We start from the raw sequence: 115,343 nt of genomic DNA, 5'->3' as shown, positions 1-115,343 counted from the left end.
TCGAAATGTGCACAAACCAGTGCCTTATGTTTAGGCGGTAAAGGATCGATGTTCAACTTAGCCTCAGTGATAAACGCAAGTGTTCCTTCAGATCCTGCAAGTAGCGTACAGAAATTAAATAGTTCTTTGGTTTCTATAAATGGACAGGTGTCACCCAATAAATCAATAGCATAGCCAGTGTTTCTTCTTTTTATTGACTTTTTTGGATATTCTCTTTCAATCCTTTCTCTATTGGTTTGGTCGGATAATATTGCTTTGATGTTTCGATAGATATCACCCTCTAGTGTTGACAAAGTGCATTTAGCTTCAAACTCTTCTTTAGTAAGCGCCTTTAATTCTATTTCAGACGCATCTGATAGAAGAACCTTCGCTGAAATTAAATGATCTCGTGTGCTACCATATATTACTGAATTGGAGCCACAGGAGTTGTTGCCAATCATACCACCAATCATTGCCCTGTTAGCGGTAGAGGTTTCTGGGCCAAATAAGAAGCCCGAAGGTTTCAAAAACATATTTAGTTCATCGCGAATAACTCCAGGTTGAACGCGCACCCATTTCTCACCTTCGTTCAATTCAACTATTTGGGTAAAGTGTTTTGAGACATCTACAATAATTCCGTTTCCCACAACCTGACCAGCGAGTGAAGTGCCTGCCGTTCTGGGAATTAAAGAAGTATTATTTTCTTTAGCAAAACGTATCAAATGCTTTAAATCAGCTACTGATTTTGGAAATGCAACTGCAGCAGGAATCTCCCGGTAGGCCGAGGCATCCGTAGCATAAATAGTTTTAGATACGTTATCCCAAACTATTTCTCCCTCAAGGCTGTTTCTTAACTGATTTAGACGATTTACATCCATTTTCACATCTATCAAACATGAAAATTAGAATGTTTTTACCGTGGTAGAAAAGAAATGGTTAAGTTTAAATTGATTTTTTAAACTAATTACTAATTACAATGAAACTTAGGTTCATTGCATTTGCATTATTAGCCCTTGTTTTAGCATCATGCGGGGCGGCAAAAAAGGCTCGAATTCGAGAGCAAAAGATTAACACCGTTATTTCTACAGCCAGAAGTTATACCGGCACTCCATATCGGTGGGGCGGCACTTCAAGGTCTGGAATAGATTGTTCAGGACTGCTGTGTAATTCATTTCGGGCGGTGGACTACGAACTTCCAAGAACGTCAGACGCTCAAAGTAAGGTAGGGAAAAAGGTAAAGGAGAAAGACTTGCGACCAGGGGATTTGGTATTTTTCGCCACTGGAAAGCGTAAAAGAAAGATTACACATGTTGGACTGGTTACTTACTCGCGCAAAGGCACGGTAAAGTTCATACACAGCTCAAGTTCATTGGGCGTAGTTGAAAACAGTTTGAGTAGCGATTACTATAAAAAAAGATTTCGAACTGCAAGGCGACCTTTTTAATAATTCAGATTTATTTATATTTGCCAACCTTATGGGGATGTAGCTCAGTTGGCTAGAGCGCTTGACTGGCAGTCAAGAGGTCGTGGGTTCGAGTCCCATCTTCTCCACACAAAAAAAGCACCAGTTTAGGTGCTTTTTTTGTTTATGCGAACTCGGTTTTGATCTATCCTATCAGAGCTGTATCACCGACTTGGAAAACTTCAATTTTATTTTGAGGATAGGCAAATTAAATATCCGCATAAAAACCCTTAGAGCAGTAAATTCTCCCGGCATTCATATAAAATTTATATTCACTGTCATATGACCCTTCAAACAAATTAATTGTTTTGATGATTTCTTTGGTTTCTATGTTGTACACTTCAAAAGTATCTTGACTAGTGACCCAACCAAGTGTGTTTCTATTTAAATCGTAAGTTAAATTTTTGACACTGTGAGATAAGTTTAATGAGTATACTATACTGAGTGAAGTTTTATCAATTTCTTTAAACTCGTTACCACTCAAAACGAAGATTGTACTACCATCTTGATTAAATTCGAATTCCCGAGCAACAAACTCACGAGTATTGATAGGTCTATTATCAATAATATCTTCTATAAAACAGCCTGATGATGACTTTGTAATAATCATATCTCCTTGAGGACTAATTTTAATATATTCTAATTGACCCTCCAATCCGCTTCCATAATTTATTTCACCAGTTTTGATATTCAGAATTGCATGATTAGTTGAACCAGCAATATAAGCTGCATGATCATTGTCTGAAATTGTTAAACCTCCTCTACAACCAAAAACTACTGATTCAATTTCATGCTGATCAATTATTATATCATTATTAGGATTATAAATATGGAAAGTTTTATTGTCACCATATCCGATTATGTTCATGCCGTTTTGGGAGACTGCCAAATGATAAATATCTAAATATTTATCGTTGTGAACGCTATAAAAATCGTTATTAGATTTTAAGTAAAGCACTTCATTAACGCTTGGATAAAATAATTCGTCAAATTCTGAAAAATCTTCACCTGACCTATAATAGAAGAGCTCTTTTCTTTCACATTCATTTTGACCAACTTTAAATGCATGTTCTTGACCGAGCCTTATTTTGGTGACTGAAGAAGTGTCGTTAATGTTTGTGCTTTCGAAGATAGTATTATCATTTTCTGTGAGTTCATACCCTTTAAAATACTTGTAAAAAGGAGACTTATTCCAAATTAGTGTCAATTCATCCCCATCAAGACTTGATTCTATAATTTCCAGTTGATATCTCGAGTCGTAATATTCAGTCACTTCAGTATAATTTGACGTAATAGGTGATCTTATCGATCCTGTTAACACACACTCTCCTCCTACAAAATCTTGAAGCTCATAAGAAGTGATATCTCGATCCTTTATTTCAAGAGTTTCATTGCATTGTTCATATCCATCATATTGAATACTAATATTAATATTATATTTTTCGAAAAAGTGGCGCTCATATTTGTTCCATTCAATTTTTAAGGCTCCATTTTCGACCCTTAATTTTGAAAAATTAATCTTATCAGGAGGTGAATTATCAAAACACAAAGTATACTTTCTTGTCCAAATAAGTTCCTCGAAACCTAACTGGTCGATATAGCTCCCAGTTCCAGTATTTGTGTATGCCTCAATTATAAGCTGCCTACAACCTGTAAAATTATGTGGCGGATCAACGGTTAATGAGCTTTTGGTTTTATTTTTAGAAATATTCTCAAACTCTTGCCTTGCTTCCAGTAGTTTTTCACCACCAAGAGTTGCATTAATTTCTATGTGTTTATAATTCCCCTCAGTAGTAAACTCCAAAATGGTACTTTTTTCAATAAATATTGAATCTTCCTGATCTGTCAATTCAAACTTCGAAATTTCAGTTGTTGGAGTTTTTGATATTACTTCCTTTTCAACTTCATCAAATTCATATTGGCACGAAAAATTAACCAATATCAAAAGTAAAATAATGTATTTATTCTTCATTTCCTGATTTGAAAGTATACGATATGCCAAAACCTAATCTTAAACCGCTCCAATCTGCCTTTATTTGTGATCCGGAATCGGTCACTACCTCAAAATCATCAATCATCAATGGTTCTGTAAAATGTGCAGAGTAACCAACCCGGCTCACAAGTCCAATATGTTTTAAAAGTTTGAAGTCTATCTTTGTTTGCGGATTTATGAAAATATTAGAGGATTTGAATTCAACGCTGGTTTTTTCATATAGTTGAGTATTAGTGTCACTTGGAAGTAACTCATCTATCACTTCTACTTTCGTGATGCAATAACCAACTCTAATTCCTGGACTTATTGATAAAAATCTATTTATTCTCAGCTCTTTTTCTCCAGCGATCCCAAAGTTATTAGATGAAACAGGAATGTCGATTCTATAATGAGCTGAGTAATCCCGTACACCAGATCTAGCTCCTGTATTTGAATGACTATAAAAAAAACCGAAATTTAATTGACTGGTCTTATAGAGTATAGATATATCAATATCCAGTGTAGAAGGGAAATCATCGACTGTTTTAAGGTTTGCCTGACTATTGAGATAATTTCTGAATTGTTTTAGTGAAGACATATTATAGTTTCCGTAAACTACCCCTGGTTGGATAGATATTTGCGAAATTGAAACTAATGGATAGATTAATAATAGGCTTAAGAAGAGAGTTTTCATAAGCTTGTAAAGTTAATAATAATTCTTCCTTAATAAATAAAATTAAATACTAAAATTATCATAATGTTTACACTAAAAAGTCACAATTAAAAACTTAAGCGAGTTGAGGTAGTTGGTTCTAACTAAGAGACTGCCACGTCCTATCGCCCCAGTATTGACTATTAATTAAATCTAAAAGCTCCTTTTTTTGTCTCCCGCTTTACACGAGTTAAATTTCTGCCCATTATTTACTATCTTTTCAATTAAGTAGCTAATTTCAAAGTCAAGAACCAACTAAATCATAATAGGCAACTGTAGATGGCTAAATTAAAAAACATAATCAAGCAGCTTTCTGCCAAAGATTACGAAGCTATTTATACTTCTTTAATTGAAAGTAATGCTGAAAAATCAGCTTATTTACTTCAGGCTATGCGTGAGCGCCAGCTCTCTGATAATAAAATTATGAACGAGCTGGAAGTAAACACAAATGCTTATTATACGCTCCGTTCAAGGTTGAATCAGAAAATTGAGGAGCACCTCCTTCAGCAAATGGAGAGCCCCAGAACTGATATTCTTAAGAAGGTAGCAAACATCAATGAAATCATTTTCACAAAGAAAAAAGCCATTGCCACTGCTACACTTAAGAAGCTCGAAAAGGAATTGTTGGATTATGATCTTTCCAATGAACTTACTGTAGTTTATAAATCATTAAAAAAACTTCATTTACATTCACCGGACTATTTTAACTATTCTCAGCTGTATAACCGCCATGTAGCTTACATGTTGGCTGTGGATAAGGCCGAAGATTTGTTAGCTGAATACTTTAAAAAATATGGTGAATACGCGCTGTCAGGTGATGACACCGATAAGATGGGCTTAGATCTTCTGTTGAAGGAAATGAAGAACGTAGCGGCATTGTATGAGTCTCACAGATTGTATGTATATCAAAGTTGTATCATCATTTTTCATAGGCTTTTTGTGGATCAGGAAGAGTCAATGGATGATGGTGAAGAACCGATAGAAGATATACTCGATAACGTAGCTAAGATATTTAACCAGTATCAGCTAGACTCAATCTATTATCATCTCAATTTGGTTTTTGAGTTTTTAAAACTCGAATACTACAATCATTATAAAGTATATAGAAAAGCAGAACACTTTTACGAAGAAGTAAATGATGCTGCGGATAACTTACTTACCAACTATAACCTATACACGTTTCCGGCCCAGTTTCTTGTAACTAAAATGAATCGTCATTTAAGAATGGGAACCGAGCAGGCTATGTATGAGGAAAATGAAGGTGCTTATCAAGATTTTGAAGTGGATAAATTAGATGCGCCTACTTTCCTGGTGTATACCATGTATAGAGCCATTTCAGCGTATTATGTGGGTAAATATGAAGAATCAAGTAAGTGGATCAACAACCTGTTAAACGAGGTAAGTCTAAAGAAATACCCCTATATCCAATTGGAGATTAAACTAGTGCTTGCAGTACAATATTGTATGCTTCACGATTTTGAGTTGTTTAACCAACTGATCAACAGTATTCAGCGTCAGATACGACTATTAGGCAAAGAAAACTGTGAGCACATCATCTTATTTACCAAAATTCTGAAAACAGCGATAAGCGATGTGAAGAAGAATAAGATTGATAAGCTGAACAGTATGGTAGAGAAAATAGGAGAGGTGAAGACTCCATTCTTTTCGCCTTCACTACTTATCAAATTCAAGGGCGACTTTGTCGAGAGAATTGCTAATAAAGTAATTGTTTAAATATCCAGTTTTTCCAGATTCTCCTGCGATAGCGGCTTGTTAATATACTTCTTAACGTAAGAGTATTTCTTCGATTTATTTACGTCCTGTGGGTTGATGGAAGAGGTGAGCATCACAATCTTACACTTGCTTCGGGTTTGGTCAGAAAGTTTTTCAAACTCATCTAAAAATTGAAAACCGTCCATCAGAGGCATATCAATATCAAGAAAAATCACTTCTGGTAACACACTCATTGAAACCTCGGGCAGCTTACTGATATTTTTAAGAAATTCAATGGCGCTTTTGGCACCTGTATGCGTGTAAATATGCTCTGCAATGTCCGAAGCTTCGATCATTTTTTGATTAATGAGATTATCGATCTCATTATCATCTATTAGCATTACTGAGTGAAATTTTTTAGACATACTTTTTCAATTGAATTCTCCACTAAATATAATTCTAATTAGGCGATTACAAAAAAGAAAGGGATACTATCTTCATAGTACCCCTTTATCCTTTTATTCTTCATAATCTATTACAGATCGAACTTAATTCCTTGCGCTAATGGCAGGTCTTTTCCATAATTGATCGTATTGGTTTGTCTACGCATATACACTTTCCACGCATCTGATCCAGACTCGCGTCCACCACCAGTTTCTTTTTCACCACCAAATGCACCACCAATTTCAGCACCTGATGTTCCGATGTTTACATTGGCTATTCCACAGTCAGAGCCTGCGTGAGATAAGAAGCTCTCAGCTTCGCGCATATTGGTTGTCATAATAGCTGAAGATAAACCTTGCACCACACCGTTTTGAATTTCAATGGCCTCATCGATTGTGCTGTATTTCATTAAGTACAGAATGGGAGCAAATGTCTCATGCTGTACGATTTGCAAATCGTTAGAAGCTTCTGCAATTACTGGTTTTACATAGCAACCTGACTCATAGCCTTCGCCAGTTAGCACACCACCTTCTACTAAAATAGATCCGCCCTGTTTCTTAATTTCTTCAATGGCATGCTCATACATTTTAACAGCATCCTTATCGATAAGTGGGCCTACATGGTTCTTTTCATCCAATGGATTACCGATTCTTAACTGTCCGTAAGCGTTGGTTAATTTATTTTTAACTTCTTCAAATTTACTTTCGTGGATGATCAATCTTCTGGTAGAAGTACATCTCTGACCACACGTACCAACAGCACCAAATAATGCTCCGGTGATAGCTACATCTAAATCAGCATTTTCTGTGATGATGATTGCATTATTGCCACCAAGCTCTAGTAAAGCTCTTCCTAAACGAGCACCTACGGCTGCGCCTACTTTCTTACCCATTCTTGTTGAGCCAGTAGCTGATACCAAAGGAACTCTTTTGTCATTTGACATGAGTTCGCCTATTTGATAATCGCCATTTACTATGCATGAAACGCCTTCTGGCACATCATTCTTAGCAAATACTTTGTTAATGATATTTTGACAAGCGATACTACACAATGGAGTTTTTTCAGAGGGCTTCCAGATACAAACATCACCACAAACCCAGGCCAGCATCGTATTCCAAGACCATACGGCTACAGGGAAATTGAATGCTGAGATTATACCCACGATTCCTAATGGGTGATATTGCTCATACATTCTATGGCTTGGTCTTTCAGAGTGCATGGTAAGTCCGTGAAGCTGACGGGATAAACCCACAGCAAAATCACAGATGTCTATCATTTCCTGAACTTCTCCTAAGCCTTCCTGATACGATTTACCCATTTCATAGGAAACTAACTTTCCTAATGGCTCTTTATATTTTCTTAATTCTTCACCAATCTGGCGAACTACTTCACCTCTCTTTGGTGCAGGTATTAACCTCCATGATTTAAACGCCTCGGCTGCTTTACTTACAACTTCTTCGTATTGTTCAGGAGTAGTTGCCACTACTTTTCCGATCAATGCACCATCAACAGGAGAGTAAGAGGCAATCTCTTCTCCTTTATTTGCCAACCAGTTTGACCCGGTGGATGTACCTGAATTAATGTCTTTTATTTCTAGGGCCTTTAGGGCTTCAGCAATACCAAATTTGTTACTCATAATTACGTTAATTTATCAGGCTGCAAAGCTATAAAATTTAACTTAAGGAGGCAGTCTATAGGAAATAAAAAAGGAGGCTATTGCCTCCTTTCAATCGTTTGTATCATAACTTTTACCAATCTACACCTAAAACTCCCGGGTCGCCAGTGGGTGTAATACCTTCTACAAGAATTCCACCTTTCTTATTTTCTAATACCAAGTGTAAGTCGGCCAAATCAACAATATCTACTTTGTCAATTTTAGTGATGATGAATCCTTCTTTTAATCCTGACTCTTTCCATTTACCGTCATTCACTTCGGTGGCTTTCACGCCTCCATTAAGCTGTAACGAGGCCATTTCATCATTATTTAATTCTTCAAATACTGCACCCCCTAATTCAGGGTTATAGGTTTTGGAAATCAGGTCGGTAGTACCGGAAGTATTTCTAAGAATAGCTTTCACGCTTTTACGTTCCCCTCCTCGTATGTAGGTAACTTTTACTTCATCACCCGGACGATTACGAGCTACTAATTCCTGTAATTCAGAGACATTAGTAACCTCCATTTCATTGATGCCTACGATCACATCGCCTTGTTCTATTCCTGCCTCTTCAGCAGAGCTGTTTTCATTAACATAACTTACAAAAACGCCATTAACAACGTCCAGGCCTCTGGCTTCAGCTAAACGGGCCGTTACATCACCAATTCGGATTCCTAATAACCCTCTTTGCACTTCTCCATACTCCAGAAGGTCGTCCATTACTTTTTTAACCAGAGTTACTGGTACAGCAAACGAATAACCGGCATAACTACCATTAGGTGTTGCAATGGCAGTATTAATCCCCACTAACTCTCCCTTTAAGTTTACTAGAGCACCACCACTATTACCTGGGTTTACTGCAGCATCGGTTTGTATAAATGACTCAATTTGTAAATTATTTCTATCTCTAAGTATTCCTATATTCCTGGCTTTAGCACTTACAATACCCGCAGTAACTGTAGAATTTAAATCAAAAGGATTGCCTACGGCTAATACCCATTCTCCTGTTTTAATATTATCTGAATTGCCGTAGCTTAAATACGGCAGGTTAGTTTCTTCAATTTTAATTAAGGCAAGATCAGTAGTTGGGTCTTTACCCACTAGCTTCCCAAAATAGCTTCTGTTATCCTGAAGAACCACTTCAATTTCACTGGCATCATCTATAACGTGGTTATTGGTAACAATAAAACCATCATCAGTTAAAATAACACCTGAACCTGAAGACTGTGCAGGTCCACGAAAAAAACCTTCTAATGCATTAAAGCTGCTAGCTCCACCACTATATACCGATCTGATATGTACCACAGACTGTGTAACCTTATTGGCTGCCGAAACGAAATTAAGCCCTTGAGGTATTGCGAAGGCAGTATCAGAATAGCTAACATTGCTAACTAATTGGTCCTGACGGTTTGAGATGGACGAGTAATTATAGCTCTGATTGTTTTGAACATAGGTCAATACAATGGCTGCGGATAGCATAGCGCCAATCATACTTGAAGCCAATACGATTATAAAAAGAGATCTTGAATTCATAAATCAATCGTTTAACTATAATTCAACGCATTATTTTAAATTGTGTTGAGTATAATTTGATCTTATTCCTTTTCCTCTAACAATTTCTTCAGCTCAAGCATTTCATCTCGTAGTCTGGCAGCTTCCATAAAGTTTAATTCTTTAGCAGCTTTTTCCATCGATTTTTGGGTGTTGGCTATCATTTTCTCTAAGCCTTTTTTATCCATGTATGAAACGACCGGATCTGCGGCAATGGATTGTTCCTCTTCGATATAATATTTGGCTGAAGAGGCCTTTCTATCGGCAACCTTCGTTTGTTTTAGAATTGCATCTTTTGAACGAATGATAGTAGTAGGAGTAATGCCATGTTTTTCATTATAAGCAATCTGCAAGCTTCTTCTTCTATTGGTCTCATCAATAGCCTGCTGCATTGAACCAGTTACTTTATCAGCATACATAATTACACGACCGTTGGAGTTACGTGCTGCTCTACCTATTGTTTGAATTAACGAACGCTCATTTCTTAAAAATCCTTCTTTATCGGCATCAATAATGGCAACCAGAGAAACCTCTGGTAAATCAAGTCCTTCCCTTAGCAGGTTAACGCCCACCAACACATCAAATACTCCCAATCTTAATTCGCGTAAAATTTCAACTCTATCCAGCGTATCTACTTCGCTGTGAATGTATCGACATTTTATATTTACTCGTTCAAGATACTTAGTGAGCTCTTCAGCCATTCTCTTTGTAAGTGTGGTTATAAGAACGCGTTCTTCTTTCTTCACTCGCTCATCAATCTCCTCCAGTAAATCATCAATTTGATTGGTGCTTGGCCGCACATCAATCTCAGGGTCTAGAAGGCCAGTAGGGCGTATGACCTGCTCTACGATGATCCCTTCTGATTTTCGTAATTCATACTCAGCAGGAGTTGCACTCACATAAATGGTTTGATTCAATAGCCCTTCGAACTCATTAAAAGTAAGTGGCCGATTATCAAGTGCTGATGGAAGTCTAAACCCATAATCAACTAAATTTACTTTTCTTGAACGGTCGCCACCCCACATTGCTCGTACCTGTGGAATGGTCACATGGCTTTCATCAATGATCATTAAATAATCATCCGGAAAATAATCAAGCAAGCAGAAAGGGCGAGCACCTGCTTGTCGTCTGTCAAAATATCTGGAGTAATTCTCAACTCCTGAGCAATATCCAAGCTCACGCATCATCTCAATGTCAAATTCAGTACGCTCTTTTAAGCGCTTGGCTTCAAGATGCCGCTGTTCAGATTCAAAGTAATTTACCTGCTCCACCATGTCATCCTGAATTTCATGGATGGCAGTGTGTAGTAATTCTTTGCCTGTTACAAATAAGTTTGCTGGAAAGACTGTTACAGCGGTTTCATCACTGATTTTCTTTCCTGACTGCGGGTCAATTTGTTGAATGGATTCAATATCATCACCCCAAAAAATGACACGGTAAGCAAAGTCTCCATAGGCAACGAAGATGTCCACAGTATCTCCCTTCACACGAAATGTACCTCTTTTAAATTCACCTTCTGTTCGGCTGTAAAGAATGTCAACAAGAGCGAATAATAATTTATTACGAGCGATGGTTTCTCCTACGCGCAGTTTTACTATGTTTTTCCCAAATTCTTCCGGGTTACCTATACCGTAAATACAAGAAACTGAGGCAACTACTATTATATCTCTTCTGCCTGTAAGCAATGATGAGGTAGCACTTAACCGTAGCTTTTCTATTTCATCATTAATAGAAAGATCTTTTTCTATATACAATCCTGAATTTGGTATAAATGCCTCTGGTTGGTAATAGTCATAGTAGGAAATGAAATATTCAACCGCATTTTCCGGGAAGAAGTTTTTAAACTCTCCATACAGCTGAGCCGCCAGGGTTTTATTATGACTTAATATTAAAGTAGGCTTACCTGTTTTGGCAATTACATTGGCCATGGTAAAGGTTTTTCCCGTACCAGTTGCACCTAATAATGTTTGATTTAACTCGCCTTCTTCAATACCTTTAACAAGTTCTTTTATGGCTTTTGGTTGATCACCTGTTGGCTCATATTCACTTGTAAGTTTAAATTCCATGCTTTATTTATTCCAGATTTTCCAAGATTCCTCTGCTTGTAAATGTAACATTTCGAGGCCGTTTTTGATAGAAGCTCCTTTTGATTTTCCTTTAGCTAAAAAGAGTGTTTCTTCTGGATTGTAAACGAGGTCGTAGAGGTAATGTTCAGATGTAATTTGATTATAATCTAAGTCCGGACAATTATCAATTTCAGGTGCCATACCTAAGGGAGTTGTATTGATAATTAGCTTGGTTTTGTGAATTAACTCATTCACATATTCATATGATATCTGCGATTCACTGGGATTTCTGGATACTAGTTGATAGTCAATTCCTAAATCTTTTAATGAACACTCAACGGCTTTTGATGCACCTCCGGTACCCAAGACCAGTGCAGTATTTCTGAATGGTTGCGGTAGCCATTGTTCTAATGATTTCTTAAAACCTAAATAGTCAGAATTAAATCCTATTTTTCTACCTTTCTCAAGCTTGATCACATTAACTGCCCCTACTTTTTGTGCAGTATCATCCAACTGATTTAAATAAGGGAGAACACTTTGCTTGTAAGGTACGGTAACATTTAAACCCTTTAGTTCGCTAAGCTTAAATATTTTTTCGACTTCCGAAATGGTACTTAATTCAAAAAGATCGTATTGATGATCTTTTAATCCGAGCTCTTGAAATTTTTGAGTGAAGTATTTTTGGGAGAAGGAGTGTGAGAGCGTTTTTCCGATGAGGCCAAACCTTGTCATATCAGTTTACAATCTTACGATGTGCAATCTTTTCAATTACTACTACTATTAGGATACCCAGAGCCATAAAAAGAATTGCTTGTAAAACCATTGGATATTCACCAGTTGATCTTAAAAACTCCCCTGGCAAAACATTTTTTGTAATGGTAGCAACTTGGTGTCCTTCACTATTGATTCTGAAAGCTAAAGCAATTTTCCATGGCCACACTTTGTTTAGTGAGCCAATCATAAAGCCTGAAAGTAGCGCAACGGCCAGATCATGATAGTTTTTTAACAACCAGGAAACTGCTCTGGCGAATGACAAAAGGCCAACGATACAACCAAGCGCAAAAACACCTATCACTAATAAATCTCGTTCCGTTACCGCCTGAATGATAAACTCGTATTTTCCTAATATCAATAAGATAAATGCACCCGAAATGCCCGGAAGTATCATTGCACAGATGGCAATGCAGCCAGAAAGAAAAATAAACCAATATGCCTCAGTTGTTTCTGCCGGGGATGTTATGGTTATCCAATAGGCTATTGCTACGCCAACCAGCATGGAGGCAATAACACTCACATTCCATTTCTTGATCTCTCTTAAAACCAAAAGTGATGAAACAACAATAAGGCCAAAAAAGAATGACCATATTGAAATAGCCTCATTTTCAAGTAGGTACTTGAGTATTTTAGCTAGTGATAATAAACTGGTGAGTACACCTAAAAAAAGTGGGAGTAAAAATTTGCCATTAACGGACTTCCAAAAATCAGCTAATTTGAATTTGAAAAGCAGGCCCAATGATTCTCCATTGATGGATTTTATTGAGTCTAAAAGCTCAGTGTAAATTCCTGTGATAAACGCAATGGTTCCACCAGAAACTCCCGGAACAACATCGGCACCACCCATTGCCATGCCTTTGAGGTAAGTCAATAGCTGTGTCTTAAATTTACTCACTGCGAAAAGGGCTAATTATCTTTTGTCATTTTTAAGAAGTGACTGAATGTATCGCCTCTTAATCCTAAACGGATAGTTTCTAATGGAATAACCTCATTAGGAGCAATATTGCCCATGTTTACATTGCAACCTAAAAGCTTTATAAACCAAACCTGCTGTGCTTTTTGTGGGGCTTCCCAGATAATTTTTTCGAAAGGAATTTTCGTTAATATTTCCTGAACCAGACCTGATCTTACTTCACCGGAGGATCTAAATAGACCAACATTACCACCTTCGCGAGCTTCGCCAATAACTTTCCACGCTCCGGCATCTAATTCAGCTTGCATTAAACTTATCCACTGATAAGGAGGAATGATTTTCTCTTCATCTTTAGAACCAACCTCTGATAATACAGTTACTTGTTCAGAAAGTTTGCTGATGTAATCGCATTTTTTATCGTGATCTAATTCAATTGATCCGTCAGATACTTCAGCGTAAGACAGGTCGTACTTATCCAGTACTTTTCTGTAATCGTCAAATTGATTTCTTACAATGAATGCCTCGAACAAAGTGCCGCCAAAGTAAACAGGAATACCTGCATCCTTATAAAGCTTAATTTTATCTTTCAAATTAGGCGTCACGTACGAAGTAGCCCAACCAAATTTTACTATGTCTACATAGTCGCCACTTACCTCTATAAAATCTTCAACTTCTCTTAAGCTAAGGCCTTTATCCATGGCCATAGTAAATCCGAACTGCCTGGGCTTCTTGGTGCGCTCAGGTATATTGTTCAAAGTATAATTCATTAGGAATTGTCTTTTCTAAATTGGTCAATTATTTTGTACAGTGCCTTCTGAGTTTCTAACTGTGGAAAGAAATCAAAGAGCACCACATGATTTTCGAAGTCCAAAATTAGTGCATTTTCTAAATAATTAAAGGCTTCTTTGTATTTGCCTGCTGCAATAAGGTATGCAGTAATTCTATAGAAGTAGTCAGACTCGTCAGGAAGTTCTTCTAAGCCATTGATTATCAGGTCAATAGCTTTGTCATATTCTCCCTGATCGTAATAAATATATGACCAGTTTAACCAAATTTCTTTATCCTCAGGGCTGAGCATACTCGCTTCTTCATAGGCATCTATGCTCGAAACAATATTTCCAATGTTGAATTCAGCTTTAGCAACAGCTTTCCAATAAGACGAGTTCTCATAATCAAGCTTTAGTGCCTTATTATAAAAATGCAGTGATTGATACCACTTTTGTTGCATTTCAAGGCAGTGGCCAGCACCAAACCATGCTTCGCCATAAAGGTTATCCAGTTTAGTTGCTTTTTGGAAATATTTAAGTCCTAGTTCGTATTGCTCAAGGTTTTCATATGCTTTTGCCATTTGGCAATATACCTCAGCACTTGGTCCCTCAATGTCGATAGTTGATTTATAAGAATCTAAGGCCTTTGTGAACTTCTCAGTCTGCATATAGGTATTACCCATATTGTAATAGGCAGAGGAGAAGTTTTCCTCGATTGCAATGGCAAATTCATATGCAGAAAGTGCCTCTTCATACCGGCCCAGCTTGTTATAAACTATACCAAGATTATACCACGCAGCTTGTGAATAGGGATCTGCATCGATAAACTTTTTATAATAGTCGATACTGCTTTCTAATTCCCCACAAACATCTAAACAATAAGCCAGTTCATAAAGAGCACCGTCATGGTAGATGTTCTCTTCTATTGCGTTTTTATAAGCTTCAATGGCCTCGTCATAGTTTTCAAGGCTTTGGTGTGCTAAGCCCAAGCTGTAATAGGCTTCATCTTTCTCTTCCGAAAACGTTAAAGCACTTTCATAATTTTCAATCGCATCCTCATACTTACCTAAAAGCGATAGGATAGAACCCTTCATCAGGAATATTTCTCCGTCATTCGGTTGATACGATTGTGCCGTTTCTAATAATTCAAGAGCTTCATCATATCGCTCTAAATTCGATAGAATTTGAGATTTTGTAATCAGTAATTCAATAGAATAGGGGTATTGTTCTTGTGCGATACCTACAGCAGCAAGCGCCTGATTATACCTGCCATGATCCTGATAGTAATTGATTATATGCTCAAAATTGTCTAGCTCAAAGAAGTGAGACGCTATATTTTTTTGATATTCCTCAAAGCGCTTTACGAGTTCATCTTCTTCTTTCTTTTTCTTGAAATTTTTAGCCATTAAGAAAGTTTGAAAGTTTAATCAATTTAACGAAAAATTTCCTTTAATGAGATAGTAACTGTAGGAAATTCTCTAATTATTTTTATTCTTGATTTGGTTGCAAGTCCAATCAAGTGTGTCAGCTAATGGTGCAAAGGTATAGTTTAATTCTTGCTTTACTTTTTCATTAGAAAAGTAAATTTCGCTTTTACTCATTTGAGCCGTTTCTTTCGTAATTAATGGCTTGTTGCCACTAAAAAAGCATTTAACTCTTTCTAGCAGAAGACCTACTTTCACCAAAAGGTCATTGGATTTTATAGAAGGAGGCTTTTTATTTAAACGCTTCGCTATTTCTTCGAAAAGGGTTTTGTACTTCACTAAACCGCCATTAAGAATATAACGTTCATTCGTTTTTCTTTGATTCAGTAGTTTGCCAATTACATTCAGCACATCTCTTATATCAACATAATTTATTGATCCAGTTGGGTAGAATTTGTTTTCATCTAAAATGTAATTAAATAACTGGCCACTACTTCTGGTAAGATCATCAGAAGAAATTATCACAGATGGATTTATAATTACAGCATTCATTCCCTCTTCAATCCCTCGCCAAACTTCCAACTCAGCTAAATACTTGCTCTTCGCATAATTACTATTCAAATTACTATGTTGCCATGTATCGTTTTCGGTGACTGTGCCAGCCATAGCCATTCTTCCTATTGCTGCAACAGAACTGACATGAACGAAATAGTTGATACCTTTTCTAAGCGCTAAGTTCACCATATTGGAAGTGCCATTGACATTAACAGTTTCCATTAATTCTTTATCAGACTTGTGGAAAGAAACCACTGCAGCACAATGAATAATCGTATCTACCTCATTCAAACGCTCCTCAAACTCTTCAGGAAATAAAATATCTCCATAGCAAATGGTTATGTTGTCCCTAATTTTCTCGAGAAGTGATAAATCACTATTTTTTCTTACCAGAGCTAATACCTGCTGCTTATTTTCAACAAGCATGTTACATATTTTGCTACCCAAAAGTCCGTTTGCTCCAGTTACAAATATCATATGCTTTGATTTAGCAATGGGAGGTCTAACAATTTAGTATAATATTTCGAGGATTTAGCAGTGGCTAAGGTGTCGAAATGGAGTTGATTATGGCAATCTGAACCAGCAAAGTGAATGAGTTGCTCGTCTATTAATTTTTGCGCAAACTTCTTAACCTGCTTGGAATAATAACCACTCAATGAATTTATATTAAGCTGAAAAAGAACCTGTCTATCGATCAACTTTTGAAGTAAATCAGAATCATTATGTAAGTAGTTGTACCTTTCTGGGTGCGCCATTACAGGATTTAAACCTCTTGATTTTGCTTTAAAGATGAATTCGGCCAAATAAAATGGTTCATTCATAAATGAAGTCTCAAACAACAAATAATTGGCACCAAAAGTCAAAAATTGAGCGCTAGGATCGTTCATTCGATCGTTCAAGTGATCATCTAAATAATATTCAGCGGCCAACTTCAACGTAATATCAATATTTTCTTGAGCAATTCTGCTTTTTACATCTTCATGTATTTTTATCAGATCTTCTTCCTTATTGTTGTAGAAGTCGTGCATGATGTGCGGGGTAGTAATTACCTTTTTATAACCTGCATCAGAAAATCTACGAATTAGCTCGATGGATTCCTCCATAGACTGCACACCATCATCTACCCCGGGAATCAAATGAGAATGGAGGTCAGTGGTTAAATCTTGAAGGGGCTTATCTGACTTTTTTCTAAAGAAGTTAAACACTACTTTTTAAAGAGTTTATTTAGTACAGATTGAGATTTTGGATTTGAATTATCATAATACCCGTACCCATAGCCATAGTTATTAGATCTTAGCTGTGGCAGGGCATTAAGTATAACAGCGATATTTTTGAATTGGTTTACAGATACTAGTCTGTTCAGTGTTTTTAAGAAGTTTCGTTTTGAATAATTAGCGCGAACTACATACATAGCCAAGTCAGCCTTCTTCATTGCCAAAATACCATCCGTTACCAGACCCACAGGTGGCGTGTCTAAAATAATCACGTCATAGGTGAGTTTAAGTTTATTGAGTAAGTCATCAAATTCTCCATTTAAAAGAAGTTCCGATGGATTAGGAGGCGTTGGCCCTGCATTGATGTAATGCAAATTATCTATTCTTGATTTGATGACGCACTCGTCTATGGTATTGTTTCCAATGAGGATTGTGCTTACACCAATATTCGGGTTGCCATCACCAAATGACAGGTGTACCCGAGGTTTTCTCATATCCAAATCAAGCACTAAAACCTTTTTCTTAGACATGGCTATAATAGCTCCAAGATTAACAGCTGTAAATGTTTTTCCTTCGCCACCAATGGTTGAGGTTATAGAGATCACTCGCTGCTGTTTTTTGCTCACCATGAAGTCAATGTTGGTTCGAATAGAACGTAATGATTCACTTATGGCTGATTTAGGGCGCTCGTCCACCATAATTATGGACTGTTGCATTTTGGATTTTTCCTCTGGAATGGAGCCAAGGATAGGAGCATCGGTTAATCTCTCCAATTCTCCTGGTGTGGATATTTTGTTATGAAGTAAGTACCTGATGCCTACGAAAAAGAAGGCAAACACTAAGCCGGCTACAAATCCGATTCCATGTATGATTAGCTTATCCGGTGAAATTGGTTTAGTAGGCAAAGTGGCTGCACTTAGTATCTTAAACTTAGTTGTAGTGCCTGCCTGAGCAATTTGGTACTCAGCCTTGTTTTGCATTAATGATAGATAGAACTCTTCGTAAAGTTTGAAAAAACGTTGTTTTTTATTGAATTCTGTGCTTTTGCCCGGTAACTCAACAAAGTTTCTTTGTAATTGTGCTTTTTGTTTTTCTAGCTCTTTCGTCCGGTTCTCATAGTCAGTGATTAGCTTGGAAACCTGTTTTTTAAGTGTAGCACGCAGATTCTGAATTTCTTTTTCTTTTCTGGTTAAAGCAAAAGTGGATTCTGTATAACTTAATTTTAGACTTTCATACTCAGCTATAAGTTCTGTTAACTGGTTGAGCATGGCGGTAACTTCTTTTGAAAATCCATAACCAGCTAAAAGTGTAACATCTGATTCATTACTTTCTATGGTGGTTAAAAGTCCTTGTGCATTATTAATCTTTTTTGAAAGTTCATATCTCTGTGAATCAATCCTATTAATATAATTGATTGTATTTTCTAAATCAGCATCGAGATCATTCGTACGGTTGTCAATGGTAAAGTTTTCAAAATAGCTTTCAAAACCTTCTAATTGACGTTCTATGCTGGCAAGCTCACCATTCAACCAATTGATTTTTTGCTTGTTTTCAAGGTTCTTTTCTTCGTTGGTATATTTCAGATAAATACTATCTACAGCGTTAACAATATCTCTTGCCTTTGATGCATTATGATCCTGAAAACTAATTTTAATTGTATTTGCATTTAGATTAAGAGGAACTACCGAAAGGTTGTCTTCAATGTATGCAATAAGTGCCGATCGACTATTTATAATAAAGTAATGATAACGCTCATTATTGGATAGGAAATAAGGCGTTTTATTAATGATCAGATTGGCATTATTAGTGTTAATAACCTGACCAAACTGATAAACCTTATTACTATTTTCTTCAGGAGTAGAAAGTTTGAAAGAATTAGAATCGATTATTTCAATGCGTATTTTCTTGTCATAAATGCTTTCATTAATAACTTCAAAATCTACTTTAAAAGGGGAGGTCTTATATTTTTCATCATCAAGCAAATCTCCTTCAGTAAAATAAAAAGCATCTAAATTAAAGTCATCAATAACTTTATTGAAGAAGAGTTTTGACTTTATAAGTTCAATTTCACCAGAGATAATATTAAGATTCTGGTTTTCACCAATAGTGGTAAGACCTAGTTCCGTGGCATTCGTCTCAACATCTAACTTTAATTCAGAGGAAGATTCGAATAAAGGCTTAGTATATCTAACAACAAGGTAGGCAGATACATTGGTAAGTAGAAAAATTAAAATAATCCAGCCCCAACTTTTTCTGAGTACAGAAATAGCCTTGTCTAAATCAATTCCTTCAAACTCTTCTTTATTACCTGCTTCCACTTTAATTGATACTTATTAAAACAGCTATTAATGAAATTAAACTTGTTGCTACTGATAGAATAGGACCATTATCGCGCATAAACTCTGTAAATGGTCTCCTTATAGGCTCAATATATATAACATCGCCTGGTTCCACTAAAATGTTCCCATTTTGAAATCCTTCAATTGTCGTTAGGTCTATAAGCAATACTTCACTGCCTCTTACTACTTTTAAATTATGAGCTTTGGAGTTATTTGTAATTCCTTGTGATAATGCAAGCACTTCTGCCAAAGTGGTTTTTTCATTTTCTAATGGCACTACCTGACCTTCAGAAGCTCCTAAAACTATTACTCGCTTATTTAGAATTCTAAGTTTTACAAAAGGATGGTGGTAATAAGTCTCAAACTTCATTTGAAGAAACTCCTCAGCACTATTTACGCTTTTACCTTCAAGATATACGTCACCAACCATTGGTAGTTTTACTGAACCGTCATTTCTAACAAGGTATTTGAGCTTAGGTCGAAGTTTCTCTGCATTCAAATTATCGCTAACTAATTCATAGTCAGGATCAATTACTTTTTCCCCGTATTTTGTAAAAACTTCTAGCTCCAGATAATCTCCAATCTCAATAATTCTGTTGCTATCCGATGAAGACAACTTGTTAACAAAGTCAGAGCTATTATCAGATTTTAATAATATATTCTGCTTATATGAACCACAACTGCTGCTTAGAACAATAATGGTAGGTATAATTATGAACAGAAAAAGCCGCATGTAATAGTTAAGAGATTGCTAAAAATTAGGTTTTAGCAATTATACGCATCACTGCGCTAAAAAGAAGGTGATCAATTGAAAACTTTAAGAGACCAGGGATTTGATTGTTTTCAAATATTTATCAATTACAATTTTCTCACTGTATTCTTGCTCCACTTTTGTACGGCCATTTTTACCAAAAGAAGATAATTCCGACTGATCTTTTGAGAACATTTCTCTCATCTTTAAAGCCAGGTCATTGGAGTCTTTTACCTTACATAGTAGTCCATTGTAATTATGAGTAACTACATCTTTGCAGCCTGGAACATTTGTAGTTACAATTGGTTTGCAAGAACTGGCAGCCTCTAAAAGTGATTTAGGAGTACCTTCTCGGTAAGAAGGTAGCACAACGCAATCAGCATTGTTTATAAATTCTCTTACATCATCTGTCGTGCCAAGGTATTCTACAGTATTACTACTGATCCATTCTTCCACAATTTCGTTTTTAATACCTCTTTTGTGCTCAGGATCTTTAGGGCCTAAAAGTTGAAATCTTGCATCCAGACCTTCAGATTTTAGGATTTTAATTGCATTAATATATTCAAGAATTCCTTTATCATGGATTAATCGAGAGATAAGTAAGAATGTAAAAGGTCCACTCTTTTTATTTCCCGATGCTTTAAACTTTTCTAAATCAATACCGGACCCGGGAAGGATATCACTTATGCCTTCTTTAACAAGACCATTTTTAATAAATAATCTCTTATCGTAATTATTTTGGAAGAATACCTTTCTTGGGAATTTGAAAGATATCTTGTACATCCATGAAGCAACCTTTGAAACGAAATTCTTTTTCAAGAATACTGTTCCCAAGCCACACACATTATTTACGGCAGGAATATTCAGCCATTTTGCTGCCATAGTGCCATAAATGTTAGGCTTTATAGTATAATGTAAAACTACATCAGGTTTTACTTTGCGATAGATCTTAACCAGCTCAAATATTAGCCCTATATCTTTTATTACGTTCGCCCCGCGACTGTCTAACTTTACTTCTTCATAATCACAACCTGCATCAATGAGCCTTGAAGTATATTCATCTTTAGGAGCGATGACAGTAACTTTGTAGTTTTGCTCTTGAAGGGCTTTAATAAGGCCCATTCTAAAATTGTAAACGTTCCAGGAAGTATTTAATACAATAGCAATATTCATAAATGCCGGTTCAATCAGGTTCAAATGGCATCAGCGCACCTTCTAAGAGAAGCGTATATTTGCCAACTATACAACAAGTGAATGTTCAAAGGTATCGAAAAGTAACCGATCTAGTATAAATTTTGTGTTAAATATTACATGCACATACGACAGAAAAGGTAGCAATATATGAAGAGTAAGAAAGTAAAGCATAATGAGATGGAAAGGGCAGTATTGGTTTCTGTTAATGAAAAACAATCATTAGATGAAATTGTAGACGAGCATCTTTCTGAGCTGGCTTTTTTAGCGCAAACTGCTGGGATAGAGACCGTTGAAATATTTAAACAAAAGTTAGAAAAGCCTGATATAAGAACATTTGTTGGCAAAGGAAAACTTGAAGAAATAATAGCCTTTACAAAATCTAATGATATTCAAGTGCTAATTTTTGATGATGATCTTACACCCTCTCAGCTAAGAAATCTTGAGCGAGATGTTAAGTTGAAGATCTATGATCGAAGCTTATTGATACTGGATATCTTCCTGCAACGAGCACAAACGGCACAGGCTAAAACGCAGGTGGAATTGGCGAGATATCAATATTTACTGCCGCGATTAACAAGAATGTGGACTCACCTGGAAAGACAGCGCGGGGGTACCGGAACACGAGGTGGAGCTGGTGAAAAGGAAATTGAAACAGATAGAAGGATTCTCAGAAATCAAATCAACGTTTTAAAAGGAAGGCTTGAGAAAATAGAGAAACAAAATGCCGTTCAGCGTAAATCGCGGGGTACAATTGTTCGGGTGGCATTAGTTGGTTATACAAATGTTGGTAAATCAACACTTATGACTTTACTATCAAAAAGTAATGTAAAGGCAGAGGACAAACTATTTGCTACGGTAGATGCCACTGTTAGGAAGGTGGTATTCAATACAATACCATTTCTTTTGTCTGACACCGTTGGTTTTATTCGAAAACTGCCGCACCATTTAATTGAGTCTTTTAAGTCAACATTGGCAGAAGTGAAAGAAGCTGATATTTTGTTGCATGTGGTAGATGTTGCTCATCCAGCCCATGAAGATCACATTGAAGTGGTAAAAGAAACATTGAAAGACATAGGGGCAGATGATAAACCAACCATTTATGTGTTTAACAAGGTAGACTTACTGGAACCTTCTGAAGAAGGGGATTCACCTATTGAATCAATGAAGCAATACCATAAGCATCGGAAAAGTGCTTCCGATGATATTGTTTTTGTGTCAGCGGAAAAGAAAATCAATATTGCTGAGTTAAGAGATGCTATTTATGAAAAGGTGAGAAAAAAGCATTTGACTATTTTCCCTAATTATTTAAAAGATCAAACCTATTATTAGTGATTTGGTAAAAAGCAGTAATCCGCTATTTTTGAATTTTTAATACTTCAGGCCCCGTAGTTCAATGGATAGAATAAGAGTTTCCTAAACTCCAGATACAGGTTCGATTCCTGTCGGGGCTACTAACTTGGATATTGCTAATTTCTGGCTGCAATCCTCTCTTAAATTTGACAAACCGATGGTGACTCATGGTTATTTCCTGAGTACACTCATTACCATTACCTATGGGACATCTGAATAATCGCTAAAATTCACTTCACTAATGGATTATGATGGCGATGGACAAGAGGATGATTTTTTTAGGGAGTTTCTCTACGCACAAATAAAAATCAATAATCCGTTTTAATGTTTTTATTTAACGGTAGCCCTAGCTGATAGCTTATACTTTCGTCCTGTTCAGGATCAGTTACATCCAGACCAAACTTTATCTTTCTGGGGTCGTCATAAACGAATGTTCCAAATGTACGATCCCAGATTGAAAATATGTTTCCAAAATTTGTGTCGGTCCATGGCCGTTCAAAATGATGATGAAACTTGTGAATATTCGGGGTTATGAAAACATAACTTAAGATTTTATCGAGCCAGCCAGGTAAACTTATATTGGCGTGTGTAATATACGTGAAGAATATCGTGCAAATGCGGTAGAATACATAGAATGACACTGGTATTCCGAATATGATTACCGTTGCAATGGCGAAACACTCTCTCAATAGGTAATCGCCCGGATGATGTCGTGTGCCTGTAGTAGCATCCACTTTTGTGTCACTGTGGTGTACCATGTGCATTTTCCACATCCATTTTACTCTATGAAGCATATAATGTACTACATATTGCGCAATAAAGTCGAGTGCCATTATTGCTATTAATAATTCAACCCAGAAGGGCCAATCTACCATTTGTATTAAGCCTATTTGCGAGGTGCTGATCCAGTAGAAAACACCCACGGTTGCTATGCCGACCAGTACATTAATGATCAGTGAAAAAGAAAAGAATACCAGGTTGATTCCATCGTGCTTGATCTTATTGTACTTGTGCTGAGCCAATGGAATAATCAATTCCAAAATCCACACAAATAATAAACAAGACACTACCCAGCCTAATTTATAAAGTGGCGAAAGGTTTTCAAATGATAAGATAAATTGCTCCATAATCTCAAATGTAGTATCACTAATATAATGAGAAACGTGCAATAAATGTTCGATATGATTTCGATGAAACTGGTCTAGTTTAAAATAAATACTTAGATTAAACGAATGTCACCACCTGAAGTACTTATCGTAGATGACGAAGAAGACATAGGGCAAATGGTATCGCTCATGCTCAGGCCATATACTGATAAAATAAAGTATTGCACGTCCATTGGTGAAGGTGCTGAAGAAATAGAAAATCATCAGTTTGATTTAATTTTCCTCGACCTGAACCTTGAGGACGGAACCGGCTTTGACCTTCTTGAAAAAATGAATCAGGATAATTATACAACCAATGTGGTTGTTATAAGTGCCTATGACGGTAAGGAGGAGGAAGAAAGAGTGAAGGAGTTTAAAGTGGCAGGTTTTATTAAGAAGCCATTTACAAAAAATGATATAATAGAAGCTTTTTTATCAAACGTTAAATGAATTATAAAGTATTAATTATTGATGATGATGAAGATATATGCCTTTTACTTGAGAGGTTGTTAAGTAAAAACGACTATTCAGTATCTACGGCCGAAGATGGTGAATCTGGGTTTAAATTGTTGAAAAAGGATAAGCCTGATTTAGTTCTCTGCGATTTCAAATTGCCCGATTATTCCGGAATTGATATGCTTCGCAAAATAAAGGTCTTGCACCCTCAATTACCGGTAATTATCATCACAGGTTATTCCGATGTTAAAATAGCAGTGGATGCGCTAAAAAAGGGGGCTTATAATTACGTAACAAAACCTCTTTATCCAGATGAAATACTGATGATGGTGAAGGAGGCCATTAGCTCGCACCATCAACCAATTTTAGATTCTAAATCTACAAAGCCGAAGAAATCACAAAAGGAAGAGCTTACCATCATTAAAGGTGCAAGTCCGCAATCTGAAGTGGTTTGGAAACATGTTGATTTAATTGCTCCTACCAATATGTCTGTTATTATTCAGGGAGAAACAGGAACAGGTAAGGAATATGTAGCTCGTGCTATTCATTTACAAAGTGAGAGGAAAGGCCATAAATTTTTGGCTGTTGATTGTGGCGCCTTATCAGATGATTTAGCTGGTAGCGAATTGTTTGGCCATGTTAAAGGTTCATTCACCGGAGCAATAAACGATAAATCTGGCTGCTTCGAACAGGCTAAAGGGGGTACGTTGTTTTTAGATGAGATTGGTAACCTTAGTTATGAAAATCAAATGAAGATGCTGCGGGCTCTTCAGGAGCGAAAAATCAGACGTGTTGGGGGAGATAAAGAAATAGATATTGATGTTAGGGTAGTAGTGGCAACCAATGAGCCTTTACCCGACTTGATACAGAGTGGTGACTTTAGAGAGGATTTATATCACAGGCTAAACGAGTTCAAAATCGAGCTGGCTCCACTGCGGGAAAGGAAGGCAGACATAGTCATTTATGCCGAATACTTTTTAAAGCTGGCTAATGATCAGCTAAATAAGAATATAAAAGGATTTGATAAATCAGCATTAGAAGTAATAAAGCATTATAGCTGGGAGGGAAATCTCAGGGAACTTAAAAATGTGATAAAACGGGCGGTTTTACTGGCATCATCAACTACGATAGATAAAACTTGCTTACCTGCAGAAATTGTAACAGGTATAGATCATACCAGTGTAAATGCAGAGGATAACCTTAGCTTAAAGGCTGCAGTAAAAGTGGCAGAAATAAAGGCTATAAATATGGCCTTAAAAAAGGCCGCATTTAATAAATCTAAAGCGGCCGAATATTTAGAAGTCGATCGTAAAACACTTTATAATAAGCTTAACGAATACGGAATTATATAATATTGAGTACTACTAGTAGATATCAAAAATTATTTGAAGAGTCGATAGACTCTATTGCTTTAATGGATTCAGAATTAAAACTCATTGAAGTAAACGAGTCATTCAGAAATAATTTTGAAGTATCTGCCACGGGTAGTTCCTTTCAGGATTTTTTCGCAGAAGCATCATTGTACGATGAATTTGCCAATCTTTTAAAAGAAAATTATAACGTTGAAGAGTTTGAAACTATTCTCGAGAGTGGAGAAGGGTTAAAGAAAATTTGCCTTATCAATTGTGTGAGAATAGTTGAAGAAGAGCAAGATATCTATTTGGCAGTTATTAGAGATAACACGCGAAGAAAGAATGCTGAACAGGAATTATTAAAAGCGGAAAAACTTTCAATGACGGGTAAGATAGCACGCTCAATAGCCCATGAGATCAGAAATCCGCTTACCAATCTAACATTAGCGCTTGAGCAGTTGAAAGATGAAATTCCGGATGATGTTGATGCAGATTTATATTTTGACATCATCAAACGTAATGCTGAGCGAATTAATACTTTAATCACAGAATTGCTCAATAGCTCCAAACCAAAGGCTTTAAAGCTTGAATTAATGTCTTTAAATGAAGTGGTTAATTCAGCAATTGAATTGGTAAAAGACCGGCTGAATTTAAAGGATATGGAGCTTCAGTTAGACCTGGATCAATCGATACCTAGCTTACAGATAGATAAGGATCAACTACAAACGGCCATTCTAAATTTATTAATTAATGCCATTGAAGCAATGAAAGAAGGTCAGGGGGTATTGAAGATTTCCACCTGGCAGGATGATTATGTATACCTGCAGATTGCTGATAATGGAAAGGGAATATCCGAGGAGCACATGAAAATGCTATTCGAGCCATTTTTCAGTGGTAAACGAAAGGGTACAGGATTGGGGCTACTCAGCGTTCAAAATATACTTCACTCACATAATGCTAAAATTGAAGTTACTAGCGAAGTAGGAGTAAAAACAGTTTTTACCATTCAATTCAAATCTGAAATGTAGAAAATATCCTACAGTACTGTTTCTTTTATTCATCACCTATATTTTACAAACTTCCTAAAAACGCATTTTTAAGCCTTTGTTAAGGTGGTATGCTTTTCGTGTTATGTATACTAAAATTAAATAAAATTATGAGTACAGATAACGGAAATATGATAAAGGAGAAAGTAAAAACAAAACAGAAAACTTTTGCAAGACTTGGTTATACCAAAATGGAAACAGCTGAGATAACTGATGCAATGAATAAGTTACTTGCCAATTTCAGTGTCCATTATCAAAAACTGAGAAACTTTCATTGGAATGTTAAAGGAGCAGATTTCTATGACATTCACGAAAATTTCGAAGAACAGTATAACGAAGCCATTGAAGCCATTGATGATGTAGCCGAAAGAATTAGAGTATTCGGTCAAACACCAATGAGTACAATGGGCGAATACATTTCTACATCAGAAATTAAAGAAACAGGTACAGATCTTTCTGCCTTAGAGATGGTGAGCGAAGTACTAAAAGATTACGAAATATTATTAGAACATATGTTCAACGTCATTGAGATTTCCATTGAAAATGGTGATTCAGGTACAGAAGATATGATGAAAGGTTTCGTGAAAAGTATTGAGAAAAGATACTGGATGTGGACTGCTTTCTCACATAAAGGCTAGAAACAAGCACATCGAATAAATAAATTTTTTGACTTAAAATATAAGAATTATGAATAACGGAATGAAAACAGCTTTATCTTTTGTAACAGGAATTACTGCAGGTGCAATATTAGGAATATTAACTGCCCCTGAGAGTGGTAAAAAAACAAGAAAAAGAATTGTGGATGAAATTGATTCTACAAGAGCCACTCTTGAAGATTTAGCGAACGAGAAATTAGATGAGGCTAAAAAGTTAATTAATTGGACAGCTGAAGAGCATGCCAGAGATGGCCATAGAGCTATTGAAAAAACTAAGGATAAGGTAAAAGTATCCTAAGATTCAACCACTACATCTAAATAAAAAAGGAGAGTTTTAACTCTCCTTTTTTTTATTTCCTATTTCACCTCTGTGTGCAAATTCCATCGCATAATAGTCAATTTTATGACTCAGCTCATCTCTGGTATTACACAAGTAAAGCTCTTTGCAAATCTTCTCTATTTCAGCTTTACTAAACTTCTCCTTAATCATTGGGGAGAGGAACGAGTTGATAATATCTAATTTTTCATCTGAGGTCATCCAGTTTATTTAGCGTAAGATACTGAACGCATTTCTCTTATTACCGTTACCTTAATTTGGCCAGGGTACTGCATATCTTTTTCTATTTTTTGAGAAATATCAAATGAAAGCTGCCCTGCTCTTTCGTCAGATACATTATCAGCATCAACCATAACCCTTAACTCTCTACCGGCTTGAATTGCGTAACATTTATGAACGCCATCAAAACTCAATGCAAGGGCTTCAAGTTCTTTTAAACGTTTAATGTAACTTTCCATTACCTCGCGTCTTGCACCTGGTCTTGCGCCTGATATGGCATCACAAGCCTGTACAATTGGAGAGAGTAGGTGAGTCATTTCAATTTCATCGTGGTGGGCACCAATTGCATTACAAATAACAGGGTGCTCCTTGTATTTCTGAGCTAGCTCCATACCGATAATAGCATGTGGCTTTTCTGCTTCTTCAGGCCAAACCTTTCCTATGTCGTGTAATAGACCCGCACGTTTGGCATGTTTAGGATTCAACCCTAATTCTGATGCCATAGTCGCACATAGGTTGGCTACTTCGCGCGAGTGTTGCAATAGGTTTTGTCCATAAGAAGATCTGAACCTCATTCTACCTATCATTTTTATCAGCTCGGGGTGCAGACCGTGGATTCCCAGATCAATCACCGTTCTTTCACCAATTTCAATGATCTCTTCATCGATATTTTTCTTGGTTTTAGAAACTATCTCTTCTATACGTGCCGGGTGAATTCTACCGTCAACAACCAAACGGTGTAATGATAGTCTGGCTATTTCCCTTCTTACAGGGTCAAAGCCCGATATGATAATTGCTTCCGGAGTATCATCAACGATAATCTCTACGCCTGTGGCAGCTTCGAGTGCACGGATATTACGCCCTTCTCTACCAATGATCTTACCCTTGATGTCGTCACTTTCAATATTGAAAATCGAAACACAGTTTTCAATGGCGTGCTCAGTAGCAGTTCGTTGAATAGATTCTACTACAATCTTTTTAGCCTCCTTAGTGGCTGTTAACTTTGCTTCTTCAATGATATCTTTAATGTAAGAAGAGGCTTTGGATGATGCTTCATCTTTAAGTGTTTCGATTAGTTGTTCACGAGCCTCATCAGCAGTAAGGTTGGAAATTTTTTCAAGTATCGATACTTTCTGCTGGTTGAATTTATCAAGCTCAGCTTTTTTGTGATTTACAACTTCTAGCTGAGTGCTAAGTTTTTCTTTTAGTTCATCGAGCTCAGATTCTTTTCTGTTTACCTTTTCAAACTCTTTATTGAGATGTTGCTCTTTTTGCTTGAGTTTGTTCTCATTGGTAATGATGATGTTCTTCTTTTTATTGGTCTCCTCTTCGAAGTCCGATTTAAGTTTTAAGAACTTCTCTTTAGCCTCAAGAATTTTATCTTTCTTGATGTTTTCGGCAGTAATTTCTGCCTCTTTGATGATCATTTTCGCTTTCTCTTCAAGCTCTTGCTCTTTTACCTTTGAAGCTTTGGAGGCGAGCATACGACCAATTACCACCCCGAGAACTAAAGCTACCGCCCCGATGATGATAAATATTAATGTATCTGCCATGGTTAATTAAGTTAAGTTAAAGGCACTGCATAGCATTATGCAGATGCTGTTGAAACGCACCAGTAGGGGTGACTTAACTTAATGAAGAGGATTATAAAGCCTGATTGATAAGACTATTGAGATGATTTATTTTTTGAGAAACTGTTTCGTCAATACTTTGCCTGGTTTCTTCCACTTCTAGCTTATCTACTAAACTATCGAAGGCTACCATGGCCAGTAAATCTTGTTTATCATCGATACCGAACTTTTCTCGGTACATACGCATTCTCTCATTGATCTTTTTTCCCGCATTACGTACCCTTTCTTCGTCTTCAGGCTTAACCTTCATAGGGTACTCTCGGTCAGCAATTTTAATCTTTATTGAGAGTTCGTCCATCAAAAAATTTATTATCTACTTAAGTGCAAAATACACTTATCGATCTCTTTAATATAGTCGTCTATCTTCCTCCTCAGTTCAGTGGCGTCTTCTCCACCGGAATCTATTTCGTCTACAATCTTACTAATTTTAATCTGATTTTGAAAGCTGCTAACTTGAGCATCTTTTTGCTTTAGGAGGTCTTTTAATTCGCCATTTTGCTCCTTTAACAATTCCACTTCAGTCTTCATTGTTTTGTACTTATCAATTAACAAAACAAGTTTACGCTCAAGGTTAGAAATGTTGTTTTTTAGAAGATCTTGACTCATTATTTTCTGATTATAGCTCCCAATTCATTTTCAAAGCCAGACATTAAATTACTCATTACTTTATCGATGGCTTTGTCAGTAAGGGTTTTGTTCGTGTCCTGAAGAATGAAGCTCATTGCATAGGCTTTTTTACCTGCATCAATTTTATCGCCTTCGTACACATCAAAAACATTAATACTTTTTAGGAGCTTACGCTCTTTAGATTCGGCCAATGATAAAACCTGATCAAAAGATACACTTTTATCTAATACTAATGAAAGGTCTCTTCTAACTTCAGGGAATTTTGGTACTTCTTCAAATACTATATTATTATTTGATTGCTTTAAAAGCAAGTCCCAATCGATATCCGCAAAAAATATTTCCTGGCGCACACCACATAGCTTCATTGCTTTTTTACTCACCTTACCCAAAGTGGCCAAAACTTTAGAGTTAATACTCAGTTGAAGGGCGTAATCAAAGGGCTCAGAATGAAGCACTGCTGAGGATAATTTCTTACTGGTAAATCTTGATATTAGAAGATTAATAGTGGCACTTAAATCGTGAAATTCAACTTTGGCATCTTTTCCTGACCAGTGCTCGCCAAGCTTACTACCTGTAATGGCAATGGCCAATCGGTGGCTTTCTTTGTATTTATCGCCTGCCTTCTTATAAGTTTTACCAAACTCAAACAATTTTAAGTCAGTCTGCTTTCGGTTGATGTTATGTTCAGCAACTTCTAGCAACGAATAAAGCATCGACTGTCTGAGCACTCCCAGGTCTTCACTCAATTTGTTAAGGATCACTACATCTTCAGACTGGTCTACAGAAGGGTCAGATTCTGAGTAGGAGGGTTTTGTCAGCGAATTGGTCATCACCTCATAATAACCTCTACCCACCAATGTTTCCGATACTGTTCTCTGTAATTTGTTTCTATCTGTTTTTGGAAATTCAGCTAAGAAGTCGGTTCCATTACTTGATGAAATTTCAATGTTGTTGAAACCGTAAACTCTTAAAATCTCTTCAATTACATCTGCCTCGCGTTGCACATCTACGCGATAAGCAGCAACTATAGCAGTAAACCCTTCTTCAGTTTTGGCTTCAGTTTTTATATCCAAACTTTCCAAAATGGAGTGAATTCTATCTTTTGCAATATCCTGACCAATCAGCCTTTGTATGTTTTTGTACTTAACAGAAACTTCGAAATCCTTAACTGGATCAGGATAGATGTCTATGATGTCTGATGATATTTTGCCACCAGCTAGTTCCTTAATTAATAAAGCAGCTCTTTTTAAGGCGTAAACAGTGATATTTGGATCTGTACCTCTTTCAAATCTAAAAGAGGCATCTGTTTTTAATTGATGTTGCTGTGCTGTCTTTCTCACATAATCTGGTGAGAAGTAGGCACTTTCAAGGAATACCGCATTGGTACTTTCAGTGACACCTGAATTGATGCCACCAAAAACGCCAGCAATGCACATACCTGCGCCATTTGCATCGCAAATCATTAAGTCGTTAGACTTCAGTCTTCGCTCTTTTTCATCCAATGTGATGAACTTGTCACCTTCTTTGGCAGTGTCAACAATCACTTTGCTGCCTTTCACTTGGGCGGCATCAAAAGCGTGTAATGGCTGACCAACTTCGTGTAAAACAAAATTCGTGATGTCCACCACATTATTGATGGGAGCTAAGCCAATAGCCTTTAGTTTATTCTTTAGCCAATCGGGGGAATCAGCTACTTTTACGTTGGTGATCGTTACGCCCGAGTACCTTGGACAAGCCTCCGAATTTTTAACTTCTACCTCAATTTTTAGATCGTCATTATCCTTTTTGAAAGCATCAACACTTGGCCATTTAATTTCTTTACCCAGTGCTGCTTTTAAATCCCTTGCTGTTCCAATGTGGCTTGTTGCATCTGCCCTGTTAGGAGTTAGGCCAATTTCAAAAACATGGTCATTTTCAAGGTTAAAGTATTTTGAGGCGGGCGTTCCATTAGGTAAATCGGTATCTAAAATCATGATGCCAGCATGACTCGTTCCCAAGCCAATTTCATCTTCAGCACATATCATGCCTTCAGATACTTCGCCTCTTATTTTAGCCTTCTTTATTTTGAAAGGCTCACTTTCAGTCGGGTATAATGTGGTGTTAACTGTGGCGACAATCACTTTCTGACCAGCTGCAACATTAGGTGCTCCACAAACAATTGGGCTCACCTGACCATGGCCAATATCAACAGTAGTTACTTTTAATTTATCAGCATTCGGGTGTTTTTCACATGTTAAAACTTCACCGATTACGATGCCTTCCAGGCCACCTTTCACGGTTTCAAACGCTTCTATGCTTTCTACTTCTAATCCTGTATCCGTTAGCACCTTCCCTATCTTCTCAGGAGAGTCGTTTAATTCGATGTATTCTTTCAGCCAGTTGTAAGATATCTTCATGTGGTCTTAATCGTGATTTTACCCTTCTAATTTCTTTTGAAGGGGGCAAAAATAAACATTTTGGAAGTTAATGGAGGAGTCAGGCAAACTTTAATTATAAGTTTTTTCACCGGCCTCTATTGGTACGGACAAAAGGTTTTCCCGAGGTGGTAACGGACAGCTAAATTCATCAGAATAAGCGCAATAAGGATTATAAGCCAGGTTAAAATCTAAGGTGATTGAATTGCCGCCACTATGGGTTACGTCAAGGTATCGGCCGGCACCGTATGTAGTTTCGGCACTGGTCTCATCACCAAAGGCAAGAAACAGTTTTTCATCCTCAACATTTTCTAAAATTAACAGGCTTTGTTTTTTATCGAACAGGGTAAATTCAGCATAACCATATTCCAGGTACTCCCTGAATGAATCATCGTTAGTGGGTAGCTTTCTAATGTTTTTTGCAGGGGGCTCAATAAACTTGGCGTTGATTTTATACTTAATATCGATGGGGTAGTGCTTGAGGCCGTTATAAGTGTCTGTTTTTTTGTAGAAAGGCGATTCACTGGAGTTTCGCATGAATATATCTTGCTCTTCACGTTCTTCTTCAATCTCAGCGATGTATTCTTCTGTAGTTTGGCCACCAGAGAATGAATAAATCATAATGATGACAACTACTAAACCGATTATAATCTTGAGAATACTGTTTTTGTGCATATTACATCATGCCTTCATCTGCGAAGCTAAAATAGCTTTCATTGGTGAATATCACATGATCTAAAACAGGAATTTCTAAAAGCCTGCCGGCATCAACCATCTTTTTGGTAAGGTTAATATCTTGTTGGCTTGGCTTTAAATTAGACGATGGATGGTTGTGAATAAGTATAAGACCCGAGGCCAACTCTTCTAAAGCAGACTTGAAAATAAGTTTTGGATCAGCAACAGTTCCTGAAACACCACCACTGCTGATCAATTGTTTTTTAATAATGAGGTTGCTTCTGTTAAGAAGCAACACCCAAAATTCTTCATGCTGCAGGTCCAAAAGGTCTGCTTTCATAATTTCAAACACATCTTTCGATGAAGTGATTTTGGGTTTGCGAATAACCTCAGAATCATTTCTTCTACGACCAAGCTCTAAAGCAGCTACAATACTAATGGCTTTGGCCTCACCAATGCCCTTAAATTTTGTTAATTCTTTGACACTGAGGCGCGCCAATTCATTTAGGTTATTGCCATGGGCGGCAAGTATTTGCTTCGCTAAGTCAACGGCACTCAACGTTTTGGTACCCGAGCCAAGCAGGATGGCAATAAGTTCAGCCTCCGATAAGGAAGCTTTTCCTTTGAGTAGTAGTTTTTCCCTGGGGCGGTCTTCTTCGGCCCAGTTTTTTATGCCTAGGTTAGTAGGGTTTATTTTCATTTTCTTTATACTCGTTCTTTTATTTTTATCTAATAGGTTGATAATCTGGCTGATAAGTATTGTTGAAGAAGTTATGTAATATTTTTAATATGAAATTTTTTAAAACTAATAAAAAACATAATTAGCTTTGCTGGATTATCTAAAAATTAAATTTATTAAAGTTGGTAAGAAACACTCTCTTTATTCTTCTAATGATGTGCTCATTGGTTGGATATACTCAGAATGAAAATTTAGCATCTACGAACGTATTTAGGATTAAGCTAAAACCTCAATATGCCACTATTCTGGAAAAAAATCCTAATAAAAGTACCCCAAACTTAGCTAAAGCTCAAACAGGTATATCGTCATTGGATGCCCTAAATAGCAAAAATAATATCTCATTCCTCAAACCAGTGTTTACTAAAGGCGGAAAGTTTGAAGCCAGAAGAAGAAAGTTTGGTTTGCACTTATGGTATGAGGTACACATCGCACCAGAATCATCTACTAATTTTGATAATGTAATTTCTCAGTATAAGGAGGAGATTTCTATTACCAATGTAGAACCAGTCTACAAAAAGGCAAATTATAGAATTGATGGCGTACCCTACGGCCCGATAGAAATTAAAAATAAAAATACAGTTTCTCTGAACTCTGTATTTAACGACCCAAGAATTGGAGAACAGTGGCACTATGACAATAATGGCCAAACTTCAGGCACTGTTGATGCAGATATTGATTTACCTGAGGCATGGGATGTCAACTCTGGTAGCAGCGAAGTAATTGTATCTATACATGATGGTGGAATAGATTATGATCATGAAGACCTGTATGATAATATGTGGGTTAATGAAGCAGAACTTAACGGTTCAAATGGAGTCGATGATGATGGAAATGGCTATGTAGATGATATCTATGGTTACAACTTTGTTTATGATGAGGGAAACGTTATTCCCGATGTTGATGGACATGGAACCCATGTGGCAGGTACTGTTGCAGCAGTTAATAACAATGGTATAGGTGTCGCTGGTGTCGCTGGTGGTGGAAATGGCAATAGCGGTGTAAGCCTTATGTCTTGCCAGGTATTTGTTAGTGGTGGAGGTGGTTTTGCTGAATCATACGCATATGCCGCTGATAATGGCGCAGTAATTTCACAAAACAGCTGGGGTTATACATCGCCAGGTACTTTTGAACAATCAGTTTTAGATGCGATAGATTATTTTATAGCCAATGCTGGGTATGATGAGGTAGGGAACCCTGTTGGCCCAATGCAGGGTGGACTTGTTATTTTTGCCTCAGGTAATGATGATGATAACGGTCAGTATTATCCTGGATATTACGAACCTATTTTAGCAGTAGCAGCTACTAATCATAACGATCAGAAGTCCTATTATTCTAATTATGGTTCATGGGTTGATATCGCGGCTCCAGGAGGTGAAACATTTACAACCACTGAAGGTGTATTGAGTACATTACCTAATAATAGTTATGGGTTCTTCCAAGGAACATCTATGGCCTGTCCACATGTGTCTGGTGTTGCGGCATTAATTGTGTCTGAATATGGAGGGAGTGGTTTAACGCCTGACCAAGTGAGGTTCAGGCTAACTGAGACTGTTGATGACATAGATGGTGCTAATCCTAGCTATGTTGGTCAATTAGGATCCGGACGTATGAATGCCTTTGCAGCATTATTGACTGATGATGGAATTGCTCCTGATGCTATAGTAGATTTAGTTGCTGGAGAGATTAGGCATGACCAGATTACTTTGAATTGGACAGCCCCTATTGATGTAGATAATGGATCGGCTTCCTTATATGAAATTAGGGTGAGTAGCACACCTATTAGTGAAGGTAATTTCTCTAGTGCACAACTTCTTACTTCCATGTCAGCTCAATTGGCTGGATCAATGGAAGAGTTTATTGTAGATGAGCTAAATGCAACTACCACTTATTACTTTGCTATCAAGTCATTTGATTTCTTTAGTAATGAATCAGAAATATCTAATTTACTTGAAGTGACAACTTCAAATCCACCAATTATTGAGGTATCTCCGTTAACTCTTAATGAAACATTATATACTGGCGAATTTTCTACCCAGTTTGTTACCATATCTAACGAAGGTGAAGGTGTTTTAGAATATACTTTGGCTTTAAGTCCTCAAGGCTTTACTCCAACAAAAACGATTTTGAATGAATCACCAATATTTGAAGGTTTGGATAAACCCCATGCGAAAAGCTATGTAAGTGAAAACCAAAAGATTTATCAAGAAGGTTCATTCATACATAACACCACACTAAGCAGCGAATTAATGTCTGTTGAAGAGCTTACTGAGATTTTGAATAACCTGAATGAGTCATTTACAGAAATTACTGAACTGATACCAAACTCCTATGACTTTAGTGGTGGTGAATCAGGAAATTCAATTAGTGATGGTGGAAACGATATGTACGATGGTGGAAATAGAATTAGTACAAATTTAGGATCTGATATTAGCTACACAGGATCAAATGTTCAAAGCTCATTTGCATTTGGTTCGGAGTCTTATTTTACTGCCAAATTCCCTGGGCTCTTTATTCTGTCGGCTGATATAAATAATATTAATTATTTCGAGATAACAGGAAATCTTGGTGCGGATGGTGGCGGAAGTATGGATGCTGCTGTATTGAGTATATCTAAGGGTGGTAGAAATTACCTAGGGTTTGTAAAAAGAGTTTATGGAACATCAGATCCCTCGGTAAACCATTTAATAATTGTTGAAGATAACGGGTCAGTAAATCATGAATTCTCGACAGACACTGACAATGATTATCATAGAATTCTTGACTTAAATAATATATCAAGAATCCATTATTTGCTTTATGCAGGGGCTAGTGGAGGATATATTGATAATTCAGATGCTTTACAAATTATGAGTGCCTATTTGGAATTGGTTGACGTTACTTCAGGTGTAACCATAGATGAAATATCTGGCACAGTGTCAGCAGGCATGTCAAATCAGGTTCCTATTACATTTGATGCACGAGGAATTGATCCAGGTCAATACTTAAATGATATTATCATTAGCAGCAACGATGTGGCTACTGGCGATGTGACAGTTACTACTGAACTTAATGTTGAAGGTGCTCCAAATTTGATTACAAATAGTGAGTTAATTGATTTGGGTAATGTGTTTATAAATATTGAGCAAGACACAGCGTTTTACATTATAAATAATGGAAATGAGCAGTTAGAAATTTCTAATATTACTAGTGCTAGTCCGGATATGGCGGTGGGTGTAACAACAGCCACTGTGTTACCTTCCGATAGCATTTATATACCTGTTAGCTATTCAATTTCAACACTAGGTGATTTTGAAATTGCTTTATCTATCGCCAGTAATGACGCAAACGATCCAATTGTAGAATTTATAATTGGAGGAACTGCCATTGAGCCACCTGTCATAAGTATTGATCCTGTTTCATTAACGGAAAATCTATTTACTGGAGAACAAAGTACACAAGCCATTGAAATAACGAATTCTGGCGCCAGTGAATTGGCATTTAATTTGAATTTTAGTTCAGTTTCAGTTAATACAACCCAAAATATTGTTTCTGATAAATTTTTAACTGAAGAAATAGTCAAAGGAAGTACTAGTGAAATAGTGACAAATACATTGGTTAATCCTTCAACAGATAATTTTGGTCAAAGCAATATTCTTGTTATTCAAAATAGGGCTGCATGGGGTCTTGATTTGGCAGAATTCTTTTTGGAAAGCTTCTCAATTAATGCCGATGTTATTAATAGTAGTAGTATTTCATCTACTAACCTCTCTGGCTATGATCTGATTATTACGAGTGGAGGACAAACTGATTCATATTATCAAGATATCACTAATAACGTAGCTTTATTTGAAAATTTTGTAACGAATGGTGGCCATATACAATATCAACTCGCAACTATGGGAATAGATGCTGTATTAGCTGGCGGAGTAGTTTCTGAGTATGGTAATAATGAAAATTTCAATGTAATTACCGATTTAAATCACCCTATAAGTGCCTCACTTCCAGAGGTCCTTGAAGGTAATTCTGCAAATCACAATATTCTTTCCAATCTACCTATAAACTCAACAATTATATCTCAAACGGCTTCAAGTGGACTTCCCACTACTGTTGAATATAACTTAGGAAGAGGCAAAGTAGTTGCAACAGGGATGACATGGGAATTTTTATGGATTAATAATTACAATTCCGCAATGATGCTTGTAAATGCCTCTGAATATATGTTGAGTTCAAATTCTTCAATAATATATTCAGAAACGCAAGAAGGTATTATAGCTCCTAATTCATCAACTATTATAGAAATATTGTTTGACGCAACAGGCTTAAATGGTGGTACTTATGAGTCTATAATGAATATAGTCTCGAATGATCCATATAATACTTTAATTGATCTTCCTATTACTTTAAATGTTACAGGTGCTGCTGATGTTCAAATTGACGAAAACAATTTGAATTTTGGAGAATTATTTGTGGGCGCCACTAAACGTGATTCAGTACTTATATCAAATGTTGGAACTGATGAACTAACGTTTAGTTCGATTTCAAATTCAATATCAGAGTTTGATCTAACAATAGGTGACCTAAATATACCCGCTGGCGGTTCGGAGTATATATATGTAGAATTTACGCCTTCAAGTGCAATAAATTATTCAGACGAAATAATACTTAATTCTAATGATCCTGATGAATCTTCCTTAATTATTTCATTGGAGGGTATTGGTTTAGAGCCACCAATAATTAATGTTAATCCGACTTCATTCAACGAGAATTTGTTTACAGGTGATCAAGTTAGCAGGACAATAACGATTACTAATACCGGTGGATCAACATTATTGATTGGAAAAAGTGCCAGAACTAGTAGCGTAAATAACACAATTGAAGCGGTCTATGATAATAACCCTTATTTAGAATTGAAGTCAGAATATGATGATTTTGTTCAATTAGAATCAAATAATATTACCATGGAATCAAACTCAGGTGGTCGGTTGTTCGCTTTGAATTCAATAAATTCTGAAATCGTGGAACTTGATCTGGAGTCTGGAGATATCATAAATTCGTTTATGGCTCCTGAGTCAATTTCATTAGGTCCTGATGGATTGGCTTTTGACGGGAATTACTTATATTTTGTGAATTCATTTGGATCGGGTAACATTTATCAACTTGACGCAAGTGATGGCACTATATTAAATTCAAAAAATATTGGAGGTAACTTATTTGATGCACTAGGTTTTTCAGGAGAATACATCTATGCCTTGGATTATGGCTCTGATTTAATATATATCATAGATTATGAATTGGCTGAGATTGTAACTACTTTGAATTTAGGAGTACCAATTGGTGGAGGCTTAAGTTTTGGAGGAGATAGAGAAACATTTTTTGTCAATGACTTTGGAAACACAATTTATGAGGTAAATACTAGCGGTGAAGTTCTCAATTCTTTTCAGCCACCAAGTTCTATATACGGCTTGGGATATTCAAATGCAGGTAATGTTCTTTTTGCGTCTGCCTCAACTAGTAATACAATTTTTGTCATTGAACCCAATACTGGAGAAGTTCTTTATTCAGTTGAAGCTGCATCGAGTTCAGCCTTGGCAGCAGATGAGGCAGGTTCCTCATGGATTAGTTTTAATCCCAAATCAGGAGAGGTAGAACCGGGAAATTCTTTTGAAATACTCGTAGAATTTGATGCTACAGGTTTAGAAGGAGGCGTTTATGAGTCCATCATAAATATTGAGTCAAATGACCCATTAAATCCTTTGGTAGAAGTGCCTGTCACCCTTAATGTTACTGGGGCGCCAAATATTCAATTGTCTACTACTGAAATAAATTTCGAGGATATTTTTATGACTACTTCAAAAATAGATTCATTAATAATACAAAATAGTGGTTCAGAGGTATTGAATATATCACAGGTAAATATCCCTGAAGGTTTTGAAGTACAATACGAATTTCAGCAGATGCCAATTGGCTCTGAGCAGAAAATGTATATTACCTTTAATCCACAAGATGCAAAGTTATATTCTGGAGAAATTGAAATAGTATCAGACGATCCTGACTCACCAAGTGTGACAATTGATGTATCTGGTTTAGGATTAAATGTGCCGGTTATAGATGTTAATAAATCACTTGTTCTTGAAAGTTTGATTAGCAACCAGAGTTCAACAAGATCAATCACACTTTTAAATACTGGGCAAGGTAACTTAGAATATTCTATCAGAATTCAAAATGATGAAAGGGATGGATCAAATGGTGGAAGGAATGGGTCAACAATTGGATTTTATGCCGATTCAACAAGATACACAAAATCTCCTGAAGGATTAGAATCATTAGTTGGTCTAAATGGAATTGGTGATACCTTATTAATAGCCAATAGTTTCTACCCCAATACTACCGGAATGGTTTCAGTTGGGAGCGAGCTATATATAGTATCCTATCTTAGTCGTGAACTAATTGTTTACAATACAGAATCAGGTACGGAAACTGAACGATTTACGATACACTTGGAGCCATATGGCATTGCCTGGGATGGAGAATATTTATGGATTGGTGACTATGTGGGTAATGTCTATGGTTATGCATTAAATGGTCAATTAATTGGCTCATTTAGTATGCCATTTTCTACCTATCCTTCGATTACCTGGCACGGAGGCAATTTTATAGCTAATCCGATTTTTACCTATAATCCCTTAGTATTCGAAATTGATAATTCAGGAGCTATTCTTGCGCAATATAGTTCTGATAATTTATCTGGTGAACTAAATAATCTTGTTTATAGTAATTATGAAGATGTTTTTATTGGCTTAGACAATTCTTATAACAAAATTTTCAGTTTTAGAATGTCAAGTAGTCAGGTAGAAGTTATTGAAGCCATAAACTATGATTCCTACCAATTTGGTTATTCGATCTCGCATAACGGGGATGATTTGATGTATTTATCTTGGGATGGAGATTATCTTTTGATTGATGATGGAATTCAACAACTAGTTTGGTTAGAAATAAATCCAAAATCTGGCAATATTTCCAGCAATGGTAGCCAGCAGATTGAATTGCTTTTTAATGGAACTGGACTGGATGAAGGAGAATACAAGGCCTTATTAACAATTGTTTCTAATGATCCATCAACCCCAGTATTAACAGTAAGTGTTGTTTTAAATATTTGCGCAAATGAAGCAGATGAGCCTGTTAGTCTAATTTCACCAATTGATGACCATGAAATAATATTAGGTGATGGCAAATTATTAGTTGATTTAGACGAACACTTCAACGCATCAACGGATATTGATTTTCAAACAAGTGTAAACAATCAAGAAATAGGGATAATTGAGATAAACGGGCCTATACTTTCTTATTTGGCAGAAAATATTGGCAATGTAACAATAGAAGTAGAGGCCTTTGACGAGCAATGTGGTAAGGCATCTGATGCGTTTGACATCAGTGTTATTGAAGTTACTTCTTTGAAGGATAATTCGAGTGAGTTAATTTTCTACCCAAACCCTGTTGGAGACAGGCTTGTAATAAGTGGATTAGATGGTAGGTATAAGTCCATTAAGATCGTTAATATGAACGGGATTAAATTAGAAGAAAGGGTATTGGATACCACTACAACAGAGATAAATATTGAAACTTCTAACTATAATCCTGGTGTGTATATGCTAATTATGTTAGGCGAAAATGATCTTCAGGAAAAGATAAGAATAGTTGTAATGCATTAAATGCCTTTTATTACTGTTTAACAAAGCCAGACTGTATTAATATGAGTCTGGCTTTTTCTTTGGTTAATAACATTGCTCTTCTTAATTTGAAATATTAAGCTTGGTTTTATGTATAAATGGAAAGTTATTCTGATCGCTGGATTTATTGCCAATATATTTTTTTCTTGTGAAAGGGAGAAAAAAATTAGTTCCATTAACCCTGTGGTTTGGAGTAACAGGTTTGCTGATATGAGTAATAAGGATTCTTTAGAAATGGGTACCACCTACCTTTCTGTGTACTCACAAATTTACAGCCGCTCAGAAGATGTTATTCTTGATTTAACTGCAACGGTAAGCATTAGGAATACAAACAGAAACGATACGATATTTATTGATCATGCTGAATATTTTAACTCAGCAGGTGAATCTTTAAGAAATTATTTTGATAAAACTATATATGTAGCTCCGATGGAGACCGTTGAAATTGTTATTGATCAATATGATAAAAGTGGTGGGACAGGCGCAAATTTTATTTTTGACTGGAAGATTAAGCCTGGTTCAAATAAGCCACTTTTCGAAGGTGTAATGATATCTGCCAGTGGCAATCTTGGCTTGTCTTTTACAACTACCGGTCAACATATTAGAAGGTAAAAAACCTTACCAAGCTTTTAAGGCTTAGTAAGGTTGTGCTAGATTATTTAATTCGATACCGAAAACCAGCATAAGCCATCCGGCCAAATATTGGTCCCCAGATTAAAGAACTATCGAAGTACGCTCCAAAAGAATCATTAGCCGCTATGATTGCATCTTTTTGCTGGTAGTCAGTAATGTTTTCCATGCCTACATAAACGGCCCAGCCTTTATCAAAAGTTTTAGTGATCTGAGCATTCATCAATACAAACTCTTCTGAATAATCTGATCTGCGAAACTCTGCTGGGTTCGATTCTGTATTTGGGATTCTCTGTTCACCTGTCCACTGAACAGTATAGTCAAATGCCCATTTGTTTAGTGTCTCATATTCAAAATTAACGAAGGCTCTGTGTTGTGGTATCAATGGTTTTTGTAATTCACCGGTATTGTAATCGACAGTTACGTCTAACCATCGGTAAGCCATCCTTAAGTCGAGTCTTTTCAACAGTTCGTAATCCACCTGGAATTGTATACTGTTCGAATATGAATCTCCAATGAGGGAAGTGAATACAGCCTCTTGTGAGTTTCTATCTAAATCGAGAATTACCTGGTTATCAAACTTGGTATGATAAACATCAAAATTGATAATACCATCACGATAGTTTAATCTAAACTCCTGAGACACATTCAATCCAAAATTCCATGCTTTATCTTGATTGAAGCCGTAGCCTGCATTTGTTTGTAAATTCTCAAATAATACAGTTCTTGAACTTGCCAGTACGGAAGCATTCTCGCTAATAATGTTGGCTGTTCTGGTTCCGCTTCCGGCTGACAATCTGATGGCTGTAGTTTCGAACGGTGAATACTTGACATGAACCCTAGGCGTAAATATTTCACCAAAAAGGCTGTTGTAATCTAATCGGGCTCCTAAGATCAAGATCAGATCGTCCAAATTATCATACGTATACTCAAAGAAACCACCGCTAACATGTTCAGTTCTAGCCAATGCCAGGGCATTAAATTCTTCATCCATATGATTATAGGAATATGAAAGACCGGTTTTGAATTTATGTTGTGTATTTCCAATAATCGATTGATAGATAAAGTTGGAGTACACATAATCTTCATTAGCGTCATAGTTGTTCAAGCCATAGTAGCTATCTAATTTCTGCGTGTAGGTATTGAACTGAAATCCAAAGCTCTTATATTCTTTGCCAGAGAACACAAACCCCATTTTACCAAACCCTTCATACTTAGTACTACTCAGTTTAACGCCATAAGGGTTAGATGTGGTTCTTTCCATATCTTCATCAAAAGAAGTCTGCCCGCCAATCTTATTGTCTTCCAACACTTTTACTCCAAACTGACCGAGCCAACCTTTTTTACCTTTGTAAACCCATCGGCTAATAAAGTTTACCTGATCGGACTTAGGAAAATCTAAAAATCCATCATCGTTATTATCCATTTTAGTTGGAAGTACAGAGCCATGTAAAAGAGTGGTAGTAGCCCATTTATCACCGACCCTTTGGGTATAAACCGTATTGAGTTCCGTTCTGCCAGATTGATTGATATATCCATTTAGAAAGAGTTTGTCACTTTCTTGCGGCTTTTTTAGTTCAACATTAATCTGGCCTGCAATACTTTCATGACCGTTAACCACTGAACCCACACCTTTTGTTACCTGAATAGCATTAATCCATGAACCTGGAATAAAACTTAAACCGTAATTTGAGGATAAACCTCGCAACCCAGGCATGTTCTCAACACTGATCATCACGTTCGGACCTGACAGCCCGAGCATCTGAATCTGTTTCGTACCCGAAACGGCATCTGTAAATGCTACATCTACCGAAGGGTTCGTTTCAAAACTTTCAGAGAGATTGCAGCATGCAGCCTTGAACAGTTCATCTTCACTCATCTCCAGTGTATTGATACCTTCCAGATGTTTAATTCCTGAACTAGGCTTCCAGCCTTCCACCACCACTTCATTTAGTGTTGTTTCAGGATTGAGCGTTACCATTATACTATTTTGATCGGTGATTTCAATAGTATCTGCAGCATACCCAACAAAACTTACAACCAGCAGATTGCTTTGCGCTACACGGTCAATAAAGAAAGTACCATTTTCTTTAGTAGTTGTTCCAACCGTTGTGCCGAGCCAATAAACATTGGCGCCAAATAAGGGCTCTTTTTTACCTGTTTCCTCAGTTGTAACTACTCCAAAAAGAGATTGCCCAAAAGAGAAGGTAGATAGTATTAAGAGGAACCCTAAAATCAGTATGAGTTTGTTACTTGTTCTCATGTTGTTCTTCCCCATTAGGTCCGTGAGGATCATGATCTCGGTATAAACAACAGAAAGGCAGTTCAGAATATACCAGGTCTTCAGATTTTACAAGATCTGTATCGTGTCCCGCTGCTGCTATGGCCTTATGAACTTCTTGCGTGCTTATTTTATCTTCTCTGTAGGCTATAAAGAGTTTCTTTGTCTTTACATTCCACTCTGCGTATTTCACACCATCACGATTGATTAAGGCAGATTCGATTCGTTTTTTACACATTTGGCAATTGCCAGAAACACTAATTGAATCTTCAACTACTTTTTTTTGAGAGTAAGAGATATTACTTACTAATAATACTATACTTAGGATTAATATATTTTTCATTGGTTTAAATTTTAGAATAAAAAGATGCATTCACGGACTTTTGTCCATGGTTCTTAAATGAATATTCTAAAATTAACCGTAGAAAGTAAAGCTGTGCGTTGTAATGTAAATTGGTTCTATTTGGAGTTCTGGTGGATCAGGTAAATCAGCAAACTGTGATTCATCTGAAATATTAATTAAACTCTCAAATTCTAATTGAAAATAGCTTGGAATAAATAGTGATCCGTGATTCAACAATGATTTACCAAGTGATTCTATTTGATGTTCATCTTCAATGCTTAGAATTTCTGTTTCATCGTTGCAACACGGCATTTTTCTTTCTTCAGAGCCAGAACAGCCATCAGCCAAAGTTGAGTAGTACTCAACATTCATTGTTCTACCCATGCAATAGTGCGTACTTTTAGTAACGCCTATTGAAAGAAGTAGATAAATTAGGGCAATATTTAATAAGACGAGCTTATTCATTGACACATTAAACGATGAATGTAGATTTTTTGTTCGCCAATTTAAGATTCTAAAATTGAATGTGAAATTTAATTGGTTGGTTGAATCAAAATACATGGATACTCGAACGAAACAGAAATGAAAAATAATATGGAATGCATAGGTATTGTTACACTAAATCGACTCTGTTGATTCCAATAGAATTTTGTTTTCCTTTTAAAGTTAATAGGCCTAAATGCTCAATTTTTAATGCTTTTTTTAGTGGAAGATATTCTTTTAAATCATCAGAAATCAAAAGCTCAGCATCATATTGATTACAACATTCCTGAATCCTTGAGGTCGTATTTAAAACATCCCCAGAAAAAACGATTTCCTTTTTGAGCTTACCTACCTCACCGCTAGTTACTTTGCCACAATGAATAGCAGCCTTAAATTTTGGTATCAAACCAAAATCATCCATATACTTCTCAGACTTGTTTTCAATGGCTAGTTTAATTTCGTAAAAGCATCTGATGCAGTTATTATTCTTAAGTCCATTTTCCAATGGCCAGGTAATAATCACTTCATCGCCAACGTATTGATATATTTCTCCATAAGTATTGATGATTGCATCGGACATATCTGAATAGTACCTATTAAGCAATTCATAGTACCTGATATGCCCTAAATTTTCTGCGATGGTGGTGGAGGATTTCATATCCATAAACATGAAAATTCTTTCTTCCACTCGTGGTTTATGATACTTTCCTCGAACAAAATTGGCAAATACGAACATGCCGAGATTGTTCCTTATCTCCGCAAAGAAGAGCGTGATGATGAACATCACACCGATATATATCACGATTGTGATAAAAGTAGGATTAAGTACAAATCGAAATACACTCGAAATTACCTGTTCATCTAAGAGGCTTGTATTAAAATAAGAGGCAGTAGAAATAAACGATAGAATTACAAGAAAGAGAACAATAAGCACCAAATAAAGCAGTGATTTGAGAAGTATTTTGATACCAAACGACCTGTTTTTGAAAAATCCGTTAAAACCAAAAGTCTCGATGAGCCCAACAATAGCGCCTAACACCAAGGTGCCAGCAAAGACAAACAGGAAGGAGTCCGATGGATCATAAATGTTTTGAGTAGTAGGATAAGTGCCTGAATCACCTAGCAGCCCATATTCAACTAGTGCATAGAGCTGTCCGAATACTACCCACAGTACTATGAACTGTAGTATTTTATAAAAATTATGTTTTTGTTTTGGTGTCATTTTAATACTCACCAGTAGCACCTCCACCACCAAATTTACCACCTTCACCTTTGAATTTGGTATCTGCGCCACCCACCTTACTAAGTGTTTGATCGATAATGATAGACTCAAGATTCAGACCGTCTGTTAATTTATTATCAGGCTCAATAGAAATACCCCATTTCTCATTTTTAAAGTACCTCATTGCCATATACGCAGTAGCTAGTAGAATTACTCCACCTAGCAGCAAAGCAACCTCCAGGCTCATCAAGTTGTGATAATATTTTATTGAGAATACGCCAACGGCTATTAAAATCAAACCAATGTTTAGAAAAAGAAGTTGTTTGTTTTTCAATCCATGGTAGATATAAAATAATGGTACTATGATCGTGAATCCGTAAAAAAGGGCCCTTACAATACTTGGAAAGGCGTCTGCTAAACCCAATTCTGTACTAAGTTCTGTTACTACAAATATGTTTCCTGCTAAATAAAAAGTAACAATCGAAATCCATTGAATAACTTCCCAACATTCCTGATCTACCTCTAATACAACAGTCTTAACTTTAGTTGTTGACAACCGATAAGAAATAAATGATAACAGCATCAATACAAATGGAATTAGTAACAGAAAGATTCCTCCCAGCTTATGGAATGCAAGAAAAAAAACTGAAAAAATAGCGATAAGCGTAAGGCCATAAAGCAATCGATCCTGATAAATTTTGGCTGGCACTCCTAAAAGTGGAATGAAGAACAGAGATGTTGCTAGTGGGTCATTAAAGATTGAAGTTTCAAACAGTAAAAAGAACGCTAAAAACAGAAAGCCGATGGCTCCATAAAGAAGTGCATCATCTATGCCGCTTCTGAAGTTGTTTCGTTCATCGATTATGATCTTTTGCATAAATAGTAGCAACCCAATGGCCACTGCTAAGCTAAAAAACCAGCCATTCTGCTCATTAATTACATTAGAGAAGATCAGGCCTAAGAGACCTAGAACTGAAGAAACAATGACGTAGGTAAGTACAAAAAGCCCAATGTTTATGAAAATGTTGGTCGTGCTATAAGAAGGCCCAATATTATAATCAATAGCTGCATGTTCTTCATTAGAAATGAAACCTTCATTTTTCAGCTCTTTTAAATGAACTTTATGAAAGTAGTTGGCTTGCTTTATTTTATCATACCCCAGCATCTTCAGTCATTTGTTTATGTGAACTTCTTAGAAATTTTATGGCATATATGGATGTTCCTATGAAATAAGCCATCAGCAAGTAGGCAGAAAAAATATAATCTGAGTCTAATCCAATAAATGCTTCAACAACAATGTAGCTGACGGCTATGTAGGCATAGCCAAGGCCAAAAAGTAAAAAGTAAAAGGATTTATAGGTTTGGGCGTACCAATAGGCGAATAAGATGAGTGGAGAAATTAATAACATCCATGACCAGCCGTAATTAAAATTAAAACCTGCTGCCAAAATGGCTACAGCACCTAGGTGTAATCCAAAATTATAATAGGTAAAATGAAAATGTCGTTTGAAACCCTTTCTGATTGTAAAGTAGCCTGCGCCAATGAGTATAACACTTAACAATATTCCAGTGATGACCAGACTAGTTGTAGAAAAATCATTTTCTGTAAATAATGATTTTGGTGTGAGCGAGATTCCTAGCCACGAGCAAAATAAAGTAATGCCTAATGATAGTACACCCAAATGATCGAAACGATACGCAATACCAAATAATACAATGGCCGGTAATAAGGTGGCCAATCCGTAACGCTCTCCAAAAATTGAGTATTGAAATTGCAAATACCCTTCGAAAGTTAAGAATAGCAATGTGCCAAGCAGCACTATGTAATCAAACCAGGGGTTGGATGATTCTATTTTCTCTACACTGAATTCAGGAACCTTTTTAAAGGCATAAACAAAACAGGCAATAGAAGTGAGACCAATAATACTTACAATAGAAAGGTGGCCGATGGTATCAATATTTTCATAAATAAGAATACCAAAAGAAGTTGCTATTAGCGTTACTCCTAAATAGAGTAGTATTCTTATATGCCAAAAAATTGAAAGGGGTCTTTCCTCAATAAATGAATTTAGTTTACTGAAATTATCGTTGTCAATAAAGCCTTGATCCAACAGATATTTTAAGGTTCTTTTCATTGATCATTATTCAATAGGCCCTTCAGCTCCACCATCCAAAACATATTTCCATGATCCATCAGCTTGCTGTTTCCAAACTGATATATAATATCCGGTACTTGTTTGTTCTACAGAATCGCGCGTTGTGAAATAGTATTTTCCATAGGTATAGCCTAATTCTCCCGATTTGGCAATTTCTGCTTTTAACGGTTTCCAGGTAAGCTCAATGTTGGAATCATCAATTTTAGAAAAGGATTCTGATAAATTGGATTTGCCAATGATGGGATAAGAACCTTGGCTCAGTTTAACAACTTCAGGGTCAGCATAGAACAGAAATGCCTCCACCATTCCATTCTCTTCCGACATAGCTGAAAACTCAGTATCAACTTCCATGAGAATACTTGAGTCTACTGACGTTTCTGACTGCGATTGGCAGGCAATTAGCACCGTTAAGGCAATTACATATAGTTTATTCATCGATAAAATAGTCTTTGTAAAATTGTATAGGATCGGGAGTGTTTGTTAAGGAATCCCAAAGTGTTTTTCTAATGCTTGAATATACTTTTAAAGAATCTTTTTCGGTGGCTATTAGATAGCCAACAGCTCCATCGCATGAAAAATATTCTACTTTAGATGGAATATGGTATCTTGAAACTTTCATTTCTTCATGTACTCTAAAAGTAGATTTTCTTATCAGCGATATATCATTCTGAAACTCCCCGGTCAGTTGTAACTCATGGCAATCTGTATTTTCCGGACCCATCTCAAAATTATGCTCCACTTGTCCAAAAGCTTGTAAAGAAAGCGTTAGTGCTAATCCCAATATCATTAGATTTGAAGTTGGCATGATTAAAGATAGTAATTTTACTCATTGCTTAGTTTGATACTTAATTTTGAAATTAATGAAAAAGCAAATTCTTTTTACACTATTAATAGCAGTTAGCTTTTCTTGTTTTGGGCAGAGTAAAACTTCCGAAAAGGCTCAGATGTCAGACCAACTTACTATGTCGGTACTATGGTACCAGCAGTCGGCTGAGATGAGGCAAGCCTATTATCAAGCCTATAATTACGCTAAAATGCTGGTAGATAATAAGTTAGAAACTATAAAAACGAAAAGACCAACGGCCGTTATTTTGGATATTGATGAGACAGTTCTGGACAATAGCCCCTACGAAGTTTTGTTAATTGATAGTGGCTGGACGTACAATAATAAAACATGGAAGCAATGGACAGATCAAGCCCGTGCCGAAGCTCTTCCAGGGGCGTTGGATTTTGTGAAATATGCAAAAGATAAAGGGGTAGAAGTATTCTATATTTCTAACAGAAATGTTGATGAACTTGAAGCAACCGTTGAGAACTTAAAAGCCATAGGATTCCCGAATGCGGAGGAGAAATTCATTCAATTAAAGGAAGAGACGAGTGATAAGACCGAACGCAGAAAGAATGTGACAGACAGATATGAAGTTCTTGTTTATGTTGGGGATAATCTAACAGATTATTCTGAGGCGTTTGGAGATAGAGAAGCTGATATGGGCAAAAAACTCGTTGACGAAAAGAGGCACGAGCTGCTCAATAACTTTGTGATGTTACCTAACCCTATGTATGGCGAATGGGAAAAAGCAATCTATGATAACGATTACTCTAAGAGTGATTCTATGAAGTTGGAATTGCGGAAAGAGAAGTTAATCAGATAGAAAAATCCCTGACCAATTGGTCAGGGATTTTTCTTACTCCACAATTTTTATCAGTCCAACTTGATCTTCACTTGCTGAAATTAAATTCCAGCCTGGCGCAGCTTGAGCATCCTTACTCGCCATAATTCTCCATCTATATACTTTACCAACTTCAAGAGCTGCAACTGTCGCATTGCCGTCTTCATTATACTGAATTGAAGTTTGACTGCTTGGTATCTCAATGTTTTTGACAGAAGCCGTGCCATCTTGTTGAATTCCACCCCAAATAACTTCGCCTGTAGTGGCATCAGTAACCTCTATCACATAATCACTGGTAGATGGATAGGCTACCCAATTAAATACTGGCGCAGTATCAGTAGTCTCAAAGGGAGTAACTGAACTAAGTGTATTGGTAGGTGCAATTAATTCAACAGAACCTGTTACAGCAAAATCTTGCTCTTCTGCAGTACCAACAATGCTTACTTGAGGCTCGCCAAATTTAAATATGTTATTGGGGTCCATTACCAGGTTATCATTGGCAAATGTAGCTCGTGCAATGTACGTTCCATCAGGAATATTTGATAGTATATAAGCGCCACCATTAGTAAAAGTTGAGAGCCCTGGAATAGTTTCTTTGGTTTTAGGGTGAACTAATGCTACATCAACTTCAGCATTTTCTGTAGCTAAAAATTGTAGTTGACCGGTCAAGCTTCCACCGGCTCCTTCGTTAAGCTCTATATCTACATTTTCAGTTTCAATATCTAATGCCACGGTAGCAGAAGCATTACCAGAATTATAACCTGCAATAAAACCTTCAACTAAATAGTTTCCTGTTCCCACATTAAACATTTTATATACACCTTCAGAGTTACTAACTGACGAATAAGCTTCGCCACCACCTTGAGCAACTATTAAAACACCTCCAATACCAGTGCCTCCGCTGGTTACCTCACCGCTTATCAAACCCAGATTATTATCATTTGACTCAAAAAGGGTTATATCTTGTGTGATTGTTACTCCGGCCTCAATTGTAAAAGGAATACCAGAAACTCCTTGAGCAGGAACACTGAAATATCCCTGTTTGGTGACTTTGGTAAAGTAAGTTCCGGGTTCCAGATTTACAGCATAGTTGCCATCAGCATCAGAAACAACTGTGTTTATAGGTGTATTGGTATCTGAATTGAAAACGATAATGCTGGCATCTAGCAAGCCAGTACCATCGGCCCCATCTGTAATAGTGCCACTCAACGTTCCAGTGGCAGGAGCACCGTCATCTCCATCATCGCATGAAGAAAAAATGACTAATAAAGCTAATAGACTATAAACTATGTTGATTTTCATAAATTCAAATTTGATTGTAGATAACCATGTATTACCGGCCATGGCGAACATGTAACCTGGCATGTAAGCTATACGATAAAATTAACTAATAATTTATCTATACCACTGATATTCAATGGAGTTCAGAGACAACTTATTAAGTGATAATTTTTAAAACCAGCTTCCGCCTAAATCTCTGAATGGCCATGGAATGGCCGCTAGAATAAGTAACAAACCCAGTAAATAGAAAAGCATGATGGACTTGAATTTTTTACCATCCATTGCAGTTCTTTTAGCCTTACTATAACCAACAGTAATTAGAATTACAGCCAGCACCATCATTATAACATGCTCTACAAGAAAGAAACGTAGAACGTCCGATTTCATCGAAGAAGCAGCAAATACTACTTTAGGGCTTATAAAATATAATACCACACCAAGAAGGAATTGTATATGAGTGAAAATAAGTGCGAAAAGTGCCTTTTTCTTGTCTTTAGAAGAAAATGTAACGCCACCTTTTGTTTTTCCAAAACTGTTTACAATGGCTATTATTAATGTGGCTAGAACTAACCATCTTAAACCAGAATGTGCACTTTGCAAAATCTCATACATAGTAAATCGTATTATTTTCGATTAAAGATACTTTGGAAAAATTCTACTTCAAAATATCAATTTTTGTCTTATCACTTACATATTCTTCGGCCATCTTTACTGCCTCATATGTATTAACAACGCCTCCGGTATTTGATAACTCAGAAAAGGATATTAACTCAGATGTGCCTGGTAAATAAACTTTTCTTTTACCATGGCTCACCACAGAAGCTAAAATAATTTCTTTTAGCTCTTTTGGTGTCAGTTCCGGATAGTAGGATTTAAGTAATGCTGCCACACCTGTCACCATTGGAGCTGCCATACTCGTTCCGTCAAATTCTTCATACGTATTATCAGGAGTAGTACTGTAGATGCCTACTCCGGGAGCAAACAAGTCAACCCCTTTTTTACCATAGTTAGAAAAATCACTCGCAAAATCTTTGTTGGTTTTTGATGCCGAGGCTCCTACTTCAATCCATGTAGTTATTTCATCTCCATTGGTAAGAATACGAGAGGGGTAATGTGTTACTGAATCAATGCTTGTTTCTTCATTACCAGCGCCATGCACAATGAGAACTCCATTTTTTTCGGCATACAGCGCTGCACTGTCCACCAAATGTTTATTGAGCGAATATTGTTTGCCAAAACTCATATTAATTATCTGTGCGCCATTATCAACCGCATAGAAGATAGCATTGGCTACGTCTTTATCTCGCTCATCACCGTCTGGCACAGCACGAATGGGCATTATTCGAACATTGTCGGCAATGCCTTTGATGCCAATATCATTTGTTCTGATTGCGCCAATGATCCCTGAAACATGAGTTCCATGAGAGGGGTCTGGCCCTAAGACATCATTATTACCATAGCCAACCTCGGTAAGGTTAGTGAGATCATCCCCCACAACAGAGCGGTAATCTGCATCAAGATCTAAGTTCTTGAGTTGTTCTTCATACAGTTCAACAGCTTCAGCAAAAATGTTATCAACAGAACCATAATATTGGTTCACGATTTTCATGAATCGCTTGGCATTATAAACCGATGAATCTTCATCTGCCAGCGCAAGAATATTTTCCAATGCCAGTGTATCTTGATTCAGCTTTCTTTTGAGAAGTGATGAATAAACATTGTAATTGTAATCCAGTTGTTTGAAGTAATCCAAATTTTCAACTGCCTCGGCATATTCTTTATTATATAAGTCTTTTACCTCTTTATAAAGCAAATACTCAGAGTTATTGATAGTATCTGAGCTAATTGAATCAATACCATATTTCTTATCCAACAATTGATAGATCCGTGCATACTCGTAGGTCTCGAAATGTACATTTCCTTTCTCTCCGCCTAAAAAATTCCAGCCATTTATATCATCCACATAGCCATTATCATCATCATCAATACCATTGCCCGGAATTTCATCTTCATTTACCCAAATAATGTCGGCCAAATCTTCATGATAGATGTCTACACCTGAGTCTATGACCGCTACCAGTACCGTTGTGGATTTTTTATTCTTTAATATGGAATTATAGGCTTTTTCTGTACTTGTGCCTTCTACCTTATCGTGTTTGGAGTCTAACAGAAACCAATCATTAGTTGCAGAATTACCATCAGAGGTGTTTTGTGCAATTATATTTTGTAATGAAATCAGAATCGCAAATAAAGTGACGATCAATCCCCTCATATCCATAAATTATATGCTTTCAAAATTTAGCTTAAACTGTAAATGTAGCCGATTTTTCAACTTATAGTAACATGCAGATAACATGAAGGTTCCTAAATTCCGGAAAATAGACGAATTCTAAGAAAATCTTACTTCAGTAGGCTATGCACTTATTGTGATTTAGTGGTGCACTAACATCCTGCTACATTTGTAGTGTAATAAGTTAACGTATTCTTAGAATGATGTATTATATCTGCTTATTGTCTTTGGCTTTGTTTTTCGGTACATTCTTTTGGGCGGTTGCTAAGGAAGCGGGTATTAGCATCAAATGATATAGCGCTTAGCTTACAATTCCTCATTTAATTCCGGGATAATCCTTTAATCGCTTCTTATTTTTCCAGAACATCTGTTACTTTAAGATGTTGTATACTAGAAGATGATTGCAGATAAAATACATATATCGGAGCGGTTTCTGGCCGTTCGTTCTCAAACAGAAAAAATTTGCGAACCACTTAAAATCGAAGATTATGTGGTTCAACCCATCGTGGATGTTAGTCCTCCGAAGTGGCATTTAGGTCATACTACCTGGTTTTTCGAAACGTTCGTTTTAAAGCCAAATCATAAAGGTTATCAGGAGTTTGATTCCAATTATAACTACTTGTTTAATAGTTATTATGAATCTGCCGGTGCCCGTGTTATTCGCACCGATAGGGGTAATATCACCAGACCTGGAGTTGAAGAGGTGATGCAGTATCGTGCTTATGTAAACGAGCACATGCGCGAGTTTCTAAACACGAACTATGATGAGAGGTTAGAAAGCTTAATTGAATTAGGGCTACAACACGAGCAACAGCATCAGGAACTATTGATATATGATATCAAATATATTTTAGGTAAGAATCCTCTTTTCCCGGCTTATTCAAACAATCCAAGGGCAGAGTCATCTGACAAAACTCCATTAGAATGGTTAGAAATAAAAGAAGGAATTTATGAGATAGGGTATAATGACGCAGGATTTAGCTTCGATAATGAGCACGGTTATCATAAAACCTATTTGAATGACTTTGCTATTGCTAACAGGTTGGTGACAAACAGAGAATATCTTGAGTTTATGGAAGCTGGTGGATACGAAAATTTTAGACATTGGCTTTCTGAGGCTTGGGAATGGGTGAAAGAAAATGAAATTGAAGCCCCTGAGCACTGGCATAGAGTAGACGGGCAATGGCATCATTATAATCTTAATGGCGGCTTAACAGCCATTAATATGGATGCACCGGTAACGCATATCAGTTTTTTTGAAGCCGATGCCTTTGCAAAATGGAAGGGATTAAGATTGCCTACTGAGCAAGAATGGGAAGTAGCGTGCCTCAACTTTGGGTTGATAGATTCAAATTCAAATTTTAGTGAGAGTGGACAATATGAGCCTGTACCATCACAAAACAATAATCAGTTGAATGGTGATTGTTGGGAGTGGACGGCCAGTGCTTACCGACCTTACCCATACTACAAAGCCCCGGAAGGAGCGGTTGGCGAGTACAACGGTAAATTTATGGTTAACCAAATGGTGCTGAGAGGTGGGTCGTGCGCAACGCCTAGAGATCATATAAGGCCAACCTATAGAAACTTTTTTCACCCACATTTACGATGGATGTTCTCGGGCATTCGATTAGCAAAAGATATATGATTGAAACAAAAACGAGTCAGTTTGCAATTGATGTGCTTAACGGACTGAAAGAGACACCCAAAAGGCTGCCAAGCAAGTATTTTTATGATAAGAAAGGGGATAAGCTCTTTCAAGATATTATGAAGCTGGATGAGTACTATCTCACGCGCACAGAGTACTCAATCTTCGAATCGAATAAGCAAGGAATTTTAGCAGCTTTTTCCAATGGTGTTAATGAATTTAATCTCATAGAGTTTGGCGCAGGCGATGGTTATAAAACCAAGGTATTGCTTCGCCATTTTCAAGAAGAGGGTGCTCATTTTACTTATATGCCCATTGATATTTCAGGCAACGTACTACGAATATTGGAAGAGGCTCTGAAAGATGAAATGCCTGATTTGCATGTGCAGCCTAAGCAAAACGACTATTTCAAGGCACTGAAAGACTTGCAGGATAGCCCCAATAGAAATGTAGTGTTATTTCTAGGCTCTAACATTGGTAATTTTACCGGTGACCAGGCCAATAAATTCTTAAAGGAGTTAAATGATTCACTAAACCCGGGCGATCTATTGTTCATTGGTTTTGATTTAAAGAAGAATCCGGACGTTATTTTGGCTGCTTATAACGACTCAAAAGGGGTTACGAAAGAGTTTAACATGAATTTGTTAGACAGGATCAATCATGAATTAGATGGTCATTTCGACCGGAGCAAATTTTTACATAAGCCCATTTATAACCCCATGACGGGCACTACTTCGTCATTTTTGGTAAGCACGGAGAAACAGTCTGTGTCTGTCGTGGATGAAACATTCCACTTCGAAGCCTGGGAAGCTATTCACATGGAAATCTCCCAAAAGTATGACCAACCTATGATTGAACAGTTGGCCGCTGACTCAGGCTTTGAGATTGTTGGTGGCTTTACCGATGATAAGAAGTACTTTTTGAATTCCGTTTGGAGGAAGGGTTAATACTGCAGAAAGAATTACTCCCGATAATCATTTTCTTTAATTTGTTAGAATTTACCGAGTTAACTATAATAAAACTGATGCTGTAGTTGTATCAAAGTATATTATATATTCATAGAATGCAGGGTCAAACTTGAAGTAATAATCACTCGGATTATTGTTAAAGGCTGCACCGATTTCGAAAATTTCAATACTATTGGCAAATGCATCATTCCATTCTCCATATTTTTGCAAGTCTATTGTCTTTAGTGCAAATACAGATTGTTTACCTTGAGACATTACGAAGTTGATTGAATTGGTTTTAGGATTTGCATTAATAGTTTGAGTCTGAAGCTCCCTAAATTGATCACCGCGTTGTGTTACAGCAGTGAACGAACCTCTCGAAAAAAGAAAGCCGATGGTTGTGTAGTCGGTGGTTAAATCTTGTTTGAGTCTATGTCCCATGGAGCCGCCCCCACCATAATTAGGCTCATCGGCAATATGCCTGTTATGCGCCCACAATACAATTTTATTTCCATCGAAATAATCATTAAACCAAACTGTGTTTTCAGCCATGTATTTATCACGATAGTTGATTGTATAGTCTCCACGGTAATATCTTACAATTGATACTTGTTTGATTACTTCTAATATTCTTACATGGAGCTTAAATTCTCGCTCAGAGCTTACTTCAATTAACTCTTCTTTATAATTGGTCATTAAAGCTTTAAGCTCATCGATTTTTTCTAAATAGGTTTCAAATTGTTCTAATGAATAGGCAGCAAAATAACCTTCAGAGGCACTTTTGGCTTCAATAAGAATCTCATCAGCACTTGCGAAGAATGTAGCATCAGTTTTATTTAAATAACTTCTTACCATGCCTGGGTGAAAGGTGTTAAATTGACAATCAACTCCAACATACTGCAATTTGTCTTCTTCTGATTTGCTTTGATTGTAGTTACTCATCCAAACAAGAAGATTTTTCACTTCCTCGGTTCTCCAAGTCCAAAAGTGCATTTTGGATTTCATTAATTCCTCAATTTCATTCGATGCACCCCTCTGCACAGCATCGTTTATTAATAACGATTCTCCAAAATCTGCTTCAAATGCAAATACTTTGAAATCATGGTTCTCTACAAAATATTTGAAAATTCTATGTTTAGAATCAAAGAATTCGGCTGTTCCATGTGTGGATTCACCCAAGGCAATGATCTTTTTATTCGCCAGCGGATCTAAAAAACTCAATTCTTCATCACTCCAATCCAACGGGTTGATAGTAAGTGGTTTAAGCTCCTGGTCAAGAGTTTCCACCAGGGCTTTAGTTTGAGTGTCAAGAATTATTTCTTCGTCATCTTTACAACTTGAAATAAATAAACTCAGAAGAATTATTGAACAACTAACCCAGGGGGTTTGAGAGAGAAAAAATCGATCCATGATAAATCAGATTAAGTTAAAAATAAACAAATTAACTAGTTCTTTAAGATCGATTCTTACCCAAGATACATCTCAGAATTCAAAACGGCCTTACTTTTAGCTAATATTTACGTTCAGTGCTTATTTCAAACCCAAACTTTACCAAATAACCAAAAACCTCATTACATTTGCCCTCCCCAAATGCGCACGTGGTGGAATTGGTAGACACGCCAGCTTGAGGGGCTGGTGACCGTTTAGGTCGTGGAGGTTCGACTCCTCTCGTGCGCACTTTCAACTCTCATTTAATCAAATGGTAGTTCATATTTTTCAATAGACACTTGTTTTAAGCATAAGGCCGTCAGTTTTGTGCTTAAAAACAACAATGAAAATATACCAGCTTTTAGCACTCACTTTTTTATTATCCTGCACTAATTCAGATTCAGAAATTGAGCCTAGCAGTTTTGAAGTAATTTCACCCGAAGAGGCAGGGCTTACTCACCAGTTTGTCGATGGACTGGTAAATGATGCAGCAGAATTACCTAACATCTACAGTTTTGTAGTGCTGAAGAATGGTAAGTTATTAACCGAAAATTACTTTAATGGTAAGAATAGAAACTCGTTGCTTCATATTAGGTCAATAACTAAGAGTGTTTCTTCTTTATTGATTGGCCAGCTAATTAGTACTACCAAATTGTCAGAAGATGATTATATCGAGCCTTATTTCACTAATTATTGGCAAGATTCCAAACATCCTTATTCAGATCAAATACAACTGAGACATCTACTTGATATGACCAGTGGCTTTGAATGGGATGAATCTGCCAATGCCATTCAATGGTATACTCAAATTTCTGATACTTGGGGCTTTTTCTTTGATCATGCCACTGCTTACCCACCAAATACCTATTGGAATTATAACTCTGGTGGAGTGTCTCTTTTAGCAAAAGTTATAGGTGAAACTGCTCAAATGGATTGTCTGAAGTATGCTGATCAGGTATTGTTTACTCCACTTGAAATAGAAGAATACACCTGGGAGCGCGATGGTTTGGGTAATATAAGAACGGATGCAGGTTTACAATTAAAAGCGCTGAACCTGGCTAAGATAGGACTTGTCGTTATGAATCAGGGAAGGTTTGATGATAACCAAGTTCTTGACTCTCAGTGGATAGCAGAGTCATGGAACCCTAAAATAAGATTAAGTGGAAGTATGGGTCCGATTACTTCATTGGCATATAACAATTTATGGTGGATAGGTGAATATAGGGAGTTGTCCGTTTATTTTGGTTTGGGTTATGGCGGACAACTCCTGTTATGTGTTCCTTCTTTAGACCTGGTTGTAGTAGCCAATCATAATTTTGAATTGAATCCTAATGTAGCTAACACCCATTCTGAAAAGTTCTTAACAGCTATATTCAAGCCATTATTGGATGAGTTGATTGATTAGGTAAATCTATATTTTTATCCGTTCAGCTTTTAAAGGATTTACTTTATTCGTTTCATTTCGAATTCATCAATGATTAACCACGAACTACGGCCTTCATATTTGCGAGTGTGCTTGTAGGTATAAACTTCTGACTTAGGATCATATTCGTGGACTCGTTTTATCTCAAATACGCCAAAATTATCTTCACCGGATGATTCGTATCTAAAAGCATTTTTTTCCACATGCCAGAGAATGGAATCACCTAATAACTGATCAGGCATATTCAACCAATGGTTAGTCCAAATAGAATCATTTTGGTAGGTTCTGATTGATGCTCCTAAGAATGAGCCGTCTTGTTTGTACCATAAGGCATTATGTCCAAAACCTTCCAATGTTGGAGTTACTTTTAAGGTTAGATCTTCTAATACATCATACTCGCCACTACCATCCAGTCGGAGTGATTTATTAGTGCCTTTCCACTCTCCTAATATCCATAGATTCTCTTGTGCCTGAAGAGCATCACAACTGATTACAAGTAGTACTATTACTAAAGATTTCTTCATCGTTAATTTCGTTTTTTAACAATGATATGGCTCTTCCCTAAATGGGTGATTTTTAATTGATTGTAACTAATCCCATTTGATTAAATAGGAGAAAATGCTAAGATTGGCCTGTGAATCCCAATTTGATTGCCATCATATTGTCCTATAGTGTTGTACAGGGTTTTCTAAGTGCGTTATATGCTTTTATGAAAATCCGAAGGCCTTTTTTAGGAATTGCACTGGCTGCTATCTCTTTGCTTATTCTGGTTTACATGTATGAACACTATGGTTGGTTTTATGACTATCCGCAGTTTATTTGGGCCTTTCCACCGGTTTGGTATGTTATTGGGCCTGCGTTTTATCTTTTCATCAAGAGGCATATTGGCAGACGTTTAGAGCGCATAGATTGGTTTCACTTATTTCCTTTTGTAGTTTTTTACATTTACCTGTTCCCATTCTATTTAAGACCAGCACAAGAGCGGATTCATACTTTTATCAATTTTTGGGAACCAGAGGTTTACACAATTGATCCGCATCATTACTTATACCAGTTGCATTTCTTATTCTATGCTATGTTGTCACTAAGAATCTTGAGGTCGGGTCAAAAAGAGCTTAAAGAGTTCTCCTCAGATTCTAATATTATCAATTATGAGTATATAGGTAAGGTTATTCAGCTGATGCTGATTTTCTGTTTTGTAGGACTAATCTATTATTTGTTAGTTGATTTGAAAGTGATTGTTCCCGGGTGGAATTACTCGCCAATCATTTACATTACACTCTCAATGCTCATTCACCTCACAACTTATTACTCATGGTCAGAAAAGCCAATTGAAGGAACGGACACTATTGAAAAATACATTTCAAGTGGCCTTACCGATGCTCGTATGTCTGAAATAGTAGATCAGGTGGTTTTACATATCGCGAAAGAAAGTGTTTATAAGAATGCAGACTTGAGATTGAAAGACGTTTCTAATGAATTGAGGATACCATCTCATCACATTTCGCAATCTATAAATCATAAGCTCAACCAATCATTTTTTGATTTGGTCAATACTCATCGTGTAGAGGCATTGAAGGCCAATATTGGTAAAGAAGAATATAAGCACTTAACTCTGGTTGCTGTAGCAGAAGAGTTTGGTTTTAAGAGTTCAAGTTCATTCTTCAGGATTTTTAAAAAGATAGCGGGTCTAACTCCAAAGGAGTATTTGAAATCAATTAATGAATAGCGTTTAATTATGAAGAACTACTACGAGTAAAAGTGGGACCACACGAGATTAATGTAGATATTATACAATGGATATGATATAAATAAAACCAACAATTAATACCTTCGACCCTACACTCGCAATACACTCAATCCTGAATGAAAGCAATCAATAAAGATTACCTTTTTTCAATATTTATCCTCTTTATTCTAATTCTGGTCCTTTTCTGGGGCATCCTGAATACCTATGCTTATACTGATGTGTATGAGTTCATTTTAAACGCTAAAAATGACAACTTCATCAATGTATTCATACAAGGAGGAAGACTGCTTTACGGAGTTTTAATAAAATCAATATTTAGCCAACTCAGTCTAGTAGAACATCTAAAATATGTTCGTCTTTTTTCATTGTTTGGGGGCTTTATATTATTAACAGTCTTATACCAAGTTTTAAGGTTTTACAAAGTTGAGAATATTTATGCGTTAGCCATCACTGTTTTGTTTGCCTGCAGTCCGTCATTCAATATTATCATTATTTGGGCGGCCACCTTTCAGGTATCATGGGCTTTGCTTATTGCATTAATTGCCGGATATATAGCTGTTGAGTTTAAGAGTAATACTTCAGTTTTCGTTAGCATAACTCTTGGAATTGTAGCGTTGAACCTCTATCAGCCTGCTTTTACTTTTTTTATAATCCCAGTTTTTATAAAGTGGTTAACTAACCGTGATTCACAAATTCTTTTGAAGCCTCTTATCGTGCATGTAGTCACATATGTATTTTACTTTATTACATACAAATTTTACCTATTCGGTCTTGATTTAAAACCATTAGAAAGAGGTGGGATTGAGTATAATATAGTCTATGACGTTCTACATTTTATAGCCGGTCCATTAAAGAAGTCACTCAGTTATAACCTTATTTTCGTATCAAGAACCTGGATGAAAGTTATTGCGGCATTTTCTTTAATAGTTATCATAATCAACTATATAGACATCAAAACATTTTCATCAAAATTGAGATCCAAAAATGTAGCAATAACAATAACCATTGCATCTGTATTCTTTGTGTTTTCTATGTTGCCTAATGTTATTTCATTAGATAAATGGATTTCGTTTCGATCAATGAGTACGCTGTTTTTGCTCGTGATCATTCATATCATATTTGCTTTAAGTAATGGGTTGAAGAATTGTTCATTTAAGCTTCAACTCGTATCCATTAGTCTTCTCATGATTGGCTCTATTTTTTCAGCTTACTACAATATAAATCATGGGTTTATTTCTATTCAAACAGCTGAATTTGAAATAGTGAAATCTGAAGTATCTAAAATTTCTGATGATAAATCTATGGTTTATATCAAACCAGCCTCAATGAACTCATTGGCGGAGATGGGCTATATCAAACGAGTTGTGACTGATGAATTTGGAAGATTTTCAACTTCTTCAGATTGGGTGCCAATTCCTATTGTTAAAATGGCCCTGGATGAGAAAATCAGAGAAAATGTTAGGGTCGAGGTATATGGAGGGCAGCCATTAAAGGAAAATGAAATTTTGGTAGATATCGAGAAAGAATTTAAAGAAAGATATTGGAGGTAACTACTCATTCTTCTTCTTAAAAACGTCTTTCAACTTCTTAAAGAAACCTTTCTTTTCTTCACCAAATTCTTTGGTCTTTGCTTTGTCTTTTTTGTCAATACCCAACACTTTTTGTAAAAAGTTCTTATCCTCTTTCTCACTCTCACATTCAACTACAGATAGCAGGTCATCAGATAATGTCGGGAACTTGGCAGATGTAATTGAGTTTAACGCAGATACTTTATTCATGTCTTTAAACATGCCTACAAAAATGGGTAGCGCCATGTGACCACCGCTGCCCAGAGCGGTAGTACGAAATCTTATTCTGGGATCATCAGCCCCCACCCATACACCAACGACCAACTTAGGGTTATAGCCAATAAACCAACCATCGGCATTCGATTGTGTGGTGCCAGTTTTACCTGCAACGTCATTCGTTAAATTGTACTTCCATCTTGCAGAGGAAGCAGTTCCTTCATCCACCACTGCTTTAAGCATATGATTCATCAATTGTGCAGTTTGTTGCTGAATCGCTCGCTGTGGGCTTGGAGTTTCTACTTTGTACAAGCTAGTTCCGTTATAGTCCTTAATTTCTTTTAAGAATACAGGTTGTACAGTTAAACCACCATTAGCGAATGTGCAATACGCCTTGGTCATTTCTAGCAAGGGTATGCTGGCAGTTCCTAAAGCCACCGAAGGTACTGAAGGCAATTTTTCATCAATACCCATTCGCTGAGCTGTTTCAACTACTTCATCTACGCCTACTTTTTCAACTAATTTTATTGTTACTGTATTTACTGATTTTGCTAATGCACCCGTAAATGAATATTTCATCACATTTTCACTGTCATCAGCATTACCGGGCGTCCAATCTTCCAAATTTTTGTAAACAGTTCTCGATGCAGATATATGGTCACAAGGATCTATACCTTTTTCGAGAGCGGCAGCATATACGAAAGGTTTAAAGGTAGAGCCTACTTGTCTTTTGGCTTTGAGAACATGGTCATACTGAAACTGGCTGAAGTCAATACCGCCTACCCATGCTTTTATATGTCCATTCGTAGGGTCCATTGCCACTAAGCCAGATTGTAAAATCATTAAATAGTGAGCCAATGAATCAATAGAAGATAGGTTCTTCTCTTGCATTCCGTCATGGGTAAATACATCCGTTGGATGCTTTGCTTTCAATGTTTTTAGTATCTCAGAATGATTGAGACCTTTTTTCTTTAAGTTTTTATATGTCGAGGATCTTTTAATGGCATCATCCAAAATACTTTTCTCAGAACTCCAAGGCTTACTAGTAGACCAATGATTATCAAACTGTTCTTGCAAGTAGGCCATATTACGACTCATCGAGGCTTCAGCTGCTTCCTGAATACGAGAATCAATGGTGGTGTAAATCTTTAGCCCATCAGCATAAATATTGTAATTCGTTCCGTCCGGTTTTTCGTTCTCCTCGGCCCACTTCTCCAGTTCAGGTCTAATGAAGGCCCTAAAATAAGTGGCCAATCCACTTTGTGGTGAAATTCGATTGTAATCAATTTCAACAGGAAGGGTTTTTAGTGAATCATATTTCTCTTCAGATAAATAGTCGTATTTCACCATCTGACTCATCACTACATTTCTGCGCTGCTGTGATTTATCAGGAAAAAGTCGTGGGTTATACGTGTGGTTTGCCTTAAGCATACCAACCAAAACTGCAGCCTCTTGAATTTCCAGCTCTTTTGCCTTTTTGTTGAAAAATCGCTGAGCCGCGAGTTCAATACCATAAATATTTTCTCCAAATGGAACAGTATTTAAATACAACTCAAGAATTTCTTCTTTACTGTAGCTGCTTTCAAGCTGAAATGCGATGAGGGCTTCTTTAATTTTAGTAACAGCAATATCAAATTTCGTATTGATTTCTCTTGGAAACATGTTTTTTGCCAGCTGCTGACTAATGGTGCTTCCACCACCACCGCTTCTGTCTTGTAGAATTACAGTCTTTATTACTACACGCAAAAGGCTGCGCGGGTCAACACCTTTATGCTCATAAAAGCGGGCATCTTCAGTGGCCACCAGCGCATTAATCACATGGGGTGAAATATTTTCATAAGAGGTAGGATTACGCTCCTGAACAAAAAATCGCCCAAGCAAAACGCCATCAGAGCTGTACACTTCTGTAGCAATGTTGTTCTTAATGTTTTGTAAGGATGATTCTGAAGGCAGTGCACCGAAATACCCAGCCTTAATTAATAGTACAAAAATGATAGCCAGACTCAGCCCGGAGAATACTATAACACCAATAAAACGTAAGAGATAGGAGAGAAGTGAGCGTTTCTTTTCTTTTCCTTTTTTAGCCATAGAACTGATTTAATACTGATGTTTTAGTTGTGGGGCAAAAATCGAATAATTTTACTCATTATACTTATCTTCGACATTCATTAATCGAATCTATATGGCTATTAACGTAAAACTACTTAAGAAAATATGTGAAGCGCCCGGTGTGCCCGGATATGAGAGCAAAATCAGAAAGATTATCATCGATGAAGTTACTCCATTAGTTGACTCAGTAAAGGTGGACAATATGGGTAATGTGATTGCTTTGAAAAAAGGAAAATCTTCTGAAAAATCTGCCATGGTAGGTGCGCACATGGATGAAATAGGTTTTATAGTTACACATGTAGATGATAAGGGCTTTGTGCGATTCACAACATTGGGTGGTTTCGATCCCAAAACCCTCACGGCACAACGCGTGGTAATTCACGGTAAGAAAGATGTAATAGGTGTTATGGGTACCAAACCTATTCATGTGATGAGTCCAGAAGAGCGTAATAGAATGCCGAAGATTAAAGATTATTACATTGATCTGGGGATGAAAAAGGAGGAGGTCGAGAAGATTGTTGGAGTTGGCGATCCGATTACCAGAGAGCGTGAGCTGATAGAAATGGGCGACTGTGTGAACTGTAAATCGATTGATAACCGCGTTTCTGTATTTATATTAATCGAGACGTTAAGAAAGCTTAAAAATGTACCTTATGATGTATATGGAGTATTTACAGTGCAGGAGGAGGTGGGCATTCGAGGAGCTAATGTGGCAGCCCACAGTATAAATCCAACTTTTGGTTTTGGTTTAGATACTACAATCGCCTTTGATTTACCAGGAGCGGCAGCGCATGAAAAAGTAACATCTTTAGGTGAGGGGGCAGCTATCAAAATTATGGATGCAAGTACCATTTGCGATTACCGAATGATTGACTACATGAAAAAGACTGCTGATAAGAAGAAGATAAAATGGCAACCAGAGTTACTTACTGCTGGTGGAACAGATACAGCAGGCATTCAAAGAATGGGTAAAGATGGAGCTATTTCCGGAGCAGTATCCATCCCAACAAGACATTTGCATCAGGTAATTGAAATGGCACATAAAGAAGATATTGATGGTGGTATTAAGTTGCTAAAAGTATGCCTGGAGGAATTAGATAAATACGATTGGGAGCATAGGTAATTAAGCTTCAAGGCGCAAGTAACAAGCTTCAAGCTTCAAGTTTTCATTCAAAATTTTAGCTTGTAGCTTGGAACTAAAAGCTTGTTACTTCACAATCAGCTGTCCGGCAAACGCAGCTCCAATTCCAAGAACAACACTCGCAGCAATGTAAAGAAATGAGGTAAACACTTCTTTACCAGACAAAAGGTTAAGGTTTTCCAAGGCGAAGGTAGAGAAAGTAGTAAAGCTTCCGCAGATACCTACAGCCAGTAATAATCTCATAGGTTCGTTAAGAAGATCTTTGGCAGCTAAACTCATAATTATTCCTAGTAAAAAACTGCCAATAATATTTACTGTAAAAGTGGAGAGAGGGAATGTCAGTTCAAAGCGCTTATCAATGAATAAATAAGTAACGTAGCGCAAGGTGCTTCCAATAAAACCGCCTAATCCAACCAACAGAATATTCTTTATCATTTCTTCTCTCTTTTAGCGATTTTCTTTTTTAGATAGGTAATCACTTTAGGGTATTCGGTGTGCTCCTGCATAGAAAGGCTGAGCCGTTTTTGATCCTCAAACAATATTTCGAGTTCCTTATATTTTCCACCGGCAGTTTTAATGGTGGTCTCATGCCACATTTTCACATCATTCAAGTCGTATATTTTTTCATTGAAGCGCGTAGGAAAATTGATAATCACATTCCCTTTACCAAATCGAACCACCTTGTATTTGAAAATCATACGAAAAAGAAGACCTAACCCTATAGGCCCGAAAATGAGAAAAAGGGCATAGTGGTACCATTCTGGTTTCTCAGCGCCAAATACATATCCTACAGAATAGCCACTCACAGAAAGACAGGCAGCCACAAAAACTCCTAACGAAAATAGTGTTCCTACTTTGGGTTTAACGATGATCATAAATTCAAAAATAGAAGAATAATACTACTTGAAACAAGCCAAATCTCTTTTTGTCATTCAGGCCGTGAGCAGGAATCTCGAACTAAATCAGATTCTGAGCTGACCTTCACTTAATATTTCATATTAAGGAAACTGATAAGTAGGCTTTTGATTTAATACCGTTTCAAGACTTCGCTGTACAAGCTCGCCCATAGTTTTGCATTCCAGAAAAGAGTCGTTCTTATAGTGTTTGGCTAAATCTTTGGCTAGCGATTTCACATTTTTAGGTGTAGATAAGTTATCTGACGACATAGCGTGTAAAAGCTCAATCGTTTTTTCTTTACTGGCTTTATACCTGTGTGCAATTAACGACCTTTCTTCTTTTTGGTATTGCTTCACGGTTTCTGGTGTCATGCATTTAAGTCCAATTTTTATGAGTGGGTTGTTTTGTTTAAAATATTGTGGCAGATAAATGGCCTTTCTTCCTTCATAGGATTGCTGATCGAAATCAATGGCCCTAATTCTGTAATCTACTTCTTCAAAATCTGGCGTAATGTCAATGACAAAATTGCTAGAGTGCATATCTCCTAATAGGCGAACAAAACAGCGTTCATTAAATTTTACAAACTCTTTAGCGATTCGAATTTCATTCAAATTCTTATCATTCAAATGATATTTCATAAACTGGTCGCCCGGTATACCCACAATGTGTTCCTCAATAAGGGTTTCCTTATTTACTACATAACTTATCCTGTTTGGTGAAAGCAAATGCTCAAGCTCTAAACCATATACGCGCGATGCATCGGCATTTTTTATGTAGAAGTAATCGAAGTTATCGTTAATACGATTGACAATTCGAATTCTAAAAGGCTGAGTATTGCCAAATACACATAAATCAATACGGTCAACAAAAAGATGCTCCATCACAGATAAATCGCCATCGGCTTTTAATATGGCGTAAATGGTTTTCACACTATGGTGGATGTCCTTCATCTCATCTTGAGGGTAAAAAACCGTTTCCCAAAGTGTATCTTTTCCCTTATTATCGATCAGAGCAATCGAATTATTATAACGGAGGAGGTCCTGATAATTAATGGGTAACTCAATCTCACGATCGTATTTGAGCAGGTAGCCTCTAAGAGCTTTACTGATCTTATAAATGTTCTTTTTCTTGCTGATTATGGCCATAAAACAAAATCGAATTATGAATTGGTATAAATAAAGATCAATATAAAGGCAACCACAGTTAGCGATAGGCCAATCATAAAGACATTATAGGATATTTTAAGAAGTCGGTACTTCTCCTTAAGAACCTTGCCAAGGTTATATAAATCCATTGACATGCTATCATATAAATCTTCCTGATTTTCTTTCAGACGTTGAAGGTATGATTTGAATTGTTTTTTAGTTACTCCCAAAAAGTTACCAAAGTAAAGCAAGCTCATGTCGTTGTTATTTAATTTATCCCAATCAATATCTTTTTGGGTAAGCTTTGGTCTGGCAGATAAAACTGCAAACACCACAGATAAGAGAGAACTGATAAGAAGCGTAAATATAGGTACAGTGAATCTGAGGTTTTCAATAATATAAGATTCTCTAATACTCAAGCTGGCACCAGAAAGGGTAACAATTACCGATATTAGAATAGTATTGATACTAATCATCATGTTCGCCTTGCCATCGGCAATAGCACTTAAATTAATATGTGTTCTGTAGCTAGACCGGTAGAGTGTATCAATGCCTCTTCCCAAATCCTTTCCAGTATTTGTTCTGGTTGTTATTTTTTGAGCAGTTATAATATTTTTTCTCTGCCTCTTAATATTCTTAGATCTTCTACTACCATAGAGTGATTTGGCCTCTTTTGTTAAGAAGTTCGTTTCTACTAGATAATCATACCTTCTTTGTTCCCAATCTTGTTCGGTATACTCTTCATCTAGTACTTGTTTTCGCTCTATTCTCAATAGCTCACTTCTTCTAAAAAATCTTTTCTTACCAATATCTGAGATAATAGCATCATGCAATATTTCGTGCAGTTTAGATCTTTTAGCACCTGCTTCGCCAGAACCCTCAATAAGATCAACAATCTGATTTGCTCTTTCCTTATTAAAATCATTCTGAGATAGAAAATCTCTTGCCTCCTTAATGCTGTGAGAAATGAAATTTTCATAGTCGTATAAATAACCACTATTTACAAACCACGCTGCGAGCAACACCTGCTCACATTCATTTATCGTTAATCCTGCTTCATTACATAACTCTTTTGCAATTGAAACAATACTTTGAGTGTGAGACCAATTGTGGTAATTCAGAGAACTACTGTCATTCTCTTTAAATTTCTTGTGGAGATAGTTTTCGGTTTTTTTGAGTATAGCTGTAGGCTGATCCATTCCTTTAAATATAAAGAATATTAGTAATGATGGTCTGTATGAGCGAGGTCATGTTTAAATTTAGATAAGCCTAAAAATAAATTTTGATATATAATTATAATTGAATTAGCTTTGTGTAAATAAATAGGCATTAATGAGTTTCAAATACTGCATAGCATATTTTTTAATTGTATTTAATAGTATTGTTCAGGCGCAAACAAGCATCTCCGGTAAGGTCTTGCATGAGGGTGAGCCTATCGTTGGTGCAACAGTCCAAATAGTAGGCACAAAGACCGGAGCGGTGGCTGACGTTAACGGTTATTTTAAAATAGAGAATGTAGAATCAAATGAAGTGTCGCTCGAAATACGGGCGATTGGTTATAAGCCCACAACAAAAACAGTTAAAATCTCATCAGGTGAGAACCAACAATTGAATATAAATTTAGAAATAAGCAACCTGGGACTTGATGAAGTGGTGATAACAGGCACCATGCAACCAAAGTATATAACAGACTCTCCCGTAAAAGTTGAAGTAGTTACTTCTAACTACATGAACACGTTTACTCCCGCAGCAGCTTCTTCTATCGTTGAAGGTATTAAACTGGTTAATGGCATTCAGCAAGTTACAGCCTGTGGCGTTTGCTTTACAAATAGTATTAGTATAAATGGCTTGCCAGGCCCATATACAGCCATTTTAATGGACGGTACGCCTATTTACGGAAGTCTTGCATCGGTGTATGGTTTAAATGGCATACCATCAATGATAATCGATCGATTTGAGGTAATTAAAGGCCCAAGCTCTACTCTTTATGGTTCTGAAGCAGTTGCCGGTGTTATCAATGTGATTACTAAAGATCCGGATAAGCAACCTTCTTTTTCTGTAGATGTTATGGGTACTTCGCACTTAGAGTCTTTTGGCAATATTGCAGGAACAATAAAGGGAGAAAAAGCCAGTGGTTTTCTGGGTCTCAACTATGCATATATTAATGATTTTGATGACGATAATAAAGATGGCTTTGGAGATAATATTAATCTTGACAGATACTCATTATTTACTAAATGGGATATAAAAAGGCCTAGCAAAAAACGATTTACAATAGCCGGTAAAGTGTATTATGAAGACAGGCGCAATGGCGTTGAAGAATTTTTAGTGAATAGAAATTATAAAGAATTACGCGGGAGTGATGAAGTGTATGGCGAAAGTATTTATACGGAGAGAGCAGAGCTTTTTGGTACATACCAGTTAAACTCCTTGGAGAACATACGATTGGATTATTCTTTTTCAACCCATAATCAGGATAGCTATTACGGAGCCGACCATTATAAAGCAGAACAACATATCGGTTTTGCCAATTTAGTGTGGGATAAGCCATTGGATAGCCACAATTTGATAGTTGGACTAACCAACAGGTATCAAAGCTATGATGATAATACTGTGGCTACGAGAGATTCTACCTCAAATGGAATCGTTAATAAACCAGACAATCAATATATACCCGGTGTATTTGTACAGGATGAATGGCAGATATCTAAAAAATTTATGATGTTAACGGGTGTGAGATTAGACCATTATAATTTGCACGGACCTATACTTTCCCCAAGGCTTAACCTTAAATATAAGCTCGGACCATGGACATCTGTAAGAACTAATTTAGGAACAGGTTTTCGTGTTGTGAATCTATTTACTGAAGATCATGCATTTGTATCCGGTCAACGAGAGGTAGAAATACAAGGAGATTTAAAACCTGAACAATCTTATAATGCATCCATCAATATAAATCATGTGTATACCATTGGTGAAAGCCAGGGTATGATAGATATAGATGCCTATTATACTTACTTTACTAATAAGATTATACCTGACTATGATACTCCAAATAAAATCATTTATGCGAATACAGAAGGGCATGCCATTACCAAAGGGTTAGGGTTTAACGTAAATCACGATTTTCAAGGACCACTGGCAATTAGCGTAGGTTTCAACTGGCAAGACGTTACTCAAACAGAACCGAATGAGTTTGAAGAACTTGTTACTTCAGATATTGAATTTGCCCAACAGTATTCGGGTGTGATAACGGCTAATTACGAATTTAAAAGGGCGGGAATAACACTTGGCTATACAGCACGGCTTTCCGGACCAATGGCCCTGCCGGAGGTATTTGATTTGGATGAGTCTGGCAACCCTTTACCTAATGCAAGACCTACCGAATCGGACCCATTTTACATTCATAACTTTCAGGTGACAAAATCATTTAACAAGGGTTGGAGTGTGTATGGAGGTCTTCAAAATATATTTGATTATAGACAACCTATATCACCTTTAGTAGGTTTTAACGATCCTAATGCAAATATTGGATTCAGCGAATCATTTGATACATCCTATGCCTTTGCGCCAATTCATGGAAGAGAGCTATATTTAGGAGTTCGTTGGAACCTTAACTAATATAATTTGGAAGATGCATTTGATCCTGTAAAAGCGCGACAAGAGCTTGAAGAATTGATGAGGTATCGAATGCCCTTCGGTAAATTCAAAAATACCCGTTTAGTAGAGCTACCGGTAGAATATTTAATATGGTTTAAGCGTAAAGGCTTTCCTGCGGGAAAATTAGGCAGATACCTTCAAATAGTCTTAAGTCAAAAAGGGGGTTAATTGGATAAAAGCGAATCTCCGTTAGATATAGCTACCTGCATCACCACTTTAACACTGTCCATTTTGTTTTTTTGAGTTGTCAGGTAATCGACTTTTTCCTGGTGAGACATACCCTCCATATTTGGCTTAAATTGGCGCATCCAGCCCATCATAGCTTCATCTGCTCCTTCAATTTTGTCTACCGCAGAAACATACACACTTGATTCAGTTGCTTTACCTGCTTCCCTTAGCGAATCAGACATTTCTATTAACCTGCCTTTGATCTCCATCATACTTTCCATTTTAGGCATCATTTCGTCATGCACTGCCATTACCTCATCATACAACGACTTTTCAATTTGTTCTTCTTTAGGAAGCTCAGACTCTTCTGTTGAATTAGCTTCTTCCTGCGTTTTATTTCCAGCACAAGATATGGCTAACAGGCAAATAGATAGGGTAAAGAATTTTATTAGATGGTTCATAGAGCTGATTAAAATTTATCAAAGTTAAGGAAAGGTATTATGGTCTAAAAAGGCTCATTTTAATTATTTATTGATTTATATAATTAAAAAAATTCTAAATAAAATAATATTTAAAACACCTAAATAGCTGAAATTGAAGAACTTACTATATTTTCTTTGTTTTGATTACTTTAAATATTTACATTTCGGAGTTAATTTTTTAAACTTTTACTATCATTTTTTTAATATGCTAGCTGATTATAGCATAGTGAGATCAACTTACCAGTGCTTGATTCCATTCAGGCTCAGGGGAATAATTTGGTTTTTTTGTTGGGTTGGTAACTATTTTAATTTGCCAAGGCTGTGTATTCAACAGGCTCAACACCATCAATTTTTTAGACTTTAACGCCATGAATACTTTCCGAAAATCATTAATTGTTATTTTATTTTTCACTGTTACTACAGCTCTTGCACAGATTCCTGACAATGTAAAAAGTTATGCAGTAATAGGTGTCTTTAATTTGGAATCGAATGCCCAAAGGTTTGCCGATTTTTATGCAACTAAAGGCTTAAAGACAAGTGTACGTGAAAATAATTTCAATAACCTTCACTATGTATACGTGCATGAGTCCAGCGATGTAGAAGAAGCCAGAAGTAGGGTATTATCTATACGCGAGCAATTTTCTGCGTTAGGAAAAACATGGTTGTATAATGGTAATTTCAATTGCCTTCACATACCGTCCGATCAATTAAAGCAGCAAAATGTCGCTTCAAATTCTGGAGGAAATGATTTGGAGAAACTTGTGCATGATGTTGAAGAGGCTGAATTAGAGCGGGAAGCACGTCAGGCCAATATGCAAAATGAAATGACTGAGGAGATGGTGGCTCAGAATGAGGAACCAGTAAGAGTAAAGCCTGACGATAAGTTTTGGGTCTATTTTAATACCTATGATGTAACTGACTTACACGAAGTAAAAGGAAGTGTTAAAACCACTGATATTGAAAGACAGAAGGATTTAGGAAAACTGCCAACACAGGAATTGGTGGAAATGGATGACCCTAATAATGGTACACGAAAAGTCAATTTTGAAACGGACATTTTCGGATACAGAATAGTGAACAGGCAGGTGGACCTGGATGAGCCTGAAACTTCAAAAGACAAAGAGCACGTAACAACCATTGGTGACAGTATTATCGTTGATATGCCCTTAAGGCGTTATAATAAAGGTGATTATATGACTATGTGGAATGTATATTTCTATATAGATGCGGCTATCATGAGAGAAGAATCAATTACTGAATTGAACCAATTACTCAATATGATGCAGGAAAATGACAATATGAGAATAGCGATTCATGGTCATACTAATGGTAATTCGCATGGTGTGGTTAAGCATTTGGATTTAGACGATAAGAAGTTCTTTAGTTTAAATGGTTCACACTTAGAAACTAAAGCCAGTGCGAAGAAACTGTCAGAGTATAGAGCTTACACTATCCAGCATTGGTTAATGGATCAAGGCATTGAAGAAGATCGTATGGAGATAAAAGGATGGGGTGGTAAAAAGATGCTTTATGATAAGCATAGTTCATCGGCTGAGAAGAATGTGCGAGTTGAGATTGAAATTTTGGAAGAATAATTACCATATTTGATAAATGAGACTCCTTTCACTTTTTCTTATAGTTTTTACATCACTAGCCCAGAGTTTATACTCACAAACCAAAGATATTCCCCAAGGCTATGCCATCGTTGTTGGGGCCTACGCCAAAAGCCAGGTTGAATTAGCTGTTAAATTTACGAAACAGGTAAGTAATGAAGGTTATGATGCTCGTTTTGGTCTAAATGAGCGAGGTTCGTTGATTTATGTTTATGTAGATCATACTGAGAGTTTTAAGGAAGCCATAGCTAAAATGAAGGAGATGAGAACAAAGGAAGGCTTTGGAGATTCCTGGGTGCATGTTAAGACTTCAGAAGCCCGATTGCAACTATCTCCTGAAGAACAAAAAAGAGCTGAAGAAACAACTCAAGCACTAAAGAAGGAAGTGGTTAATCCACTGGGTGATCTATATGCCGAGCGATTCAAGAATGTAGAAAAGGATGAGCCAGAAGAGGAAGAAGTACCTAAGAAAAAGAAAGAAGAAGTAACTGAAAAACCTAAAGCTGAAGAGGAGAGTATATCAGAAGTAGAGAAAGAGGAAATTGCTGTTGAAAAAGATGATCGACTGGAAGTTAAGTTCGAGCTGACAAATTCAACTGACGGAAGTGAAGTAAAAGGAGAGCTTCAAATAATAGATACAGAACGTTCGAAGCTAATGGACGTTGTAGAGTCAGGTCATCATGTTCATGTAGACGATCCTAAGAATGGCTCTGGTCAGATTACCGTCATAGTTGATGTATTTGGGTTTAGGAAAGTACAGAAAGAGTTCAACTATTACGATCCAATAAATGGCACAACCAATGCAGAAATAGATTCAACGGAAAATGGATTAGTGCTCAATTTTGATTTGGTGCGCTACCGTAAAGGCGACATCATAACTATGTATAATGTTTTTTACTATAAAGATGCAGCAGTTATGCGACCAGAATCTAAGTATGAAGTTAATAGCTTGCTCGATATGCTGCAAGAGAACAAAAACATGCGTATTAAAATACATGGCCATGTAAATGGTAAACATGCCGGACCTATAATTTCTGTGATCGATGATCAGTTTTTTAACTTGAGCAATGACAACCCTAAAGGTTTTGGAAGTGCGAAGAAGCTGTCGAAAGAGCGAGCAGAAACCATTCGAGATTACTTAGTAAGTAAAGGAATTTCAGAAGATCGGATGGAGATAAAAGCCTGGGGCGGTAATAGAATGCTCCACGATAAACACAGCACCAAGGCCAAACAGAATGTGCGTGTGGAGATTGAAATCCTTGATGAGTAACCACTATTTTTATTGACAAATTTGGAAATGAACCATTCTTGTTATTACTTTGTAAGTAATTACTCACTAACATGACTGAGAAACAAGAAAAAATATTAAATGCAGCATTAGAGCTGTTTGCTGAAGAAGGGTATGGATCAACCTCTACCAGTAAAATAGCTAAAAAGGCAGGTGTTTCGGAAGGGTTGATTTTCAGGCATTTTACTAATAAGGAGGGTCTTTTAGAAGCAATTTCTAAAGAAGGCGAATCAAGACTTAAGGTGCTTTTTGCCAATATAGTAATGGAATCAGACCCACAGGAAGTAATCAACAAAACGTTTAGAATTGCTTCAGAAATTGCTATGGATAGTGAGCAATCACATTTCTGGAAATTACAATACAAATTAAAGTGGGAAACAGAATTGTATGATGAAAAAAAAATGGAGCCCATCAGAAATGCTTTAACTACTGCGTTTGAAAAACTAGGCTATCAGAACCCAGAACAGGAAGCTGATATTTTACTATTGTTATTAGATGGCTTAGCTACTCGCTATTTCTTATCAGACAATTTTGATATGGAAAATATGATCGAATTTTTATTAATAAAATATCAGGAATAAAAAATTTAAAGAACAAGTAAGTAAGTACTCACATAAAATTATGAAAACAATATTTATTACAGGTGCATCATCAGGAATTGGAAGAAGTACAACAGAATATTTCCAGAAAAAGGGCTGGAATGTAGCCGCCACCATGCGTAGTCCGGAGAAGTATGAGGATCTGGCCAAAATGGAAAATGTTCATTTGTACAAATTGGATGTAACTGATCAACAATCTATCGATAGCGCGATCGATGCGGCCATTTCTGACTTTGGACAAATTGATGTATTAGTGAACAATGCAGGTTATGGTTTGGTAGGTGCTTTCGAGGCATCAACAAACGAACAGATTAGAAGACAGTTCGATACCAATGTATTTGGTTTAATGAACGTGACCAGGGCGATACTACCTCATTTTAGAAAGAATAAGGCCGGAATTGTAATCAATATAGCGTCAGTTGGTGGCAGAATTACCTTCCCTCTTTATAGTTTGTATCATGGCACAAAATGGGCCGTTGAAGGATTTTCCGAATCGTTGCATTATGAATTGAAACAGTTTGGCATTAAAGTTAAATTGATAGAACCAGGCGCCATAAAAACAGATTTTTATGACAGGTCAATGGATTTAATGAAAGCGGAGAATCTTGAGGAATATGACAAATATGTAAATGGTACCTTTAATACCATGCAAAAGGTTGGGGCAAATGCACCAGGACCTATTGTCGTAGCTAAAAAGATTTATAAAGCAGCAACAGACAGTGGCTATAAGATGAGATATCCTGTAGGTAGTGGAGCACCATTTCTTTTATTCTTAAAGCGAGTGCTACCCAACAATTGGTTTTTTGCAATGGTTAGGATGGTAACCGAGAAAAATATAAAATAGAAACTATGAAAGTTATTATAACAGGTGCAACAGGTATGGTAGGTAAAGGGGTTCTTTTAGAATGTCTTGATCACCCTGAAATCTCCGAAGTGTTGCTAATAAACCGTAGGCAGATAAGTATAAAACACGAAAAGATCAAGGAGATCATCCACCAGGATTTCGGAAACTATGATTCTATAAAAGATCAATTAGCTGGATATGATGCAGCATATCTTTGCATGGGTATTAGTGCAGCGGGGTTGAGTGAAGCCAAGTACAAAGAAATAACCTATGATTACACATTAGCCTTGGCCAAAGTCTTATATAATCATAATGCCAATATGACAATTACATATGTGTCAGGTCAAGGTACTGATAGCTCTGAGAAAGGCAGAACTATGTGGGCACGAGTAAAGGGTAAAACTGAAAATGACCTACTCAATATGGGTTTCAAACAAGCATTTATGTACAGGCCCGGTGCAATTATCCCGCTCAAAGGAATTAAGTCCGGCACCCGATTGTACCAGTTCTTCTACGATTACTTTATGTGGCTGATAAAGCTGCTAAAGTTTTTATTCCCTAAATCGATAGTAAATACAACTCAGCTAGGGCAATCAATGATAAATGTTACTCGCTCAGGTTATGAGAAAAATATTCTCAAGCCTTCGGATATTTTAAGGACATCAAAATAATAATCAAGGCTAGAGTTTAGATTTATAATTATTTTATGGATGGACTAATCTCAGATAAAAGAACCTTAATACATGGTATTAGGGTTTTTAGATTTCTCTGGTATTTGTTGAATGGCATCCCAGTGCTCACAGATTTTTCCATTCGCATCAAAACGAAAGAAATCCATAGTTACGTATTCATCATTACCTGGCCAAACTTGGTGGGTGTGTAATGCTACCAAATCACCTTCTGCAATACTTCGAACAAATTTGAGGCTTTTATCGGGGTACTCATTATGCATCCGCTCAAAATAGCGAATAAAGCCCTCTGTTCCATTTTCTACATCAGGATTATGTTGAATATACTCATTACCAACATATAACTCCACTGCCTTTCGCGGATTGCCCTGGTATGCCAATTTATAAAAAGCAATGGCATTCTCTTTGTTTTTTTCTGAATCCATCTCGAATGTTTTCAAGTTGTCTATTTAGGCTCTACTATTAGAAATACTGCAGTACTGTCGCCAACATTCAGTACTTCATGCCATTCTATTCCTTCATTTGAGAAGTGGGTGCCTGTGGGTACATTAATTTCCCTTGTACCAGTGGCATCTGTTATGCGAAATGTGCCACCTGCAATTGTATAACCAAAGTGCCTCTGATGGTAGTGTTTTTCATGCCCTACACCGGGCGGAAATGTGCATTTAAGCACTCTCAACTCAGCATTATCTTCTAAAACTTCGCAAACAGCCTCGCCATTCCAGCCAGCTTCTAATGGGTCGGGTAAGTTTTGCTTGGTAGAACACCTGGCAAAAATCAACAATAGTATTGCAACAGTATAATTATGAAAAACCATTGATTATTTGAGTTGACGAATTCCAAGTAAAATGCAAACTCCGCCAGCTACCATGCCAGCCCAAGCCTCAAACGGAGTATCGCCAATAAGAGCTCTGGTAATTTGTGAACTTGCAGAGTCATATATATCATAGCCCCATTTGGCCAATGCTATACCAGCTACAATAAGTACTACTCCAATTATTTTCTTAGTCATTTTTATTTAGTTTTTGATGATTAGCATGGTGCTTTACTAGTTCGAATTTTCTTCATAACCTTCTTTAAATCCCTCCTTGAAATTCTGGGCTTCCTCAGTTTTTGAAGCTTGATAAATTATTACACCAAGAGTAATAAGCCCTAATAGGATAAGAAAAATTTCTCTGTTTCTTAATTTCATACTTTTTGGTATTGGTAGAGAGTAGTTAAATATACCATCTAATATTTAATTGAGCGATTTTAATAGTACGAGGTTGGATATTGCCAGTTCACTTACACAAATGAATTAACTGAAATGAGCTTGAATGAGATTATGATAATTTTATTGATTATTTACAGGGCTTTAGAGCCTTGTTTCATTGTAGGTATTTTCAAATACCCTGTGCTTGTTATTTACATAAATAATCAAACCACTTTTTAATGAGCCTTTAACTTGCCAATGGCAGAATCTAACGCGCCTTTCATTTTATCAACTGCCATGCTCAGGGCCTTTTCTTTAGAACTATTTTTACTGGTAACAACCATTGGTTGCAGGCCCTTTAAACGAGCTTCAATTTTACATTGAATATCATCTGGCCCACCTTTAGTAGCATTTTCATCAGAAAGGTGTACTTCTATGCGTGTTATTCTATCAGTAAAGTGCTTAAGGGTAGTATTAATTTTATCAGAAACAAATGCCTGGAGCTTCTCGGTACCCTTAATATTATGGTCGGTGTTAATTTGTACGTTCATCTTATTTCAATTTATTTCCAACATTAATTTCACTGTAATCTACCGTGCCTTACTTTTTGCTTCTATCTACTGTGTCAGTAAATAATATGTTCTTGATCATCTTTATGATGAGTGCATCGGTATTATACACAAAAAGGGAATGTTTGCTCATTCCCTTTTTGTAGGCACTAACCAGATAAAGATTCTTTCTTCTTTTTGTAAATACTGTAGGTCAGTAAAATATTGTATTAATTACAACAACTCATTCGCCAAATTCGCCAGCTCAGAACGTTCTCCTTTTTCAAGGGTTACGTGCGCATAAAGCTCATGGTCTTTTACTCTGTCAATTAAATAAGAGAGGCCGTTACTTTGAGAATCCAGATATGGGGTATCTATTTGATAAATATCTCCCGTAAAGATAATCTTAGTATTCTCACCTGCACGAGTGATAATTGTTTTCACCTCATGTGGCGTCAGGTTTTGAGCCTCATCAACAATAAAACAGATGTTTGACAAGCTTCTTCCTCTGATATAGGCCAAAGGTGTAATTACCAGTTTTTCCTGATTCACCATCTCGGTAATCTTAGAATACTCTTTGTCAGATTCGTGATACTGGTTTTGGATAAACTTCAGGTTGTCCCAAAGCGGCTCCATGTAAGGGTTCAATTTCGATTTGATATCACCGGGTAAATAGCCGATGTCTTTATTACTCAATGGCACGATTGGTCTGGCTAAATAGATCTGCTTAAACTCACGCTTTTGTTCCATAGCCGCAGCAAGGGCAATTAATGTTTTACCCGTACCGGCCACACCTTGCATACTCACTAATTTTATGTTGGGGTTCATAATAGCATGAATGGCAAAAGCTTGTTCTGCATTCCTTGGCTTAATGCCATAAACAGAGCGCTTTTCTACATGCTCTATCAGTTCAGTAGCTGGGTTATAATAGGCCAGGGCAGATTTCTTTCCGCTCTTCAGAATGTAATAGCCATTGCGAGATGGCTTTTTCTTGCCCAACACATCTTGGGGTTCACAACTTCCTTTTTCGTAGAGCTCGTTAATTTTTTCAGGATCAGTTTTATCCTGCACCGATTTGCCCGAGTAGAGCGAACTTACATTCTTAACTTTTCCGGTATTATAATCTTCGGCAGGCAGCCCCAATGACTTTGCCTTCAAGCGAAGGTTGATATCCTTAGAAACAAGAATAACCTTGCGTCCTTTCATCTCCTCCTGCAGTTGAAGGGCTGTATTTAAAATTCGATGGTCTGCCTTTTCTTCGTCAAAAACTTTGGTAGCATCTACTTTGCTGTTCTGATCCATAAGCACTTTAAAGTTGCCTCTAGTTTTACCGTTTAACGGATTCCAGTCGTGCAGCATCTTGCCATCGGCAAGTTTATTTAATAACCGAATGAACTCCCGTGCTTCAAAGTTCTTCGTATCGTTTCCTTTTTTAAAGTTGTCTAGTTCCTCTAATACAGTTATCGGAATGCCAATATCATGCTCTGCGAAGTTCATGATAGAGTTGTGTTCGAAAATGATAACTGATGTGTCTAGAACGAAAACCTTTTTGTCTTTATTCTCCGCTTTTGCCATGCCGGTAGGTTTTTAGTAGTGGTTGAAGTATAGCTAAAAATAGACAACTGCTCAATAAGGCAAAAGAAGTTGTGAATTATTTTAAGAAATATTTTTTAGGGTATAGATATCGCCTTTTTCGGTGGGCCGAATTGCAAGTACATTGGCCAATACCAAAAGCACTAAAGTTCTGGATGCCATGTAGTTATTTAGGCCAGCCAATTCTTTAAATTCTTCTAGCGTAATGGATTTTTGTTCTTCCAAGTAGGCCATTAATTTTTGTTCTTTTTCTCCGTAGTTAAAACGGATGTCTTTGTTTTTTCTTTTGCGCTTAATGATTTCACGCATTTCTCTGCTAGCCTTTACGCTCTTGTCTTCATGACGTACATATACCTGACCCCATTTACTTTGAATATCTTCCTTTACGGCATGTGGTCGTCTTTTGCTTTGTGGAATGTGATACACAATAGCTGTAGCTTTTTCACTGAGCTCTATTTCTTCAATATTGTACTCGAAAGCTGGCTTACATAATTCTTCAATAGATTTATTGAGGGCATAAATTTCGTCCTCAGGAAATTTTACTCCCGGAATATCGCCATTATCACTCACACCAATGAGCAACTGACCGCCATTGGTATTGGCAAAAGCCACCAGCTCCCTCACAATTTTTTCAGGGTGAGCTACTTTACGTTTAAATTCCAAAAACTCTGATTCACCCTGAGCTACTAACTTTCTCAGGTCTCTGTAAGTCATGCCTCAATATTACTGGAAGTTTTCTTCGTCTTCATCACCCTCCGGGCCTGGCATAGTAAACATACTGCTTAGCAGGTCTTTAAACTGTAAGCCACTCGTAAGTTGATGCTTACTTAGCATACTGTATTCTGAAAGCCCATGCAAAGCAAATTCCATCAAAAAGATCTTTAGTTCTTTGTCGGCATGGCCATGTAAATCAGAGACAAGCTCCTTTAAACCCGGTATGCTGTTCAATGCTTTTTCATACTCCTTACCTTTGAAGTCATTCAGAATGTCCACCGTGTTTTCATTTCCAAACCAGTCGGTAATTTTTTTATAAGGATTATTGGCCTTTTGTTTTCTGATCTTATCAGGATCAGGGAAGAACTCAGTAAATTTTGTACGGATAGCTTTGCCTACTAAATTGTGCGCTACAATTCCGGGGCCTTCCTGTTCACCTTCATACACTAATTCCACCTTACCGGTAATCGAAGGTATTACGCCATAAAAGTCAGAAACCCGGATGTAAGTCTTTTCATTATTGATAAGCGCCCTACGTTCCGCTGCACTCATTAGGTTTTCTAATGCCGAGATAGTCAATCGGGCAGATACACCACTTTTGGCATCTACATATTCGCTATGTCTGGCCTCAAAAGCTATTTGTTCTATGAGGTCTTTGGCCACATCATTAACGGTTACCAACTCCTGCTGCTCAGGCTTTATATCTGCCTCTTGCTCAGTAATCTTCCTGCCAATTGCTATAGATTTAGGATAGTGAGTAATTATCTGGCTATCGATTCTATCTTTTAATGGGGTAACAATGCTACCTCTGTTGGTATAATCTTCTGGGTTAGCAGTAAAAACGAATTGTATTTCTAAAGGCATACGTACTTTAAAACCTCTTATTTGAATATCGCCTTCTTGTAAGATATTGAATAAGGCTACCTGAATTCTGGCTTGCAAATCCGGTAGTTCGTTAATCACAAATATGCCTCTATGAGATCTTGGAATCAAACCGAAATGTATGACTCGCTCATCAGAGTAGGGGAGTTTCATGGTGGCAGCTTTGATAGGGTCTACATCACCTATAAGGTCAGCAATGGAAACATCAGGGGTAGCCAGCTTCTCGGTATATCGTTCATCTCGCGATAGCCATGAAACGGGTGTGTCATCCCCCTTTTCGGCAACCATGTCTTTACCAAATCTGGATATCGGTTGCAGCGGATCGTCATTCATTTCACTGCCTTCTATGACAGGAATGTATTCATCCAGCAACTTTACCATCATACGGGCCATGCGGGTTTTGGCCTGGCCTCTTAAGCCTAAAAAATTAATGTCGTGCTTAGAAAGAATAGCTCTTTCCAAATCAGGAATCACTGATTCTTCATAACCCCAAATGCCTTCAAAGACATTTACTTTCTTTTTAAGATTTTGAATTAGGTTATCCCTCAGTTCTTGTTTTACTGATTTTGGCACATAACCTGCCTTCTTTAACTCTCCTAAAGTTTTAATTTTTGTATGATTCATAAAGTTAAGCTTAGAACTTTTTGCGTCTGTTTCTTCTGTAATCTTCGAATATCAAATGACCGAGCCCCTGCAAACTACTATAATAGGCGTTGCCGTCATTTACTTTGGTAAATTCCTTTACAAATTCTTTTAAATAGGGGTCAGATGCTATCATAAATGTAGTTACCGGTATTCGCAGTTTGCGGCATTGCTTGGCCAGATTTAACGTTCTATTTAAAATTTTGCTATCTAAACCAAAGCTGTTTTTGTAATATTTTATTCCCTCTTTCAGACAAGTGGGTTTGCCATCAGTGATCATAAATATCTGTTTGTTGGCGTTCTTTCTTTTTCTGAGTAGATCGAGTGCCAACTCAAGACCAGCAACAGTATTGGTATGATATGGGCCAACCTGTAAGTAAGGAAGGTCTTTGATTTCTATTTGCCAGGCATCATTACCAAAAACGATAATATCTAGTGTGTCTTTTGGGTATTTTTTGGTGATTAACTCGGCCAATGCCATGGCTACCTTTTTAGCTGGTGTAATTCTGTCTTCACCATATAAGATCATCGAGTGGGAGATGTCGATCATTAGTACCGTGGAGGTTTGGGTTTTATACTCGTTCTCCATGATTTCCAGATCGCCCTCGGTCATCATAAAGCTATCTAAACCATGATTAATTTGGGCATTTCTTAATGAATCTGTCATGGAGATTTGTTCGAGTGTGTCACCAAATTGGTAGTCCCTCTTATCTGTGCTTTGCTCATCACCCAGGCCACCATAATTTGTTTTATGATCGCCCCGTTTGGACTTCTTTAGTTTGCCAAAAATTTCTTCCAACGCGCTGCTGCGCATCTTCTGTTCACTTTTGGCCGTTACCTCAAATTTTCCTTCAGGATTTTCATCTGTGATGTAACCTTTATCCTTTAAATCTTCTATAAAATCTCCAATGCCATAGGCATCGCTAGTGAGGTTATATTGCTTGTCTACATTGCTCAGCCAGCTCAAAGCTTCAGATACATCGCCCGATGTTATAACTAGCAGTTGTAAGAAAATATCTAAAAGTTTATCAAAATCACTTTTGTTTTCTTTGGGATCTGGGATGAAATCGGTGAATCGGTGTCCAAGCATAGTAGAAATTACGTAGATAACTGGTACGAATTACTTAACCAAATTAGCCCATTTTCTGTTCAAATCTGCAATTTTTAATAATTGCTATTTTCAATCACTGATGTATGTTTTGGCTCTAACAAACACAAATAAAGAGCAACTTAAATTTTAAATTGAAGTTAATAAAGTAAGACCACCGTTTCTTTAACCACTACAATTTCAAACGATGAGAAAGTCTATAGTTGCTATTTTATTAATGGGTTTTATCTTCTCAGCCTGCGGTTTTTACTCTTGCCCTACATATGCTAAAAAAGAGGAACCCAAAAAGGAAATTCAGCAAAGCCAGGATGAAAGGATTTAAGAATGTTTAAAAAGCTCAAAGACATGAACTTAATTAAAATTCTCGAAGATCTCTTAGATTATCGGCTAAGAAGGTATCGTGCGATGCACTATAAGATGAAAAAGAAACTGCAGAACAGCCAGCAGTCTTAGGGCATAGTGCGAAACACGTAATCCCACAATGGTGAACTAACACCAAAGGCCTTTTCATTGTCTTTATAGTGATGTATTCCGTGATGTACCCAAAGTGCTTTGAAAAAGTTCTTTGGAGGTTGGAATGCATGCACGATATAGTGCACGAATAAGTAACCGGCATAACCCGTTAAAAAGCCAGGTAAAAAGCCGAATACATAATCATCCATAATAAGTCTGAACAAGAATAACAGCACGGTAGCAATGGTCAAACTTGCCAAAGGTGGCATAGCTAATCTATCCTTATCCTTAGGAAACTCATGATGTACGCCATGCATGATGTACTGCATCTTTTCTCTGGTTTTTGTATACACTTCCATATGGAACAGATAGCGATGCATCAAATACTCTACCAACGAGAATACTAATAATCCTGTAAAAAATAAAGCAACCGTTATTCCCAAAGAAAGTGAAGTGTTAGTAGCACTGTAATACAATAAAGCACCTGAATACCCCAGAAATAATGTGATGGGAATAGATATATGTGTTCTTGTCAATCGTTCAATCCATGGATTGTCAGAAAGTTGTTTCGTGCCTTTGTTGTTAGGTTTTATATCCTTAATACTCATTTTTACTGACCGTTCTTAGAACAAAAATATAATAAGGTTAGATAATTTAATAGTGTAATGCGATATAGTTTATAACAGTTCGTTTAACTGCATTTTTTTGGTATTAGCTACCACTTTTTCATATAGGTTTTCATACAGTGGCAGTATCCGTGAGATATCAAATTCTTTTGCACGGTTTAATGCATTTTTCTTGAATTCAGGCAGGTTGGCTGGATCTAAGATATAGAGTGCGTTCTTAGTCATATCTTCCACATCACCTACTTTACTTAAAAATCCGGTCTTACCTTGGATGTTAAGTTCAGGTATTCCACCGGCTTTGGTAGATATAACGGGCACTTCACAGGCCATAGCCTCAAGAGCAGCAAGTCCAAAGCTCTCTTTCTCCGAAGGCATAATAAATAAGTCGGCAACTGAAAGTACTTCTTCTACTTGCTCCAACTTACCAAGAAAACGGATGTCATCGCAATCGCCCAATTCTCTACAAAGTGCTTCGATATGTGTTCTTTCAGGGCCATCGCCAACCAATAGAAGTTTGGCCGGAATAATCTTCCTAATGTTGTGAAATACTTTCACTACATCGTCAACTCGCTTTACTTTTCTAAAGTTAGAGGTGTGCACTAAAAGCTTCTCATCATTAGGGCAAATGGCTTTTTTGAAATGTTCTTTTTTCTGCTTTTTAAAGCGCTCTAAGTCAATGAAGTTAGGAATCACCTCAATGTCTTTTGTTATATCAAAATGCTCGTAAGTGTCTTTTCTTAAATCTTCAGAAACAGCAGTAACGCCATCTGAAGCATTAATGCTAAATGTTACTACCGGCTCGTAAGAGGCATCTTTACCTACGAGTGTGATGTCAGTACCATGCAAGGTGGTGATTACAGGAATATTAATGCCATGTGTTTTAAGTATTTGCTTGGCCATGTAAGCGGCAGAAGCATGTGGAATGGCGTAATGAACATGCAGTAAATCCAGCTTTTCATATTTAACCACATCCACCATTTTACTGGCTAAGGCCAACTCATAGGGCGCATAATCAAATAAAGGATAATTGCGTATTGTTACCTCGTGGTAAAATAAATTCTGGTTAAAGAAATCAAGCCTCGTTGGTTGTGAATAGGTAATAAAGTGTATCTGATGGCCTTCTTTTGCCAACGCTTTGCCAAGCTCAGTAGCTACAACACCACTACCGCCAAATGTTGGATAACAAACAATACCTATTTTCATGTGTCTATATTAATTTTCGATGGTCACATGGAATCTTCAATTAAGAATTCATTCTAGGTGCTCGTAAACTTCGAGCCTGAATTTTTAATGTCGATTTCATATATTTTTTAGTTACATCTGGCACCTGGAGATTCTTCATATTTCCAAATGGCCTGATAAATCAAATCCTGAATCCTTGTACGGATATTATTTTTAATAAGTTTTACATTATCCGCATCAGGATAAATTCGGTTCGACAGAAATACATAGACTAAGTCAAACTCAGGATCAACCCATACTGCAGTTCCAGTAAAACCAGTATGTCCAAAACTTTTTTTGGATGCATACACTGAAGTGGGGCTGTTCCACTCTGCTACCACAGGCTTATCCCAGCCAATGCCCCTACGATTGCTTTCATACTGCACAGATGTAAAACGGTCTAACGTTCCTTTCATAAAATACTCATGACCGCCATAATACCCACCTTGCAAGTTCATTTGAGCCAGTTTGGCCAAATCCAACGCATTACTAAACAACCCTGCATGACCAGCCACACCACCAACTAAAGCAGCACCTTGATCATGCACCATTCCATTAACAAGAGTTTTTCTAAAATAGTTGTCGTTTTCAGTTGGCACAATCAGGTTTTGAGGGAACTTACAAAGTGGCAGATAGCTAAGTGTACTCAGGCCCATTGGGTCGTAGAAGTTTTGCTGTAGAAACTCCTCCATGGGCTGATTGACCGATTTCTCTATAAGTCTCTGCATAATATAATAGCCCATGTCACTATATTTATAGTCGTATGTGGCTGTGGCTGCTTTGCTACGGAGTTTAGATGCTTTGACCCATTGCCATACACTGTCTTTAGTAATATTCGATATGTAAACACCTTCCGATAGCTGGTATGGGTAGTTGTCATCAGGGTGGTTGCTATAGTAAATACTGGCATAAGTGTCATCAGTGAGTGTTTCCTTCCAGAATGGTAGAAAAGGCCAAAGCCCGGCCTGATGTGTTAGAATATCTCTAATGGTCATGTTTTCCTTATTTGTACCCTTTAAATCTTCCAAATAAACAGATACCTTCTTGTCGAGATCAATCACTTGACGTTCTTCAAGGAACATGATGGCCTGAGTAGTGGCTGCAACTTTAGTAATGGAGGCCAAATCGTAAATGCTCTGATCATCAACACGCATTAAACTATCGTAGGTATGATAACCGAAAGACTTATTATAAATTACCGATCCTTTGCGTGCTACAAGAACCTGACAACCAGGTGTGGCCTTGCTTTTTATTGCTTCTTTAGCTATTTCATCAATTTTCGATAAAGTAATTCCATCAACATTTGTTTGTTCAGGAATTTTAAAAGCTAGTCTGTCAAGAGAAGTTATATTTTCACCTGACCCTAACGTTAGCTTATCACCGAGTGTGATGGGCAACCTTCCATTTGAGCTGGATGCTCCGAATATACTTTGTGGAAGTAATTTGCCCATTTTATCGTCAGAAGTATAATAGATCAGTTTTGATATTTCTGAATTGAAGGCTGTTAATTCAGGTCTTATAGGGCTGCATAAAATTATTTTTGCAGGGTCTAATGAATTGATCAATTCAATCCACTTTGTGTCGATAGATTCATCAAATAAACCAATAACAATATGGTCAAAAAGTGCAAGCGTTTCTTTTAACTTTTCGGTTGCATACGTGTGGTTGTAATGACTAAAGATTGAGTAGCTGCTTAGGTATTTTTGGAAGTAGGGATTAGAACCAATACTGAGCGAGGCAAAATTTTTATCTTCCAATACTTTTATTGGAAGGTGATCCTTGCCGGTAAGGTAGGTTATTGACTCTAGTAACGCAGCTTCATAAGCGGATGAAGCGCAAGGGTTATTTATTCGAGAAACTACATTAGTCTTAGAGATTACGCCTAAGTGATTATTTGAAAGGTCATATTTATAGGAAAGAAGCTTTTTAACCTTTTTCTCTACAGTGCTCAATGGAATATCACCTTTTCTTATCAGTTTTTTCATCTGCTTGATGGAGCTGTTGATATTGGCAGAAACCAGCAGATCGCTACCCAGTAACAAAGCTTGAGCTTCTGTTTTACCTGGTTTGTATTTAGGAATATTTTCGAGGTCTTCAGACAATATAAATCCTTTGAAATCCAAGTTCTTTCTAAGGTAATCGTAGGTGCTTTTTGAAACCGCTGCCGAGGATTTTTGATCAATAGATGATGTTAGATGATTCAGAGATATGAATTCCAATCTATTGGCGAATGCCTGTTTATAAACATTGAGATATTCTTCCAATTCTTTTTTCGACAATTTTCCGCTAATCGATGGAAATCCGGCTTTGCCAAGCCTGACATTTTTTGATTGGAATGCATCAAAATAGGCTGAGTCAACTTTTAAAAGGTTACCGATAAATTTGTTGGATACTTGTGAAGTATTTTGTGAATTGAACGGGGTATCATATGAATTCAGGGCTACATTAATTCCAAGATTTTTAAGTTGATTAACAAGCGCGTAAGCGTTGTTTTTTATCAATTCTTTATTTTGAACTGATGCCAGCGTTAATGTATTGGCCAATGGTTGTGCATCATCGAGCAGATCACCCAAACCATTGGAAGTATGAGCAAAAGATAAGAGCGGCAAACGGGAATGGGTTCGAAGCTCATTATTTAGTTGGGCCACATTCTTGGGGTTACCCGAAGTAATAACAAACCCTCCCAAAGTATATCGGTCGATGGTATTTAGTATGGCATTTTTATGTTCCCCATTTCCGTTTCCGTTCACAGGAAAAATCATCAATTGACCCAATCGCTGATCTAATGTTAACGAAGCATAAACACTATCCACCCATTGTGACTTTTCAGTTTGAGCATGAATTAATAGTGTAGTTAAGAGTAGTAAAAAAGTCAGATAAACTTTTCTAATCATGCGGTCGTTATTTTTACAGATTGCAGCTAATTATGAGTAGTTTTGTAATACTACGAAGTTAAACGAATAAACAGCAAGGATGAAGATTCCTTCTCTATTTAGAACACCAAGATATCAAAGATTTAACATTGAGCCACGGTATTATGATCCTGTGAAGGAGGAAGTAGATGAGCGTACCGAAAGAATTAAGCGCGAACTGCAAGCCAAAGGTGAAGGGGATGTTGATTACCGGTCTTCACGCATTGCCGGAGCGTTTAAAAAAGGCAGATCCGGGGGATCTGGTTCGGCAACGTTCACTCAATTAGTGATAATGATGTTGCTTGCCTTCGCAGTATTTGGCTATATCTACCTTGGTAATATTGCATTATACATATTTGCTGCTGCCGCTTCGCTTCTGTTATACTTAAAAATGAGGCGAATTATTTAAGCATGCCAGATATCATTAAGCTACTTCCGGATTCTTTAGCTAACCAAATTGCCGCTGGCGAGGTGGTTCAAAGGCCGGCCTCTGCCGTAAAAGAACTGCTTGAAAATTCGGTGGATGCCGAAGCTACTTTTGTGAAATTGATAGTGAAGGATGCTGGCAAAGTACTTATTCAGGTGATTGATGATGGAAAAGGCATGACAGAAACTGATGCCCGGATGAGCCTGGAGCGCCATGCGACCTCTAAATTGAGAACGAGCGAAGATCTGTTTTCAATCAGAACGATGGGTTTTAGAGGCGAGGCACTAGCATCAATGGCTGCCGTTGCTCAGTTGGAAATTAAAACAAAGCAGGAAGGGCAGGAGTTGGGCTCGGTAATTATAGTAGAAGCTTCTGAAGTAAAAAAGCAAGAGCCTATTGCATGTGAGAAGGGCACTTCTATTTCTGTTAAGAACTTATTTTACAATGTGCCCGCCCGTAGAAATTTTCTAAAATCTAACGGGGTGGAGATGAAACATATCGTGGAGGAATTTCAGCGTGTGGCGCTGGCAAACCCGGAAATCGGGTTTAGTCTCCATCAAAATGATATGGAGACTTACAATTTGCCAGCCGGCAAATTGAGCCAGCGCATTGTACATCTCTTCGGTAAAAATTATCAGCAGCAGCTTGTAGCTTGCGAAGAGAGTATCGATCACATAAAAATTAAAGGGTATGTGGGTAAGCCGGATTTTGCTAAGAAGACCAGAGGCGAGCAGTTTTTCTTCGTGAATAACCGCTTTATTAAAAGTAGTTATCTGAACCATGCTGTAACCAACGCCTTTCAGGGGTTAATATCAGAAAACAGCTTTCCTTTTTATGTACTTTTTATTTCTATCGACCCTAAGCACATAGATATTAACGTGCATCCAACCAAAACAGAAATTAAGTTTGACGATGAACGTACGGCTTATGCAGTGGTACGGGCTGCTGTTAAACAGGCTTTGGCAACGCACAACATTACACCAGCATTAGACTTTAGTGCCGATATTAACTTGGGGGAGAAAATGGCAATTCAACGTGAGAGTATTAAGGATAAAAATTACTCTCAATTTAGAACAGCTACACCCCGCGAGCAATCGAATCTGGAAAACTGGGACAGGTTATTCGATGAGAATAGTGGCAAAATTTCGATGAGTCAGATTGATGAATCTGATAGCGAAGAAATGACGATGACCTTCGGTAGCCAGATGAATGAGGAGGAACCCCAGGAATCAGCGCAACATATAGAGTCTACCATTTTTCAGCTTCATAATAAATACATTGTGAGCCAGGTAAAATCTGGAATGATGGTGATTAACCAACAGAGTGCTCACGAGCGTATTTTGTATGAGAAATATATTGAAACGCTGTCGAGCGGTTCCGCTGCCTCACAGCAGTCGCTATTCCCACAGGCCATTTCTTTAAACCCTTCTGACTTTAGTCTCGTAATGGAGATGGAGGAGGAGATAGCAGCACTGGGTTTTGATATTGAGCCTTTTGGTAAAAGTGATATTTTAATTAAAGGATTGCCCGTAGATTTGACATCGGGCAATGAAAAGGAAATCTTTGAAGGCTTGTTAGATCAGTTTAAAAAGAATGTTGAGTTATCGATGCCGAAAAACGAGAATTTGGCTAGATCGTTGGCTAAGCGAACCAGCTTAAAGTCAGGCACGAGGTTAACAGAAGTAGAAATGGAGCGATTGATCGATCAACTTTTTGGCTGTAGTAATCCTAATTATGCTCCTAATGGTCGGAAGACCTATCATATTTTAGATTTAAAAGCGATTGAAAACTTATTTGTATAGCAGATGATGAGACTTACACCAGTAGTTAAAAATCTACTGATCATAAATGTTGTTTTTTTCCTGATCCAAAACCTATTTACAGGACTTCATTTTACGGAGATGGTCTCGTTGTGGAAGTTCGGATCTGTGAATTTTGCTCCCTACCAGTTCTTCACCTACATGTTTGCTCACGGAGGCTTTATGCATATACTTTTTAATATGCTCGGGCTAATTTTTCTTGGGCCATTGTTAGAGCAATTCTGGGGACCCAAAAGGTTTTTAATATTTTATTTGGTCACAGGAATAGGCGCAGGCATCTTGTACAATGGCATTGAGTATGTGCAACTATCAAATTTGAAAAGTGAGGTGGAAAATTACGTAGCTAATCCGGATCCTGAGGCTTTCAACGCATTCGTAGTTGAAAATTGGGACTATAGCACGCCTAAGATTTACGATTTGATAGAAAAATATGCGCAAAATCCGAATAGTGAGTATTTAGAAAGGGAGAGTATCTCTATAGCGAAAGAAATTTACGACTTTAACATGAACGTTGGTTCAATGCTTGGAGCATCTGGGGCTATTTATGGAATATTAATGGCCTTTGGTTTGTTATTTCCAAACACAGAGTTAATGTTGCTGTTTCCACCAATACCCATTAAAGCCAAATATTTAGTGTTGATTTTGGGTGCAATAGCATTATATTCAGGGTTGAATAGAGAAACGGGTGATGTAACGGCACATTTTGCCCATTTAGGCGGAATGGTTTTTGCATTTATAATGATTCAGTTTTGGAAGAATGACCGCAACCGTTTTTATTGATAGAACATGTACGGAAGTATAAAAGACGATTTTAAAAATGCCTTCAACCGGCCGAACAGCTCACACACGCAGCTGATCATCATCAATGTGGTGGTGTTTCTATTTCTTGCTGTGCTAAATGTGTTTTCATCGCTATTTGGTTTTGAAGGTGTATTTGTATTTGTCTATGAGCAGTTTAGCATTCCACCTGTATTTTCGGAATTTATCACTCGACCGTGGACACTTATTACCTATGCTTTTGCGCATAGCCTAAGTGATATTTTTCATATCCTGTTTAATATGCTTGTATTCTACTGGTTTGCCAGGTTAATCATTGAATATCTGGGTAGTGATCGAGTAATAATACTTTATGTTTTAGGTGCTTTAGCAGGAAGTATCGCTTATTTGATGGTATATAATTTAGTACCTTTTTACATTGAGCGGTCAGGATTTTCCGGCATGGTCGGGGCATCAGCTGCCGTTTATGCTGTGGTAGTAGCAGCGGCTACTTTGCTTCCTAATTATACTTTTCATTTGATTTTTATTGGTCCTGTTAAGATTAAATATATTGCCGGGTTTTACATTGTATTGTCCTTCTTAGGATCAACTGGTGGCAATGCAGGCGGTAACATAGCCCATTTAGGTGGTGCGCTAATTGGTTATTTGCATATTAATAGTTTGCAAAAAGGTAGTGATTGGGGTCTTTGGATTATCTCAACTATGAATTTCTTTAAAAGCTTTTTTGTGAGCTCACCTAAAATTAAAGTAACACATAGACGGTCAGATTCATCGAAATCCAGTTCGTCAAGCTCTTCTTCTAGGGCATCAATGAGCAAGTCTAAGTCCAGCACCAGTCAGGATGAAATTGATGCTATACTTGACAAAATTTCTGAAAAGGGCTACGAAAGCCTAACCAAAGAAGAAAAGCAGAAGCTCTTCAACGCAAGTAAGTAGCTGTTAGTTATTTTCCATTATTGTTTTCCAAATAATTTCAGCTGCTTTTTCACTTCCTTTTACTGAGGGGTGAAAAGAGTCAGGTCCGTAATAACTAAAGTCATTGGTAAGATCAAAGTGTTTTTTCCAAACCTTGCCTACCGGAGCCAGCAGTGCATTATTAATTGTAGCAGCATTTGTATAATTGGCTATCACTCCATCAAATGTATAATAGTACGTAATTGCTGGCCAAACCATAAAGTAGATAAGCTGAGCGCCACCATTGTCACACATTTCTTTAATCTGGCCGCCAAAACTAATCAATGACTCTCTTCCATAGGCTTGAGACGAAGGACCTTGTTGAATAATGACAAAGTCAAACTCTTGTGTTTCAATCAATCCTTGTATTTCACCATCATTAATGTGATCTTCTAAAGCGTAGTTGGGTTCTGCGATCATAGAAGTTACCAAATTGTAATCATCATCTTCACCTAATTTTTCCACTAATTGAGGAAGGTTGTTAGTGTAGGTAAGGCTGTTGCCGATAAATAATAATTTGAGCTCACCTTTTGATGGGTTACTTGAGTCATCAATCGGATTAGAAGAACCACTTTGGGTGTTATTTGGAGAAGTTGTATCATCTTCTGCGCAGGCTGTGAGAAAACAGCAAATTATAAGAAGATTAATGAGCGCTAGCTTCATACGTTAATTTTTCTGTAAGATAGGATGCTGTTTGTATTTATTGTTCCCCCTTAATGGGTGAAACCTTCTTTTTGCCGCAACAATCAAGATAGTTTAAGCCAACTTCAACCATTTCTTTTACAATTCGTATAGAAATAAATATATTTGTTTTACAATTTATATATAAATCAATATGTCAACTATTTATTTAGGCGAATTTGAAGAGTTAATGCTTACCATGGTCGGTATTTTGAAAGAGGAGGCTTACGGTAATGCCATTGTAGAGGAAGTAAAAGCCCAACTGGAAAGAAAGGTTAACCTCAGTGCTGTTCACGTAACTCTTTATCGCTTAGAGGACAAGGGACTTTTGAAATCATTCATGGGTGGAGCTACCAATGAAAGAGGGGGGCGAAGAAAACGCTACTTTGAATTGACATCAGCTGGGGTAAAAGTATTACAATCGCTACAAGAACAACGAATGAAGCTATGGAAACTCGTACCTGAACTTAAATTCAGTATCTGATGCATCAGCCTCCGAAATTTATTCAATCACTTTTGGCAAAAATATGCCCTGAATACCTATGGGAAGGTATTGCAGGTGATCTGGAGGAACAATTCTATTACGACATTGAAGAATTAGGCTATAAAAGGGCCAAACAAAATTATTTCTGGAATGCGGTCAAATTTATACGTCCGGAAATATTATTACGCAACAAGTTCAAACTCAAAATAAACAACACAATCATGATTACTAACTACATTAAAATTGCGGGTCGCCACATGGCGCGTAGAAAACTATTTACATTCATTAATGCTTTCGGTTTGAGCATTGGTTTAGCCTTTGCATTGCTCATATATCTGTATATTCAGGATGAACACAGTTTTGATAAGTTTCATGCCAATGCTGAAAGAATCTACCGTGTAGAAGAGTACGCATACAGAGCCTGGGATCCTGATCCTGAAAATCCATATATACAATCACCCTGGCTACAAACTCCATTTGCTCCCACCGTTAAGGAAGAATTGGCAGAAGTGGAATTTGCTGCAAGATTTGACACTGGTGAAGAGTATGTTGTAAAAAGCGGTAAAAAGATTTTTACCGAGCCTATCACATTTACCGATCCGGACTTTTTTAAAATGTTCTCTTTTCCTATCGTTTCAGGGAACCAAAACGAGTTTTTGAAGGAGAAACATCACGCCATTATTACTGAAGCTATGGCCAAAAAGTATTTTAATGATGTTGATCCTTTAGGTGCTACTTTGCTCATTGATATTGATGGAGAAAAGGAATTTGAAGTTGTTGGAGTAATGCAAAACCCACCTGCGAATTCAAGTTTATATTTTGATATTCTGGTTAATCAAACGCATAGGTTTAATTATGAACGTTCATTGGCCAATTGGTCAAGCTTTAACACACCTACCTTTGTGCAGCTGAGAAAGGGGGCAGATTATGCTCAGTTCTTTGATAATTTACAAGGCATTCGAGATAAGTATATGTCTGAGCGACTAGCCAGAAGTAAAGAGCGTTATTCAATCCCTGATGATGTTACCCAGTTCGAGTATCACACAACCAGATTAGATAACATTCATTTAAACAATAATATGTACTGGCATAAGGTTAGCGATCCTCAATACTCTTACATACTTGGTGCATTGGCTTTGCTTATCACCATTATTGCGGCAATCAATTATATATCATTAGCATTAACCACTTCTACACTTAGAAGTACCGAAGTCGGAGTTCGTAAATCGATAGGGGCGAGTAAAAACCAGTTAATAAGTCAGTTTGCGGTAGAGTCTGTTGTACTCGTATTTGTATCGCTAATTTTAGGAGTGCTTCTTATGTATTTGTTTCTGCCGACTTTTAATGACTTTACAGGTAAAGCAATTGAATTAAACTTTCTCAACTTATTAGAAATAGCCGGTTTCGCTGTACTAATTTCTTTAGCTATTGGCCTATTGGCAGGTGCTTATCCAGCCTTCTTTCTATCATCATTCAGTCCAACCAGAGTGTTAAAAGGTGGCGCTTCAACTAAGGTAAGGGCAGGAATAGCAAGACCATTGGTGTTACTTCAATTTACACTATCTACCACGTTGATAATTTCTGCTTTTGTGATGTACCAGCAGATGAAGTACATCACAACAAAAGACCTTGGTTTTAAAAAAGATCAGGTACTAGTGGTGCCCATTCAGTTAGGCTGGACTGAGGAGGCCAATCTGGCAGTGGAAAGAGTGCGAAATAATCTGCAAAATGAACCTGATATTGTAAGTGTGGCAGGAACAACTTCATCTTTTAACAGAGGCTGGTCAAGGTATGGGTATGAAATAAATGGCGAGAATAAAAAGGCCTATGTATGGGCGGTTGACCCTAGTTATATTAATGCCATGGGAATAGAACTACTTGAAGGGAGGAATTTCAGTGCATCAATACCTTCTGACACCACTGCTCTAATTGTAAATGAGGCACTTGTAAAAGACATGGGTTGGGACACCCCATTAGACGAATACCTAAATTGGAGAGAAGATACTGCTAGTCTTGGTTACAAAGTAATAGGCGTGGTAAAAGACTATCATTTCAGATCATTGGAATCTGAAATTGAGCCGATGTTTTTGTCTATGGATAAGTATGAAATAGGTTACTATACAACACTACTCATCAAATTAAAAGCAGGGAGCCTTCCCGGTGCGCTAGATAAGGTAGAAGAAGCATTTAATGAGTCGATACCCGATAAGCCTTTTGAGTATACATTTTTGGATGAAGATATACAGTCTCAATATGCCTCTTTTGAACGTTGGATGAACATTATGGGACTTGCCACCATCTTCGCACTGTTAATTTCTGGATTGGGATTATTTGGTTTGGCAGGAATAAATGTGGTGAACAGAATGAAAGAAATTGGAATAAGGAAGGTATTTGGAGCGCCTGTTTCATCCATATTCATTTTGGTGAACAAGCAATTTGTGCTTATGGCTTTGATTGCGTTCATTATTGCAGCTCCATTGGCTAGTTACCTGATGAATAACTGGTGGCTGGGAGATTTTCAGTTTAAAATTGAAATGGGCTGGCCAATTTATGTTGTTTCCTTTTTGATTGGGTTGACAGTAGCTCTTTTAACAGTTACCTACCATGGTATTAGAGCGGCCAGGTTAAATCCAACGAGTACGTTGCGGTATGAGTGATTGGCGGAAATAAGTGAAAAGAGGGTTTTGATGTATCATCAAAACCCTCTTTTTTCAACTGTCTAATCAATACTATTTGCGACCGGAGTTAGTTGATAACCTTCTTTCTTTAATAGGTTAATTACTCCTTGCTCACCTGCCAGATGCATAGCGCCTACAGCAAAGAAGGTAGGTTTTTCTTTTGCATGCTTTTCAATTTTAGCTATCCAGTCTGTATTTCTATTATTTATGAGCAGGTCTTCAAATTGGGTATATTCAGGTGACTCGTCCATCAGTTTTTTCAATTTGATTAAGTCTTGTGCTTTGTAGGCAGCCACCATCTTTTTAAAATCTTCTTGTCCCTCTTCAAATTCTTTGATACTCGTTACTAGGAGTTTTATTTGATCTTTGATTGGAACATTGTCAAAGAGTGAAGTCTGAAATTCAACCGTTTCAAGGCCTAGTAACTCAACTTCTCTTTCCTGAGCGTTCTTTACAAAATTCTGTTCATAACTTTCCTGCGCCTCACAAGTAACTGACTTCTGAATAACCATAGACAAAAGGCCGAAGGGCTTAACAATTCCAAGTTGAGCAAGCCCGGCTCCATAGTTGGCTTTTAAGAAAGTGTCAACTACTTCTTTATCTTCTTCAGAAAACTCAGATGCTATGTTTTTCATTCCGTTATTCAATGAACCTTGCTGCATCTTCGCCATAAATTGCGGGTCATCCATATCCAATTCTAGAATGGTTTGCTCCGTTTCATTCAGCTTCGACTGCATTGTTTTGGTAAAGAAGAAATCATCTTTACAAATCATATGAATTGTGCCGTAGAGGTATGATGGTTCTTTGAGTTCTTTTCCTTCTATTTTCCAAAGAAGAGTTTTAGCATCTTGGGCGCGAGTAACACGTGCCAGAAACATTCCAATAAAAAATGAAAGAATAAATATTACTGTCTTTGTTAAAAGGTTTTTGATTCGTTTTTTATCTAATGTGAGTGCCATTTTAAATTCGATTTAATAGTGATAATTAACTTTAAATTGAACGTTCAATTGGTAAGTGCTGATAAGCGGATGAAAATTACAAAGGGGAGAAATAAATTATTTGCTAGGCATATAATATAAATGCACAGGCACCAAGAGTATACTCTTCCGTACTACCTTGTCCTATAAGTTTGCCTATAATTTGTCCATTAGTATTAATAATCTGCCCATCTGAGTGGCTCACAAGTGGTGTGTCATTATTGATAGATAAACCTTTATTTCCATCGATTGTCATAATTATCTGACCCATACTATTGATGATATTATTACCATCTAAATGGGCCAAGACCTGACCCTGACTATTCTTTATTTTCTTGTCAATTATTTGGAAAAGAGTTTGATTGATATTGTTCTGAACTTTTATCATTCTCCCTTCTTATTTAGTTCATTTATATCTTCTGCCAACTGATTCAAATATTTTCCAAAAGCATACTTATTCATCCATTTTGCAAACCAATGGCACAAAGGGGTAAGAATAACAATAACCGTTGCCCAAACGGCCCAGCCTTTCCAAGTGTCAAAAAAATCAGAATTATCATGTTCGAAATTAAGGCCAATAATAAAACCTGCACTGGCTGAGATAGGATATAGCGTAAGGCCTATGAGTTCTTCGTATCTGAGTATTCTTTTAACTTTAAAATAATAATTTTCAAGTGTTGACTTAAGGTTTTTACTAAGATCCAGTTCATCTTTAATAACCTTTCGTTCCTTCATTAGTATTAGGCCACTTACAAGGTAAACAGCTATGATTATGTATAATAGTATATCAGTTACCGGATTGGTTTCAAGATAGATTATCAGGATAAAAAGTAGCATACCACCCCAAACAAACCAGGTTTTCCACTTTAGTTTTTTGTTTAATGTTTCAATAACGCCTATACTTTTAGAGCGTATGCTATCTCTAAGCTGATTTACATCAAACTGGATATCTTTAGATTCATTTTCTTTAAGTTCGTCCCAAGCCTTTTTTAACTCATCCATTAGCTTGTAATTTTCGTTTTAACTCTTCTTTAACGCGGTGTATTCGCACGGCCACATTATTCTTAGTGATACCTATCATCTCAGCGATTTCATCATTATTATAATCTTCCAGATGAAGTGTTATAATTGATTTGTCGATATCGTTGAGTAGCCTAACAGCTTGCATTAATTTCAACGATCTGTCCGACATTTCAGAAGATGGTTGTTCAATATCAAAAGTATCTTCCAGTGGTTGCTTTTGTAATCTCGATTCTTTCCGATTGAAGGTCATTACTGTATTCAGGCCTACACGATACAGCCAGGTAGAAAACTTAGAATCACCTCTAAAACGGCTCATCGATTTCCAGGCCTGAAGCACAATCTCCTGATACATATCCTTTTTATCCTCCTGTGTGTCCACATACAGATAAAGGATCTTGTTAATGATGCCTTCGTGCTCTTTAACTTTTGATAAGAATAGTTCTTCGTTCACTGATTGAAATGATCAACTTAACGAGTATGTATAAAACGTATAGTAAAAATTACAGACTAGAGTAAAATGTTCAATATTAAATATTAATCTACTGATAATCAGTTATTTAATTTTATAAAGGGTTTGCCATATAAAGCCTGAATTAAAGTGAGTATGGCAAAAATCAGGTATAAAAATCCAGTTGTAATTACAATGGATTTACCGTTTGTCACATCGATTCTTGCTATTAGAATTGCTAGCAGAGGTAAAATTTGAATGGCATGCAGGCTGATAAAGTGCGAAACTCGTAAGTCGCCTCCTACAGTACTCCAATTTGTAAATGGCAGTCCCATTCCTCCATCGGCAATACCGATACTGTGCTTAAGATTACTGGCCATCATAAATCCGGAGATTCCTACAAAAAGGAAAATGATTAACCCCAACCAAATAGCCCAGAGTAGCGCTTGCGGAATTGCAATTGGTTGTTTTATGAACTCAATAAGTAAGTAGGCATAAACAACATAAGTGATGGTAATTGCAATACCCATGAGTGGAAAAAGAATACTTCCCAGTGGATCAGTTATATTAAAATGAGACAACTGACCTCGAGCCGCCTGAATTATGATGCATATTATTTCAATAAGCATGGTTACTATTAGCAACCACACCACTAAATTCTTTCTGCTAATAGAAATGGGCAGTAGTTCAATGATATAGGCTGACGTTATTAGAAAAATGCTAATTGAGATGGCAAACTTCAGTGGCTTCAACCAAATATTCACGCCCATGAGCATTCGCGAATCAACTATCATTAAAACGAAGCAAACTACCGCCAGAATAATAAATAGTAAGCCAAACTGACTTAGCAGACTGTTTACTCTACCAGGTAAATAATTAATTAACCCTTCCAACTTTTGCGAACTTTAGTAGTTGAAATAATAGAAAACCAACAGGACCCAACATAAAACAAAAGAGGAGGCACGGTATGATAAACCAATGTTTAATTCCTAAATCCTCGGCTTGATTAACAATCCAATTACCAACCAAAAGGTCAAAAGCTAAATAATGTATCCAACCTATTAAGATAGCATCGTCTAAAGTGAAAAGTTCTTTCACACCTGTAAGGCTTCCAAAAGCTGAATAGTCAATGGAAGGGCCAGTTATTAAATAGAAAGCATAAATGAACGCCAGCATTGAAGCTGCTAGTTGAATGGCAATGCTTCTGTGCTTCCATTTAGGGGTAACTATAAGTAGGATCCAAAAAGGAAGAACCCAAATGTTGACGAGACTAAAAACGGTTGAACTATCCATGAGTTTATTTGATTAGTTGTGCTTTAAAACCCAAGGTCTGAATATATTGGCTTATTTCATAGGGATTTAATCTACCGTGATTCGTTTCAATTCGTAATACATGATCTGAATCAAATAAATCCACATGCGCACTTAAGTGAGGAAAACATAAATGGATAAGTCCGATGATAATATTTGCCTGTTTTGATGAATTGATATTGGTGGAGAAAATTTCGACTTGCATGATTTTATTGTTTAGGTTGTTCCGTTAGCCAGTCTACTCCGGCTTCGACAGTATTTAAAATTTTAAAAGTAAAGGCATTAATAAAATTGCCCAGAATCAATTTTAACTCTGTTAAGCTCTCTGCATCAGTTGCCACACCTATAATCAAGGCAACTTTAATTTTGATGCGTGGTTTAATTATATTTTCAAAAGCTAGTTTAAGTTGTTCGTTGCTTTCAGAGTTTAACGTAGGCACTTCAATTAATAGGCGTTCCAGTTCAAATGAAGATATATAACTTTTTAAGTTGTTAATGAGAAGTTGCTGAAAACCAGTATCTGAAGTGAATTGAGACTTCAGGTGAAGAAATCTAATTTCTTCACCTAATTGAAGCCTTGCCTGATCATTTAGTCGTACTTCGAAAGCCATCATTAAAACTGTATTCTATACATCACATCTGGGAAGAAACCATTTTGCTCTACCACGTCCACTCTGCCGGTTACTTCGTTATACCTTCTGGTAAACTCATTTTCAATTCCTAAAACGTTCTGAAGATCTACAAAAAATTGATGTGAAATATTTTTGTTTTTGCTATTTAATCGAACTCCAAATTTTACATCCCATCGTACGTAATCAGCTAATGATTCTTCGTAGGCCCTATTTTCGTTAAACACTTCGCGCCCACCATTATTGATAGTTTCCTGAAGGTTGATTTGCGTATACGGTCTGCCACCCGCAGTGGTGAATTTGGTATCGAAAGTCCAGGCGTTTTTACCCCCAGGACCAAATTTCCATTCTTTTCCTAGCAGTAAATTGTATACATAATTTCCATTATAAGCAGTATTTCTTTCTACGCCATCGCTACCTTCGTATTTGGAGTTAAACACTGATGCTGTTGAAAGTAGGTAGTAACCTTTGCTGAAGAACTTTTCAATAGTGAGTTCTACACCAGTATTAAAGCCAGTGCCATCATTCACTAAGTTGCCTTTTTCCCTGAACTCAAAATCTGAACCTTCATTGATAACAGAATAGCTGGAAGGGGTTGACTCCACTGGCACATCGAACAAGCTTTGATAATACGCCTCAGCTTTTAACCTCCAGTCAGTGCCTAAATTCCTATCGTAAGCCAATACAAAGTGGTGGCTTTTAATGAAGTCTAACTCGTCATTAGTACGTTCAAATGTGTTGTTCGCTGGGTCAAATTCGGTGTAGAATAAAACGGGGCCAGGCACTACCTGAGAATGCAGTCCGTAGCCTACGCTCCAACGTTGGTTAGGTCTGGCTTGCCAGCTAAGTCCAATTCTTGGTTCAGCAATAAAATCTTCAGTATAGTCCAAATACTGGCCATGTAATCCAAACGTAAGGCTTAAATCATCAGTGATGTTATTTTCTGCCTGTGCGAATACTTGTGTTAAATTATACTGGTCATCTACAAACAATACTTGTGGTAGTAGATCGGGAATACCATCGTTATTATTGTCAAGGCCCTCATCAGCGAGGTTTCTATTATCGGCATTTTTAGTATCGATCTTCAAATCGTAAGTTTCATTTAAGAAACCCGTTGTTAAACTCCATTTCGCGTTAAACTTTTTGTTTAAAGTAGATGATAGAGTAAGCCTATTTTCTTGTTGCTCCGATTCTGTTGCACGATATTTTCCGGTTATTGGACCATTTGGTTCACTTCTAAATAAATTGTCCTGATCGAAATCGGAAGAATTGTAATTAACACCTACTGTAGTTTTAAGAAAGGTGGTTTTGTTGAGTTTGATGGTATTACTCAAACCAATGAGTCCAAGTCCGTTTTCAACAAAAGCATCCTCATTCGGGTTGGCAAATAGATCATCTTCTTCAATTTCATCGCCAAGAAAATCGATGTTGCTTATACCTCCAAGGCCAAATAATTCCCATTTTCCACTCTTCGTGTTGCCGCTATTCAGTTTAAAAGAAAAGTCCTGAAAAAATGGTGTAGCGCTTGTGCCGGTAGCGGCTAAACTGGCTATACCGTATCTGTAAGAAGCAATAAATGAACCTCCTGTTTCTTTAAAAACGGGCCCTTCTGCCATAAACTCCAATCCACTAAAGGCAGCTAGTTGTCCGGTAAATTCAAATTTATCTTTGTTGCCATCTCTGAAGCCTACATCAAAAACAGCAGAAGTGGCATTACCATATTCTGCAGGAAAAGCACCGGTAAGAAAATCGGAAGTGGCCAATAAATTCGGATTCAATGCATTTACAGGGCCACCTGTAGTACCAAAAGCAGCAAAGTGATTGGTGTTTGGCATAGGAATACCTTCAATTCTCCATAATAACCCAGTGGGAGAATTTCCTCTTACCACAATATCGTTTCGTGAATCATCTGGTGCACTTACACCTGCGAACGAAGTGGCTAATCTAGCTACATCATTTCTTCCACCTGAAAAACGAAGAGTTTCTTCCAGGTTAAACGTTCTGCCACTTACCTTGGCTAAATCATTTAGAGGTAAGTCCTTATTTGCATCTGCCGTTATTACAATTTCATCAAGCTTCTCAACCGACTCTTCCAGTTTTACATTTAGCACTACTTCTTTACCTGATGTGACAAGAACGTTTGGTAGAGTGATACTTTTGTAACCTACATATTGGACAATAAGTGTTTGTCTGCCAACGGGTACTTTTTCTAAACGGAAATTACCCTCTAAATCCGTTACGGTTCCGATGAGAGGTTCACTGTTAGCTACTATAATTGATGCCCCAATAATTGGGTACTCTGCCTGTTGATCTATGATTGTGCCTTTTACTACTTGCGTTTGAGCTTGTAGATTAAAGGATAGAAAGCCAAGACATACTAAAAATAAAGGTCTGAGATTTTTCATTTTCTTTTTTTGTTTGAATCTGAGACCAATGTATGAGGCTGATCAATTTTAAGAAATGAGTTTTTAGGTGAAGCCATAAATAAGTAAAATGAGACAGGATTATTTATGATTTACGCTGCATGGCTTCTATTGGGAAGTAAGTATTGCTTCAAATGAAATAAATTAGGTTTCAAATGTTAATTATCCGGTTTGAGTTGAGATTGTGTTCCATCTTATTACCAGAAAATCGTATTTTGTACAAATTTGAAGCTGATGAAAATAGCAGGAATTACTTTTAAGGAGGTTTACGTTCGTTGGATAGGCATCTTTATATTGTCTTATATTATGATGTTAATTCATGGTATTGACGAAGGACAAACACCATTAGAGAAATACTTTACCTCATTCATATTTACAGCTACCTATTGGAATGCGGCATTCGCCATGTTCATGTACTTCAGAAGGAGATTTCCACAGATTAGACAAACCCCCAAAAGATTATTGATCACATTTGTTTCTTTGGTTTCTTTTATGACTGTGGCAGATCCAATTTTATGTTCAATCTTTAACTTTAATCAAGATCAGGATATTTTCTCTTTCTCTTATTTAGCCGGAAATGCCGTGATTAACGTTATTACCGCTTCAGTTGTAGGATCGGTATATGAAAACGTATACTTCTTTGAGCAGTGGAAAAATTCAATCCGGTTAAATGAGGAGCTTAAAAATCAGCAGATTCGAACACAATTCGAGGTATTACAAAATCAGATGAGTCCACATTTTTTATTTAATAGTCTGAATACCTTAACTACTCTCATAGCTGAAGACCAAAATTTGGCTGTGAATTTCACGGAGAAACTCTCGGAGGTGTATCGTTATATTTTGCAGAATAAAGAGAAAGAGTTGGTGTCATTGGAAGATGAATTAGCTTTTGTGAAAGCGTATATTTTTCTTCTTCAGATGCGCTATCCTGAAAACCTGTCAGTAGATATTCGAGTGGCTGATAGTTATATGGAAAAAAGTATAGCTCCACTCACGTTGCAGATGCTGGTTGAAAATTCAATTAAGCATAATGTGATATCAAAAGCGCATCCACTACACATAGAAATATACGCTGAAAATGGAAAATCACTTATTGTGAAGAATAACCTTCAGGAGAAGAAATCAATCGAAAAATCTACAAAAACCGGCTTGCAAAATATCAGAAAACGCTATGCCTATTTTGGAGATTATAATATTGACGTGATTGTCACACATGGCAATTTTATGGTGGCCGTTCCTCTTTTGAATGTAGTTAGCGAAAAAAGTCTAGTTTCAGCATGAAAATACTCATCATAGAAGATGAAGCGCCAGCATTCAGAAGGCTTCAGAAAGTGCTGGAGGAAATCAATCCGGATATTGAGATTGTAGAGGTAATCGACAGTGTGGAAGAATCCGTGATGTGGTTGAGAAATCATAATGAGCCTGACCTCATCTTCATGGATATTCAGTTGAGTGATGGAATTAGCTTCGAGATTTTCGAGAAAATTAAGATCACCAAACCAGTCATATTCACCACAGCATTTGATGAGTATATGCTAAAGGCCTTTAAGGTGAGTAGCATCGATTACCTACTCAAACCCATTAAAAAAGAAGATTTAGCTCAAAGCTTACAAAAATATAACGACCTGAAAAATACGTTTGGTAGTACCAATGCTGCTGTTGATTTAAATGAACTGATTGGTAAAATTAGAATGGATGACAGGAAATTCAAGTCAAGATTTTTGTTGAAGCAAGGCGAGAAACTTCTTTCAGTAGAAACCAGTGACATTGCTTATTTCTTCACCAAAAATGGAGTGGTTTACCTTGTAACACTAGACGATAAGAAGTATTTGATGGATTATAACCTGGACGAGCTTGTTAACCAACTGGATCCTGAGCGATTTTATAGAGCCAATCGCCAATATTTAATTGGTTTCACTGCTATTCAGGCAACTCATAAATACCACAAAGGTAAGTTGCTTGTGGAGTTAACTCATAAACCTGAAGAGCCCGTTACTATTAGTGCGGAAAAAGCCACCGATTTTAAGAACTGGCTAGGATCTTAATTATCTACAGGCGGTGTAACCATAATATGTGCTCTATGTGTTCCCGGGTCCATAATCCAAGGTCCGCCAGGCACAAGCGGCCTGATTGGCAGACCAGTTGACTCCTGAGTGGCGTAAGGAATATAAACTACATACCTTAAATTGGCGTTAACCACTTCCCCTTTTTCGGCATCATAATACCCATTCGCACCTGATAAAACGTGAAGTGTTGCAGGGTTCTTTGGTAGAATTAATTTACCTTCTTCAGCTTCCTTAGCACGAATATCAAAAATTTCCTCCCTTGATTTCCCTTCAGCTTGTAGTTCTCTTCCTCGTGCCATGAAAGGCTCTAAATCTTTGTGATAGCAAGACGAATTGTAGCCTTCTTTTTGAGGATCATCAGCAAGACAAATTAATTCGTTAGTTCCTAGTTTGATGATGACCAACTCATTTTTGTCATTATATCCCATGACGGTGGCATCTGCTCGCTTTTCTTCTGGTGCAGCCATCACAGCTGAGGCAATTTGTTGTTCTTTGTTCGGTATTTGTGCTTCACAGCTTGACAGGGATAAAACAATAAGGGATAATGATAAGGTTAGTTTAAAAGTGCTCATAGCTGAATCGGTTAATTCCAATGGAAGTTACAAAAAGACTTTTTGGTAAGAAAATACCAAGCAAATAGCCACTGTTCATTATCTCTTAAAAAATAACCTTGTGATGTAAATACCATCGCCATCATCTTTACCGGCATCACTCTCCGCAGCACTTGTTACAAATACTAAATCCCAGCCCTCGGCTAGCATTTGATTTATTTTCGAGGTTATGAGGGCATCATTCGAAGCTATATTTTGAAAGTTTATACCTGTTAAAGAGTAAAAGTTTAAAAGTTTTGACTCTTCAAATTCGTCTACTTTAGCATCTTTTCTCTTAATACTGCCCTGATCACTTTTTTTACCATCAGTTCTTTCAGTAGTGAACTCTTCAATGTCAACATCACTGGTGTTTTCAATAAGTCGTGACCTTCCTAATCCTCCAGGAACAATGGATTCTACCACGGTGATAACTTTAAATTCGGATTGGGAATAGGATACTTCCGTTAATGCTAGCGTAATTAAAAGGGTTAAAATTAATAGCTTCTTCATCGATCAATAAATTTGGGTTTTAAGTAGTTGAATTTAAATAATATTCATTTTTACCCATATACAAATACGGTCATTTAATTTATCAGACTTGCGAATTAATTAATTAAACATAGCTGCAATTGCGCAATCCACAATTTAGGTGAAAAATATAGTCTATGATTCGCAACTACTTGGTCACCTCCTTCAGGAATTTAAATCGGCACTGGAAGCTTACCATCATTAACATCTTAGGCCTTTCTGTTGGCGTAGCCTCCTTCCTAATCATTATAACTCATGCTTACCGAGAGCTTTCGTACGATCATTTTCACAAAGACTTTGAGAATACCTATCGAGTTTCAATGTTGTTCACTCCTGAAGGTAGAAAACCTTATCACACACCGGCTACCTTCTCAGCTGTTGGCCCCGGTTTAACGGAAGATATGCCAGAGGTTACTAAGTTTTGCCGAATAATTCCCATGGGTTTCGGTGATGGTGGTTTCGTTCAATACAAATCGAATATTCAAACATTTAAGCACATTCATTATGTAGATAGTTCTTACTTCGATTTGTTTTCATTTCACATGCTCAAGGGTAATTCGAAAACAGCATTAATAGATGTGCATACTGCTGTAATTTCTGATGAGGTAGCACAAGTTTACTTTCCAGAGGAAGACCCGATTGATAAAACCATTTCCATAAATTCGATTGATGGCATTACCGAATACACAATAACTGGAGTATTTGAAAAAAGAAATGATACTCACTTGCCAGCCGACATATTGGTTTCATATAGTTCCTTGGTTAATCTTATTGGTCAGGAGCATGCCTATGCCTGGAACTGGTTCGATTACATCACTTATATTCAGGTTGATCCCTCTGCTGATATCGAGTCACTTACTTCCAGATTCCCCGCATTTATTGACAAGCACGGTGGTGAGCGTAGGGGAAGTAAAATGGTGAATTTTGAACTTCAACCACTAGCAGACATTCACCTGCATTCGAACATAAATCAGGAGATGACTGCCAATGGCGATTATGATACCATTCTATTTTTGATCATTGTGGCGGTGGTAATTTTAATAACTGCCTGGGTTAACTACATCAATTTATACATTTCTCAAGCCTCAGAAAGAATCAAAGAGGTGGGCATTAGAAAAACACTGGGTTCAAAGAAGTCTCAATTAGTTGTACAGTTTTTTCTGGAATCTGCATTAGTTAATCTTATCTCAATAGTCTTGAGTATTGTATTGCTATGGATGGCTATTCCTATGTTCAATGAACTGGCAAATGCTCAACTGGTATTTACAAATATCATTACAAATGATTTTATACTTTTTGTTTGTGCTCTTTGGGTATTCTGTACGTTAATTACCGGGTTTTACCCCGCTTTAGTCATTTCGAGATTTGGAACAATAGCGAGCTTAAAGCAAAAAGGAGGAAACACAACTACGGGCAGATTGAGAAAAGCGTTGGTAACTGCGCAGTTCGCAGCAAGTGCCGGGTTAGTTTCATGGACATTAATTGTGTACGGCCAGTTTTCGTTCATGAATGAGCAGGATTTAGGCATTGATACCTCTCAAACTTTAATAGTAGAGGCTTCGGATCTGTTTCAAAACCCCGATGATCACAAACGTAAGCTTACACTTTTCAAAAATCAGTTAATTGCTTCTGGCTATGCATCAAAAGCCGCTTTTACCTCAGATGTGCCGGGAAAACAAGTAGGTTGGCGTGGAGGTACGGCCAGAATAGGGGAGGATGATGAAAGATCGAACAGTGCAGTTTGTTTTAAGATGGTTGTGGGTAAAGATTACTTTCCAATGCTACAATCAAAGTTAGTAGCAGGAAGATACTTCTTAAATGAAGCAGATAGCAACAGGGTAATTATTAATAGCAAGGCCTTAGAACTTTATGAATTTAATAATGCTGAGGCGGCCTTAGGAAATCGCGTGCAGTTTATGGGCATGGGGGAGTTTGAAATCATTGGAGTGGTTGATAATTACTTTCAAGAGTCGCTGAAAGAAGATTTTAAACCAACGGCCTATTTTAACATCAGTACGGAATTGTCGGATATGATGATAAGAATGGAATCAACCAATTATCAGCAAAACATTGCAGGAATTGAATCTATATTCAAACAAACATTTCCAGAACTACCATTCTCTTACTACTGGCTCGATAGTCAGCTTAACCGGAGACATGATGCTGAAGGTGTATTTTTTGAGGTTTTTAAAGTATTTACCTATCTCACGTTGTTTATCTCATTTTTGGGATTGGTTTCATTGTCTTTTTTCATGGTGGAAAAGAGACTTAAAGAAATCGGGATTCGTAAGGTGTTGGGCTCAAGTGTTTTATCAATAATGAAATTGATTTTTAAAGATATTCTTGTGCTGGTGGCAATTGGCAATTTAATAGCCATACCCTTCGTAATTTATTTTGGTAAAGACTGGCTTTCAGGCTTTGCCTTTCATATCGAATTCAATTCATTCATTTTACTCTTTACTTTATCATTAACCGTGTTCTTTGCTGCTGCTTCTACAGTTTATCATGTAATACGCGCTGCCATGCTCAATCCGGTAACCGTATTGCGAAATGAATGATATAATTAATTAGAATTCTCTATTTTCGTTTCATGACGATTAGAGATATCATTCTAATAGTGTGCAGTGTAGGAGGTATCCAAAGTATATTTTTGGGTGTCGACTTTCTAATCTTTTTTGATAAAAGGAGCGTGTCGTCAAAGCTTCTGGGTGCTCTATTCCTGATGCTCGGGTTAAGAGTGATTAAATCAACGCTGTACATTTTTACCGAAGATGTGCCATTATGGTTCTTAAATGTGGGTTTTACCGCACATTACTTCGTTGGCCCATTGTTGCTATTCTACATCCTTTCAATGAAGAATACAGTTTCTTGGAGGCCATTAAATTGGATTCATTTTATCCCGGGGATAATAATTTTCCTGGCTGCTCCCTGGCTTTCTGTAGAAGATTTCTGGTACCAGGGTGGTTATACTGCGTTATTGTTTCAGTCGATTATCTATCTGATTATATCTTTACTAGTACTGCTCAACTTACGAAACAGCTTTAACAAGCTTCAATTTTCCTGGGGCTTGTTACTTACAATTGGTGTATTGGTTTTTGTGTTCATCTACTTCTCCAATTATCAACTACGGTTAAATCCGTATTATTATGCACCTATAGTATATTCTGCGGTAGTCTATTTTCTTAGTTTTTACCTGATAAAAAAACGCAATGCTATTTTCAATGTCGAATCGAAATACAAGAACATTAATTTAGATGAAGATCAGGCTGAAGGATACAAGACAAAGATTCTGAAGTATTATGAAGAAGAGTCGCCTTACCTTGATAATGAGTATTCGCTTTCCAAGCTTTCTGAAGAGTTGAATATCCCTAAGCATCTGCTTTCTTTAATTTTCGGTAGTAAGTTAAAAATGAGTTTTGTTGATTTCACGAATAGCTACAGAGTGGAAAAGGCTAAGGAAATACTGAAACAAAGTCCGAATTTTACAGTTTCAAGCGTAGCATTCGATTGTGGCTTTAATTCCCTATCCTCGTTTAATCAGGCCTTTAAAAAGTTTACCAAAACCACTCCCTCCAAGTATCGCGAAAAGCATACTAATTAATTAAACCAACATGTGCATTAACTAAAGCTTGTATTAAGCGAAGGAGCTTTTAGCAGGTTTGTTACATGCAAAATCGAGGATTTATATTCTGGAGTACATGTTCTTTTACCTTGCTCATGGTTGTGCTTCAAATGGTTAGGCCGGTGAAAGATGATAGTGCACTTATGGCAGGCTTGGAGATATTACCACTGCTTATGTTGCTGTCATTCGTACTTCTGATTGTCTTTTCTGCACTTCTATTTCATGTTAATGGAAAATCCGGATTTTACCTGTTGTCAGTACTTTTCGTATTCATTTTTCCAATATCGCATTATCTGAACGGTCCATTAGAAGCGTCACTTATTTACGTATTAATAAGTTCTATCAGCTTGGTCATTCTTACCCAGTTTTGGAGAGCGTTATCTGAGTGTGAAGGTAAATCCGAAAGTCATGTTGCTTTTATTATTGCTTATGGTTCTGTGGGTGCCATTCTTGGATCAATTCTGGTGGTAACGTTAGTGGCATCTGGCTTCAAAGATTATCTGCCACTGATTTTGAATGGCCTTATAGTGATGGCTGCAGCTTCTTTTAGTATTGCCATGTCTTATGCTGGTGATAAAGTAAGGATGAAAACTCCCGATTCATATAGGAGGTTTGACAAAACCAGATATGGCTCATTCCTATTACTTTACTCCTTGGTAGCTACCTATTTATACTATCAACAACTTGATATTATCTCCAGATATGAAAATTTCATAGAACCTCAAATTGTATTCGGATTCAGAGACTTGCTCATTAGCTTGCTTACGTTGGCAGTTCACCATTTACTGGTTAAGCAAAATATTAAAATTGAAAAGCATGTGACGGCCATTCCGGTGATAACTGCATCGCTATTTCTACTTATTTTCCTTTCACCATCTCTAATTCCAATTCTATTTGCAGTGGTCGTATTTCGTACGGGAAACTTTACCATCACCAAGCCAAGCAGGGAGCTTTATTACAGCATTAAACCTGGCATGAATAAGTATAAGGGCTTTTTGGATGCCGCTATTTATCGAAGTGGAGATATGCTGGGCGCGCTACTTTTTGCAGGATTAAACAGTTTAGGAATTGGACTCGCCTTTAAATCATTAGCAATTATACCCTTGGTGGCAGTTTGGTACTATACAAGTAAAAAAGTAAGTGTAATTTTAAAATAGAGAGATGGATCGTAGAAATGCAGTTAAGTTAATATCAGCAGCGGGTGCAGGCTTAAGCCTGGGTTTTAAATCATTTGATTTGGATACGAGTAACATTCGAGCGAGGGCAATAGGAACAACCAATGAGATGCTTCCTGTAGTAGGGTTGGGAACATGGCAGACTTTTGATGTTGGAAGTAACTCTACGGAACGTGATGCTTTGACTCAAGTGCTTCGTGAGCTTAGAAATTATGGTGGCTCTGTGGTAGATTCATCGCCCATGTATGGTAGGTCGGAAGAAGTGGTTGGTGAGTTAAGCGCAAAGCTTGGCATTACAAATGAGCTTTTCATGGCTACCAAAGTTTGGACTTCCGGTAAGCAATCAGGTATCAACCAAATGAACCAGTCGATGCAACTGATGAAAAAGCCCAAAATGGATTTAATGCAAATTCATAACTTATTGGATTGGCAAACGCACATTAAGACTCTCAAAGATTGGAAAGAACAGGGCAGGATTAGATATATCGGAATTACCCATTATGTTTCCAGTGCTTTTAGTAAAATGGAATCAATCATGAAGTCAGAACCTATCGATTTTATTCAATTGAACTATTCTATTGATTCTCGAGAAGCAGAAAACTCCATTTTACCCTTAGCCAAAGAGAGAGGGATATCTGTTCTTATCAATCGACCTTATGGCGGTGGTTCTCTGTTTCATAAGGTAAAAGGCAAACAAGTGCCTGATTGGGCTCAGGAGTTTGATTGTGATAGTTGGGGGCAGTTTTTTCTCAAATATCTTCTTTCTAATGAGGCTGTTACATGTGCTATACCCGGCACATCTAAACCCCATCACATGGTAGATAATTTAAAAGCAGGTCTTGGAAGGTTACCATCAGCAAAAATGAGAGGTCGAATGATTGAATTAGTCGGCTCGTTATGATTTATTCTTCGGAAGAATAATTCGCGCGGTGGTTCCGGTGGTTCTATTGTTGGTGAGCATCAACTTACCATGATTCAGCTTGATTAAATCAATGCTTAATGACAAGCCCAGTCCTGTGCCAGATTCCCCTGACGTGCCAGATTCCGATTTAATGGACTTAGCCCCGGCTTGTAATTCTTTAATGCGTGCCTCAGAAATTCCTACGCCACTGTCTATAATGTCAATAATAATTTCATCCGGACCTTCAGATGAGATGATCTCAATCGTACCTCTCTCAGGAGTAAATTTAATAGCATTGCTTAGCAAGTTTCTCACCACAAGTTTCAGGCTTTCCTGATCTACCCAGGCTTCAGAAGTTACAACGTGGCTGCTGGTTAAAGCAATATTTTTTGCTACTAAATCTTCTTTATACAAATCGATATTTTGCTCTAATATCTTCTCGATATTTACTTTTTCAGGCTTGCTCTTAAAGCCTTCCATTTGTGTTTTAGCCCAATTCAGTAAGTTATCAATATTAAAGGTAACCTTACCAAGTTGAATGCTCAGTTTATTGTTAAACTCCTCAAACTCCTCTTCCGACATAGTATCTCGGATACTCATCATGCCTTTGAGTGAGTTGAGCGGCCCTCGAATATCATGGCTAATGATACTAAGCAGTCTGTTTTTGGTTTTGTTTAGTTCAATTAATTTTTTCTCTGTTACCTTTAAGTCTGTAATGTTAATCACATAAACTGCCAGTGCGAATTGCTCCTTTTTTGCATCAAAAATGGGGATATATTTACCAAGTGTGTATATTTTTCTTCCATCAGGCATCTTTACTTGCTCATTAAAATCAGGAGAGTTGCCTTTTAATCCTTCTATAATTAAAGGTTCATGAATTTTAAGAATGTTTTCTGGCAATACACTTGTGTAGTGCATTGTTTCAATTTCCTGAACCGGAATATTAAATGTTTTTTCATAGAGCGAATTGGCAATCAGATACTTACCATTCATATCAAGCAAACCGATAAAAACAGGTAAGCTATCAATTGTAGCCCTTATTAGTTGTCGGTTTTTAAATATTTCATCCCTTTGTTGTATGATTTCCTTCTCCTGTATTTCAAGTGTGCTGCTATATTCTTTTAGTTTATTTACATTGGCCAAAAGGGCATTTCTGTACACTGCCGTAAAATAGTAGACACAAAAAAAGGCCACTGCAGTATTCAGGTAGGCCATTATAGTATCGTTGGTAATTTCTAGACCTGCATTTAATTGCCTGATGGTAATCATTATCAATGTACTAATGGCGGTTAATAGAAATAGAATTAGCTTTCCTGGATTATCGAGAAGCACGACAATGATAGTTGAATAACCCACCATAAATATTTCATTATACCTGTTCTCATAGTTTAAAACAGCTCTGAAAACCACGGCATCAATGAAGATAAACCCAACCCCAATTAAATATAATTTGGCCGTTTTTGTTTTTAAATTATAGTTGAGATAAAGAGTAGGTACTGTTAAAATAAATACACCGGTGTAAATTATAAACCCTTGAGTGTAGATCCCAAGAGTAAGGTTTAGCGTGCCGAAAACTAAGGCCAGCACACCGGCTAATAGAGCAAAAATATTGATGAGCCTGATCCTTAATTTTTCAAAGTCAGTGGTTTCTTCACCTACTCCAAAATTTGTTATCGTGGCTAAAAATCTGGTCATCAGCTATTTAATAACCAACAATTTAAGAATGTAACCCTAATAATCTAAGGGAATAACCAGATTAATTTTCACCCTTATTGGCCAATTGTCCGCACGCTGCATCTATATCTTTACCCCTGCTTCTTCGAACAGTAATGGCTACATCATTTTGTTCTAACAACCTCACATACAGGCCAATAGCGGCAGGGTCTGCCTGCTGAAACTCACCATCATCTATTGGGTTATATTCTATTAAGTTAACCTTTGAAGGAACGGCTTTACAAATCTTTAATAGTGCTTCGGCATCTTTTTGCTGGTCGTTAATGCCTTTCCAAACCACATATTCATAAGTGATTTTTCTTCGGGTTTTATCGTACCAGTATTTAAGGCTATCAATAAGATCTTCCAATGGATTCTTTTCATTGATAGGCATTACTTTAGAGCGGGTCTCGTTAATG

At 37.0% G+C, this 115,343-nt stretch carries 106 protein-coding genes and 3 tRNA genes (2 of these 109 only partly in view); 40 read left to right on the top strand and 69 right to left on the bottom strand.

What is annotated here, in order from left to right:
• Positions 1 to 857: the 5' end (the start) of an FAD-binding and (Fe-S)-binding domain-containing protein gene (locus tag JR347_RS17885; RefSeq protein ID WP_205721936.1), read on the bottom strand. 2,068 nt of this gene lie to the left of the window's left edge; 857 of the gene's 2,925 nt are visible here — the first part of the coding sequence; the start codon lies at positions 855 to 857; the stop codon falls past the left edge of the window.
• Positions 858 to 955: 98 nt separating this feature from the next.
• Between JR347_RS17885 and JR347_RS17880 the strand changes: the two genes are divergently transcribed.
• Both JR347_RS17880 and JR347_RS17875 read left to right on the top strand, forming a co-directional pair.
• The gene (locus JR347_RS17880) at positions 956 to 1,423 is read left to right on the top strand and encodes a C40 family peptidase (protein ID WP_205721935.1); all 468 of its coding nucleotides are present in this window, start codon (positions 956 to 958) and stop codon (positions 1,421 to 1,423) included.
• Positions 1,424 to 1,456: 33 nt separating this feature from the next.
• Positions 1,457 to 1,530, top strand: a tRNA-Ala gene (locus tag JR347_RS17875).
• A gap of 119 nt (positions 1,531 to 1,649) precedes the next feature.
• Here JR347_RS17875 and JR347_RS17870 read toward each other — a convergent pair.
• Positions 1,650 to 3,413, bottom strand: a complete 1,764-nt coding sequence (locus tag JR347_RS17870) for a hypothetical protein (RefSeq protein WP_205721934.1) — start codon at positions 3,411 to 3,413, stop codon at positions 1,650 to 1,652.
• Positions 3,403 to 4,107, bottom strand: a complete 705-nt coding sequence (locus tag JR347_RS17865; protein WP_205721933.1) for a hypothetical protein — start codon at positions 4,105 to 4,107, stop codon at positions 3,403 to 3,405. Before JR347_RS17865 ends, JR347_RS17870 begins: the two co-directional genes overlap by 11 nt.
• Positions 4,108 to 4,404: 297 nt before the next feature.
• Between JR347_RS17865 and JR347_RS17860 the strand changes: the two genes are divergently transcribed.
• A complete protein-coding gene (locus JR347_RS17860; RefSeq protein WP_205721932.1) occupies positions 4,405 to 5,859 on the top strand; it encodes a hypothetical protein in 1,455 nt (484 codons plus the stop codon).
• Here the strand turns inward: JR347_RS17860 and JR347_RS17855 are convergent.
• From JR347_RS17855 to JR347_RS17795, 13 genes are all read right to left on the bottom strand, one after another.
• A complete protein-coding gene (locus tag JR347_RS17855) occupies positions 5,856 to 6,263 on the bottom strand; it encodes a response regulator (protein ID WP_205721931.1) in 408 nt (135 codons plus the stop codon). The two genes, JR347_RS17860 and JR347_RS17855, sit on opposite strands and share 4 nt — an antisense overlap.
• 110 nt (positions 6,264 to 6,373) lie before the next feature.
• Positions 6,374 to 7,918: an L-piperidine-6-carboxylate dehydrogenase gene (gene amaB, locus JR347_RS17850; protein ID WP_205721930.1), complete on the bottom strand. Its 1,545-nt coding sequence runs from the start codon at positions 7,916 to 7,918 to the stop codon at positions 6,374 to 6,376.
• 112 nt (positions 7,919 to 8,030) lie between these two features.
• Positions 8,031 to 9,470 (bottom strand): trypsin-like peptidase domain-containing protein, encoded by a 1,440-nt coding sequence (locus JR347_RS17845; RefSeq protein WP_205721929.1) that lies wholly within the window; start codon positions 9,468 to 9,470, stop codon positions 8,031 to 8,033.
• A gap of 62 nt (positions 9,471 to 9,532) precedes the next feature.
• Entirely contained in the window at positions 9,533 to 11,554 is a 2,022-nt protein-coding gene (gene uvrB, locus JR347_RS17840) for an excinuclease ABC subunit UvrB (protein WP_205721928.1), read from the bottom strand.
• A gap of 3 nt (positions 11,555 to 11,557) precedes the next feature.
• Positions 11,558 to 12,286: a shikimate dehydrogenase family protein gene (locus JR347_RS17835; protein WP_205721927.1), complete on the bottom strand. Its 729-nt coding sequence runs from the start codon at positions 12,284 to 12,286 to the stop codon at positions 11,558 to 11,560.
• 1 nt (position 12,287) lies between these two features.
• Positions 12,288 to 13,223, bottom strand: coding sequence for a DUF368 domain-containing protein (locus tag JR347_RS17830; protein WP_235689713.1), 936 nt, complete (start codon positions 13,221 to 13,223; stop codon positions 12,288 to 12,290).
• A gap of 11 nt (positions 13,224 to 13,234) precedes the next feature.
• Positions 13,235 to 14,008 (bottom strand): phosphosulfolactate synthase, encoded by a 774-nt coding sequence (locus JR347_RS17825; RefSeq protein WP_205721926.1) that lies wholly within the window; start codon positions 14,006 to 14,008, stop codon positions 13,235 to 13,237.
• On the bottom strand, positions 14,008 to 15,414 hold the full coding sequence (locus tag JR347_RS17820; RefSeq protein WP_205721925.1) for a tetratricopeptide repeat protein: 1,407 nt from the start codon (positions 15,412 to 15,414) through the stop codon (positions 14,008 to 14,010). The genes JR347_RS17825 and JR347_RS17820 overlap by 1 nt, the downstream gene beginning before the upstream one ends.
• A gap of 72 nt (positions 15,415 to 15,486) precedes the next feature.
• The gene (locus tag JR347_RS17815) at positions 15,487 to 16,464 is read right to left on the bottom strand and encodes an SDR family oxidoreductase (protein ID WP_205721924.1); all 978 of its coding nucleotides are present in this window, start codon (positions 16,462 to 16,464) and stop codon (positions 15,487 to 15,489) included.
• Complete coding sequence (locus JR347_RS17810; RefSeq protein ID WP_205721923.1) at positions 16,461 to 17,192, bottom strand: tyrosine-protein phosphatase; 732 nt, start codon at positions 17,190 to 17,192, stop codon at positions 16,461 to 16,463. Before JR347_RS17810 ends, JR347_RS17815 begins: the two co-directional genes overlap by 4 nt.
• Positions 17,192 to 19,519, bottom strand: coding sequence for a GumC family protein (locus JR347_RS17805; RefSeq protein WP_205721922.1), 2,328 nt, complete (start codon positions 19,517 to 19,519; stop codon positions 17,192 to 17,194). The genes JR347_RS17810 and JR347_RS17805 overlap by 1 nt, the downstream gene beginning before the upstream one ends.
• Before the next feature lies 1 nt (position 19,520).
• Positions 19,521 to 20,273, bottom strand: a complete 753-nt coding sequence (locus JR347_RS17800; protein ID WP_205721921.1) for a polysaccharide biosynthesis/export family protein — start codon at positions 20,271 to 20,273, stop codon at positions 19,521 to 19,523.
• A gap of 84 nt (positions 20,274 to 20,357) precedes the next feature.
• Positions 20,358 to 21,464, bottom strand: coding sequence for a glycosyltransferase family 4 protein (locus JR347_RS17795; RefSeq protein ID WP_205721920.1), 1,107 nt, complete (start codon positions 21,462 to 21,464; stop codon positions 20,358 to 20,360).
• 168 nt (positions 21,465 to 21,632) lie between these two features.
• On the opposite strand from JR347_RS17795, the gene hflX reads away from it, so the two are divergent.
• Positions 21,633 to 22,814: a GTPase HflX gene (gene hflX / locus JR347_RS17790; protein ID WP_205721919.1), complete on the top strand. Its 1,182-nt coding sequence runs from the start codon at positions 21,633 to 21,635 to the stop codon at positions 22,812 to 22,814.
• 50 nt (positions 22,815 to 22,864) lie between these two features.
• A tRNA-Arg gene (locus JR347_RS17785) sits at positions 22,865 to 22,936 on the top strand.
• Between the two features lie 207 nt (positions 22,937 to 23,143).
• Here the strand turns inward: JR347_RS17785 and JR347_RS17780 are convergent.
• Positions 23,144 to 23,962, bottom strand: coding sequence for a sterol desaturase family protein (locus JR347_RS17780; protein WP_205721918.1), 819 nt, complete (start codon positions 23,960 to 23,962; stop codon positions 23,144 to 23,146).
• Positions 23,963 to 24,067: 105 nt separating this feature from the next.
• Here JR347_RS17780 and JR347_RS17775 point away from each other — a divergent pair, with 105 nt between their 5' ends.
• From JR347_RS17775 to JR347_RS17755, 5 genes are all read left to right on the top strand, one after another.
• Positions 24,068 to 24,430 (top strand): response regulator, encoded by a 363-nt coding sequence (locus tag JR347_RS17775; RefSeq protein ID WP_205721917.1) that lies wholly within the window; start codon positions 24,068 to 24,070, stop codon positions 24,428 to 24,430.
• Positions 24,427 to 25,788 (top strand): sigma-54-dependent transcriptional regulator, encoded by a 1,362-nt coding sequence (locus tag JR347_RS17770; protein WP_205721916.1) that lies wholly within the window; start codon positions 24,427 to 24,429, stop codon positions 25,786 to 25,788. Before JR347_RS17775 ends, JR347_RS17770 begins: the two co-directional genes overlap by 4 nt.
• A gap of 2 nt (positions 25,789 to 25,790) precedes the next feature.
• Positions 25,791 to 26,816: a two-component system sensor histidine kinase NtrB gene (locus JR347_RS17765; protein WP_205721915.1), complete on the top strand. Its 1,026-nt coding sequence runs from the start codon at positions 25,791 to 25,793 to the stop codon at positions 26,814 to 26,816.
• Positions 26,817 to 26,944: 128 nt separating this feature from the next.
• Positions 26,945 to 27,472 (top strand): Dps family protein, encoded by a 528-nt coding sequence (locus JR347_RS17760; protein ID WP_235689712.1) that lies wholly within the window; start codon positions 26,945 to 26,947, stop codon positions 27,470 to 27,472.
• 49 nt (positions 27,473 to 27,521) lie between these two features.
• Complete coding sequence (locus JR347_RS17755; protein ID WP_205721914.1) at positions 27,522 to 27,788, top strand: YtxH domain-containing protein; 267 nt, start codon at positions 27,522 to 27,524, stop codon at positions 27,786 to 27,788.
• A 36-nt stretch (positions 27,789 to 27,824) separates the two neighbouring features.
• Here the strand turns inward: JR347_RS17755 and JR347_RS17750 are convergent, their stop codons facing one another.
• From JR347_RS17750 to radC, 7 genes are all read right to left on the bottom strand, one after another.
• Entirely contained in the window at positions 27,825 to 28,028 is a 204-nt protein-coding gene (locus JR347_RS17750) for a hypothetical protein (protein WP_205721913.1), read from the bottom strand.
• A 5-nt stretch (positions 28,029 to 28,033) separates the two neighbouring features.
• On the bottom strand, positions 28,034 to 29,599 hold the full coding sequence (rny, locus tag JR347_RS17745; RefSeq protein ID WP_205721912.1) for a ribonuclease Y: 1,566 nt from the start codon (positions 29,597 to 29,599) through the stop codon (positions 28,034 to 28,036).
• Between the two features lie 91 nt (positions 29,600 to 29,690).
• A complete protein-coding gene (locus JR347_RS17740; protein WP_205721911.1) occupies positions 29,691 to 29,975 on the bottom strand; it encodes a cell division protein ZapA in 285 nt (94 codons plus the stop codon).
• A gap of 11 nt (positions 29,976 to 29,986) precedes the next feature.
• The gene (locus JR347_RS17735) at positions 29,987 to 30,283 is read right to left on the bottom strand and encodes a DUF3450 domain-containing protein (protein ID WP_205721910.1); all 297 of its coding nucleotides are present in this window, start codon (positions 30,281 to 30,283) and stop codon (positions 29,987 to 29,989) included.
• Positions 30,283 to 32,700, bottom strand: coding sequence for a phenylalanine--tRNA ligase subunit beta (pheT, locus tag JR347_RS17730; RefSeq protein ID WP_205721909.1), 2,418 nt, complete (start codon positions 32,698 to 32,700; stop codon positions 30,283 to 30,285). Before pheT ends, JR347_RS17735 begins: the two co-directional genes overlap by 1 nt.
• Positions 32,701 to 32,790: 90 nt before the next feature.
• Positions 32,791 to 33,339, bottom strand: coding sequence for a DUF1684 domain-containing protein (locus JR347_RS17725; protein ID WP_205721908.1), 549 nt, complete (start codon positions 33,337 to 33,339; stop codon positions 32,791 to 32,793).
• A 55-nt stretch (positions 33,340 to 33,394) separates the two neighbouring features.
• Positions 33,395 to 34,093, bottom strand: coding sequence for a RadC family protein (gene radC / locus JR347_RS17720; RefSeq protein WP_205721907.1), 699 nt, complete (start codon positions 34,091 to 34,093; stop codon positions 33,395 to 33,397).
• Positions 34,094 to 34,254: 161 nt separating this feature from the next.
• Between radC and JR347_RS17715 the strand changes: the two genes are divergently transcribed.
• Together JR347_RS17715 and JR347_RS17710 are read left to right on the top strand one after the other, a co-directional pair.
• Entirely contained in the window at positions 34,255 to 41,820 is a 7,566-nt protein-coding gene (locus JR347_RS17715; RefSeq protein ID WP_205721906.1) for an Ig-like domain-containing protein, read from the top strand.
• Between the two features lie 108 nt (positions 41,821 to 41,928).
• Entirely contained in the window at positions 41,929 to 42,450 is a 522-nt protein-coding gene (locus JR347_RS17710) for a DUF3124 domain-containing protein (RefSeq protein WP_205721905.1), read from the top strand.
• A gap of 43 nt (positions 42,451 to 42,493) precedes the next feature.
• On the opposite strand, the gene JR347_RS17705 is transcribed toward JR347_RS17710, so the two are convergent.
• From JR347_RS17705 to JR347_RS17670, 8 genes are all read right to left on the bottom strand, one after another.
• Positions 42,494 to 44,731, bottom strand: coding sequence for a TonB-dependent receptor (locus JR347_RS17705; RefSeq protein ID WP_205721904.1), 2,238 nt, complete (start codon positions 44,729 to 44,731; stop codon positions 42,494 to 42,496).
• Complete coding sequence (locus JR347_RS17700) at positions 44,718 to 45,092, bottom strand: heavy-metal-associated domain-containing protein (protein WP_205721903.1); 375 nt, start codon at positions 45,090 to 45,092, stop codon at positions 44,718 to 44,720. The genes JR347_RS17705 and JR347_RS17700 overlap by 14 nt, the downstream gene beginning before the upstream one ends.
• Before the next feature lie 72 nt (positions 45,093 to 45,164).
• Complete coding sequence (locus tag JR347_RS17695; RefSeq protein WP_205721902.1) at positions 45,165 to 45,557, bottom strand: HYC_CC_PP family protein; 393 nt, start codon at positions 45,555 to 45,557, stop codon at positions 45,165 to 45,167.
• Between the two features lie 148 nt (positions 45,558 to 45,705).
• Positions 45,706 to 46,845, bottom strand: coding sequence for an adenylate/guanylate cyclase domain-containing protein (locus tag JR347_RS17690; protein ID WP_205721901.1), 1,140 nt, complete (start codon positions 46,843 to 46,845; stop codon positions 45,706 to 45,708).
• Positions 46,799 to 47,962, bottom strand: a complete 1,164-nt coding sequence (locus JR347_RS17685; protein WP_205721900.1) for a hypothetical protein — start codon at positions 47,960 to 47,962, stop codon at positions 46,799 to 46,801. The genes JR347_RS17690 and JR347_RS17685 overlap by 47 nt, the downstream gene beginning before the upstream one ends.
• A complete protein-coding gene (locus JR347_RS17680) occupies positions 47,949 to 48,932 on the bottom strand; it encodes a DUF2157 domain-containing protein (protein WP_205721899.1) in 984 nt (327 codons plus the stop codon). Before JR347_RS17680 ends, JR347_RS17685 begins: the two co-directional genes overlap by 14 nt.
• 6 nt (positions 48,933 to 48,938) lie before the next feature.
• Complete coding sequence (locus JR347_RS17675) at positions 48,939 to 49,388, bottom strand: YybH family protein (protein ID WP_205721898.1); 450 nt, start codon at positions 49,386 to 49,388, stop codon at positions 48,939 to 48,941.
• On the bottom strand, positions 49,381 to 49,740 hold the full coding sequence (locus JR347_RS17670) for a hypothetical protein (RefSeq protein WP_205721897.1): 360 nt from the start codon (positions 49,738 to 49,740) through the stop codon (positions 49,381 to 49,383). The genes JR347_RS17675 and JR347_RS17670 overlap by 8 nt, the downstream gene beginning before the upstream one ends.
• Positions 49,741 to 49,813: 73 nt before the next feature.
• On the opposite strand from JR347_RS17670, the gene JR347_RS17665 reads away from it, so the two are divergent.
• Positions 49,814 to 50,605 (top strand): 5'-nucleotidase, lipoprotein e(P4) family, encoded by a 792-nt coding sequence (locus JR347_RS17665; protein WP_205721896.1) that lies wholly within the window; start codon positions 49,814 to 49,816, stop codon positions 50,603 to 50,605.
• Between the two features lie 33 nt (positions 50,606 to 50,638).
• Here JR347_RS17665 and JR347_RS17660 read toward each other — a convergent pair whose 3' ends face one another.
• From JR347_RS17660 to JR347_RS17650, 3 genes are all read right to left on the bottom strand, one after another.
• The gene (locus JR347_RS17660) at positions 50,639 to 51,925 is read right to left on the bottom strand and encodes a carboxypeptidase-like regulatory domain-containing protein (protein ID WP_235689711.1); all 1,287 of its coding nucleotides are present in this window, start codon (positions 51,923 to 51,925) and stop codon (positions 50,639 to 50,641) included.
• 150 nt (positions 51,926 to 52,075) lie between these two features.
• The gene (locus JR347_RS17655; RefSeq protein ID WP_205721895.1) at positions 52,076 to 52,516 is read right to left on the bottom strand and encodes a cytochrome B; all 441 of its coding nucleotides are present in this window, start codon (positions 52,514 to 52,516) and stop codon (positions 52,076 to 52,078) included.
• 43 nt (positions 52,517 to 52,559) lie between these two features.
• Complete coding sequence (locus JR347_RS17650; RefSeq protein ID WP_205721894.1) at positions 52,560 to 54,176, bottom strand: S8 family serine peptidase; 1,617 nt, start codon at positions 54,174 to 54,176, stop codon at positions 52,560 to 52,562.
• Between the two features lie 415 nt (positions 54,177 to 54,591).
• Here JR347_RS17650 and egtB point away from each other — a divergent pair, with 415 nt between their 5' ends.
• Positions 54,592 to 55,839 (top strand): ergothioneine biosynthesis protein EgtB, encoded by a 1,248-nt coding sequence (egtB, locus tag JR347_RS17645; RefSeq protein WP_205721893.1) that lies wholly within the window; start codon positions 54,592 to 54,594, stop codon positions 55,837 to 55,839.
• Complete coding sequence (egtD, locus tag JR347_RS17640) at positions 55,836 to 56,786, top strand: L-histidine N(alpha)-methyltransferase (protein ID WP_205721892.1); 951 nt, start codon at positions 55,836 to 55,838, stop codon at positions 56,784 to 56,786. Before egtB ends, egtD begins: the two co-directional genes overlap by 4 nt.
• A 63-nt stretch (positions 56,787 to 56,849) precedes the next feature.
• Here the strand turns inward: egtD and JR347_RS17635 are convergent, their stop codons facing one another.
• Positions 56,850 to 58,196 (bottom strand): erythromycin esterase family protein, encoded by a 1,347-nt coding sequence (locus JR347_RS17635; RefSeq protein WP_205721891.1) that lies wholly within the window; start codon positions 58,194 to 58,196, stop codon positions 56,850 to 56,852.
• A 182-nt stretch (positions 58,197 to 58,378) separates the two neighbouring features.
• Here JR347_RS17635 and JR347_RS17630 point away from each other — a divergent pair.
• Both JR347_RS17630 and JR347_RS17625 read left to right on the top strand, forming a co-directional pair.
• A tRNA-Leu gene (locus JR347_RS17630) sits at positions 58,379 to 58,463 on the top strand.
• 94 nt (positions 58,464 to 58,557) lie between these two features.
• Positions 58,558 to 59,619 carry a serine hydrolase domain-containing protein gene (locus JR347_RS17625; protein ID WP_205721890.1) on the top strand — a complete coding sequence of 354 codons (1,062 nt, stop codon included), beginning with the start codon at positions 58,558 to 58,560 and terminating at the stop codon, positions 59,617 to 59,619.
• 38 nt (positions 59,620 to 59,657) lie between these two features.
• Here the strand turns inward: JR347_RS17625 and JR347_RS17620 are convergent, their stop codons facing one another.
• Entirely contained in the window at positions 59,658 to 60,161 is a 504-nt protein-coding gene (locus JR347_RS17620) for a hypothetical protein (RefSeq protein WP_205721889.1), read from the bottom strand.
• Positions 60,162 to 60,346: 185 nt separating this feature from the next.
• Here JR347_RS17620 and JR347_RS17615 point away from each other — a divergent pair, with 185 nt between their 5' ends.
• Positions 60,347 to 61,366 (top strand): helix-turn-helix domain-containing protein, encoded by a 1,020-nt coding sequence (locus JR347_RS17615; protein ID WP_205721888.1) that lies wholly within the window; start codon positions 60,347 to 60,349, stop codon positions 61,364 to 61,366.
• 137 nt (positions 61,367 to 61,503) lie between these two features.
• Entirely contained in the window at positions 61,504 to 62,937 is a 1,434-nt protein-coding gene (locus JR347_RS17610) for a hypothetical protein (protein WP_205721887.1), read from the top strand.
• On the opposite strand, the gene JR347_RS17605 is transcribed toward JR347_RS17610, so the two are convergent.
• Positions 62,938 to 65,259: a penicillin-binding protein 1A gene (locus tag JR347_RS17605; RefSeq protein ID WP_205721886.1), complete on the bottom strand. Its 2,322-nt coding sequence runs from the start codon at positions 65,257 to 65,259 to the stop codon at positions 62,938 to 62,940. It lies immediately after the preceding gene.
• A gap of 94 nt (positions 65,260 to 65,353) precedes the next feature.
• On the opposite strand from JR347_RS17605, the gene JR347_RS17600 reads away from it, so the two are divergent.
• Entirely contained in the window at positions 65,354 to 66,403 is a 1,050-nt protein-coding gene (locus tag JR347_RS17600) for a M42 family metallopeptidase (RefSeq protein WP_205721885.1), read from the top strand.
• Between the two features lie 84 nt (positions 66,404 to 66,487).
• Here JR347_RS17600 and crcB read toward each other — a convergent pair whose 3' ends face one another.
• From crcB to JR347_RS17580, 4 genes are all read right to left on the bottom strand, one after another.
• A complete protein-coding gene (crcB, locus tag JR347_RS17595; RefSeq protein ID WP_205721884.1) occupies positions 66,488 to 66,856 on the bottom strand; it encodes a fluoride efflux transporter CrcB in 369 nt (122 codons plus the stop codon).
• Positions 66,853 to 67,296, bottom strand: coding sequence for a hypothetical protein (locus JR347_RS17590; RefSeq protein ID WP_205721883.1), 444 nt, complete (start codon positions 67,294 to 67,296; stop codon positions 66,853 to 66,855). The genes crcB and JR347_RS17590 overlap by 4 nt, the downstream gene beginning before the upstream one ends.
• A 123-nt stretch (positions 67,297 to 67,419) precedes the next feature.
• Positions 67,420 to 68,463, bottom strand: coding sequence for a hypothetical protein (locus JR347_RS17585; RefSeq protein WP_205721882.1), 1,044 nt, complete (start codon positions 68,461 to 68,463; stop codon positions 67,420 to 67,422).
• Positions 68,464 to 68,477: 14 nt separating this feature from the next.
• Positions 68,478 to 69,662 (bottom strand): Pycsar system effector family protein, encoded by a 1,185-nt coding sequence (locus JR347_RS17580; RefSeq protein ID WP_205721881.1) that lies wholly within the window; start codon positions 69,660 to 69,662, stop codon positions 68,478 to 68,480.
• 133 nt (positions 69,663 to 69,795) lie between these two features.
• Between JR347_RS17580 and JR347_RS17575 the strand changes: the two genes are divergently transcribed.
• Both JR347_RS17575 and JR347_RS17570 read left to right on the top strand, forming a co-directional pair.
• The gene (locus tag JR347_RS17575) at positions 69,796 to 72,084 is read left to right on the top strand and encodes a TonB-dependent receptor (RefSeq protein ID WP_205721880.1); all 2,289 of its coding nucleotides are present in this window, start codon (positions 69,796 to 69,798) and stop codon (positions 72,082 to 72,084) included.
• A 6-nt stretch (positions 72,085 to 72,090) separates the two neighbouring features.
• Positions 72,091 to 72,291: a DUF3820 family protein gene (locus tag JR347_RS17570; RefSeq protein ID WP_235689710.1), complete on the top strand. Its 201-nt coding sequence runs from the start codon at positions 72,091 to 72,093 to the stop codon at positions 72,289 to 72,291.
• Here JR347_RS17570 and JR347_RS17565 read toward each other — a convergent pair.
• Positions 72,288 to 72,752 (bottom strand): hypothetical protein, encoded by a 465-nt coding sequence (locus JR347_RS17565; RefSeq protein WP_205721879.1) that lies wholly within the window; start codon positions 72,750 to 72,752, stop codon positions 72,288 to 72,290. The genes JR347_RS17570 and JR347_RS17565 overlap by 4 nt on opposite strands.
• A 389-nt stretch (positions 72,753 to 73,141) precedes the next feature.
• Here JR347_RS17565 and JR347_RS17560 point away from each other — a divergent pair, with 389 nt between their 5' ends.
• The 5 genes from JR347_RS17560 (at position 73,142) to JR347_RS17540 (ending at position 77,788) form a co-directional block, all read left to right on the top strand.
• Positions 73,142 to 74,368 carry an OmpA family protein gene (locus JR347_RS17560; RefSeq protein WP_205721878.1) on the top strand — a complete coding sequence of 409 codons (1,227 nt, stop codon included), beginning with the start codon at positions 73,142 to 73,144 and terminating at the stop codon, positions 74,366 to 74,368.
• A 16-nt stretch (positions 74,369 to 74,384) separates the two neighbouring features.
• Positions 74,385 to 75,656, top strand: a complete 1,272-nt coding sequence (locus tag JR347_RS17555) for an OmpA family protein (protein ID WP_205721877.1) — start codon at positions 74,385 to 74,387, stop codon at positions 75,654 to 75,656.
• 71 nt (positions 75,657 to 75,727) lie between these two features.
• Positions 75,728 to 76,255, top strand: a complete 528-nt coding sequence (locus JR347_RS17550) for a TetR/AcrR family transcriptional regulator (RefSeq protein WP_205721876.1) — start codon at positions 75,728 to 75,730, stop codon at positions 76,253 to 76,255.
• Between the two features lie 40 nt (positions 76,256 to 76,295).
• Positions 76,296 to 77,117: an SDR family oxidoreductase gene (locus tag JR347_RS17545; protein ID WP_235689709.1), complete on the top strand. Its 822-nt coding sequence runs from the start codon at positions 76,296 to 76,298 to the stop codon at positions 77,115 to 77,117.
• Between the two features lie 5 nt (positions 77,118 to 77,122).
• The gene (locus JR347_RS17540) at positions 77,123 to 77,788 is read left to right on the top strand and encodes an NAD-dependent epimerase/dehydratase family protein (RefSeq protein ID WP_205721875.1); all 666 of its coding nucleotides are present in this window, start codon (positions 77,123 to 77,125) and stop codon (positions 77,786 to 77,788) included.
• Positions 77,789 to 77,853: 65 nt separating this feature from the next.
• Here JR347_RS17540 and JR347_RS17535 read toward each other — a convergent pair whose 3' ends face one another.
• From JR347_RS17535 to JR347_RS17495, 9 genes are all read right to left on the bottom strand, one after another.
• Entirely contained in the window at positions 77,854 to 78,231 is a 378-nt protein-coding gene (locus tag JR347_RS17535) for a nuclear transport factor 2 family protein (RefSeq protein WP_205721874.1), read from the bottom strand.
• 20 nt (positions 78,232 to 78,251) lie between these two features.
• Complete coding sequence (locus JR347_RS17530) at positions 78,252 to 78,623, bottom strand: cupin domain-containing protein (protein ID WP_205721873.1); 372 nt, start codon at positions 78,621 to 78,623, stop codon at positions 78,252 to 78,254.
• A gap of 3 nt (positions 78,624 to 78,626) precedes the next feature.
• On the bottom strand, positions 78,627 to 78,818 hold the full coding sequence (locus tag JR347_RS17525) for a DUF3185 family protein (RefSeq protein WP_205721872.1): 192 nt from the start codon (positions 78,816 to 78,818) through the stop codon (positions 78,627 to 78,629).
• 36 nt (positions 78,819 to 78,854) lie between these two features.
• Positions 78,855 to 78,998, bottom strand: a complete 144-nt coding sequence (locus tag JR347_RS17520; protein WP_205721871.1) for a hypothetical protein — start codon at positions 78,996 to 78,998, stop codon at positions 78,855 to 78,857.
• Between the two features lie 236 nt (positions 78,999 to 79,234).
• Positions 79,235 to 79,549: an HPF/RaiA family ribosome-associated protein gene (locus tag JR347_RS17515; protein WP_205721870.1), complete on the bottom strand. Its 315-nt coding sequence runs from the start codon at positions 79,547 to 79,549 to the stop codon at positions 79,235 to 79,237.
• Between the two features lie 231 nt (positions 79,550 to 79,780).
• On the bottom strand, positions 79,781 to 81,121 hold the full coding sequence (locus tag JR347_RS17510; RefSeq protein ID WP_205721869.1) for a PhoH family protein: 1,341 nt from the start codon (positions 81,119 to 81,121) through the stop codon (positions 79,781 to 79,783).
• Between the two features lie 81 nt (positions 81,122 to 81,202).
• Entirely contained in the window at positions 81,203 to 81,853 is a 651-nt protein-coding gene (locus JR347_RS17505; RefSeq protein WP_205721868.1) for an AlbA family DNA-binding domain-containing protein, read from the bottom strand.
• A gap of 9 nt (positions 81,854 to 81,862) precedes the next feature.
• The gene (locus JR347_RS17500) at positions 81,863 to 83,359 is read right to left on the bottom strand and encodes a P-loop NTPase family protein (RefSeq protein ID WP_205721867.1); all 1,497 of its coding nucleotides are present in this window, start codon (positions 83,357 to 83,359) and stop codon (positions 81,863 to 81,865) included.
• A gap of 10 nt (positions 83,360 to 83,369) precedes the next feature.
• A complete protein-coding gene (locus tag JR347_RS17495; protein ID WP_205721866.1) occupies positions 83,370 to 84,467 on the bottom strand; it encodes a vWA domain-containing protein in 1,098 nt (365 codons plus the stop codon).
• A 205-nt stretch (positions 84,468 to 84,672) separates the two neighbouring features.
• On the opposite strand from JR347_RS17495, the gene JR347_RS18430 reads away from it, so the two are divergent.
• The gene (locus JR347_RS18430) at positions 84,673 to 84,807 is read left to right on the top strand and encodes a hypothetical protein (RefSeq protein ID WP_262897028.1); all 135 of its coding nucleotides are present in this window, start codon (positions 84,673 to 84,675) and stop codon (positions 84,805 to 84,807) included.
• Between the two features lie 127 nt (positions 84,808 to 84,934).
• On the opposite strand, the gene JR347_RS17490 is transcribed toward JR347_RS18430, so the two are convergent.
• The 3 genes from JR347_RS17490 to JR347_RS17480 form a co-directional block, all read right to left on the bottom strand.
• The gene (locus tag JR347_RS17490; RefSeq protein ID WP_205721865.1) at positions 84,935 to 85,546 is read right to left on the bottom strand and encodes a sterol desaturase family protein; all 612 of its coding nucleotides are present in this window, start codon (positions 85,544 to 85,546) and stop codon (positions 84,935 to 84,937) included.
• Positions 85,547 to 85,615: 69 nt separating this feature from the next.
• Complete coding sequence (bshA, locus tag JR347_RS17485; protein ID WP_205721864.1) at positions 85,616 to 86,767, bottom strand: N-acetyl-alpha-D-glucosaminyl L-malate synthase BshA; 1,152 nt, start codon at positions 86,765 to 86,767, stop codon at positions 85,616 to 85,618.
• A 107-nt stretch (positions 86,768 to 86,874) separates the two neighbouring features.
• Complete coding sequence (locus tag JR347_RS17480; protein ID WP_205721863.1) at positions 86,875 to 89,679, bottom strand: serine hydrolase; 2,805 nt, start codon at positions 89,677 to 89,679, stop codon at positions 86,875 to 86,877.
• A gap of 79 nt (positions 89,680 to 89,758) precedes the next feature.
• On the opposite strand from JR347_RS17480, the gene JR347_RS17475 reads away from it, so the two are divergent.
• From JR347_RS17475 to JR347_RS17460, 4 genes are read left to right on the top strand one after another with little or no spacing between them, the layout of a single operon-like run.
• Positions 89,759 to 90,106, top strand: coding sequence for a hypothetical protein (locus JR347_RS17475; protein ID WP_205721862.1), 348 nt, complete (start codon positions 89,759 to 89,761; stop codon positions 90,104 to 90,106).
• 2 nt (positions 90,107 to 90,108) lie between these two features.
• Positions 90,109 to 91,926, top strand: coding sequence for a DNA mismatch repair endonuclease MutL (gene mutL, locus JR347_RS17470; protein ID WP_205721861.1), 1,818 nt, complete (start codon positions 90,109 to 90,111; stop codon positions 91,924 to 91,926).
• Positions 91,927 to 91,929: 3 nt separating this feature from the next.
• Positions 91,930 to 92,724 (top strand): rhomboid family intramembrane serine protease, encoded by a 795-nt coding sequence (locus tag JR347_RS17465; RefSeq protein WP_205721860.1) that lies wholly within the window; start codon positions 91,930 to 91,932, stop codon positions 92,722 to 92,724.
• Between the two features lie 6 nt (positions 92,725 to 92,730).
• On the top strand, positions 92,731 to 93,657 hold the full coding sequence (locus JR347_RS17460; RefSeq protein WP_205721859.1) for a rhomboid family intramembrane serine protease: 927 nt from the start codon (positions 92,731 to 92,733) through the stop codon (positions 93,655 to 93,657).
• A gap of 3 nt (positions 93,658 to 93,660) precedes the next feature.
• Here JR347_RS17460 and JR347_RS17455 read toward each other — a convergent pair whose 3' ends face one another.
• Positions 93,661 to 94,338 carry an SGNH/GDSL hydrolase family protein gene (locus JR347_RS17455; protein WP_205721858.1) on the bottom strand — a complete coding sequence of 226 codons (678 nt, stop codon included), beginning with the start codon at positions 94,336 to 94,338 and terminating at the stop codon, positions 93,661 to 93,663.
• A gap of 172 nt (positions 94,339 to 94,510) precedes the next feature.
• Between JR347_RS17455 and JR347_RS17450 the strand changes: the two genes are divergently transcribed.
• Together JR347_RS17450 and JR347_RS17445 are read left to right on the top strand one after the other, a co-directional pair.
• Positions 94,511 to 94,840, top strand: coding sequence for a PadR family transcriptional regulator (locus JR347_RS17450; RefSeq protein WP_205721857.1), 330 nt, complete (start codon positions 94,511 to 94,513; stop codon positions 94,838 to 94,840).
• Positions 94,840 to 97,497: an ABC transporter permease gene (locus JR347_RS17445; protein ID WP_205721856.1), complete on the top strand. Its 2,658-nt coding sequence runs from the start codon at positions 94,840 to 94,842 to the stop codon at positions 97,495 to 97,497. Before JR347_RS17450 ends, JR347_RS17445 begins: the two co-directional genes overlap by 1 nt.
• Positions 97,498 to 97,559: 62 nt before the next feature.
• Here the strand turns inward: JR347_RS17445 and JR347_RS17440 are convergent, their stop codons facing one another.
• The 9 genes from JR347_RS17440 to JR347_RS17400 form a co-directional block, all read right to left on the bottom strand.
• A complete protein-coding gene (locus JR347_RS17440) occupies positions 97,560 to 98,477 on the bottom strand; it encodes a TraB/GumN family protein (protein ID WP_205721855.1) in 918 nt (305 codons plus the stop codon).
• A 103-nt stretch (positions 98,478 to 98,580) separates the two neighbouring features.
• On the bottom strand, positions 98,581 to 98,883 hold the full coding sequence (locus JR347_RS17435) for a hypothetical protein (RefSeq protein WP_205721854.1): 303 nt from the start codon (positions 98,881 to 98,883) through the stop codon (positions 98,581 to 98,583).
• Positions 98,880 to 99,497, bottom strand: a complete 618-nt coding sequence (locus JR347_RS17430; RefSeq protein ID WP_205721853.1) for a hypothetical protein — start codon at positions 99,495 to 99,497, stop codon at positions 98,880 to 98,882. Before JR347_RS17430 ends, JR347_RS17435 begins: the two co-directional genes overlap by 4 nt.
• Complete coding sequence (locus JR347_RS17425) at positions 99,490 to 99,969, bottom strand: RNA polymerase sigma factor (protein ID WP_205721852.1); 480 nt, start codon at positions 99,967 to 99,969, stop codon at positions 99,490 to 99,492. The genes JR347_RS17430 and JR347_RS17425 overlap by 8 nt, the downstream gene beginning before the upstream one ends.
• Positions 99,970 to 100,067: 98 nt before the next feature.
• Complete coding sequence (locus JR347_RS17420; RefSeq protein WP_205721851.1) at positions 100,068 to 100,859, bottom strand: hypothetical protein; 792 nt, start codon at positions 100,857 to 100,859, stop codon at positions 100,068 to 100,070.
• Entirely contained in the window at positions 100,843 to 101,259 is a 417-nt protein-coding gene (locus JR347_RS17415) for an ABA4-like family protein (protein ID WP_205721850.1), read from the bottom strand. The genes JR347_RS17420 and JR347_RS17415 overlap by 17 nt, the downstream gene beginning before the upstream one ends.
• A gap of 4 nt (positions 101,260 to 101,263) precedes the next feature.
• Positions 101,264 to 101,482 (bottom strand): hypothetical protein, encoded by a 219-nt coding sequence (locus JR347_RS17410; protein WP_205721849.1) that lies wholly within the window; start codon positions 101,480 to 101,482, stop codon positions 101,264 to 101,266.
• Positions 101,483 to 101,486: 4 nt separating this feature from the next.
• Complete coding sequence (locus JR347_RS17405; RefSeq protein ID WP_205721848.1) at positions 101,487 to 101,891, bottom strand: hypothetical protein; 405 nt, start codon at positions 101,889 to 101,891, stop codon at positions 101,487 to 101,489.
• Positions 101,891 to 104,311: a TonB-dependent receptor gene (locus JR347_RS17400; RefSeq protein ID WP_205721847.1), complete on the bottom strand. Its 2,421-nt coding sequence runs from the start codon at positions 104,309 to 104,311 to the stop codon at positions 101,891 to 101,893. Before JR347_RS17400 ends, JR347_RS17405 begins: the two co-directional genes overlap by 1 nt.
• A 252-nt stretch (positions 104,312 to 104,563) precedes the next feature.
• Here JR347_RS17400 and JR347_RS17395 point away from each other — a divergent pair, with 252 nt between their 5' ends.
• Positions 104,564 to 105,610: a sensor histidine kinase gene (locus JR347_RS17395; RefSeq protein ID WP_205721846.1), complete on the top strand. Its 1,047-nt coding sequence runs from the start codon at positions 104,564 to 104,566 to the stop codon at positions 105,608 to 105,610.
• Positions 105,607 to 106,374 carry a LytR/AlgR family response regulator transcription factor gene (locus JR347_RS17390; RefSeq protein WP_205721845.1) on the top strand — a complete coding sequence of 256 codons (768 nt, stop codon included), beginning with the start codon at positions 105,607 to 105,609 and terminating at the stop codon, positions 106,372 to 106,374. Before JR347_RS17395 ends, JR347_RS17390 begins: the two co-directional genes overlap by 4 nt.
• Here JR347_RS17390 and JR347_RS17385 read toward each other — a convergent pair.
• Both JR347_RS17385 and JR347_RS17380 read right to left on the bottom strand, forming a co-directional pair.
• The gene (locus tag JR347_RS17385) at positions 106,371 to 106,967 is read right to left on the bottom strand and encodes a hypothetical protein (RefSeq protein ID WP_205721844.1); all 597 of its coding nucleotides are present in this window, start codon (positions 106,965 to 106,967) and stop codon (positions 106,371 to 106,373) included. The genes JR347_RS17390 and JR347_RS17385 overlap by 4 nt on opposite strands.
• A 78-nt stretch (positions 106,968 to 107,045) precedes the next feature.
• Positions 107,046 to 107,495, bottom strand: coding sequence for a hypothetical protein (locus tag JR347_RS17380; protein WP_205721843.1), 450 nt, complete (start codon positions 107,493 to 107,495; stop codon positions 107,046 to 107,048).
• A 155-nt stretch (positions 107,496 to 107,650) separates the two neighbouring features.
• On the opposite strand from JR347_RS17380, the gene JR347_RS17375 reads away from it, so the two are divergent.
• The 4 genes from JR347_RS17375 (at position 107,651) to JR347_RS17360 (ending at position 113,211) form a co-directional block, all read left to right on the top strand.
• Positions 107,651 to 110,071: an ABC transporter permease gene (locus JR347_RS17375; RefSeq protein ID WP_205721842.1), complete on the top strand. Its 2,421-nt coding sequence runs from the start codon at positions 107,651 to 107,653 to the stop codon at positions 110,069 to 110,071.
• Positions 110,072 to 110,103: 32 nt separating this feature from the next.
• Positions 110,104 to 111,114, top strand: a complete 1,011-nt coding sequence (locus JR347_RS17370) for a helix-turn-helix domain-containing protein (protein WP_205721841.1) — start codon at positions 110,104 to 110,106, stop codon at positions 111,112 to 111,114.
• A 65-nt stretch (positions 111,115 to 111,179) separates the two neighbouring features.
• Complete coding sequence (locus JR347_RS17365) at positions 111,180 to 112,292, top strand: hypothetical protein (RefSeq protein WP_205721840.1); 1,113 nt, start codon at positions 111,180 to 111,182, stop codon at positions 112,290 to 112,292.
• Positions 112,293 to 112,296: 4 nt separating this feature from the next.
• Positions 112,297 to 113,211 (top strand): aldo/keto reductase, encoded by a 915-nt coding sequence (locus JR347_RS17360; RefSeq protein WP_205721839.1) that lies wholly within the window; start codon positions 112,297 to 112,299, stop codon positions 113,209 to 113,211.
• On the opposite strand, the gene JR347_RS17355 is transcribed toward JR347_RS17360, so the two are convergent.
• Together JR347_RS17355 and rlmN are read right to left on the bottom strand one after the other, a co-directional pair.
• The gene (locus JR347_RS17355; RefSeq protein ID WP_205721838.1) at positions 113,206 to 114,906 is read right to left on the bottom strand and encodes a sensor histidine kinase; all 1,701 of its coding nucleotides are present in this window, start codon (positions 114,904 to 114,906) and stop codon (positions 113,206 to 113,208) included. The genes JR347_RS17360 and JR347_RS17355 overlap by 6 nt on opposite strands.
• A 61-nt stretch (positions 114,907 to 114,967) precedes the next feature.
• On the bottom strand, positions 114,968 to 115,343 hold the 3' portion of the coding sequence (rlmN, locus tag JR347_RS17350) for a 23S rRNA (adenine(2503)-C(2))-methyltransferase RlmN (RefSeq protein WP_205721837.1). The gene runs 665 nt beyond the window's last position; 376 of the gene's 1,041 nt are visible here — the last part of the coding sequence; the start codon falls outside the window, past its right edge — the gene reads right to left on this strand; its stop codon occupies positions 114,968 to 114,970.

The organism is Fulvivirga lutea (assembly GCF_017068455.1).
GTDB classification, from domain to species: Bacteria; Bacteroidota; Bacteroidia; order Cytophagales; family Cyclobacteriaceae; genus Fulvivirga; species Fulvivirga lutea.
This window is presented reverse-complemented; position numbering and strand designations above follow the sequence as displayed.

Bases quoted from the DNA above. Each gene is read 5' to 3' on its own strand.
- JR347_RS17820 (WP_205721925.1), bottom strand. From the start codon at position 15,414: ATGGCTAAAAATTTCAAGAAAAAGAAAGAAGAAGATGAACTCGTAAAG.
- egtD (WP_205721892.1), top strand. From the start codon at position 55,836: ATGATTGAAACAAAAACGAGTCAGTTTGCAATTGATGTGCTTAACGGA.
- JR347_RS17760 (WP_235689712.1), top strand. From the start codon at position 26,945: ATGAGTACAGATAACGGAAATATGATAAAGGAGAAAGTAAAAACAAAA.
- JR347_RS17530 (WP_205721873.1), bottom strand. From the start codon at position 78,623: ATGGTTTTTCATAATTATACTGTTGCAATACTATTGTTGATTTTTGCC.
- JR347_RS17775 (WP_205721917.1), top strand. From the start codon at position 24,068: ATGTCACCACCTGAAGTACTTATCGTAGATGACGAAGAAGACATAGGG.
- JR347_RS17735 (WP_205721910.1), bottom strand. From the start codon at position 30,283: ATGAGTCAAGATCTTCTAAAAAACAACATTTCTAACCTTGAGCGTAAA.
- JR347_RS17680 (WP_205721899.1), bottom strand. From the start codon at position 48,932: ATGAAAAGAACCTTAAAATATCTGTTGGATCAAGGCTTTATTGACAAC.
- JR347_RS17465 (WP_205721860.1), top strand. From the start codon at position 91,930: ATGATGAGACTTACACCAGTAGTTAAAAATCTACTGATCATAAATGTT.
- JR347_RS18430 (WP_262897028.1), top strand. From the start codon at position 84,673: ATGAGAAAGTCTATAGTTGCTATTTTATTAATGGGTTTTATCTTCTCA.
- uvrB (WP_205721928.1), bottom strand. From the start codon at position 11,554: ATGGAATTTAAACTTACAAGTGAATATGAGCCAACAGGTGATCAACCA.
- JR347_RS17415 (WP_205721850.1), bottom strand. From the start codon at position 101,259: ATGGATAGTTCAACCGTTTTTAGTCTCGTCAACATTTGGGTTCTTCCT.
- JR347_RS17725 (WP_205721908.1), bottom strand. From the start codon at position 33,339: ATGATTTATTCATTCTCTGGTGGCCAAACTACAGAAGAATACATCGCT.
- JR347_RS17600 (WP_205721885.1), top strand. From the start codon at position 65,354: ATGGCTATTAACGTAAAACTACTTAAGAAAATATGTGAAGCGCCCGGT.
- JR347_RS17455 (WP_205721858.1), bottom strand. From the start codon at position 94,338: ATGAAGCTAGCGCTCATTAATCTTCTTATAATTTGCTGTTTTCTCACA.
- JR347_RS17860 (WP_205721932.1), top strand. From the start codon at position 4,405: ATGGCTAAATTAAAAAACATAATCAAGCAGCTTTCTGCCAAAGATTAC.
- JR347_RS17615 (WP_205721888.1), top strand. From the start codon at position 60,347: ATGAAAATCCGAAGGCCTTTTTTAGGAATTGCACTGGCTGCTATCTCT.
- JR347_RS17800 (WP_205721921.1), bottom strand. From the start codon at position 20,273: ATGCGGCTTTTTCTGTTCATAATTATACCTACCATTATTGTTCTAAGC.
- hflX (WP_205721919.1), top strand. From the start codon at position 21,633: ATGAAGAGTAAGAAAGTAAAGCATAATGAGATGGAAAGGGCAGTATTG.
- JR347_RS17505 (WP_205721868.1), bottom strand. From the start codon at position 81,853: ATGACTTACAGAGACCTGAGAAAGTTAGTAGCTCAGGGTGAATCAGAG.
- JR347_RS17445 (WP_205721856.1), top strand. From the start codon at position 94,840: ATGCATCAGCCTCCGAAATTTATTCAATCACTTTTGGCAAAAATATGC.
- radC (WP_205721907.1), bottom strand. From the start codon at position 34,093: ATGAAAATAAACCCTACTAACCTAGGCATAAAAAACTGGGCCGAAGAA.
- JR347_RS17355 (WP_205721838.1), bottom strand. From the start codon at position 114,906: ATGACCAGATTTTTAGCCACGATAACAAATTTTGGAGTAGGTGAAGAA.
- bshA (WP_205721864.1), bottom strand. From the start codon at position 86,767: ATGAAAATAGGTATTGTTTGTTATCCAACATTTGGCGGTAGTGGTGTT.
- JR347_RS17670 (WP_205721897.1), bottom strand. From the start codon at position 49,740: ATGATATTGGGATTAGCACTAACGCTTTCTTTACAAGCTTTTGGACAA.
- JR347_RS17870 (WP_205721934.1), bottom strand. From the start codon at position 3,413: ATGAAGAATAAATACATTATTTTACTTTTGATATTGGTTAATTTTTCG.
- JR347_RS17750 (WP_205721913.1), bottom strand. From the start codon at position 28,028: ATGACCTCAGATGAAAAATTAGATATTATCAACTCGTTCCTCTCCCCA.
- JR347_RS17545 (WP_235689709.1), top strand. From the start codon at position 76,296: ATGAAAACAATATTTATTACAGGTGCATCATCAGGAATTGGAAGAAGT.
- JR347_RS17430 (WP_205721853.1), bottom strand. From the start codon at position 99,497: ATGGATGAGTTAAAAAAGGCTTGGGACGAACTTAAAGAAAATGAATCT.
- egtB (WP_205721893.1), top strand. From the start codon at position 54,592: ATGATTGCAGATAAAATACATATATCGGAGCGGTTTCTGGCCGTTCGT.
- JR347_RS17410 (WP_205721849.1), bottom strand. From the start codon at position 101,482: ATGCAAGTCGAAATTTTCTCCACCAATATCAATTCATCAAAACAGGCA.
- JR347_RS17770 (WP_205721916.1), top strand. From the start codon at position 24,427: ATGAATTATAAAGTATTAATTATTGATGATGATGAAGATATATGCCTT.
- JR347_RS17685 (WP_205721900.1), bottom strand. From the start codon at position 47,962: ATGCTGGGGTATGATAAAATAAAGCAAGCCAACTACTTTCATAAAGTT.
- JR347_RS17655 (WP_205721895.1), bottom strand. From the start codon at position 52,516: ATGTATGAGATTTTGCAAAGTGCACATTCTGGTTTAAGATGGTTAGTT.
- JR347_RS17490 (WP_205721865.1), bottom strand. From the start codon at position 85,546: ATGAGTATTAAGGATATAAAACCTAACAACAAAGGCACGAAACAACTT.
- JR347_RS17475 (WP_205721862.1), top strand. From the start codon at position 89,759: ATGAAGATTCCTTCTCTATTTAGAACACCAAGATATCAAAGATTTAAC.
- JR347_RS17395 (WP_205721846.1), top strand. From the start codon at position 104,564: ATGAAAATAGCAGGAATTACTTTTAAGGAGGTTTACGTTCGTTGGATA.
- JR347_RS17525 (WP_205721872.1), bottom strand. From the start codon at position 78,818: ATGACTAAGAAAATAATTGGAGTAGTACTTATTGTAGCTGGTATAGCA.
- JR347_RS17535 (WP_205721874.1), bottom strand. From the start codon at position 78,231: ATGGATTCAGAAAAAAACAAAGAGAATGCCATTGCTTTTTATAAATTG.
- JR347_RS17845 (WP_205721929.1), bottom strand. From the start codon at position 9,470: ATGAATTCAAGATCTCTTTTTATAATCGTATTGGCTTCAAGTATGATT.
- JR347_RS17390 (WP_205721845.1), top strand. From the start codon at position 105,607: ATGAAAATACTCATCATAGAAGATGAAGCGCCAGCATTCAGAAGGCTT.
- JR347_RS17555 (WP_205721877.1), top strand. From the start codon at position 74,385: ATGAGACTCCTTTCACTTTTTCTTATAGTTTTTACATCACTAGCCCAG.
- JR347_RS17880 (WP_205721935.1), top strand. From the start codon at position 956: ATGAAACTTAGGTTCATTGCATTTGCATTATTAGCCCTTGTTTTAGCA.
- JR347_RS17405 (WP_205721848.1), bottom strand. From the start codon at position 101,891: ATGATGGCTTTCGAAGTACGACTAAATGATCAGGCAAGGCTTCAATTA.
- mutL (WP_205721861.1), top strand. From the start codon at position 90,109: ATGCCAGATATCATTAAGCTACTTCCGGATTCTTTAGCTAACCAAATT.
- JR347_RS17365 (WP_205721840.1), top strand. From the start codon at position 111,180: ATGCAAAATCGAGGATTTATATTCTGGAGTACATGTTCTTTTACCTTG.
- JR347_RS17460 (WP_205721859.1), top strand. From the start codon at position 92,731: ATGTACGGAAGTATAAAAGACGATTTTAAAAATGCCTTCAACCGGCCG.
- JR347_RS17435 (WP_205721854.1), bottom strand. From the start codon at position 98,883: ATGATAAAAGTTCAGAACAATATCAATCAAACTCTTTTCCAAATAATT.
- JR347_RS17380 (WP_205721843.1), bottom strand. From the start codon at position 107,495: ATGAAGAAGCTATTAATTTTAACCCTTTTAATTACGCTAGCATTAACG.
- JR347_RS17855 (WP_205721931.1), bottom strand. From the start codon at position 6,263: ATGTCTAAAAAATTTCACTCAGTAATGCTAATAGATGATAATGAGATC.
- JR347_RS17370 (WP_205721841.1), top strand. From the start codon at position 110,104: ATGACGATTAGAGATATCATTCTAATAGTGTGCAGTGTAGGAGGTATC.
- JR347_RS17675 (WP_205721898.1), bottom strand. From the start codon at position 49,388: ATGAATAAACTATATGTAATTGCCTTAACGGTGCTAATTGCCTGCCAA.
- JR347_RS17665 (WP_205721896.1), top strand. From the start codon at position 49,814: ATGAAAAAGCAAATTCTTTTTACACTATTAATAGCAGTTAGCTTTTCT.
- JR347_RS17440 (WP_205721855.1), bottom strand. From the start codon at position 98,477: ATGGCACTCACATTAGATAAAAAACGAATCAAAAACCTTTTAACAAAG.
- JR347_RS17510 (WP_205721869.1), bottom strand. From the start codon at position 81,121: ATGGCAAAAGCGGAGAATAAAGACAAAAAGGTTTTCGTTCTAGACACA.
- JR347_RS17575 (WP_205721880.1), top strand. From the start codon at position 69,796: ATGAGTTTCAAATACTGCATAGCATATTTTTTAATTGTATTTAATAGT.
- JR347_RS17610 (WP_205721887.1), top strand. From the start codon at position 61,504: ATGAAAGCAATCAATAAAGATTACCTTTTTTCAATATTTATCCTCTTT.
- pheT (WP_205721909.1), bottom strand. From the start codon at position 32,700: ATGAAGATATCTTACAACTGGCTGAAAGAATACATCGAATTAAACGAC.
- JR347_RS17625 (WP_205721890.1), top strand. From the start codon at position 58,558: ATGAAAATATACCAGCTTTTAGCACTCACTTTTTTATTATCCTGCACT.
- amaB (WP_205721930.1), bottom strand. From the start codon at position 7,918: ATGAGTAACAAATTTGGTATTGCTGAAGCCCTAAAGGCCCTAGAAATA.
- JR347_RS17705 (WP_205721904.1), bottom strand. From the start codon at position 44,731: ATGAGAACAAGTAACAAACTCATACTGATTTTAGGGTTCCTCTTAATA.
- crcB (WP_205721884.1), bottom strand. From the start codon at position 66,856: ATGATAAAGAATATTCTGTTGGTTGGATTAGGCGGTTTTATTGGAAGC.
- JR347_RS17590 (WP_205721883.1), bottom strand. From the start codon at position 67,296: ATGATCATCGTTAAACCCAAAGTAGGAACACTATTTTCGTTAGGAGTT.
- JR347_RS17400 (WP_205721847.1), bottom strand. From the start codon at position 104,311: ATGAAAAATCTCAGACCTTTATTTTTAGTATGTCTTGGCTTTCTATCC.
- JR347_RS17515 (WP_205721870.1), bottom strand. From the start codon at position 79,549: ATGAACGTACAAATTAACACCGACCATAATATTAAGGGTACCGAGAAG.
- JR347_RS17495 (WP_205721866.1), bottom strand. From the start codon at position 84,467: ATGCTTGGACACCGATTCACCGATTTCATCCCAGATCCCAAAGAAAAC.
- JR347_RS17620 (WP_205721889.1), bottom strand. From the start codon at position 60,161: ATGAAGAAATCTTTAGTAATAGTACTACTTGTAATCAGTTGTGATGCT.
- JR347_RS17480 (WP_205721863.1), bottom strand. From the start codon at position 89,679: ATGATTAGAAAAGTTTATCTGACTTTTTTACTACTCTTAACTACACTA.
- JR347_RS17550 (WP_205721876.1), top strand. From the start codon at position 75,728: ATGACTGAGAAACAAGAAAAAATATTAAATGCAGCATTAGAGCTGTTT.
- rny (WP_205721912.1), bottom strand. From the start codon at position 29,599: ATGGCAGATACATTAATATTTATCATCATCGGGGCGGTAGCTTTAGTT.
- JR347_RS17580 (WP_205721881.1), bottom strand. From the start codon at position 69,662: ATGGATCAGCCTACAGCTATACTCAAAAAAACCGAAAACTATCTCCAC.
- JR347_RS17835 (WP_205721927.1), bottom strand. From the start codon at position 12,286: ATGACAAGGTTTGGCCTCATCGGAAAAACGCTCTCACACTCCTTCTCC.
- JR347_RS17795 (WP_205721920.1), bottom strand. From the start codon at position 21,464: ATGAATATTGCTATTGTATTAAATACTTCCTGGAACGTTTACAATTTT.
- JR347_RS17385 (WP_205721844.1), bottom strand. From the start codon at position 106,967: ATGAGCACTTTTAAACTAACCTTATCATTATCCCTTATTGTTTTATCC.
- JR347_RS17755 (WP_205721914.1), top strand. From the start codon at position 27,522: ATGAATAACGGAATGAAAACAGCTTTATCTTTTGTAACAGGAATTACT.
- JR347_RS17560 (WP_205721878.1), top strand. From the start codon at position 73,142: ATGAATACTTTCCGAAAATCATTAATTGTTATTTTATTTTTCACTGTT.
- JR347_RS17360 (WP_205721839.1), top strand. From the start codon at position 112,297: ATGGATCGTAGAAATGCAGTTAAGTTAATATCAGCAGCGGGTGCAGGC.
- JR347_RS17700 (WP_205721903.1), bottom strand. From the start codon at position 45,092: ATGAAAAATATATTAATCCTAAGTATAGTATTATTAGTAAGTAATATC.
- JR347_RS17815 (WP_205721924.1), bottom strand. From the start codon at position 16,464: ATGATATTTGTAACTGGAGCAAACGGACTTTTGGGTAGCAAAATATGT.
- JR347_RS17825 (WP_205721926.1), bottom strand. From the start codon at position 14,008: ATGAATTATACTTTGAACAATATACCTGAGCGCACCAAGAAGCCCAGG.
- JR347_RS17710 (WP_205721905.1), top strand. From the start codon at position 41,929: ATGTATAAATGGAAAGTTATTCTGATCGCTGGATTTATTGCCAATATA.
- JR347_RS17500 (WP_205721867.1), bottom strand. From the start codon at position 83,359: ATGAATCATACAAAAATTAAAACTTTAGGAGAGTTAAAGAAGGCAGGT.
- JR347_RS17650 (WP_205721894.1), bottom strand. From the start codon at position 54,176: ATGAGGGGATTGATCGTCACTTTATTTGCGATTCTGATTTCATTACAA.
- JR347_RS17375 (WP_205721842.1), top strand. From the start codon at position 107,651: ATGATTCGCAACTACTTGGTCACCTCCTTCAGGAATTTAAATCGGCAC.
- JR347_RS17780 (WP_205721918.1), bottom strand. From the start codon at position 23,962: ATGGAGCAATTTATCTTATCATTTGAAAACCTTTCGCCACTTTATAAA.
- JR347_RS17585 (WP_205721882.1), bottom strand. From the start codon at position 68,463: ATGGCCATAATCAGCAAGAAAAAGAACATTTATAAGATCAGTAAAGCT.
- JR347_RS17865 (WP_205721933.1), bottom strand. From the start codon at position 4,107: ATGAAAACTCTCTTCTTAAGCCTATTATTAATCTATCCATTAGTTTCA.
- JR347_RS17740 (WP_205721911.1), bottom strand. From the start codon at position 29,975: ATGGACGAACTCTCAATAAAGATTAAAATTGCTGACCGAGAGTACCCT.
- JR347_RS17605 (WP_205721886.1), bottom strand. From the start codon at position 65,259: ATGGCTAAAAAAGGAAAAGAAAAGAAACGCTCACTTCTCTCCTATCTC.
- JR347_RS17695 (WP_205721902.1), bottom strand. From the start codon at position 45,557: ATGAATAAGCTCGTCTTATTAAATATTGCCCTAATTTATCTACTTCTT.
- JR347_RS17660 (WP_235689711.1), bottom strand. From the start codon at position 51,925: ATGAAAATCAACATAGTTTATAGTCTATTAGCTTTATTAGTCATTTTT.
- JR347_RS17540 (WP_205721875.1), top strand. From the start codon at position 77,123: ATGAAAGTTATTATAACAGGTGCAACAGGTATGGTAGGTAAAGGGGTT.
- JR347_RS17450 (WP_205721857.1), top strand. From the start codon at position 94,511: ATGTCAACTATTTATTTAGGCGAATTTGAAGAGTTAATGCTTACCATG.
- JR347_RS17565 (WP_205721879.1), bottom strand. From the start codon at position 72,752: ATGAACCATCTAATAAAATTCTTTACCCTATCTATTTGCCTGTTAGCC.
- JR347_RS17635 (WP_205721891.1), bottom strand. From the start codon at position 58,196: ATGGATCGATTTTTTCTCTCTCAAACCCCCTGGGTTAGTTGTTCAATA.
- JR347_RS17520 (WP_205721871.1), bottom strand. From the start codon at position 78,998: ATGAAATTAAGAAACAGAGAAATTTTTCTTATCCTATTAGGGCTTATT.